Raw genomic sequence first — 113465 nt, forward strand, 5'->3', positions numbered from 1 at the left:
CGAACGGCCTAACGGGCTGACCGGTTGGGAGGCAACCGGATGTGACTTCCGGAGGTCAACCGTCCACTCTTGCTATACGTGCGTATAGGGGGCTACATTGACGTGTAGTCGACTACATGAACGTATAGGACAGTCATGAGCACCGAAGACCTCACCGCGCGGGCCCGGATCCGCGACGCCGCCATCCGCCTGTTCACCGAACGCGGCATGGAAAAGACGTCGATCCTGGACATCGCGAAGGAGGCCGGCGTGTCGGGCGGGCTCATCCGCCACCACTTCGGCTCCAAGGACGGCCTGCGCGAGGCCTGCGACGCGTACGTGTTCGACGAGCTGCTGAAGTTCAAGGAGGAGGCGCTGGCCAAGGGCCAGGCTGACCCGGCCTTCGTCCCGACGTTCGATGCCCGCCAGCTCCTCTTCCGCCGCTACATGGGCCGAGCGATGCTCGACGGCTCCGAAGCCGCCGCCGCGCAGTTCGTCGACATCGTCGACGGCACCGAGCGCTACTTCCGCGAGTCGGGTATGGACATGCCCGACCCGCGCGGGGTCGCCGCCGCGCTCGCCGCGATGACCGGCGGGCTGATGATCCTGCAGGACCACGTCGCCCGCGCCCTCGGCGAGGAGCCGGGCACCAGCGAGGCGATGCTGCGGATGTCGCTGGCCGCCGGCCACCTGTTCCTCAACCCCCTCGGCGACGCCGAGGTCCTCGACAAGGCCCGCGAAGCGCTGGCCGCCTACCAACGGAAGGAATGACGATGGCCGAAGCGATCACCGCCGACGGCCTCACCAAGGCGTTCGGCAGGACGCGGGCCCTCGACGGGCTCGACCTGACCGTCCACACCGGCGAGGTGCACGGGTTCCTCGGACCCAACGGCGCCGGCAAGACCACCACGATCCGCGTCCTGCTGGGGCTGATGCGGGCCGACGGCGGCCGCGCCACCCTGCTCGGCGGCAACCCGTGGACCGACGCCACCGAGCTGCACAAGCGCCTCGCGTACGTCCCGGGCGACGTCACGCTCTGGCCCAACCTCACCGGCGGCGAGGTCATCGACCTGCTCGGCCGGCTGCGCGGCGGCCTCGACCCCGCGCGCCGCGCCGAGCTCGTCGAACGCTTCGACCTCGACCCGCGCAAGAAGGGTCGGACGTACTCGAAGGGCAATCGGCAGAAGGTCGCGCTGGTCGCGGCGCTGGCGTCCGATGTGGAGCTGCTGGTGCTCGACGAGCCGACGTCCGGGCTCGACCCGCTGATGGAAGAGGTGTTCCGGCGGGTCGTCGAGGAGGAGCGGGAGCGCGGCGACCGGACCGTGCTGTTGTCCTCGCACATCCTGTCGGAGGTCGAGGCGCTGTGCGACCGCGTCACGATCATCCGGGCCGGCCGCACCGTCGAGACGGGCACCCTGGACGAGCTGCGCCACCTCGGCCGGATCACCATCGACGCCTCGCTCGCGCGGGTGCCGGCGGACCTGGCGTCGCTGCCGGGAGTGCACGACCTGACGTCGTACGGCTCGCACGTCCACCTGTCCGTCGACCAGTCTTCGCTCGACGACGTGATGCGGCACCTCGCCGGAGCCGGGCTGCGGAACCTGGTGAGCCGGCCGCCGACGCTCGAGGAGCTGTTCCTCCGGCACTACCAGCAGGACGAGCCGGTCGGAGCGGCGCGATGACCGGGACCTGGGCGCTGCTGCGGCTGGTGCTGCGCCGCGACCGGCTGCTCATGCCGCTGTGGATCGTCTGCCTGGCGGTCGCGCCGATGGGGTACCTCTCGTCGATCGAAGCGGCGTACCCGGACGCGGCGGCGCGGCAGCACTTCTACGACCTCAACGCGACGAGCGCGACGTTCGTCGTGCGCAACGGCCCGCTGTACGGCTCTTCGGTCGGCAACCTCTTGGCGTGGCAGTGCGGGTTCGTGCCGGTGGTCGTCGGGCTGATCGCGTTGCTCACCGTCGTCCGGCACACCCGGACCGAGGAGGAGGCGGGCCGCCGAGAGCTGACCGGCGCGACCGTCGTCGGGCGGCACGCCGGACTGGCGGCCGCGGTGATCGCCGCCTGCGGCGCATGCCTGGTGTACGGCCTGCTGGTCGGGTTCGGGCTAGCCGCGCAAGGTGCCCCGTTAGCCGGCGCGCTGGCGCTGGGCCTCGGGTTCACCGTCGCGGGCTGGGCGTTCGCCGGCGTCGGCGCGGTCGCCGCGCAGCTCACCTGGGGTGCGAGCGGCGCGCGCGGCATCGGGATCGGCGTGCTGGTGCTGGCGTTCCTGCTGCGCGCGGCGGGGGACAGCAGCACTTCGGCGGGCTGGCTCGCGTGGCTGTCGCCGATCGGCTGGGCGCACCGGCTCCGGCCGTTCGCCGGTGAGCAGTGGTGGGTGCTGGCACTGGCGCTCGTCTTCACCGGCCTGCTCGCGGTCCTGGCCGTCGTGTTGTCGGCTCGCCGGGATCTCGGTGCGGCGCTCCTCCCGGCCCGGCTGGGGCGGCCGGCGGCGAAGGCGTCGCTGCGCTCGCCGCTGGCGCTGGCGTGGCGGCTGCAGCGGGGGACGCTGGTGGTCTGGACCGTCTGCCTCGCGCTCATCGGGCTGTTGATGGGCGGTGTGGCGAAGAACGTCGAAGAGATGGCGCGGGACAACAAGGCCGTCGCGGACGTGTTCGCCCGGCTCGGCGGTGGCGGCGCGGTGATGGACGCGTACCTGGCCGGGACGATGACGTTGTTCGGGCTCGCGGCGGCGGGGTACGCGGTGCAGGCGACGCTGAAGCTGCGTGCCGAAGAGGCGGCCGGCCGGGCGGAGCCGGTGCTGGCGACGGCGGTCGGCCGGGTCGGCTGGGCGGGCGCGCACCTGGTGTTCGCGCTGCTGGGTTCGGCGTTCTTGCTGGCGGTGACCGGTCTCGCGACCGGCGCGGCGTACGGCGCTTCGCTGGTTCCGGCGGCGCTGGCCCAGTTGCCGGCGGTGTGGGTGCTGGCCGGGCTGTCGGCGTTGCTGATCGGCTTCGTCCCGCGCTTCGCGGCGGCGGCGTGGGGACTGCTCGGCGCGTTCCTGCTGCTGTCGCTGGTGGGGACGGCGTTGCAGTGGAATGAGGCGGTGCTGGGGATCTCGCCGTTCCAGCACCTGGCCCGGCTGCCGGGCGGCACGTTCTCGGTGGCGCCGGTGGTCTGGTTGGTGGTGATCGCCGCTGCCGCCGTCTCCGGTGGCCTGCTGGCGCTCCGGCGGCGGGACATGCCGGTGGGCTGAATCCGTGAAGGGCACAGCGTCCCTCACTGTGCCCTTCACGGATCTTCGGCGGCAACCGAGGGAGTCGAACCCTGCGCGGCTTATGAGGGCGGCGCCCATGGACCGGCCCTGACCCTTCGGCGGGCGACGGCTGCCATCTCGTACAACGGTAGCTAATACCCATCTCATTCCCATCTCACTCCGTGCTTCACCCGGACGGGGCGGGCCTGGCAAGGTTGTCCGCATGGATGATCTACTGCTGCGCCGCGTGCGGCCGGGGCTCGGCGGCGAGCTCGCGGACGTCCGCGTCACCGACGGCCGGGTCACGGCGATCACCGAGCCGGGCTCGGCCGGCTTCGCGGCGCGGGTGGTCGACGGGCACGGCGGGACGTTGCTGCCGGGTCTGGTCGACGCGCACGTCCACGTCGTGCAGTGGGCGACGTCCCGGCGCCGGATCCCGCTGGACGCGGCGCGGTCGGCGACGGAGGCGGTCGAGCTGCTGCTGGCGCACCTGCTGGCGACGCCGGCGCAGCAGACGGAACTGGTCGTGGGCGCGGGTTTCCGCGACGGGCTCTGGCCGGACAAGCCGCACAAGGACCTGCTGCAGCGGGCGTTGCCGGGCCGGGCGGTCGCGTTGTTCAGCGCGGACCTGCACACGCTCTGGCTCAGCCCGGCGGCGCTGAAGCTGATCGGCCGCGAGCACCCGACGGGGGTCCTGCTCGAGAACGACTGCATGAGCGCAACGGCCCAGCTGCCGACGGCCGCGATCGAGGTCCAGGACCAGTGGGTGGCGGAAGCGATCAGCGCGGCGGCCGCGCGCGGCGTGACGGAGATCGTCGACTACGAGTACGCGGACACGGTGGCGGACTGGACTCGCCGCGGCGCGCCGTCGACCCGGATTTCGTGCGTGATCGCCCGGCACCTGCTGGACCAGGCGATCGAGCGAGGCCACCGGACCGGCGACGTCCTCCCGGATTCCGGTGGGCTGCTGACGGTGGGCCCGTTCAAGCTCTTCGTGGACGGCTCCCTGAACACCCGTACGGCTTATTGCCACGATCCGTACCCAGGTGGGGATTCCCCAGGGCTGCTGGAACTCCCTCCGTCTGCGTTGGTTCCCTTGATGGAGCGGGCTTTCTCGCACGGGCTGGTGCCCGCGGTCCACGCGATCGGCGACCAGGCCAACACGATCGCGCTCGACGCGTTCGAGCAGGTCGGCTGTCCCGGACGCATCGAGCACGCGCAGCTGCTGTCCCTTTCCGACGTGCCCCGGTTCGCCACGCTGGGTGTGGTGGCGGCGGTCCAGCCGGCGCACCAGCCGGACGATCGTGACGTCGCTGATCGGCACTGGCACGGGCGTACTTCGCGGGCATTTCCGTATCGGTCGTTGCTGGAATCGGGCGCTCGCTTGGAGTTCGGGTCGGATGCACCGGTGGCGCCGCTGGACCCGTGGGACGGAATCGCGTCGGCGGTGTCCCGGACCGACGACGACCGTCCGGCTTGGCACCCGGAGCAGGCGATCGGCCTTGCGGACGCCCTGGCCGCGGCTTCGGGCGGGCGCCGGGGAGTCGCGGTGGGGGACGTCGCGGACTTGATGGTGACGGCGGCGGACCCGTCCGGCCTGTCGCCGTCAGACCTGAGGACGCTCCCGGTGATGGCAACGGTGCTGGGTGGGCATGTGACTCATCAGGTCTGACATGGCGCTCGTGGGATCCGTTGCGAACGGACCGTTCGTGCCGTCCGGCCGGTTTTTGTCGGTCCGTCGCGTCAGGCTGGTCGAGTGAGACGCGGAAACTGGGGACAAGCGACTGCCGGCCGCCCATCAAGGTGGTGCCGTTCTTCGGGCTGCTGCTACCGGGGGTGGTCCTGGTCCATCCCGCGGCACCCACCGACGAGGAACGGGTGCGAGCCGCGCTCCTTCTGGTCGGTGAGAACGCTGCGGTGACGGGATTGTGGGCATTGCGCAGACCGGGGCTTCGGCAGATCCCGGCCCGGCGGGGGTCCACGTCCTGGTGCCGCACGGCCGGAAGACGACCAGCACCCGGTTCGTGGTCATCGGGCGCACCACGGAGTCGGTGGCGGAGGCCGATGCGTGGGAAATCTGGAAACGCAGCGGGCTCCCGCCGGCCGCCTGGAACGTCAAGGTGTTCGACCGCGACGGCACCTACGTCACCAAGCCGGACGCCTGGTGCGACGAGGTCGCGTTCGCCTGGGAGATCGACTCCGTGACCTACCACGGCGAAGGGGATCACTTCCTGAAGACGCTCACGCGGAACGCGCGCCACGCCGCGGCCGGCATCGGGTTCCTTCAGACGCCTCCCAGCCGTCTGCGAACGGAACCGGAGGCAGTCCTCAAGGAGCTTCGCGCGGCCTATACGGCAGCCGCGGCGAGGCCCAGGCCACCGGGAGTCACCACCTTCGGGGGTTGATTTGTCCGGTGGACACCGGAAAAGATCCACCCGTGCAGTTGACAACGTTGTCAGGAGGAAACGGATGAGAACGCGGACGCGCGTCCTTGCCACCCTGCTCACGGGCGCCACCGTAGTGGCCCTCGCGACCCCCGCCGAAGCCGTGAGCAGCAGATTCACCGACGATCCCACCACCCTCGTGGACACCTCGATCGGCAACAACGGGGACGGCACCACCTTCCCGGGCGCCACCACTCCCTTCGGGATGGTCCAGCTCAGCCCGGACACCCAGCTCAAGAAGTACGCGTCCTACGACTACGCGCAGGACACCACCCTCGGCTTCAGCCACACCCACCTCTCCGGTGTCGGCTGCCAGACCATGGGCAACTTCCGGTTCATGCCCACCACCGGCGCCGTCACCAGCAGTGATCCCGCCCAGTACGGCGCGAAGTTCAGCCACGCCAACGAAACCCGCCAACCCGGGTACTACGGCGTCAAGCTCGACAACGGCATCAACGCCGAGCTGTCCGCCACTCAGCGCACCGGCCAGCACCGCTACACCTTCCCCGACAAGGCGAGTCAAAACGTCCTCATCGAGGTCGGTGAGAGCAACGGCTACACCTACGCCGGCGACGTCCACGTCGTCGGGGACGACACCGTCGAGGGCTGGCTGCAAGGCGGCAACTTCTGCTGGGAGACGCAGAAGGAGCGTTACAAAGTCTTCTTCTCGGCCAAGTTCGACCGCAAGTTCACCAGTTTCGGCACTTGGACCGACAACAAGCTCACGCCGAACCAGCGCGACTCGAGCCTCGGCAGCCAGCGCACCGGCGCCTGGCTCAGCTTCGGCACCGAGAAGAACCAGGTCGGCGCCTCCGTCGGCCTCTCCTACACCTCGATCGACGGCGCTCGGCTGAACCGCAAGACCGAGCAGTCCAAGTCGTTCGACGAGGCCCGGCAACAATCCCACGACACCTGGAAAGACGAGCTGAACCGCCTGCGCGTCGCCGGTGGGACGACCGCCGACCAGCGCACCTACTACAGCGCGCTCTACCGGTCGCTGCTGCACCCGTCCGTCGGGTCCGATGTGGACGGTTCCTACCGAGGCTTCGACGATAAGATACACCGAAGTCGCGACACGTATTACCAGATGTTCTCGCTGTGGGACACCTATCGCTCACAGAACCAGCTGGTCGCGCTCCTGCACCCGGACAAGGCCGCGGACATGACCAAGTCCGTCCTCAAGATCTACCAGGACGGCGGCTGGGTGCCCCGCTGGGCGCTCGCCGGCGGCGAGACGAACGTGATGAGCGGCGACCCCGTCACGCCGTGGGTCGTCGACAACTACCGCCGTGGCCTGCTCGACGACCGGACCGCGCGCCAGCTGTTCGACGCGTTGTGGCGCAACGCCAACGAAGTGCCTGCGGACCAGTCGATCTTCCGTGGCCGCGACGGCAACCCGTCCTACGTCGAGAACGGCTGGATCGGCTACCAGGACCTGCCGGGCTACACCTACGGCGATACCCGCCAGGCCGGTTCGGCGACCCTCGAATACGCCCTCGCCGACTGCGCGCTGTCCACCATGGCGCAAGGACTCGGGTACCAGGACAAGGCCGAGACGCTCCAGGCGAGTTGTGGCAACTTCTCGAAACTGTGGGACACCAGCGTCGAATCCCACGGCTTCACCGGCTTCCCGCGCACGAAGGCCGCGGACGGCACCGGCGTCGGCGACCCCGACCCGGCGAAGTCGACCGGCTTCCACGAGGGCACGCCGTGGCAGTACCAGTGGCTCGCCCAGCAGGACACCGCGAAGCTGTTCGGCCTGATGGGCGGCCCGGCGAAGGCGGAGCAGCGGCTCGACACCTTCTTCGACATGCCGCTGCTGCTCACCGACCCGGCGAAGGCCGCCAAGGATTCCTGGGTCCACGGCGCGTACGACTACCACAACAACTTCGCCTTCAACCCGAACAACGAGCCCGACCTGCACGCGCCCTGGATGTACAGCTGGACGGGCGCGCCCTGGAAGACGTCGGCGGTGCTGCGCGCGGCGCGGACGCTCTTCACCGACACGCCGTACGGCATGCCGGGCAACGACGACCTCGGCACCATCTCGTCGTGGCTCGTCTTCGGCATGACGGGCATCTTCGAGGCCCAGCCCGGCTCCGGGACGTACCTGCTCAGCACGCCGATGTTCGAGAAGGTCGAGATCAATCCGGACCACGGCCGCAAGGTCGAGATCGAGGCGCCCGGCGCGAGCGCGTCGAAACTGCAGTACACAAAGGACGTCCGGATCGGACAGCGCGGTTACGACCGCAGCTGGATCTCCCACGCGGACCTGCTCCGCGCAGGCAAGATCCGGTTCACCTTGAGTGACACTCCCACGGCGTGGGGCACGAATTCCGCCCCGCCCGCGATGTAGTCCAAGTCCGTGAAGGGCACCCTCCTGGCTTTAAACGCCATGAGGGTGCCCTTCACGGCGTTCAGGCGCGGCGCAGGGAGGGGAGCATCGCGGCTACCCCCAGCAGAGCCACGATCAGCGGGACCACCAGGGCGGCCTGGAGGCTGCCGGTGGCGACGACCGCCGACACCACCCCCAGCGTCAGCGCCGGGCCGACCTGGAACGCCGTGTTCACCAGCCCGCCGGCCAGCCCCTGGTCCGCGGCCGGGACGCTGTCGGCGGCCGCCATCGTCAGCGGGCCGTAGGTGAGCGTGAACGCCAGTCCCACCAACAGGAACGCGGGCAGCATGAGCGTCACGTAACCACTGGAGGCGTCCAGGAACAGCAGCAGCGCGTAGGCCGCCACCGACAAGGTGAGGCCCGCCAGCGCGACGCGCCCCGATCCGAACCGGCCGACCAGCGGCGCAGCGATCCGCGGCGCCAGGATCGCGACGACCAGGCCGCTGGGCGCCACCGCGAGTCCCGTTTCCAACGCCGACCAGCCGCGGACGTCCTGCAGGTACAGCGTGATGACGAACAGCGCGCCGACCCAGCCGCCGAGCAGCGACATCGCCCCGACGTTCGCCCGCACCAGCGCGCCGGACCGCAGGACGCCCAGGCGCACCAGCGGGCTCGCCACCCGGCGTTCAACCACGACGAACGCCGTCAGCAGCACCGCGACGGCCGCCAGCGAACCCAGCGTCCGCACCGACGCCCAGCCCGCGTCCGGCGCCTCGACCAGCGTGAACACCAGCAGCAGCATCGCCGCGGTGACCGTCGCGGAACCGGCGACGTCGAAGCCCCGGCCCCGCGCCGCGGGTGACCGCGGGACGACGGCGAGCGCGCCGGCCAGCGTGGCGACCGCGACGAGCACCGGCGCGTGGAACACCCACCGCCAGCTGACCTCGGTGAGCAGCCCGCCCGCGACGAGCCCGAGCGAGAACCCGGTCGCGCCCGTCGCGGTGTAGATCGAGAGCGCCTTGTTGCGGACCGGGCCCTCGGTGAAGCTCGTGGTGATGATCGAGAACCCGGCGGGCGCGCTGAACGCGGCGCTGATCCCGGTGACGAACCGGGCGGCGACGAGCAGCGGGCCGCTGGTGGCGAAGCCGCCGAGCGCGGTCGCGACGGCGAACACGGCCAGCGCGCCGATCAGCATCCGGCGGCGGCCGAGCAGGTCGGCGGCCCGGCCGCCGAGCAGCAGGAACCCGCCGAAGCCGAGGACGTACCCGCTGACCACCCACTGCAGGGAGCCGGTGGACAGGCCCAGGTCGGCGCCGATCGACGGCAGCGCGACGCCCTTCATCGAGACGTCGAGCGCGTCGAGGAACATCGCGCCGCACAGCACGAGGAGCAGGCCGCGGGCGCGCGGGGTGAGGCGGTCGTGGACCGCGAAAGTGGTGGCAGAGACGGTCAAAGGAACCCCCAAAGCAGACGGACCGATCGGTCCGGGACCGAACGGTCCGAATCATGGCGAGAACTCGGACCCGTTGTCAACCACGGATTCCATGATGTGGACCGTTTGGTCCGGTACGATGGCCGGCATGCCGCGCAAGCCGACGCCGGACGCCCGTGAGCGCATCCTCGAGACCGCCACCCGGCTGTTCAACCGCCACGGGGTGCACGCCGTCGGGATGCAGCAGATCATCGACGAGTGCGGGTGCGGCAAGAACCTGCTCTACAGCCAGTTCGCCGGCAAGGACGACCTGGTCGTGGCGTACCTGACGCGCTGCAGCGGCGACTGGGACACCATCGTCGCCGGGGTGAAGGCGGCCGCGGACGGTCCGGAGCGGCAGTTGGTGGAGCTGGTGCGCGAGGTGGGGGTGCGGGTCAACGTGCCCGGTACGCGCGGATGCCCGCTGCGCACCACCTTCGCCGAGTTCCCGGAGCGCGAGCACCCGGCCCATCGAGTGTCGATGGACCACTTCGTGCGGGTGCGGAAGCAGCTACGCGAGCTGGCGGCCGAGACGGCGGCGCCCGACCCCGGCCGGCTGGCCGACCGGATCATGTTCATCATCGACGGCCTGTACACGAACGGGCCGATCTTCGGCGAAGAAGGAGCGGAGACGGCGGTCGCCTTCGCCGAGGACGTGGTGAAGGCGGAGACCTCAGCGAAGCCGGCGAAGGGCCGCTGACCAGGCCTGACGCGAGAGGGTGAGCTGACCGGCGGCGGGGGCCTTGCTGTCCCGCACGCCGACGGTGCGCTCGATCGCCACCTCGACACAGTTGGTGTCGTCGCCACTGTGGGTGGACTTGCGCCATTCAGCGGTGGCCATCGGCTCCTCCTAGCGCGCGGCCTCCGCGATTCGCTCGCGTGAGCCCTCTTCGCTCATCGCCGCCTCGGTGAGCATCTTAGCGAGCTTGCGAAAGGTGGCGACCTTGTCGGCGGCGGAGAGGAACACGCTGCAGCGGTGGTGTTCCAGCAACACGATGGGCGGTTCGGCCTCGTACTCCATCACCATGAACGACCCCACCCGGCCCGCGTGGTAGCCGGTGTCGGCGCCGAGGATCCGCACCGAAACATGGGGGAGGCGGGAGGCATCCAGCAGGCGATCCATCTGGTCGGACATGATGTCCTCGTCGCCGACCGTGCTCTCGAGGATTCGCTCGTCGAGAATTGCGTGCAGCTCCACGGGGCCGGGGCCGGTGAGCATCTTCTGGCGATTCATGCGGGCGACCACCCGCGCATCGGCCTGGTCGGCGGTGAGGTTCGAGCTTTCGAATATCGCCCGGGCGTAATCGGGGGTCTGCAGGAGTCCGGGAATGATTCCCGTCTCCCAGTTGGTCAGCTTGTTCGCTCCTCGTTCGCAGTGATTGAGGCTTTGCAGGCTTGCGGTCACCCAATCAGGCTCGCGCGCCGACCCCGCCAATTCCAGCAGATATTTCTGCTTTTCGCCGCGCACCTGGAAGAAACCGAGGATGAGCGCGACGTCCGCCACGGACGGCAGCCTCAACCCCTTCTCCCACAACGACAGCACTTGCGGCGCGAAGCCGAGTATGCGCGCCAGCTGGCGCAACCCCACTCCGTGTGCTTCGCGTACTTCGCGGAGTCCTGCGGACAGTGCGCGGGCGCGCGGTGTCGAAGAAGTCGCTTTCATGGCGCCGATAGTACGAACGGCGATCCGTCACCCGCTCAGCGTGTTGGTGTCAACCGGACAGGACAGATTGACTGGTGTCATGTTGAGGTGGCAGCAGGCGGAGGGAAAACGCCACGCGCTCGACGGGCCTTTCCCGCCGCGCCCGGAAGAAAGGTTCGTGACTTTGTGCGGGGAAGAGGTGACCGTCGCGGTGTGCGACGTTCCGCAGCTCGGCGGGAACTGGTTCGACCCCACCTGCGCCGCCTGCTCGTCGGCGTGGCTGGCGCGGTGCTGACCGACGCCGACCGGGACCACCGGCTGCTCGAGCGGATCCGTGACCTCCACGGCTCGCTGGCGCTCGACCTCGCGTGGCTCTCGAGAACGCTCGACGACGAGGCGCCGCGGCCCGACATCCTCCGTGACCTGGGGGAGCGGCTCACCGATCTGGGCGCGGACCTCGTCACCCGCGCCGACGAACTGGACGCCAGGGTCCGGGCCACCCTCCCGGACCACGGCTGGCTCCCCGAAGCGGGCGCACGGCGGCGCGCACTGGCCGTCGCCCACCAGGTCGGCCCGCACCCCCTCCGGTGCGGGCCGATCTTCCTGGCCCTCTGCGGCGCCGCGTGCTTCCCGTTCTACGGCACCGACCCGGCCGGCCGGACAGTGCGGCACGAACGGTGCGAAAAGTGCCTCCACGTGCGCTGATCCGCCGTTCGTGCTGAGCTGGGGGCATGGCCGAGACGAAGACGACGGCGACCGAGCGGTTCTTCCGGGTCGCGATCGCGATCAAGGGGCTCGACGGCGCCCTGCAGGTCGTCGGGGCGCTGATCCTGGCGTTCATCCCGGCGTCGACCGTCAGCGGGTTCACCCACGCGGTGATCACCCGGGACCTGCTGGGCGACCCCTCCGGCACCCTCGCGCGCCACCTCGAGTCGGCGACGGAGAACTTCCTGCACGGCGACACCAAGACCTTCGCCGTCGCCTACCTGCTCGCCCACGGGCTGATCAAGCTCGGCCTGGTCTGGGCGCTCGCCCGCAAGATCGTGCGCGCCTACCCGGTCGCCGCGGTCATCCTGGCCGCGTTCGTCGTCTACGAGATCATCCGGGCGATCCACACCCACTCGATCGCGCTGCCGTTCTTCGCCGCGCTCGACGTGATCATCATCGTCCTCGTGCTGCGTGAGTACCGGCAGCTCAAGCGGTCACGAAGTGCATGACGGCGACGTATCGAGCGGCCGTCCCTGCGACCACACGAGGTCGACCGGGCCGGCCGAGCCGTCGGCCTGGATGCGCAGGATCGGCAGCACCTTGTCGATCTGGTTGCCGCTGTCCTGCCGGAACGCGATGAAGCCGGTGGCGCCGGGCACGGCGGAGTTGCAGTCGATTTCCGCGACGAAGTTCGCCACCGACCGCGAGCCCGACGACGGGTCCTTCTCGGCCGCGTCGACCGCCGTCGCGACGGCGTCGTGCTCGATCATCGCCGCGCCGTCGGAGAGGTGGCCGGCCTCGAACTCGTGCGTGCCGGTGAAACTGTTGAGGAAGTCCGTGTAGTTCTGCTGGTAGGTCAGCGCGGCGTCGTTGCCGGTGAACATCTTCCACTGGTCCGGGTAGGCCAGCGCCGTGTACAGCGGCGTCACGGCGATGTCCCCGGTCAGCGGGAGCTTCGTGCCGACGAGCGTCGCCGCGTCGTCGCCGGAGATGACCGTGACCGAGCGGAGCTGCTGGCACGCGCCGTCGTTCGACAGCGCGTAGACGAACGACCGCAGGTCGACGCCGCGGCCGGCGAAGTAGATGACGTCCGGCTGGGCGTTGCAGATGTCGGAATGCATGCCGCGGAACAGCTTCTGAAGGTACTCGTCGCGGCTCGTGCCGGTGAGCTGCCCCTCCAGGGAATCGTACTTCTTCGAGAACTGGATCGGCACCAGCTGCTGGTCGGCGAACGCCTTGGCCAGGGTGCCCGCGTAGGTGTCGGCTTCGTTGACGTCCGCGACGAGCATCGTGCGCCGCTTCGGGAGCTTCGCGATGTAGTTGACGGCGGCGTGCGCCTCGTCGCTGTTCGTCGGGCCGACGCGGAAGAAGTTCTTGACCCGCTTGCCGGCGGCGTCGACGTTCAGGTCGTCGGCGGTCACCGTCGCGCCGATCGTGACGATGCCGTGGCTGGACAGCTCGGCGATCGCGTCCCGGGTGTTCTGCAGGCTGATGCCGATCCCGGTGACGGCGGCGATGCGCTCGCTCTCGGCGGAAGCGACGATCTGGTCGACCGCCGCGCGCCAGTGTTCGGCGTTGGAGCCGAAGTTCGCCAGCAGCAGCTTGACGCCGGTGGTGTCCGGACGCGGCCACGCCGCGGCGATCGCGCCCTGGACCTCGTGCCGGATGAAGTTGATCGGCGTGCTGTCGACGTCCGGGTCCGGGGTCAGGTTCTCGAGCACCACCACGGTCTTGTAGGCGGCGCCCGCCTGCGCGTTCCGTTCGGCGATCACGGCCTCGAGGTCGGCGAGGGGATCGTCGTCGCGCAACAGCCCGGAGTCGAGGGACAGGCCGACGCAGACGTCGCCCTCCGCCGTCAGCCCGGCGCCGCACTGCTCCCACGGCCGGAGCGGCACGATCACCGCGGCCAGCACCAGCACGCCGATGACGGTGACGACGATCCAGTGCCGGTGGAGCAGGCTTCGCGGCCGGACGGGCGGTCCGGCGGGCCGGTTTCCCGGGGCGAGGCGGTCGAGCAGCGCGGTGCGAGGCATCGGCGTTCCGTTCCGGCGCGTCACGGCCAGAGGCCGCGGAAGGCGAGTTTGGCGGTGTCGTCGAGCGCCTTGGTGTCCGAGCGCTGCGACTTCGAGGACAGGGCGGTCAGGGCGGTCCCGATGTCGTGGTTCTGGTCGGGGCCGCGCACCGCGAACGGGTTCGCGCTGAGCCAGCTCGCGGCGAGCAGGCGGGCGAGGTTGTTGCGGATCTCGGTGCGCTCGCCGGGTTTCCGCTCGACGTCGGTGTTGACGAGCTTGCCGTAGAGCCGCTCGTAGTCCTCGTCGAGCGGCTGGGCGTCCGGGGCGTGCACCACGACGGTGAGCCGGTCGACCCACTCCCGGTGCGGGAGCTCCGGGAAGTCCCGTTCGAACAGGTCCACCACGGCGGGGAAGTCCCCGAGGGCGAGCAGGCAGTACGCGCGGCGGACGTCGTCGGCGCCCGGGGCGCCGCGCAGCGCGGCGAACTGGGCGGCGTAGGTCGGGCCCGCGCCGCCGTTGCGCCGCGCCAGCGCGGACACCAGGTTGCCGGCGAGCCAGGGGTGCAGCGTGACATGGTCGGGCGTGCCGCCGCCGCTGCCCGGCGCGTTCACCCACAACGACGCGCGGAGCTCGGTGAGGATCGGTCCGACGTGCGGCTGGCCGACCAGGCCGTGTTCGGGCAGCGGCACCAGCCACGGCGCGGTGGCGAACGGCGCGGCGGTGACCAGCGCCTCGGTGTCCACAGTGGACAAGCGGAGGTCGGCCAGCCAGGTGCGCCACGGGTCCGGGCCCGACGTGCCGAGCACGTCGCGGGCTCCTTCGCGGACCGGGGCGTCGCCCAGCGTCTGGGCCAGCTGCTTCGCCGCTTTCGGCAGGCCGCCGCTGGCCCGGTGGACGAACGCCGCCGTCGCGCGGGGGACGTCCTCACCCAGGAGGTCCGCGACCTCCTGGACCTCCAGGGGTTCGAGCAGCACGGGGTAGTAGCCGGACGGGCGGGCGGTCTCCGGGTGCTCGGCCCAGTCGTCGTAGGAGGCGTCGCGGCAGCTCGGCACGACCCGGGCGGCCGTCCCGTCCGGCTGCCACGGCGGCCGCCAGGCGCGGGCGAGCTCCCGTTCCCACTCGCCGTCCCACTTCCCGCTGGTCGCCACGACCAGCAGCGGGTCACCGGTGCCGCGGTCGCCGTGCTTGCGGCGGTAAGTCTCGCGGGCCGCCGTCAGCGCCTTGAGGAACGCGAGCCCGCCGGGGTGGTCGACGTCGTCGAGCAGCACCACCCAGTTGTGCACGTGGGACTGCTTCTCGGGGTTGACGCAGTCGCACGGGCTGCGCCGCTCCGGCGCGGACATCCGGCGGTGGTTCTCCCGGACGTCGGCGAGGAAGGCCTCGGTCAGCCACGCGGTGACGCCGTCGGGGTCGGGCTCGCGCCCGCGGGCCAGCCAGTTGAGGTCGACCAGCGCGTCGAGGGCGTCCCCGGTCTTGAACCGGTCGAACTCGGTCAGCGAGCGCAGGATGTGGCCCAGCCGCGGCCGGACGGTCTGGATCAGCGCCGGGACCTCGGCGGCGAAGGCGTCCCCGAACGGCGCCGGGACGGTGCTCTTCAGGAGCAGGCGCACCAAGGGGTCGAGGCGCCCGGGCCACCGGCTGCGCTTGAAGTCCACCAGCAGCCGGCGCAGCGTTTCCTTGTCCCGCACGCGGTCGGTGGTGGTGAGCTCCGCGCCGACGGCGATCAGCGCGACGGTGAAGCGGAGGAAGCGCGGCTGCGCGCGGTTGCGCCACTTGCGGGAGAGGTTGTAGGCGAGCCTGATCAGGACGTCGACGGGGCTGGGGTCGTCGGCGGCGAAGTCGAACCGCGCGTGCACGACACCCCAGCCGAGGTGGTCGGTGATCTCCGCGAGCGCGTGCGACTTGCCGGCGCCGACCGGGCCCAGCAGGAGGACCACCGGCTGAGGCCGCGGCGGCTTGCCGGTGACGCCGTTCCAGAGCAGGCGGCGGGTCAGCAGAACGGAACCGGAATGATCCGCTTCGACCATCGGTGTGTACTCCCCCAGGTGGACCACGAACACGTCGGGTTACCAGGATAAACACACCGTGACTGTTCGGCTACGAGGATTCCCCGTTTGGCCCAGTTTTGTCAGGTCCTTCCGGCCTAGGCGGCCACGGGAAATCGCACCGTCGTGCTGTCGACCTCCAGGGGTTCGACGTAGAGGGCGGTCGCGTTGTCCGAGCCGCCCCGGGCGAGCGCGGCGGCGACGAGTTCGGCCGCGCCGGTGCCCGGCTGGGCGAGCACCGCGCGGATCCCGGTGCCGGTGAGCGGCTTGTGCACCCCGTCACTGGTCAGCAGCAGCCCGGCGCTCGTGGTCTCCGCCGTGCCGATCTCTTCCGGCTTGGTCGTGCGGACGCTGGTGGTGACGACGTGCTCCATCCGCGGGGTCACCGGCTGGTGGTGGGCGCGGAAGTACTCGGCGAGCGTGTGGTCGGTGGTCAGGCGGCTCAGCGTGGTGCCGTCCCAGGCGTAGGCGCGGGTGTCGCCGACCCAGGCGATGCGGTACCCGCCGTGCTCGGCCGGCATGGCGACAACGAGCACCGCGTCCCCGAGCGTCTGCCCGCGGACCGCCCGCTGCGCCGCGAGAACGGCCTCGACCGGTCCTTTGTGGACCGGCGTGCGGGCGGCGGCCGCGGCCGCGGTGCGCGCGGCACGGGCGGCGGCGGGCTCGTCCCCGACCCCGTCGGCGAGCGCGAAGACGATGCCCGGCCCACCGGCCGCGGCGTACGCGCCGACGGCGTCGGCGTTGAGTTCACGGGGTCCCTGGGCGCTCGCGGTGTGCCAGCGCGGGTACTCCGGTCGTGTCGTGATCATCGCGGCCTCCTCGTCCCCTCTGTCCTCCATGATCCGCCGGTTACCTGTGGGCCGTCTGAGACTTTCCGGTGCCTGGTTCGCGTACGTTGGGAACGGGGTGGGGCATGGAGTTCCGGATACTCGGGCCGCTGGCGGTGTCACGCGCCGACGGCGGCGTGGCGGTGCTCGGCGGGCGGAAGCCGCGCACGCTGCTGGCGGCGCTGGTGCTCGCGCGCGGGCGGGTCGTGCCCGACGAGCGGCTGGTTTCGCTGCTGTGGGACGGCGAACGGCCGTCGACCGTCGATGCGCAGCTGTGCACGTACGTTTCCCGCTTGCGGAAGGGCCTCGGGCGGCCCGCGCGGTTCGTCCGGTCGGGTGGTGGTTACCTGCTGGAGCCGGGCAGCGGCCCGGTCGACGCCGACGAGTTCGAACGGCTGGCCTCGATCGGCCACGACGAGCTGCGCGCGGGCCGGGCGGCCCGGGCGGCGGCGCTGTTCCGCACCGCGCTGGACCTCTGGCGCGGCCCGGTGCTCGCCGACGTCGCCGAACCGCTCCGGGCGGGCGAGTCGGCGCGGTTCGAGGAGCTCCGGCTGGCGGTTGTCGAAGGCCGGATCGAGGCCGAAGTGGCCACGGGCGACCACCTGCGGGCGGTGTCCGGCGCCACCGGCCTCGTCCACGAACATCCGCTGCGAGAGCGCGCGAGGGCGTTGCTCATGGCTGCGTTGTGTGCGAGCGGCCGCCCGGCGGACGCGATCGCCGTCTACCACCGGGGCCGGCGCCTCCTCGACGAGCGGCTCGGGATCGCGCCGGGCCCGGCGCTGCGGGCGGCGTATCAGCGGGCGCTGTCCGGGTAGGGCGACGACCGGAAGTCCCGGTCGAGCTGCGCGGGCGAGCGCGGCAGCCAGTAGCGCGCGGCGGCGTGGACCTGGTCCCGGGGCAGCGCGGGGTTGACGTGGCGGTGGTCCGGCTTCGCGATCGACTGCAGCGCCCAGGCGAAGCCGAGCAGGGGATTGATCCGCGCCCAGCGGCGGCCGTCGATGTCGAGCAGCATCTGCGCGCGCTGGATGCTGTGCCAGAAGTGGTAGCCGTTCGGCGGGCTGCCGTTCATGGTGTGCACCTCCGACTCGTCCGGCGCCCGCCGCGGGTCGAAGAGGATGCCCTGGCCGAACGCGGCGAAAGCGCTCGTGAGGCCTTCGTCGTCGTGGCGGTAGAAGCGGTCGAAGTTGTCGAGCTGGAGCTTCGAGAGTGTTCTGAGCGGCGCTTCCACGGGCTTGACGAACTCGGCGTAGTTCCGGGGATAGCCCGGTTCCAGGCTCAGCGCGCGCCAGGTCTCGTAGAGGCCTTCCGGCGCGTGTTCCTGGATGAACGGGAAGAGCACGGCGTAGGCGTCCCGGACCTCCTGGGACGGGTGGTACAGCGAGATTTCGTCGAGCTGGTACCAGAGTTCGTTCGCCCGGCGGTCACCCAGCATGCCGGGCACGGGCGGCAGGCTCCCGGTGGTTTCCGGTGTTGCTGCCGTCGCCGTCGCCGTTCCCCCGAGCAGCACCGAACCGGCAACGGTCGCCGCGGTCACTTTGAGCAGGTTCCTGCGATCGAGCATGGTGACACCCCCTGGCCGGCGACCCCCTGTCGCCGTTCGCCGTCACGGTACGGAGGGTTTCTATACTTTTTCTGTACGCCCGGGCTTCCGGAGAAGCCCGGGCGCCCGTTCAGCTCTGCAGGTCGTAAACCGTCTGACCGTCCACCGTGGTGGCGGTGTAGTTCGCCGTCACCCAGGACGTGATCTCCGAAGAACCACCACCCGGGCCGCCACCTTGCCCACCCTCGATGTAGTACTTGATCTCACCAGCTGCGACGTACGCCTTGAACTCGTCCAGCGTCGGCGCCGGGTCCGAGCCGCTCCAGCCGCCGATGCCGATCACCGCCTTGCCGCTGGCCAGTTCCAGGGACGCCGCGCTCTGGGAACCCGTCGTCGCGGCCGCCCACTTGGTCGTCGTCCGGGCCAGCAGTGTGCCGATCGCGCTCGAAGAAGACGCTTCACCGCCCATGCCGCCGCCCATCGTGCTGGACGTCGGACCGGACGTCGGGATCGAACCGCTGTGGGCCACCGACGCCGTCTCGACTCCGTAAGCCGCGGTGGACACGCCCAGCGTCAGCACCACCGCCGCCGCGACGACCGCGACCAGCCGGCGCACCGGCGGCACGCCCATCACCAGCACCGTGCCCACCAGCACCCCGAGCACCGCGACGATCCACCGCAGCGCCGGGAACCAGTCCGGCGTCCGGTCGAGCAGGATGAACGACCACACCGCGGTCACCACGACCATCCCGGCCAGTACGGCCCGCGGCGCCAGGTTCGCCCGGCCCTGCCACAGCGCGCGGCCCGAAATCGCGACCAGCGCGGCGATCGCCGGTGCCAGCGCGACCGAGTAGTACGGGTGGACGATGCCGCTCATGTAGCTGAACACCAGCGCCGTCACGACCAGCCAGCCGCCCCACAGCACCAGCCCCAGGCGGGTCCGGTCGGTGCGCGGCGCACGCCGGGTGAACCACAGCCCGGCGACCAGCCCGATCAGCGCGGCCGGCAGCAGCCACGAGATCTCCGTGCCGAAGCTCGAGCCGAACATCCGGAACAACCCGGAGGCACCACCGAAGCCGGTGTTGCCGCCCATTCCGCCACCACCGCCACCCTCGCCGCCGCCGAAGATCCGCGACAACCCGTTGTAGCCCAACGCGAGCTCGAGCAGACTGTCCCCTTCGGACCCGCCGATGTAGGGCCGCGACGCCGTCGGCCACAGCTCGACCAGCGCGATGAACCACCCGGCCGAAACGACCAGCGCCACCACCGCGCCGCCGAGGTGCAGCAGCCGTTTCCCCAGGGACGTCGGCGCGGCGATCAGGTAAACCAGCCCGAACGCCGGCAGCACCAGGAACGCCTGCATCATCTTCGTCAGGAAGCCGAACCCGATCGCGGCGCCGGCCAGCGCCAGCCAGCCCGGGCTCGCCTTTTCCGTGGCCCGCACGACGAAGTAGGCACCCGCGACCATGAGGAGCACGAGCAGCGCGTCCGGGTTGTTGAACCGGAACATCAGCGCCGCGACCGGCGTCACCGCCAGCACGGCGCCGGCCAGCAGCCCGGCGACCGAGCCCGAAGTCCGTTTCACCGTCAGGTAAAGGATCCCGACGGACGCGACACCCATCAGTGCCTGCGGGGCCAGCACGGTGAAGCTCGAGAACCCGAAGATCCGCGCGAAGAGCGTGCCGACCCACAGGGCGGCGGGCGGCTTGTCGACGGTCAGCACGTTGCCCGAGTCGAGCGAGCCGAACAGCCACGCCTTCCAGCTCTGCGTCCCGGACTGCACGGCGGCCGCGTAGAACGAGTTGCCGTAGCCGGACGCGGTGAGGTTCCAGAAGTACAGCACCGCGGTCGCGGCCAGCAGCCCGAACACGGCCGGGCGGACCCAGCGTGGCGGCGCGTGCGCCACGGACTCCTTGCGGTGACGCGGTTCCTGCGTCACGGGGTCGGACAGGACGGCGGTCATCAGTACTCCTTCTGGGTGGCGGCCTGGCGGCGCGGGTTGAACACCCAGCCGCGCAGGAGCAGGAACCGGAGGACCGTGGCGGCGAGGTTCGCCAGCACGAGCACGGTGATCTCCAGGACCAGGCCGGGGGTGGTGGATCCGTTGAGCAGGGCGAGCGAACCGCTGGTGAGGGCCAGCCCGAGGCCGAACACGATCAGCCCCTCGAACTGGTGGCGCCCGGCGCCGGTGCGGCCGCGGATGCCGAACGTCAGCCGGCGGTTCAGCGCGGTGTTCGCGATCGCCGTCACCAGCAGCGCGGTGAAGTTCGCCGGCTGCGCGCCGACGGCCGTCCGCAGCAGCAGGAACAGCACGAGGTAGGCGAGCGTGCTGCTGACCCCGATCGCGGCGAACCGCACCAGCTGCGTCACCAGCCTCGGCGGCACCCCAGGCGCTTCGACCCCGATCGGCTGACGGCCGAGCTGTTCACGCAGCCTGCTGACCGGGATCTCGCCGGTGAAGGTGGCCTTGGTGACGCGGGCGATGCCCTTGAGGTCCGCGGTGGCGGTCTTGACGATGTTCACCGACGAGTCCGGGTCGTCGACCCAGTCGACCGGAACCTCGTGGATCCGCAGCCCGGCGCGCTGCGCCAGCACGAGCAGCTCGGTGTCGAAGAACCAGCCGGTGTCCTCGACGTGCGGCAGCAGCGCCCGCGCGACGTCCGCGCGGATGGCCTTGAAGCCGCATTGCGCGTCACTGAACTTCGCGGCGAGCGTCGAGCGGAGGATCAGGTTGTAACAGCGGGAGATGAACTCGCGCTTCGGGCCGCGCACCACTCGCGCCCCCCGGGCGAGCCTGCTGCCGATGGCGAGGTCGGAGTGCCCGGACAGCAACGGCGCGACGAGCGGCCCGAGCGCGGCGAGATCAGTGGAGAGGTCTACGTCCATGTAGGCGAGGACGGCGGCGTCGGAGGCCTGCCAGACGGCGTTGAGCGCGCGGCCGCGGCCCTTTTCGTCGAGGTGGTGGACGGCCACCTCGGGGAACTCGCGGGCGAGTCTTTCGGCCACCTGCAGCGTCGTGTCGGTGCTCGCGTTGTCGGCGACGGTGATCCGGTACGGGTAGGAGACGTGTTCGGCCAGGTGCGCGTGCAGCCGGCGGATGCACGGTTCGAGGTCGGTCTCTTCGTTGTAGACCGGGATGACGACGTCGAGGACGGGCTGCGGGCCGGCCAGGTCGACCGGGACGGTCCCGGGCCGTGCTGCGGGGGCGGTGGCTGTCATGCCCCTTACGGTCGCGGGTCCCGCTTTGGTGACCGTGTGATCTCTCTGTGCGCTTGCTGTGCGCTGTGCCCGGTTCGCGGGGCACAGCGCACGGACGGCGTCAGCTGTGGACGCGCAGCGGCACCACGTTGCTCGGCGGCAGCGCCCGGCTCGGCTCGCGCCGGGCCTCGGTCGGGCTGATCGTCAGCGTCACCAGGCTCGCGTAGCGCGGGTGGCGGTCCACGTACACCTCGGGCACGCCGCACGCGGCTGCGAGGACGGACCGGTTGCGGTGCAAGTGCTCGAAGGCCTCACGGCCGAACAGCGACACCACGATGTCACCACCACGCGGACGGCTCCACAGGATCGCCGGGCGCAGGCGCAGCAGCGGGAACGTCGCGCGCAGCCGGTGCTGCAGCCGGACGGCCTGGACGCGGGCCCGCACACTGCGGCGGCGCAGCACGGCCAGGCCGAGCGCGGAGCCCAGCGTCACCGACGCCCACACCGGGCCGGCCCAGAGCGCGAACACCACGACGCCGTAGGGGAGGAGGGTGAGGGAGAGGATCTCCCACCGCCAGTGGTAGAGGCGGACGGGGAACGACGAGGCCTGCTTGCTGGTCATTTCCGAGCTCCTTCCGGTCGATCGGCGGCGGAGAAGGCCGCCGAGGTGGCGCGAGAGACGGCCGGCGGCGATCCCGGCCACGAGGGCCGCGACGATCACCGGCGCCGAAGTCATGTCGGAATCCGGGTCTTGGGGGCGGGCTGCCGGTCCTTGTCCCGGCCGAGCTGCCAGGTCCACCGCCACCCGGCCCAGATCGCGGCGACGGACCCCAGCCCGATCAGCACGATGGCCTGCCCGACGAGCCCGTCGAGCGGCGCGAGGCGCATCAGCACGAGCAGCGCCCAAAGCTGGGAAGCGGTGAAGGGGATGACGATCCCGGCCGCGTAGACGCCCCGGCGCCAGCGGCTGCTGCGCGGTGCGGTGGTGTAGGGGTCCATGAAAGCCCTCCTCTGCCGTGGATCCAGGAAACCTCCGGGTCGCCGCGTCGTGTGTGTCAGCTGACACACACGGCGGGATTCAGCTCGCCAGGCGTCGAAGTTCAGCCAGGCGGTGGATCGTCACTTGTCTTCTGCCGGTGCTGATGACGCCTCGGCGACGCAGGTCGCGGGTCGCGCGCGCCCAGGATTCGCGGGAGATCGCGGCGGTCGTCGCCAGCTCCGCCTGCGTCGCGGGGACGGTGATCTCGATGTCTTCTCCGCGGCGCACGCCGTGCTGCACGGCCAGCTCCATCAGGTGCGCGGCAACCCGTCGCGGCGCGGCGCCGGTCCCGAGGTCGAGCCACTGCCGGCCAACCGATCGCAGACGTGCGGTGAGGACGAGCAGCAACGCCCAGGAGATCCGGGATTCCGTCCGGCACAGGGCGGCGAACCGCCCGCCGGGCACCTCCAGCACTTCCAGGTCGTCGAGCGCCTCGATGGTCGCCGACCGCGGCCGCGCGTCGATGGCCGCGAGCTCGCCGACGACGTCTCCCGCACCCCGGACCCCGACGACCACTTCGCGCCCGTCCGGCGTGGTGTTGACGATCCGGACGTGCCCGGACAGCAGCAACAGCACCACGCTGGAGCGGTCACCTTCCCGGCAGACCGTCTCGCCGCGCCCGTAGGACCGCCGCGTGGCGGACCGGGCGAGCGCCCGCCGATCGGCCGGCGTCAGGTCGGCCCAGAATCCAGTCGGTTCCACGTCCCCACCTCGTCTCCGGTCCTATGCGGTCAGGTCCTCCTCGGGCTCGCGGGCCCGGGGCGTGTACAGCCAGCCCCGGAGCCGCTCTTCGCCGAGCTTGATGTGAACGGCTTGCGTGAAGGCGGTGCGGTCGATGCCCGGGTAGCCGTGCCGCACGACGGCCCGGTGGATCTCCTGCGAGACGGCCAGCGCAAGTGGTTCGGTGGTGTCGCGCAGCCGCCGCTTGAGCTCGGGCGCGTCCACCAGCCGGCAGGCGATGTCGACGTCTTCGCCGTATGACGCGCGGCTGTCGCGGTGCACCTCACCGGCGTGCACGGCAACCCGCAACCGAAAGGCCAGCTCAGGACGGCTCTCGGCATGCTTCAGGAGCAGCTTCGCGAGCGCCGGGACGACGGCCGTGAGCAGGAGCGTCTTGGGCAGCTGGTCGAAGGGCCGGATCAGGCAGAGCGCCCCATCGCCCCGATCGACGAAGGGGTCACGGTGCTTCCGGCCGATCCCGCCGACTGCGAGGGCTTCGTCGAGCAGCTCGAAGAGGACGGTCCGAAGCTGGGTGCGCACCGAGTTCGTCTGCTTGGTCGAGTTCTCGATGTCGACCGCCACGATGGCCCGGTGCCGGGGTATGTCAGCTGAGGTGTCCATGGCCTGGCTCCTGCCTTCAGGTTGGAACTGAAGTTCAGTCAAGTTCACTGTAGGAGCTGGAGTACCCTGGATCAACTGGGATGAATCGCCGTTATCCGTTTGGTGCGAGGGAGTTCGGCGGGGCGTAACGTTTCAGTCCTCGCTTCGGCGGGTCGCCGATCAAACTGCGAGTGGTGAGTAGTAGTATCTGGGCCCACGTCCGCTGTACTGAAATTTCCTGAAGGGTGGCGGAGTGGTGTCCCCAGCTCAGCCGCGGCCTGCGCTCGCCCGGCGCCTGAAGGCGCTGCGCGAAGAGCTGTGGCCGGACGCCGGGCTCACCCAGCTGCAGCTCGCCGAGGCGTTCGGCGGCGTCAGCATCTCCCTGATCTCGTCCTGGGAGAACACCGAGAAGCCGGTCCGCCCGCCGGTCAGGCGGCTCGAGGCCTACGCGACGCTGTTCGCCACGCGGCGCTCCTGGGATGGTGAGGCCGTCCGGGTCCTTACGCTCGAAGATCTGACGGACGAGGAGCGGGCCCAGCGCAAGCAGTTGCTGGAGGAACTGCTCTGGCTGCGGGAAGGCAGAGAGGCTGTCGAGCCGGCCGTGGAGGCTGACCCTTGGGCCTTCCCCGAAGACCAGGACATCACGATCGTCTGCGCCCGGTTGCCGGAAAAGTACCGCGAGCATCTCAGCTACGCGGACCCGGAAAGTCCCGACTTCGTCTCGCTCTACACCTACGCGGATCCCGATGCCCTGATCGAGCTGTTCGGTCACATCCGTTCGAGGAACCCCGACAACACGGTCAACTTCCACACCGCCGACGAGCTGACCGCCGACCACTACACGAGCCACCTCGTCCTGCTCGGGGGCGTGGACTGGAACACGGTGACCAGGGATGTGATCGAACGGGTGGACCTGCCGGTCGAGCAGTTCAACCGGCTCGGCGAGGTGGAGGAAGGCGGGTTCCGGGTGGACCGGGACGGCCGTGAACAGCTGTTCGTGCCGCAGTTGGACGAGCGGGGTCGCCTGCTCGAAGACGTTGCCCATTTCTATCGAGGCGTATCTCCGTTCAACCGAAAGCGCACTGTGACCGTATGCAATGGTATGTACGGTCGCGGCACGCTCGGAGCGGTTCGAGCCTTGACGGACGTCCGGTTCCGGGACCGGAACGCGGCCTATCTGCGCGAGCGGTTCGGCGACGCGGAGTCGTTCAGCATCATCAGTCCGGTGCCCGTGGTCCAAGGACAGGGCCTGACCCCGGACTGGACCATCGAGGAGAACCGGTTGCACGAGTGGCCCGAGGGCGCCGCATGAACGCGCGGCAGCACGAGTCCCACCAGGACTTGCTGGCACACTTCGAAGAGAGCGATGCCCCCGGGGCGGCCATGGACGCGATCATCGTGCCCACCGGCCGGCCGGCCGCATATCTGCGGCAGGCCATGGCTGTGGCCAAGGAACGCGATGTCTTCCTGCTTCTGCTGTGCAGCCTGCGGTCGACGGCCTCCAGCGCGTCTCTGGAAGCGAAGCGCGCGGGAGTCCGGGCGCTTGCCATCGACATCGACCTGGTGAACCCGAGGGTGGTTCCCGAGTTCGCGACCGACGAGATCGTTCGCTTCACGCGGTTCCACCGGAAGACCGACACGAGCTTCAAGCGCAATCTGGGCCTGCTGATCGCGGTGCTGGCCGGCTGGAAGCGGATCCTTTTCCTCGACGACGACATCGAGCTGCCGAACCCCGCGGACCTCACCACCGCGGCCGGGCTCCTTGACGAGTACCCGGTCGTCGGTCTCGCCAACGCCGGTATGCCGGACAACTCCGTGGTGTGCCACGCGATCCGCGACGCCGGGCAGAAGCAGGACACCTTCATCGGCGGGGGCGCTCTTTCGGTCGGGGAAGCGGCATTCAGCTCGTTTTTCCCCAACATCTACAACGAAGACTGGTTCTTCCTGCTGGACGGCATGAAGCTGCGCCGGTCGGCGGTCACCGGGACGGCGATCCAGAAGCCGTACGACCCCTACCGCGACGCTCGTCGCGCTCGCGGGGAGGAACTGGGCGACACCTTGGCCGAAGGGGTGTTCGGGCTCCTGGACAGCCACCTGGGCCTGGCGCAGGCCGACGAGGCGTACTGGCGCGAGTTCATGGCCGACCGCCGGCGGATCATCCGGGAAACCGTCAAGCTCGTGGTCGACTCGCCGATCGAGGCGGCCCAGAAGGCGCGGATGGTCGACGCGCTCAAAGCCGCGATCGGCCGCAGCGAACTGATCACCCCGCAGTTGTGTGTGCGGTACATCCGCGCCTGGCAAGAGGACTGCGTGCGCTGGCGGCAGCGGATCACGGACCTTCGGCGCGACCACCACGACGGCTCAGGGATCGAGCACGCTGTCCGGGCGCTGGGGATCCCGCTGTTGGCTCAGTCGGGTTCCGGCATCCCGCTCACCACGGCTGAGCGGCACCGATCGCCCGCGCCTCTGACCGGGGCGACGGCGTGATCGGGACCAGGTCCTTGGTCAGCACGTGGCAGCGCTCGGGTTCTCTCACGACCCGGCCGTCCGGCAAGGTCGTCTGCGTGTAGCAGGTGACCTCGCCGTGACCCCAGTCCTGGTATTCCAACCGGTCGTACAGCCGCGCGGCGTGCAAATTGTCCGTGCGGACCGCCAGGGCGACTTTCCGGCGACCGTTTTCGACGAGATATTGCTCCGCCGCCTCGACCAGGGCCTGGCCGATTCCGCGGTTGCGCAGGGTGGGGGCGACCTCCAGGTGCGTGATCAGGGGCACGCGCGGCAAGTGCCACCTGATCAGCGCTTCTTCGGCCTTCTCGAGCCACAGGTAGACCTCGCCTGCCGGACGGCAGTCCAGCCAGGCCAAGAACAGCACGCCGTCGTTGTTCAGCTGGCGATCGAACCGGTCGTTGAGGAATGCGGGGTCGCCCAAGGCTGCGGCGAACGAAACCAGATCTGCTGAGCGGGCCGGCCGCACGTAGGGCTCGGTCATCTGCAGAAGCTCCTGTTCGCCGGGTCCTTCCAGTGTGCAGGAGGTAGCAGGGAGTTGACCAGGTCATCAGGCCCTCACCCTGCTTTCGTCGGTTAGCGCCTCAAGCAGCCGTGGTGAGGTCGTACACCGTGACCCCGTCGACCGTGGTTGCTTCGTAGTTCGACGCGACCCAGTCGGCGATCTGCTGGGCCGCGTCCGAGCCGGTGGTGCCCTGCATCGTCATGCCCTCGCCGAGGAAATAATGGATCTGGCCGCTCGCCACGTACTGCTGGAACTGCTCCAGAGTGGGGTAGGGATCAGTCCCGTTGAAGCCACCAACAGCCATCACCGGCGCGCCACTGGCCAGCTGGTAGCCCGCTGCCGCGTTCGAGAGCACTGTGGCTGCCGTCCAGGTGTAGCGAGACGCGTCCTGCTGAAGCAACGCCGTCAACTCGGCGCCCGGGAGGGTGGTCGACAGTAACGACCCCGGGCCGCCGCCTCGGCCGCCGCCGAAGCCGCCAGTTCCGCCCGGGCCACCAGGGCCGCCGAAGCCGCCCGGACCGCCTCCGCCGAAGCCTGACGAAGGACCGGCAGACGGGATTGCGCCGCTGTGCGTCGTCGCCGCGGTTGCCAGCGTGTACGCCCCCGAGCCGGAAAGGAGCACGACCAAGGCCAACGCCGTGACCAAAGAAGCAGCCCAGCGGGTCAGGTGCGCCGCGAAGAACAGTCCTACCGCTGCCAAGAGCCCGCCGATCAGCACGGTGGGGGCCAGCCATGGCTGCCACGTCGATCCCGACAACAACAGGTACGACGTGACCGCCGTCAGTGCCACACCGCCGCTGAGCAGGCCCGAAGCGGACGGGCGGGACCGCAAGTTCCACAGCTGGACCGCTGCCGTGCCGACCAGGGCGGCTACCGCCGGGGCCAGGGCCACCGTGTAGTACGGGTGGATGATGCCGCCCATGTAACTGAAGACCAACGCCGTGACTACCAGCCAGCCGCCCCACAGGAGCAGCGACGCGCGGGACCGGTCGGTGCGCGGTGCGCGGCGGGTGAACCACAGGCCCGCGACGAGGGCGAGCAACGCCGCAGGGAGCAGCCACGCGATCCCGCCGGCCATCTCACTGCCGAAAAGGCGAGTCAGGCCCGTCGAGCCCCAGCCACGTCCGGCGCCGCCGCCGACGCTTCCGACCTCGTTGCCCGTGATGCGGCCGAAACCGTTGTAACCGAAGATCAGCTCCCACAATGAGTTCGTCTGGGAGCCGCCGATGAACGGGCGGTCGGCGGCCGGCCACAGGGCCACCACCGCCAGGTACCAGCCCGCAGCCACAACGGTGGCCACGAGCGCGCCCAGCAAGTGGAGCAGACGGCGGCCGAGTGACGTCGGTGCGGCGACCAGGTAGGCCAGCGCGAAGGCCGGCAAGACCAAGAAAGCCTGCAGCATCTTCGCCAGGAACCCGAAGCCGACCGCGACGCCCGCCAGTGCGAGCCAGCGGGGGCTCGCCTTCTCGATGGCCCGCACCACGCAGTACGCGCCCGCGACCAGGAGCAGCACCAGCAGCGCGTCCGGGTTGTTGAAGCGGAACATCAGCGCCGCGACCGGCGTCAGGGCCAGCACCAGACCCGCGACCAGCCCGGCGGCCGGGCCGGAGGTGCGGCGGACCGTCGCGTGGAGCAGCCAGACCGAGCCGACGCCCATCAACGCCTGCGGCACCAGGATGCTCCACGCGTTGACGCCGAACACCCGCGCCGACAGGCTCATCACCCACAGCGCGGCCGGGGTCTTGTCGACCGTGATCGCGTTCGCCGCGTCGCTCGAGCCGAAGAACAACGCCTTCCAGCTCTCCGAACCCGCCTGGGCGGCCGCGGAGTAGAAGGCGTTCGCCCAGCCCGACGCGCCGAGACCCCACAGGTAGAGCACGGCGGTCGCCAGCAGCAGGACGGCGAGCGCGGGCCGGTGCCAGGTGGGACTGGAGGGCGCCAGGGGCGGCGCGGCGGTTTCGCGGGACGCGAGTGCGGTCATGATCCCAGCTTCCGGGGCCGAGCTGGGGCCGCCTTGTGCCCCGGCTGTGCGCTCCCTGTGCGGAAAGGGCTCAGCTGCCCGTTTCCAGCTGGGGTCGGCGCACGCCGACGCTGTGCACCCGCTGGGCGGGCACGGCCACCGGCAGCCGCACCGCGAACTCCGTGCGGCCGGGACGGCTGTGCACCTCGATGGTGCCGTGGTGGGCGAGCACCACGGCGGACGCGATCGCCATGCCGAGCCCCGTGCTGCCCGCGTTGCGCGAGCGGGACGAGTCACCGCGGGCGAATCGCTCGAAGACGTCCGGCAGCAGGTCCGGGGCGATGCCCGGCCCGTTGTCGGTCACCGTGAGCACCGCGCTGCCGTCGGCCGAACGCGCGAGCGTCGTCACCACCGTGGTGCCGGGCGGGGTGTGCGTGCGGGCGTTGGCCAGCAGGTTCGCCAGCACCTGGTGCAGCCGCTGGACGTCGCCGAGGACGAGGACCGGGTCCGGGGGCAGCTCCAGCAGCCAGCGGTGCCCGCGGCCGGCTACCTGGGCGTCGCCGACCGCGTCCGCCACCAGCCGGGTGAGGTCGACGTCGCGGACGTCGAGGGGGCGACCGCCGTCGAGACGGGCGAGCAGCAGCAGGTCCTCGACGAGCGCCGTCATCCGGACGGCTTCGGACTGGATCCGGCCCATCGAGTGCGCGACGTCCGGGGGCACCAGCGAGCTGCCGCGGGCGGCCAGCTCGGCGTACCCGCGGATCGCCGCCAGCGGCGTCCGCAGCTCGTGGCTGGCGTCCGCGACGAACTGGCGGACCCGCAGCTCGCTGTCGTGGCGCGCTTCCAGCGCCTGCGCGACGTGGCCGAGCATCAGGTTCAGCGCCGAGCCGACCTGGCCGACCTCGGTCCGCGGGTCGGTGTCGGGCTCGGGGACGCGGATGGACAGCGCCACCTGGCCGCGGTCGAGCGGCAGCTCGGTGACGCGCCCGGCGGTGGCCGCGACGCGCTCGAGCGGCCGCAGCGTGCGGCGGACCGCGAACGCGCCGAGGAAGGCCGCGCCGAGCACCCCCGCGGCGGCGACGCCGAACAGGATCAGCCCGACCGTGACCAGCGTGTCGGTGACCGGCTTCATCGGCAGGCCGGTGACGACGACGTCGGAGGTCCCGGTGACCGGCAGCGCCATCAGGCGGTACTCGCCGAGGTCGTCGAAGGACAGCGTGTGCGGCTGGCCGTCGGTGGGCACCGAGAGCAGCACGGCCTGCTGGGCCGCGGTGAGGTGCAGCCGTTCGCCGTGCTCGGAAATGCTGTCGTCGTGGACGAGCCGCTGCCCGGAGAAGGTGCCGCTCACCGTGCCGACGTTCTGGCCGAGCGGGTGCTCGCCCGACCGGTCGTCCGGCTGCGGGCCGCCGATCTGCGGGCCGGCGTTGCTCGCGAAGACCAGCGAGCGGGACGCCGCGGCCGACAGCTGCTGGTCGACCTGGCGGGTGAGGAACACGTCGAGCGCGAACTCGCTGACCACGCCGACGATCAGGCACACCACGGTGAGCAGCACGACCATCGAGCCGGTCAGTTTCGCGCGCAGCGAAAGCCGGCCCCGGTGGGGGTGCGGCGGGACGGTTCGCGCGGCCATGGAACCAGCGTCCGTCCGCGCCGTGTGTGCGGGTTGTGTGCTGCCTGTGAGGCGGCTGTGCGGTGCGCCGTGCCCGATTCCTCCGGTCACAGGAACGGCTGACGCCCGGCACAGTCCGCACACAGCGAGCGGCTCCACCGTGGATCCCACCAGAGGATTTTGTTAAGGAGCAACGTCATGACCGCACCGCAGGCCCCGCAGCAGACACCGTCCACTTCGGACCAGGCGTGGGGCGCCGCGCCGGCGCCGGGCACGCCCCCGCGGCCGGCCCGGTCGACCGGCAAGAAGATCACGGCGGGCGCCGTCGCGGCGGTGATCGTGGCCGGCGGCGGAGCGGCGGTCTGGGCCGCGTCGTCGTCCGCGTCGACGGAGACCGCCACCGCCGCCGGGCCGGGCGGCATGAACGGCGGCCCCGGCGGCATGACGGGCGGCCCGGGCGGCGCCGGCCTGGGCTCGGCACTGCACGGCGAGTACGTCGCATCCGACGGGAACGGCGGCTACGTCACGAAGATCATGCAGACCGGCGAAGTGACGGCGCTGAGCGCGACGTCCTTGACGGCCAAGAGCGACGACGGGTTTTCGAAGACGTACACGATCACGTCGGACCAGGCGACGGGCCTCGCGTCGGGTGACACGGTGACGGTGGTGGCGACGGAGTCCGGCGACACGGCGACGGCGACGTCGGTGACCGATGGTGAGGCGGGCGCGCAGGGCCAGGGGACACCGCCTACGGGCGCGCCCACCCAGACCGGCTGACGCGGCTAGTGGCCCCGGCGGTCAGCGGCGGTCGTAGTCGACCGCGACCTCCGGGGTCGTCGCGCGGGAGCGGCACGTCAAGATGCGGCACGCCGCCACGTCGTGCTCCGTCAGCGCGTACCGGACGTCCATGTCGACCTGGCCGTGCAGCAGTGTTGCGCGGCATGTGCCGCACGCGCCGCCGGTGCACGAGTACGGCACCTCGAACCCCGCCCGCAGGGCCGCGTCCAGCACCGTCTCGCCGGCTTCGGCCGTGACGCACGTCGTGGTGCCGCCCAGCGTCACCGCCACCCGGGCCGGCAGGCCCGCCGGGTCGCGCAGGGGCGCCGCGCCGCGGAACAGTTCGAAGTGGACGCTCCCCTCCGGGACGTCCGCGTCGGCCAGGGTGCGGCGGGCCAGCTCCATCAGGCCGCGGGGCCCGCAGAGGAACCACTCGTCGACCTTCGCCGGGTGGAGGCGGTTCTGCAGCATCGCGCGCAGGCGGGTGCCGTCGAGGCGGCCGCGCTGGTAGCGCTCGTGCGAGATCGCCAGCGCCTCGCCGATCGTGTCGAAGTGCCGGGGCCGGTGCGCGTGCAGGTCCGGGTCGCGCTCGTCGGTGCGGTAGTGGACGACGTGCAGCCGGCCGCCGAACCGCTCGGCGAGCCGGCTCAGCTCCGCCGCGAACAGCGTCGTCGCGCCCGAAGTGTTGACGTACAACAGGGTCGCGCGGCTGTGCGGCTCGGCGGACAGGGCACTGACCAGGATCGACAGCACCGGCGTGATGCCGCTGCCCGCGGCCAGCGCGACATAGTGCGCCGTCCGCGAAGGATCGGGTGTGAGCGTGAACGCTCCCGAAGGCGGGAGCACGTCGAGGAAGTCGCCCGCGGCCAGCGTTGTGGTCGCGAAGCCGGAGAACGCCCCGCCCGGCCGCCGCTTGACCGCGATCCGCAGCTCACCGGCTCCGGCAGGCGCGCAGATCGAGTACGTCCGCCGCACGGACTGCCCGTCGACCACCGCGCGGACCGCCACGTGCTGGCCCGGCGTGAACCGGTACTCCGCCGCCAGGTGCGGCGGGACCTCGAAGGTGACCGTGACGGCGTCCGCGGTCAGCGGCCGGACCTCCCGCACCCGCAGGCGGTGGAACCGGCTCGGCCCGAGCGGCGGCGGGGCCGGCGCGGGCACGTCGACGTCGGGCGCGGAGTCGAGTCCCATGGCCACCCGGTACTCCTCCGCCGTCAGGTCACGGCCCCCGGCCGTGCCGATCGGGACGCCGCGGGCCAGGTAGGCCTCGCGGTTGTCGAGCCAGACCCGCCGGTACCGGTGGAACGGGACGGCCGGGTGCAGGTGGTGCACCAGGTGCAGGTTCTGGGCCAGCAGCGCCGGGGTCAGCAGCCGGTCGAGGCCGACGCGCACACGGGTGGTCCCGAACCGGCCGTGCGGCCCGTCGGCGGGCAGCCCGTGGTGCGGCAGCCAGCCGAACGACCAGGCGAGCAGGCCCAGCCCGAGCCGCTGCGGCAGCAGGTAGACCAGCAGCAGCTCCGGACCGTGGCCGGCGGCGACCAGCGCCACCCCGGCGGCCAGCGCCGCGGCCAGCACCACCAGCGTCTCCGCCAGCTCCTCCGGCGGCCGTTCCCGCAGCCGCGCGAAGTAGCAACGCGCGTAGGAGAAGTCGAGGGTCAGCCACCGCAACGGCAGCTGCCAGGCCGGGCCGCGTGACGTCCACGCGTCCGGGTCGGTCCGGAACGAAGCGTTCGTGTGGCGGTGGTGCTCGCCGTGCACGAACCGCAGCGAAGGGAAGGACGCATAGGCCGCGACGAACGGGACGGCCAGCCGGCCGAGCACCTCGTTGACCCAGGTCAGCTTGCCCGCCGAGTGGTGCGCCGACTCGTGCACCACGGTGTACATCACGAAGGTGGCGGCGGTGTTCAGCACGACGGTCACCACCGCCGGCACGAGCCCGGCCAGCAGCAGCCAGGTCGCCACGCCCCAGACCGCGAGGGCTCCGGTGAACAACAGCACGACAGGCGCCGAGACCGCGGGCAGGGCTACGCGCGGGGCGGGGACCGCGCGGGGGAGGACCCGCGCGGGGGCGGGTTCCAGCAAACCGCGCGCCGGGGTGTCGACGACGGACATCGAGCGGTCTCCTCGGTCGAGAAGCTCCTGACCAGGCGGGAGTCACCGTAGACAACTCATCGTCCTTTGTAAACGTTACGGCAGGCTCCGAAAAAAGGTGTCGGCCAGCGGAACGCAACCGGCGGGTAAGCTCGCCGTGTGAAGGCGGTCACCCACCCGGCCCCGGCGCCCACCCGGGAGAAGCTGCTGGTCGCGGCGGCCGAGGTCATCCACGCGGACGGCTGGGCCGCCGTGACGATGGGCAAGCTGGCCGCGCGGGTCGGCGTGAGCAGGCAGACCGTCTACAACGAACTCGGCTCCAAGACCGAGCTCGCCAAGGCGCTGATGCTGCGCGAGACCGACCGGTTCGTCGAGCGGGTGGACGCGGACGTCGCCGCGCACCCCGGCCGGCCGGTCGACGGCGTCACCGCCGCGTTCCGGCACACCCTCGAGGCCGCCCGCGCCAATCCGCTGCTGGAGATCGCGCTGGGCGGCGCGCAGGGCGGCCGCGACGACTTCCTCCCGCTGCTCACCTCCCAGCCCGAGGCGGTGCTCGGGCGGGCCGTCGACGCCGTCGCGGCGGTCTTCGCGGGCGCCTACCCGGAGGTCCGGCTGACGCCGTCGGAGTGGGCGGTCGCGGTCGAAGCGTTCATGCGGCTGCTGCTTTCCCACCTGGTGCAGCCCAGCGGGTCGGCCGAGCACGCGAGCGGCCAGATGCGCTGGGTGATCGGCCGGATGCTCGGCGCCTGACGCCGCAGGTGGCCCCCGCCCGGGCGGCGCGGGCCACTGGCCTAGACTCGGACGTCCCGGTCTGCAGGGACCAGGGGCCATTTCCGCAGGATTGTCCAACCACAATCGTTACCGCTCGAGGAGAAGACCTTGAAGAGCACCGTCGAGCAGCTGAGCCCGACGCGAGTCAAGATCAATGTCGAGGTGCCGTTCGACGAGTTGAAGCCCAACTTCGACCGCGCCTATCGCAAGATCGCCCAGCAGGTGCGCATCCCGGGCTTCCGGCCCGGCAAGGCGCCCGCTCGCGTCCTGGAAAGCCGGATCGGGCGAGGCCCGGTGCTCGACGAGGTCGTCAACGAGGCCATCCCGGCGAAGTACATCGAAGCGGTCCGCGAGAACGAGGTCCGCACGCTCGGCAACCCCGAGTTCGACGTCACGAAGCTCGAGGACCGCGACGTCCTCGAGTTCACCGCCGAGGTCGACGTGCGACCGGAGATCGAGCTGCCCGACCTCGAAGGCTTCGCGGTCACCGTCGACGACGTCGAGCTGACCGACGCGGAGGTCGACGAGCAGCTCGACGAGCTGCGCGCCCGCTTCGGCACGCTGACCGGCGTCGAGCGCCCGGCCGAGACCGGCGACTTCGTTTCGATCGACCTCGCCGCGACCGTCGACGGCGAGGCCGTCGAGGAGGCCGCCACCAGCGGGCTGTCCTACGAGATCGGCTCCGGCCAGCTCGTGGACGGCATCGACGAGGCGATCCTCGGCGCGAACGCCGGCGAGACCAAGACGTTCACCACCCAGCTCGTCGCCGGCGACCACGCCGGCAAGGACGCCGAGGTGACCGTGACCGTCCAGTCGGTCAAGCAGCGCGAGCTGCCCGAGGCCGACGACGAGTTCGCCCAGATGGCGAGCGAGTTCGACACGATCGACGAGCTGAAGTCCGACCTGCGCGAGCGGCTCGCCCGCGTCAAGAAGATGCAGCAGGGCGTCCAGGCGCGGGACAAGGTGCTCGAGGAGCTCCTGGAGCGCACCGAGGTGCCGATCCCGGAGAAGGTCCTCGACGGCGAGATCGAGAACCGCAAGCACGACGCGATCCACCCGTTCGACCACGACGAGGCGCAGTTCGCCCAGGCGCTCGAGGCCGAAGGCCGCACGCTCGAAGAGTTCGACGCGGAGACCCGCACCGAGTCGGAGAAGGCCGTCCGCACGCAGCTGCTGCTGGACACCATCGCCGACAAGGAAGAGGTCTCGGTCAACGACGGCGAGCTCACCGAGCGGATCATCTACCAGGCCCAGCGCTTCGGGATCAGCCCGGACGAGTACGTCCAGCGCGCCCAGCAGTCCGGCCAGCTGACCGCGATCTACGCCGACGTCCGCCGCGGCAAGGCGCTCGCCTCCGTGGTCCGGAAGGCGACCGTGACCGACGGCTCGGGCGCCGAGGTCGACCTCACGGAGCTGTTCGGCAGCGACGAGCCGGCCGCCGACGTGGCAACCGAAGAGACGCAGGTCACCGACGAGGCGGCGAAGACTCCGGCGGAGTGAAGCTGTGAGCGAACTTGGGCGGTGTCAGGCATTCTGCGCCGCCCAAGTTCGTTAGGGTCGGATACAAGATCTCAAGCATCTGAAACGACAGCGGCGGCCGTCAGCACCGGGCCGCCGCCGGCGAAAAGGCAGGCAGACGTGACGCAGCACACGCCCGAGGCGCGGACCGGAACCGCAGGGCTCACCCTCACCGACTCGGTTTTCGAGCGGTTGCTCCAGGAGCGCATCGTCGTCCTCGGTTCCGAGGTGAACGACGAGATCGCCAACCGGATCACCGCGCAGCTGTTGCTGCTCGACGCCGACGACGCCGAGTCCGACATCCGCTTCTACATCAACTCGCCGGGTGGCTCGGTCACGGCCGGGTTCGCCATCTACGACACCATGCAGCTGATCCGCCCGGACGTCGCGACCTACGCGATGGGCATGGCGGCCTCGATGGGGCAGTTCCTGCTCTCCTCGGGCACGCCCGGCAAGCGCTACTCGCTGCCGCACGCGCGGATCCTGATGCACCAGCCGTCGGCGGGTGTCGGCGGTACCGCGTCGGACATCGCGATCCAGGCGGACCTGTTCAACAAGTGGAAGCGCGAGCTGGCCCAGATCACCGCGGACCAGACCGGGCAGACGGTCGAGCAGATCATCGCGGACGGCGACCGCGACCGCTGGTTCACCGCGCAGGAGGCGAAGGACTACGGGTTCGTCGACCACGTCCTCACCCGCGACATCGCCCGTCCGGGCTCGAACTGAGCCGAAGCACCAAGGAGAGTTCCATGAGCAACTTCAGGCTCCCGGGTGACTTCCGGGCACCGACCACACCCCAGTCGCGGTACATCCTCCCGTCGTACGTCGAGCGCACCAGCTACGGCGTCAAGGAGTCGAACCCGTACAACAAGCTGTACGAGGAGCGCGTCATCTTCCTCGGCGTGCAGGTGGACGACGCGTCGGCCAACGACGTGATGGCCCAGCTGCTGCACCTCGAGCACGAGGACCCGGACCGCGACATCCTGATCTACATCAACTCGCCGGGTGGCTCGTTCACCTCGCTGATGGCGATCTACGACACCATGCAGTTCGTCCGCCCGGACATCCAGACGTACTGCCTCGGCCAGGCCGCCTCGGCCGCCGCGGTGCTGCTGTCGGCCGGCACGCCGGGCAAGCGCTACGCGCTGCCGAACTCGCGCGTGCTGATCCACCAGCCGGCCACCGAGGGCACCTACGGCCAGGTCTCCGACCTGGAGATCCAGGCGAACGAGATCCAGCGGGTGCGGCGCCAGATGGAGGTCATCCTGGCTCACCACACCGGCAAGGACGCGGACCAGATCCGCAAGGACATCGAGCGGGACAAGATCCTGACCGCCGACGAGGCCAAGTCGTACGGCATCATCGACGAGGTGCTTCCGTACCGGAAGGCGTCGGCTCTGTAGATCCGCCAGGCCGGTGTGTGTCGAGAAGACGACACACACCGGCATCCTGGTTTAGGGTCGTCCTCTGACGTGCTCCCGGCGCCTGTGGGTGTTCCCGCCCACGGCATCGGACGGGTACCGTCAGTGGCAATGTGTGAGGCTCCGTCCGGTCGTCCGTGACCGGGGGTCGCACCGTCGCAACACACGTCAGGCGCGGAAACCCGCGCCGGAGGGGACGAGGTCAACGGCCATGGCACGGATCGGTGACGGCGGAGACCTGCTGAAGTGTTCTTTCTGCGGGAAGAGCCAGAAGCAGGTGAAGAAGCTCATTGCCGGCCCCGGGGTCTACATCTGCGATGAGTGCATCGACCTCTGCAACGAGATCATCGAGGAGGAGCTGGCCGAAGCCGGCGACGTCAAGCTCGACGAGCTGCCCAAGCCCGCCGACATCCACGAGTTCCTCGAGCAGTACATCATCGGGCAGAACGACGCCAAGCGGACCCTCGCGGTAGCGGTCTACAACCACTACAAGCGGATCCAGGCGGACGACAAGGCCGGGCCGAAGGACTCCAAGGAGGAGTCGGTCGAGCTGGCGAAGTCGAACATCCTGATGCTCGGCCCCACCGGGTGCGGCAAGACCTACCTCGCCCAGACGCTGGCGAAGCTGCTGAACGTGCCGTTCGCGATCGCGGACGCCACGGCGCTGACCGAGGCCGGGTACGTCGGCGAGGACGTCGAGAACATCCTGCTCAAGCTCATCCAGGCGGCGGACTACGACGTCAAGCGGGCCGAGACCGGGATCATCTACATCGACGAGGTCGACAAGATCGCCCGCAAGAGCGAAAACCCGTCGATCACGCGGGACGTCTCGGGTGAGGGTGTCCAGCAGGCGCTGCTGAAGATCCTCGAGGGCACCACCGCCTCGGTGCCGCCGCAGGGCGGCCGGAAGCACCCGCACCAGGAGTTCATCCAGATCGACACGACGAACGTGCTGTTCATCGTGGCCGGCGCGTTCGCCGGGCTGGAGAAGATCATCAACGAGCGGGTCGGCAAGCGCGGCCTCGGCTTCGGCGCGGAGATCCGCACGAAGTCCGAGATCGAGGAGAGCGACGTCTTCTCCGACACCATGCCCGAGGACCTGATCAAGTTCGGGCTGATCCCGGAGTTCATCGGCCGGCTCCCGGTCGTCGCGACGGTCAGCCACCTGGACAAGGAATCGCTGGTCAGCATCCTCACCCAGCCGCGCAACGCCCTGGTGAAGCAGTACAAGAAGCTCTTCGAGATGGACAACGTCGAGCTCGAGTTCACCAAGACCGCGCTCGAAGCGATCGCCGACCAGGCGGTCCTGCGCGGGACCGGTGCCCGCGGGCTGCGCGCCATCATGGAAGAAGTGCTCCAGCCGGTGATGTACGACATCCCGAGCCGCGACGACGTGGCGAAGGTCGTGATCACCGAGCAGACCGTCCGGGAGAACGTGAACCCGACGATCGTCGCCCGGCAGCCGACACGGCGCGCGCGCAGCGAGCGCGGCGAGAAGTCGGCCTGACCCGGGCGTCTCCGGGCCACCCCGGCCCGGAGACCCGACAGGAAAGCTGAATGACTGCTGACTCTTTCCCGGGTTCCGGGAGCACGGTCACCGGTGGAGGCGTGCAGGCGCCGCCTTCACCGGAGCCGGCCCCGGAACCCGCCGGGGACACCCCGGCCGGGACGGCTCCCGGTTTCCGTGAGCTGAGCGAACGCGTGATCGCGTCGGTCTTCGACCGGTACCCGTGGCTGAACCGCGTGCTGATGGGCGTGCTGGCGGTGTTCACCGGCACGTGCGTCGTCGGGGTGGTGGCGCGGCTTTCGCCGTTGCCGCTGATCCCGGTGCCGCTGTTCCTCGTCGCGGGGTACGGCCTGTGGCAGGCACGTGGGGTGACCGAGCGGCGTCAGCTGTCCAACTGGGTGTTGCTGTTCGCGCTCGCGACCATGGTCGGCTTCTGGCTGATCTCGGTCGTCGGCCGCTGGGTGGAGTGAATTTTCCTCCGATCGACCCGTTTGTGTTCGCCCGTATTTGGGTAAGAATTTGCCGTGGCAGAAGCTCCCGGACCGTTTCGGCATCCGGCGCTGCTCTACCGCGGTGACACTGAGTATCTCGCCGGTGTCGTTCCGTTCCTCTTCGAAGGCCTCGACCGGGGTGAGCCCGTCGCCGTCGCCGTGCCCGAACGGAACTTGAAGATCATCGAGGACGCGCTCGGCGAGCGCGCGGCCGACGTCCGGCTGATCGACATGTGCCAGGCGGGCCGCAACCCCGGGGCCATCCTGCCGTCGGTCCTGCTCGCCTTCGCCGGGGAACACACCCGGCCGGTGCGGATCGTGGGGGAGCCGATGTGGGCCGACCGCACGGCCGTCGAGTACCCCGAGTGCGTGCTGCACGAGGTGGTCGTCAACGACGCTTTTGCGGGCCGGGACGTGGCCGTGCTCTGCCCCTACGACACCGCCGCGCTGCCGCCGGAGGTCCTGGCCGACGTCGAGCGCACCCATCCCGAGCTGTGGGGCGCGGTCGGCCGGTCGGTCAGCGCGCGCTTCGATCCCGAAGGGGCCCGCGCGGACTTCACCCGGCCGCTCGTGCCGCCCGCGGCCGCGGTCGTGCGGCGGTTCGACCTCGGCCAGCTGGCGTCGCTGCGCGGCTTCGCGGAGATCTGGGCCGCCCGGCACGGCCTGCGCCGCCCGCGCCGGGACGACTTCGCGCTGGCGATCGCCGAGCTGACCACGAACAGCGTCCTCTACGGCGGCGGCTCCGGCGTGCTGCGGCTGTGGGCCGAGGAGCGGCAGGTGGTCGGCGAGGTGACCGACGCGGGCACGATCGTCGAACCCCTGGCCGGCCGGGTCCCGCCGCCGGCGGCCACGCTGGGCGGCCGCGGGCTGCTGCTGGTCAACCGGCTGGCCGACCTGGTCCGCACGTACTGGGTGCCGGGCCGGACCACGACCCGGGTGCACTTCCGCTGCTGAAGCGGTACCCGGAGGGTCGGCTCGCGTACCCAGGGAGTCGGCCGGCGTACCTGGAGGGTCGGCTCACGAACCGACCGTCCAGGTACGCGAACCGACCGTCCAGGTACGCGAGCCGACCGTGCGGGTCAGTCCTTGCGGGGGACGTGCTTGCCGAGGAAGCTGATCATGCTGGGCACCACCGTGCGGTTGAACGGGTCGCCGTGCTTGCCGTGTGCCGTGTGCGCCACCGCCGGGTGGGCCGCGTCGATGTAGCGGCGGACGCCGGTGATGAACGGGTCCTCCGTGCCGCACCAGATGCCGTTGGGCACGCTCTTGGTCTCGTCGATGTGGCGCAGCGGGTCGAGGGCCGTCCAGTCCTGGATGCCGGTGAAGATGTGCCGCTTGGCCATCTCCTGCCAGGACAGGATCAGTGCAGGGGCCAGCGTCGCGACGGCGGCGGGCGGCTGGCGCCGCTCCACCCGGCGGCGCGTGTACAGCAGCGCGCCGAACCCGCCCATCGAAACCCCCGTGCAGGCGAACGGCAGGCCCGTGTCCCCGGCGAAGCCGCGGGCGCGCAGCCACTGCGGGACCTCTTCCAGCAGCATCGCCATCGGGTCGTCGTTCGGGTGCACCTGGTGCCAGTAGTTGTCACCGCCGTCGACGGCCACGAAGCCGAACGCCGGGACCGCCTTGCGGGCGACGTCGCTGGAGAGCTGCTTGAGGGTGCCGGTCGGGGCCGCGCTGCGGGCGTTGCCGTGCAGGCCGTGCAGCATGAGCGACATCGGGAGCCCCTTCGGCGGGGTCTTCGACGGCAGCACGAACACCAGGTCGACCATCCGGCCGCGGGCCTGGGAGTAGACGCGCTCGACGCGCGTGCTGCCCAGCTGGGTCGTCGGGTTGGACGACGCCACGCCCAGCGCGCGCTGCAGCGCCGGGCTGAACGGCAGCTTCCCGGTCGCCGTGCCGACCGCCAGGCCGGTCACGGCCAGCCCGGACGCACCCGCGATCAGCACCGAGCGGCGGCTCAGCCACCGCCGGGCGTCCCGGACCGCCGCGCCGGCCGCCGTCTGGGGCTCGTCCCCGGACGGCTCGGCGCTGTCGCGATCCCCGTCTTCCTCGTTCACCTGTCTCCGTCCCCGCCTGCTGCTCCCTAGGACGCCGCGCACCCGCTCCGCGTTCCCCTCGCGTCCCGTCCGCCGGGTTAGTCGTTCTCACCCTGCCCGGCGTTTCCGGTCCGCGCTCGCCAAGCCGCTTTCGCGGCCTCGGTCGAGCGTCCGGCCCGCTCCACAGTGTCCCCGAGGCCCACGGCCAGCGTGATCCCCAGGGGTATCAAGATGTGGTCTATACCCTGTTCGCCGGGCCCGAAGTGGCCCGATGCCTCCAATGTGACAAAACCGTGCAGCGCGCTCCACAATTGCGCCGCAGCCTGGTACTTGTCGGCGGGGCGGAACCGGCCGGCCTCGATCGCCCGTTCGGTCGCCCGGACGATGTGTTCGAACGCCTCCAGGCCCTCCTGGGCGGCTTCGCGGCCCTCCTCGGTCGTGAGGTCCGACAGCGTCGCCCGCTTGCCGCCGGGCGCGGACTGGCCGAACGTCACCGCGAACAGCTGCGGCTGCTCGGCGACCGCCTGCCGGTAGGTCCGGGCCAGGCTGAAGACGTCCGCGACCGGGTCGTCGGTCTCGCCGACCTCGGCCAGGCAGGCCGAGAGCCGCAGGAACCCCGTGCGCGCGACCTCGTCGACCAGCGCGGCCATGCCCCCGAAGTGGGTGTAGACGGCCATCGTCGAGACGCCGACCTCCGCCGCGAGCTTGCGGGCCTGCAGGGTTTCGGGGCCGCCGTCGTCGAGCAGCCGGATGGCCGCCTCGACGAGCCGCTCCTTGACGTCGTTCGCACGGGGTTTGGGGCTCATGCTTGCCAGTATCCCATAACCCTGTTATAAATTGAGTCATAACCAAGTTATGACTGCTTCGGAGAGGTCGGGCATGGGCAACAAGTTCCTCGAAGGAAACTTCGCCCCGGTGAGCCGGGAGCACACGATCACCGAACTGGCCGTCACGGGGCGGATCCCCGACTTCCTCGACGGCCGCTACCTGCGCAACGGCCCCAACCCGCTGTCCGAGGTGGACCCGGCGGCCTACCACTGGTTCATGGGTGACGGCATGGTCCACGGCGTGCGCCTGCGCGACGGCAAGGCCGAGTGGTACCGCAACCGGTGGGTGCGCAACCCGTCCGTCGCGGCGACGCTGAACGGCGAGGACGCCAGCCGCTTCTGCGGGCTGGACGCGCTCGGCGCGAACACCAACGTCATCGGCCACGCCGGCAAGACGCTGGCGCTGGTGGAGGCGGGCGCGCCGATCTACGAGCTGACCGACGAGCTCGACACCGTCGGCCGCTGCGACTTCGACGGCACGCTCCCCGGCGGTTACACCGCCCACCCCAAGCGCGACCCGCAAACCGGCGAGCTGCACGCCGTGTCGTACTTCTTCGGCATGGGCAACAAGGTCCAGTACTCGGTGATCGACGCCGGCGGGCAGGTCCGCCGCACGGTCGACGTCGAGGTCACCGGGTCGCCGATGATGCACGACTTCTCCCTGACCGAGAAGCACGTCGTGTTCTACGACCTGCCGGTGACGTTCAACACCGACATGGCCGTCGCCGCCAACGTGCCGGGCGCGCTGCGCACCCCCGCGAAGCTGGTGCTGTCGGCCATGGTCGGCAAGGTTCGCGTGCCCGACCCGGTGACCGCGATGATGGCCGGCAAGATCGGCGCGAACGGCGGCCTGCCGTACCGCTGGAACCCGAAGTACCCGGCGCGGATCGGCGTCATGCCGCGCGAGGGCGGCAACCGTGACGTCCGCTGGTTCGAGGTCGAGCCGTGCTACGTCTTCCACCCGCTCAACGCCTACGACGACGGCGACAGCATCGTGCTCGACGTCGTCCGTCACCCGAAGATGTTCGACCGCGAGCTGCACGGCCCGGACGAAGGCGGCCCGACGCTGGACCGCTGGACCGTCGACCTCAGCGCGGGCAAGGTCCTGGAGGAGCGGCTCGACGACCGCGGCCAGGAGTTCCCGCGGGTCGACGAGCGGCTCGTCGGCCGCCGGCACCGCTACGGCTATTCGATGGCGGCCGACGGCGGCGCGGACCCGGCCGGCTCGCTGTTCAAGCACGACTTCCGGACCGGCTCGCGCCAGGAGCGCGCGTTCGGCGCGGGCCGGCAGCCCGGCGAGTTCGTGTTCGTCCCCTGCCACGAGGACGCGGCCGAGGACGACGGCGTCCTGATGGGCTTCGTCTTCGACCCGGCGACGCAGCGCAGCGACCTCACCCTGCTCGACGCGGGCACGCTGGAGACCGTCGCGGCGATCCACCTGCCGGACCGCGTGCCCAACGGTTTCCACGGCAACTGGGTGGAGTCCGCCCAGGGCTAGGTCAGGATGCGGTGGTCACCGGTGTAGAGGTTCATCGAGTCGCCGCGCAGGAAGCCGATCAGCGTCATGCCGTTCTCCTCGGCCAGCTCGGCGGCCAGTGACGACGGCGCCGACACCGCGGCCAGCAGCCCGATCCCGGCCATCGCCGCCTTCTGCACCAGCTCGAACGACGCGCGCCCGGACACCAGCAGGCCGAGGCCGGGTGCGGGGATCCGGTTCTCCAGCACCGCCCAGCCGAGCACCTTGTCGACCGCGTTGTGCCGGCCGACGTCCTCGCGGACGACCTCGAGCCCGCCGTCCGGGGTGAACAGGGCGGCCGCGTGCAGGCCGCCGGTGCTGGCGAACACCTTCTGCCGGGCGCGCAGGGCGTCCGGCAGGCCGGCCAGGGTCTCGCTCTTGACCGCGAACGTCGCTTCGGCCGGGGAAAAGCGGGTCTTGAGCTTGACCGCGTCGAGCGCGGCCTTGCCGCAGACCCCGCACGAAGACGTCGTGTAGAAGTTGCGCTCGACGCCGGTGTCCGGCGGCGGCACCCCGGGCGCCAGTGCGACGTCCAGCACGTTGTAGGTGTTGCGGCCCTGGTCGTCGACGCCGTCGCAGTAGCGGGCGACGGCGATGTCCTCCCGGCCGCCGATGACCCCTTCGGACAGCAGGAAGCCGTGGGCCAGCTCGACGTCGTTCCCCGGGGTGCGCATCGTGACCGCCAGCGCCTTGCCGCCGACCCGCAGCTCCAGGGGTTCTTCGGCGGCCAGCGCGTCGGGGCGGCGGCGGTCGCCGGCCGCGGAGATCTTCCGCACCGGCCTGCGCACGATCACCCTGCCCATGACCCACACCCTTCTCGCCCGGAAAGTTTGACACTCGCATGGTGCAACGCCGGGTATTTAGTAATACATTCCCTCCATCATCCCCACTCTACGGAGGGATCCGATGGCTCTCGGCTTCCTGGACCGTTCCCGGATCGTGGCACCCCCAGGCTGGACGCGCTGGTTGGTGCCGCCGGCGGCCCTTTCGGTACACCTGTCGATCGGGCAGGCCTACGCGTGGAGCGTGTTCAAGACCCCGCTCGAAAAGACGATGGACCTGAACGGCACGCAGAGCTCGCTGCCGTTCCAGCTCGGCATCGTCATGCTCGGCCTGTCCGCGGCGTTCGGCGGCACGCTCGTCGAGAAGAACGGCCCGCGCTGGGCGATGTTCGTCTCGATGTGCTGCTTCGCCAGCGGGTTCCTCGTCTCCGCCCTCGGCGTCGCGACCGGACAGTTCTGGCTGGTCGTGCTCGGTTACGGCGGGATCGGCGGGGTCGGGCTCGGCATCGGCTACATCTCGCCGGTCTCGACGCTCATCAAGTGGTTCCCGGACCGGCCCGGCATGGCCACCGGCATCGCGATCATGGGCTTCGGCGGCGGCGCGCTGATCGCCTCGCCGTGGTCGTCGTCGATGCTCGGCACCTCGCCGACCACCGGCACGATCGCGACGGCGTTCCTCGTGCACGGCATCGTCTACGCGGCGTTCATGTCGATGGGCTGGCTGCTCGTGCGGGTCCCGGCCGACGACTGGAAGCCGGCGGGCTGGGAGCCGAAGACCGACCACGGCAAGGCGATGATCAGCACCGCGAACGTCTCGGCCGCGAACGCGATCAAGACGCCGCAGTTCTGGTGCCTGTGGGTCGTTCTGTGCTTCAACGTCACAGCAGGCATCGGCATCCTGGAGAAGGCGTCCCCGATGATCGTGGACTTCTTCAAGAGCACGTCGACCCCGGTCGGCACGGCCGCGGCGGCGGGTTTCGTCGCGCTGCTGTCGCTGTGCAACATGCTCGGCCGGTTCGTCTGGTCGTCCACTTCGGACCTGGTCGGCCGCAAGAACATCTACCGCACCTACCTCGGTGTCGGCGCGGCGCTGTACCTGGTGATCGCGCTGACGGAGAACTCGTCGAAGCTCGTGTTCATCCTGTGCGCGATGGTGATCCTGTCCTTCTACGGCGGCGGGTTCGCGACGATCCCGGCCTACCTGAAGGACCTCTTCGGCACCTACCAGGTCGGCGCGATCCACGGCCGGCTGCTCACCGCGTGGTCGGTCGCCGGTGTGCTCGGCCCGCTGATCGTCAACCGGATCGCCGACAGCGAGAAGGCGGCGGGCAAGTCCGGCCCGGACCTGTACGCGACGTCGTTCTACATCATGATCGGCCTGCTCGTGGTCGGCTTCATCGCCAACGAGCTGGTGCGGCCGGTGAAGGAGAAGTTCCACGAGCCGGTCACGGCCGGCGCGGCCGCGAGGAGTGAGGCGTGATGACGGAGCCTTCGGCGAAGCCCAACCGGGTGCCGTTGATCGTGCTGGCCTGGGCGTGGGTCGTGCTGCCCTTCGGTTACGGCGTCTACCAGCTGTTCCTGAAGCTGGTCCAGTTGTTCGGATGAGCGGCGTCCTCGTCACCGGCGCGTCCCGGGGTATCGGGCGCGCCGTGGCGCGGGCGTTCGCGGCGCGGGGAGACCGGGTGGCCGTCCACTACGGACACCGCGCCGCGGACGCCGAAGAGACCGTCGCCGCGTTGCCCGGCGAAGGGCACGTCCTGGTCGGCGGGGATCTCGCCGACCCCGAGGCGGCGCAGCGGATCGCCGACGAGGCCGAAGCCGGGCTGGGCGGGGTCGACGTGCTTGTCAACAACGCCGCCGTCGCGACGTCGGCCGAGACCGCGCACCCGGTCGCCGCGGTGTCCTATGCGGACTGGCAGCGGATCTGGCGGCGCACCTTCGACGTCAACCTCTTCGGCGCGGCGAACCTGAGCTACTGCGTCGCCCGGCACCTGATCACCCGCGGGGCGCCGGGCCGGATCGTCAACATCGGGTCGCGCGGGGCGTTCCGCGGTGAGCCCGACCACCCGGCGTACGGCGCGAGCAAGGCGGCGTTGCACGCGCTGGGCCAGTCACTCGCGATCTCCCTGGCGCCGCACGGGATCTCCGTGACGTCGGTGGCGCCCGGCTTCACCGCCACCGAGCGCGTGGCGGACCGGATCGACGACACGCTGCTCGCGCAGAGCCCGTTCGGCCGGGTCGGCACGCCGGAGGAGATCGCCGCGGCCGTCGTCTACCTGGCTTCGGCCGAGGCGACCTGGGCCTCCGGCGCGATCCTCGACCTCAACGGCGCCTCCCACCTGCGCATGTGACCTGCCTCACGCGTGCAGCGGGCGACGGCCCGCGCGCGTCGGTAGGGCGTGCATCCACTGGGGAAGATCGTCGTCGCCGGGCTGGCCCTGGTCGTCTTCTGCGGCACGGCGTACGGCTACGCCAACTTCCGCGCGCTCGACGACGTCGCGCGGGACAGCGTGATCGACGCGGACGGCGAGGCGAAGCCGGGGGAGCAGCCGGCCGACGGCTCGCTCGACATCCTGCTCGTCGGCCGGGACGCCCGCACCGACCCGCAGGGCAACCCGCTGCCGCCGGACGTCCTGCGGGAGCTGCGGGTCGGCGCCAACGGTGACGACCTCACCGACACGCTCATCGTGCTGCGGATCCCGAACGGGACGCACGAGGTGAAAGCGTTTTCCATCCCGCGCGACAGCTACGTCTCGATGCCCGGCGGCAAGGGGAAGATCAACGCCGCGTTCGGACGGGGGAAGGCGGGCGAGGCGCGGCGGCTGCGCACGGCGGGGGAGACCGACAAGGCGAAGATCGACCAGTCCGCCCTGACCGCCGCCCGGCGCGCGACGCGGCAGGCGGTCGAAGACCTGACCGGCGTCAAGATCGACCACTTCGCCGAGGTGAACCTGCTCAGCTTCTCCGAGATCAGCAAGGCCGTCGGCGGGGTCGACGTCTGCCTCAACCAGGCCACCAAGGACAAGAACTCGGGTGCGGACTTCCCGGCCGGCCCGCAGCGGATCGCGGGCGCGGACGCGCTGGCCTTCGTCCGGCAGCGGGACAACCTCAAGGGCGGCGACTTCGACCGCGTGCGGCGGCAGCAGGTGTTCCTGGCCGGGCTGGCGCGGCAGGTGCTCTCGGCGGGCACGCTGGCCGACCCCGGCAAGCTGTCCGACCTGATCGACGCCGTCAAGCGGTCGGTGGTGCTCGACGCTTCGTGGAACCTGCTCGACTTCGTCGCACAGCTGCGCGGGGTCAGCGGCGGTGGCATCCGGTTCGAGACGATCCCCGTGGTGAACCCGGACTACCGGTACAACCCGAACGACCTGCGGGCGACGGCGGTGCAGGTCGACCCGGCCGCGGTGAAGTCGTTCGCGGCGGGCCTGATCGGGTCGGCCGCACCCCCGCCCGCAAAGCAGGACGCGCCGGTCACCGTCGACGTGTCCAACGCCGGTCCGCAGGCCGGGCTCGCCGCCCGCGTCGCCGGGTACCTCGGCGAGCACGGCTTCACCAAGGGCGACACCGGGAACACCGGCACCCGGCGGACGTCCCTCGTGCGCTTCGGCGCGGACCTCGCCCAGCGGGGCGCCGAGGTCGCGAAGCTGCTCGGCGGGCTGACGACGCAGGAGTCCGCGGCGGTGCCGCCGGGGCACATCGAGGTGGTTCTCGGGACGGTGTACGCCGGGCCCGGCGCGACCGGCGGCGGGGGCGCCCCGGCCGCGGGCGACGAGCCGATCACCTCGAGCGGGGTCGTCTGCGTCAATTGACCGTCCGCTAATTACTTTCCGCTTTCCGTTCGATTCCGCAAAAACACGGCACGAGAATTCCGCGCCGCGAGGACTTTCCGCGAGTGGACCACAGCGGACCAATGGCGGCACTGGTCTTGACGTTGCCGCACTGGTGAGGCAGTGTGCGGGGACCCGTCCGGCGGCCCGCCGCCCGGCGGCCCGGAAAAGTTCACCGGATCGGTGACCACCCGGAAAGTCAATTTCAGGAAATACGGAAAGTCCGGAATCTATGCGCAACAGTGTCGCCCGCGGGTGGTGGATCCTTCCGGTGCTCGTTTCGGTCCTTTTCTGCACCGGCTGCCAGTCTTCGTCCGCTTCGGCGCACTACCCCGGCGCCGTCGACGCCTGCCAGTTGCCCGGGACGGGCACCCTCGCCCGGCTCGCGCCCGGGACCGTCGAGATCCCGGCCGGCTCGATCAAGACCGCCGACAGCAAGGTCGTGCCCGCGGACCGCTCCAGCGAGGACAGCGACCTCACCAGCTGCAAGCGCCTGTTCGCGCGCGACCTCGGCGGCGGCAAGCCCAACCTGCAGGACTACCGGCTCGTCACCATCGCCGTCGTGCGGTTCACCACCTCGGACGCGAGCGAGGGAGCCGTCAAGGCCACCCAGCTGATGACCGACGCGCTCAGCGACCACTCGGGCCTCCGGCTCGCCACCGGCGTCGGCGACGAAGCCGGGTTCTCCGAGCAATGGGCCGCGGTCCGCACCGGCAACGTCGTGCTCGGCCTGGCCATCGCCGACGGCGGCACCGAGGCGGCACTGATCCCGCCCCCGACGGTCGACAACGTCCAGGCCGTGCTCACGGACCTGACCGGCACCCTGCAGCGCGACTTTCAGGGCTGAGGCTCGAGCCGTTCCGCGGAGCGCGAAACCTGCTGCTGCCGGTGATCAACCGCGGCATCCTGCCCTTTCAGCGCGAACACGCGTCGAGGGGAAGGCCGTTGACCGGCGGCACCGAGCGCAAGCGGGGTGGCCTGTGGCGGCACCGCGACTTCCGCCTGCTGTGGGCGGGGGAGACGACCAGCAGGCTGGGCAGCAACGTGACCACGGTGGCACTGCCGCTGGTGGCGGTGCTGGTGCTGCACGCCGGGACGGTCACGGTGAGCCTGATCGCCGCCGCGGCCTGGGTGCCGTGGCTGGTGCTCGGCCTGCCGGCCGGAGCGTGGATCGACCGGCTGCCCCATCGGCCGGTGATGCTGCTCTGCGACGTGGTCTCCGCGCTCTTGTTCGTCAGCGTTCCGGTGGCGGCCTGGCTCGGCCGGCTGACCACGGCCCACCTGGTGGTCGTGGCGTTGCTGACCGGGGCGTGCAGCGTCCTGTTCACCACCGCGTACCGGGTGTACCTGCCGGTGCTCGTTCCGCCGGCCGAGCTGCCGGAAGGAAACGCGAAGCTGCAGGGCAGCGAGTCCGCCGCGCAGATCGCGGGGCGTGGTCTCGCGGGAGTGATCGCCCAGTGGGCGGGCGTGGTGTTCGGCCTGGTCGTCGACGCGGCGACGTTCCTGGTGTCCGCGGTGTGCCTGTCAGCGATCAGCGCGCGGGAACCGCCCAGGCCGGTTGTCCGGCGGCGGACGACGGTGCGCCGCGAGATCGCCGAAGGGCTGCAGTGGGTCGCGCACGACCGGTACCTGCGCCCGTTGGCGGTGTTCAGCGCGGTCGCCAACGTCGCGCTCACCGGCTACCAGGCGCTCCAGGTCGTCTTTTTTGTGCACGTGGTGGGTGTCGCCCCGGCGGCCGTGGGATTCCTGGTGGCGGCGCCGGGAGCCGGCGGGGTGGCCGGCGCGGCCGTCGCCGGCCGGCTCGCACGGCGCTGGGGCAGTGCGCGGAGCCTGCTCGTCGTCCTGCTGACCATGGCCCCGCTCGGCTTTCTCATCCCGGCGGCCACTTCCGGTCCCGGCCTGGTCCTGCCCGCGGTCGGCGGGGCCGCGGTCGGCGCCGCCGTCGTGGCGGCGAATGTCCTGGCCGCGACCTTCCGGCAGACCTACCCGCCGCGGGCCGTGCGCGGCCGGGTGGTCGCCTTCAGCAGCCTGCTGGCGAACGGCTCGAGCGCGGGCGGCGCGCTGCTCGCCGGCGGACTCGGCTCCTTGGCCGGACCACGCGCGGCGGTGTGGGCGCTGATGGGCCTGCTCACGGCGGCGGCACTCGTCCTCGCCGCCGGCCCGATCCGGGCCGGCCGGGACTTTCCCGCCGCCGCCGGCCGTCCTCAGCCCTGAGGCTCGAGCCGTACCACGATCGCCTTCGACACCGGGGTGTTCGACTTCTCCGCCACCGAGTCCAGCGGCACCAGCGCGTTCGCCTCAGGGAAGTACGCCGCCGCGCAGCCGCGTGCTGTCGGGTAGGAGACCACTCGGAATGCCGGCGCGCGGCGGTCGCCGTCGCGCCACTCCGAGACCAGGTCGACCATCGTGCCGTCGGCCAGCCCCAGGGAAGCCAGGTCGTCCGGGTTGACCAGCACCACGCGGCGGGCGTTCTCGATGCCGCGGTAGCGGTCGGAAAGCCCGTAGATCGTGGTGTTGTACTGGTCGTGGCTGCGCATCGTCTGCAGCAGCAGCCGGCCCTCGGGCACCTGCGGGTACTCCAGCTCCGAGACCGTGAAGTTGCCCTTGCCGTTGGCGGTGCCGGTGAACTCCCGGGAGTCGCGCGGCGCGTTCGGCAGCACGAACCCGTCCGGCTCGCGGACGCGGCGGTTGTAGTCGTCGCAGCCCGTCACGACCCGCGCGATCCGGTCGCGGATCAGGTCGTAGTCGGCCTCGAACGTCCGCCACGGCACGGCGTGCCCGGCGCCGAACAGCTGCTCCGCCAGCCGGCAGATGATGGCGACCTCGGACAGCAGGTGCTCGCTCGCCGGCTTGAGACGGCCGTGGGAAGCGTGCACCTGCGACATCGAGTCCTCGACCGTGACGAACTGTTCGCCGCTCGCCTGGACGTCGCGCTCGGTGCGGCCGAGCGTCGGCAGGACCAGCGCGGTGCGGCCGTGCACGACGTGCGAGCGGTTCAGCTTCGTCGAGACGTGCACGGTGAGCGAGCACGACCGAAGCGCCTTCTCGGTCGTCTCCGTGTCCGGCGTGGCCGAAGCGAAGTTGCCGCCGACGGCGAAGAACACCTTGCCGCGGCCGTCGCGCATCGCGCGGATCGAGTCGACGGTGTCGAGGCCGTGCTCGCGCGGCACCTCGATGCCGAACTCGCCGGCCAGCGCGTCCATGAACGACTGCGGCATCTTTTCCCAGATGCCCATCGTCCGGTCGCCCTGGACGTTCGAGTGCCCGCGCACCGGGCACAGGCCCGCGCCCGGCTTGCCGATCATGCCGCGCACCAGCGCCAGGTTCGCGATCTCCGAGATCGTCGGCACGGCGTGCTTGTGCTGCGTCAGGCCCATCGCCCAGCAGTAGATCGTGCGTTCCGAGGACGCGATCATCCGCGCGACGCGCTCGATCTGCTCGCGCGGCAGGCCGGTGGCGCGCTCGACGTCGGCCCAGTCGATCTCCTGCAGGTGCTTCGCGTAGTCGTCGAAGCCTTCGGTGGACCGCGTGACGAAGTCGCGGTCGATGATCGCGCCGGGCGCCTCCTCGTCCCAGGCCAGCAGCAGGTGCCCGACGGCCTGGAACAGCGCGAGGTCACCACCGAGGCGGATCTGGGCGAACTCGTCGGCCAGCGGGGTGCCCTTGCCGACCACACCGCGGACGTTCTGCGGGTTCTTGAACCGCATCAACCCGGCTTCGGGCAACGGGTTCACGGCGATGATCTTCGCGCCGTTGCCCTTGGCCTCTTCCAGCGCCGAGAGCATGCGCGGGTGGTTGGTGCCCGGGTTCTGGCCGACGACGACGATCAGGTCGGCCTTGTGGATGTCGGCGAGGCTCACCGAGCCCTTGCCGATACCGGTGGTCGCCTGCAACGCCGCGCCCGAGGACTCGTGGCACATGTTGGAGCAGTCCGGCAAGTTGTTGGTGCCGAAGGAGCGCACCAGCAGCTGGTAGAGGAACGCGGCTTCGTTGCTGGTGCGGCCCGAGGTGTAGAAGATCGCCTCGTTCGGGTCGGTCAGCGCCTTCAGTTCGCCGGCGACGAGCTCGAACGCGTCGTCCCAGGAAATCGGCTCGTAGTGCGTTGCGCCTTCGCGCAGCACGAACGGCTCGGTGATCCGGCCCTGCTGGCCCAGCCAGTAGTCGGTCTTCCCGCGCAGCTCCTCGATGGGGTGCGCGGCGAAGAACTCCGGGCCCACCCGCCGTTTTGTCGCTTCCTCGGCAACGGCCTTGGCGCCGTTCTCGCAGAATTCGGCCAGCTTCCGCTTCTCGCCGTCGACCTCACGCGGTTCCGGCCACGCGCAGCCCGGGCAGTCGAAGCCTTCACGCTGGTTCAGCAGCCGCAGCGCCTTGACGGTCCGGCCGGCGCCCATCTGCTCGACGCTGCGCGCGAGCGACACGGCCACGCCGGGTATCCCGGCCGCCCAGCCCTTCGGCTTGCCCACTTCGAGCTGGGCCTCGTCCACGTCCTGCGCCGGCGCTTCACGGGTCATGTGTTCATCGTGCGCCTCGATGGCCGGATCCGCGAACAGGGGGTGGGTCACACCTTCGCGGCGCGCGGCCCGCGGTCGAAGACGGTGACCCCCAGCAGCACCACACTGACCACGACCAGCGCGATGGCGAGCCGGTGCAGGCCGGCCGAGTCCGCGTGCGCGCCGTAGCAGAGGGCGATGAGCGTCGAGGCCACGATCGCGCCGAGGTACTGGGCGGTGCGGAACAGCCCGCTCGCGGTGCCCATCTGCTCGGCGGGCGCTTCGCGGTAGAGCGTCGTCTGGTTCGCGACGCTGGTCAGGCCCTGGGCCAGGCCGAACAACGCGGCCAGCGCGAGCAGCGCGCCGGCCCCCGTGCCGTCGTGGACGAGCAGCAGCAGCGCCGAGCCGCCGACCAGCGCCACGGCGACGGTGACCAGCCGGGCCTTGATCCCGGACGCGCGGCCGGAGAACGCCGCGGCGCAGACCGCGGTGCCGGACATCGGCAGCAGCATCAGCCCGGCCGCCTCCTCGGACAGCTGCCGGGTGGTCTCGAGCCATTGAACGTAGCCGAACATGATCGCGTAGATCGCCATGAAGCTCAGCGCCTGGCGCAGGTAGGTGTGCAGGATCGCGCGGTTGGCCGCGAGCATCCGGAGGTCGAGGAACGGGTCGGCGCGCCGCAGCTCGACCAGCGTGAACGCGGTCCCGAACGCGGCGACGACGGCGAGCAGCCAGAACTCGGCGCCCGGGTCCATCAGGAAGAACAGGAGCGCGAGCAGCGTCGCGGAGAACAGCGCGATGCCCAGCACGTCGATCGGTTTTGCGGTGCGCTCGCCGCGGTCGTCCTTCGGCACCCACAGCAGCGCCAGCACCAGCGAGAGCGCGGCGAGCGGGATGTTCACCGCGAAGATCGCGGGCCAGCCGAAGAGGCCGATCAGCAGCCCGCCCAGCGTCGGGCCGATCACCATCACCGTCTGCGCGGACATCGACAGCACCGACAGCACGCGCGCGGGCACGCCTTGGCCGCTCGCCTCGGCGTGGTGGCGCAGCACGGCCATCGCCGCCGGGAACCCGGCGCAGGTGCCGAGGCCCAGGACGACCCGCACGCCGGTCAGCCAGCCGACCGAGAGCGGGATCATGCCCAAGATCCCCGCGATGATCACCAGCACCGCCCCGCCGAGCAGGATGCGGCGGGCGCCGTAGCGGTCCACCAGCAGCCCGACCACCGGCTGCCCGACCGCGGTGGCCAGGTACAGCGCCGAGATCAGCCACGCGGTCTGGCCGGGGCCGGCGCCGAAGCTCCGCCCGATCGGCACGAGCGCGACGGCGATCAGTGTGGAGTTGATCGGGTTGAGCACCGCGCCGGCCACCAGCGGGGTGACCAGGCGGGCGCCGAACTTGGCGGGTGCGGTGACGGTGCTCGTGAGAACTCCCTTCAGTGCTGGGCGGCGCGCTGCAGCAGCGGCAGCGCGCGGGTGACGGCCTCGAGCTCGGCGGGGGACAGCTCGTCCAGTAGCGCCTGCGCGAGCCACTCGTCGCGGTGCTGGAGGATGCCGCGCACGGTGTCGGTGCCGGCCTCGGACAAGCTGATGACCACCCGCCGCCGGTCGCCCGGGTCGGGGGTGCGCGCGAGGTAGCCCAGCTCGTCGAGGACGCCGAGGGTGGCCGCCATCGACTGCTGCCGGACGTGCTCGGCGGCGGCGAGCTCACCCTGCGTGGCCGGGCCTTCGCGGTACAACCGATTGAGCACGGCGGATTGTGACGGTGTCAGGATCCCCGCGTTGTCGACCTGACGCAGCCGCCGGTGCAGCTGCGCGACGACCCCGCGGAGCCAGCCGGCGGTCTCGGCCACGTGCGCAGGTACTTCGCCCATGCACACAGGTTAACTGTACAGCCCAGACTGTGCATCCGGATGTGACTCACTTCGCCGTGCAGGTGTCTTCCTGCGGCATGGGCCGGTTCGGGTCGTAGGCGCCGGGCAGCTCCTGGTCCCCGCCGGGCACGCCGGTGGCGTCCGGGTTGCTGTAGGCCGGGGCGAGGAAGCCCTGCTCGAGCGCGTCGCAGCCGATCGCCTCGAAGAAGCTGCCGCCGCCGCTGTCGGGCCACAGGCCGCGGCTGCTCGGCGCGAGGTTCTTCCCCTGGCGGACGAGGTACGACTCGTCCACACGAACGAAGCTGACGATTTCCGACGGCCCCCGCAGCCCCTCGGGGTGCGGGTGGTCGAAGGCGTACGCGACGACGTACTTGACGTCGATCGCCAGCTCGCCGGGCTTCTCGCCGGGGCGCGCGCTCATCGAGCCGAGCGTGCGCGGGCCCTGGTCGAGCAGGTGGTAACCGCCGGCGAGCTCGGTGACGAACCCCGAGAAGTCGGGTGTCTTGCCGTCTCCGGCCGGCTTGGTGGCCAGGATCGGGCCGACGTAGTCCTGGGCGTCCTTCGCGAAGAGGGCGAGGAAGCCCTTCGTGTCGTGCCGGTCGAGCACGGCGGGGTCGAGCCGGGCGGCGGTGATGACCTGCTTGACCTGGGCGTAGGCCGCCGCGACCTGGTCCGCCTTGAAGGCGCCGACGGCGGCCGGGGCCGGCGAGGTGATCCCGCCGACGCCCTTCTTCCACACGTCCGCCGGAGTCCGCGCGTACGCGTGTTTCAGGTCCACAGGCGCGTACTGGGCGACCGAAGTCGGGTTGACGCTGGTGGGAGCGGGTGTCGCCGGGGTGGTGGCGCCGTGGGCGTCCGAGGAGCGCTGCCCGAGCGCGACGACCACCGCGGTGGTCACGGCGAGGATCAGGACGAAGGCGGCGAGACCCCACTGACGGCCGCTGCGCCGCTTCGGCGGCCGCCGCTGCTTGCGGTCCTTCTTCGCGCCCAGCCAGGCGTCGGTCTGGGCGTGCTTGCGCCACTCCGGGTCCATCAGGTCCGGGTGCGAGTCGAGCAGGTTGTCGTCGTCCACGTGCTTCCCCCAAGGTCGATGCCTGATCATCGACGGCGGGGGACGGGCGTTACGCGTTCACGCCGAAGAAGACGAACGGGTCTTCGTTGACGCCGATGCCTTGGATCTGGTGCACGATGATCGCGGCCGCGACCAGGCCGACCACGAGCAGCAGGGCGAGCAGGCCCGGCCAGCGGCTCTGCCCCGGCTGCTGGACGGCGGCCGTGCGGCTCTCGCGCTTGCGGCGCTTCTTGAGCTCCTTCTTCGCGCCCAGCCAGGCGTCCCGCTCGGCGTACTTCTGCCAATCCGGGTTGATCAGGTCAGGGTGCGTTTCCAGGCGCCGGTCGTCCGGATCCTGCGGCTGCTGAGGCTCTGCCATCCGAGAGTGCCTTCCCCCTGGGTGACCCGCCGTGACGGGTTCGTAGACTTGTCCATTGTGACCGAGAACGCTCCGCAGCAGACCACCGACCTTCCGGGTGCCTGGGACCCGGCCGCCGAAGAAGCACCGATGTACGACCGCTGGGTAGCGGCCGGGTACTTCACGGCCGACGCCTCGTCGGAGAAGCCGCCGTTCTCGATCGTACTGCCGCCGCCGAACGTGACCGGTTCGCTGCACATGGGTCACGCGCTCAACCACACCCTGATGGACGCGATGAGCCGCCGCCGTCGCATGCAGGGCTACGAGGTGCTGTGGCTGCCGGGCATGGACCACGCCGGCATCGCGACGCAGAACGTCGTCGAGCGCCAGCTCGCCGGGGAGGGCCTTTCGCGCCACGACCTGGGCCGCGAGAAGTTCGTCGAGCGCGTCTGGGAGTGGAAGGCCGAGTACGGCGGCCGGATCCTCGGCCAGATGAAGCGCCTCGGCGACGGCGTCGACTGGTCGCGCGAGCGGTTCACCATGGACGAGAACCTGTCGAAGGCCGTCCAGACGGTGTTCAAGAACTTCTTCGACGAAGGCCTGATCTACCGCGCCGAGCGGATCATCAACTGGTGCCCGCGCTGCCAGACGGCGCTCTCGGACATCGAGGTCGACCACAACGACGACGACGGCGAGCTCGTGTCGATCCGCTACGGCGACGGCGACGACGCGATCGTGGTCGCCACCACCCGCGCCGAGACGATGCTGGGCGACACCGCGGTCGCCGTCCACCCGGACGACGAGCGGTACGCGCACCTGGTCGGCACCGAGGTCGAGCTGCCGCTGACCGGCCGCCGCATCCCGATCGTCGCGGACAAGCACGTCGACCCCGAGTTCGGCACCGGCGCGGTCAAGGTGACCCCGGCGCACGACCCGAACGACTTCGAGATCGGCCGCCGGCACGACCTGCCGATGCTGACGATCATGAACGAGCGCGCCGAGATCACCGCGCCCGGGCCGTTCGAGGGCCTGGACCGGTTCGAGGCGCGCCCGGCGGTGGTCGCCGCGCTGCGGGAGGCCGGCCGGATCGTCGCCGAGAAGCGGCCGTACGTGCACGCCGTCGGGCACTGCTCGCGGTGCGACACGGTCGTCGAGCCGCGGCTGTCGCTGCAGTGGTGGGTCAAGGTCGAGGAGCTGGCCAAGCTGGCCGGCGACGCGGTCCGCGACGGCCGCACGAAGATCCACCCGCCGGAGCTGGGCAAGCGCTACTTCGACTGGGTCGACAACATGCACGACTGGACGATTTCGCGCCAGCTGTGGTGGGGCCACCGGATCCCGGTGTTCTACGGCCCGGACGGCGAAGTGGTGTGCGTCGGCCCGGACGAGCAGCCGCCGACGGGCGAGGGCTGGACGCAGGACCCGGACGTCCTCGACACCTGGTTCTCCTCGGGCCTGTGGCCGATGTCGACGCTGGGCTGGCCTTCGTCGTCCGAGGACTTGGCGAAGTTCTATCCGACCAGTGTCTTGTCGACGGGCTACGACATCCTGTTCTTCTGGGTCGTCCGGATGATGATGTTCGGCGTGCATCAGATGGACGGCAAGCAGCCGTTCGACCACGTCTACCTGCACGGTCTCATCCGCGACGCGCAGGGCAAGAAGATGTCGAAGTCGCGCGGCAACGTGATCGACCCGCTGGAGTGGATGGACGCGTACGGCGCGGACGCCACCCGGTTCACCCTGGCCCGCGGCGCGAACCCGGGCGCGGACATGGCGCTGGCCGACGAGTGGGCGGCCGGTTCCCGCAACTTCTGCACGAAGCTGTGGAACGCCACGAAGTTCGCGATGATGAACGGCGCTTCGGTCGCTGAGCCGTTGCCTGCTGCTTCCGACTTGACGGAGTCGGATCGCTGGATCCTCGGCCGTCTCGGCGCGCTGGTGTCCGAAGTGGACGGCCTGTTCGAGGACTTCCAGTTCGCGAAGGTGGCGGGCGCGCTCTACCAGTTCACGTGGAACGAGCTGTGCGACTGGTACCTGGAGCTGGCGAAGGTCCAGCTGTACCAAGGGGACTCCTCCCGCGTCTCCGCTACTCGTGCGGTGCTGGGGCACGTGCTCGACACGGTGCTGCGGCTGCTGCACCCGTTCATCCCGTTCATCACGGAGAAGCTCTGGACGGCGTTGACCGGCGGCGAGTCGCTGGTGGTCGCCGCTTGGCCGGTTCCGTTCGAGGGCTACGCCGATCCTGTTGCGGACGCGCGCATCGCGGACGTCCAGAAGCTGGTCACGGAGATCCGCCGCTTCCGCGCGGACCAGGGCCTGAAGCCGGGCCAGAAGGTGGCGGCCCGCCTGGCGGGTTACGCGGGCGGTCACGAGTCGGCGGTCCGCTCGCTGGTTCGGTTGACCGACCCCGCTCCCGAGTTCGCGGTGAGCGCGTCCCTGGAGGTCGCCCTGGCCGACGGCGTGGTGACGGTGGAGCTGGACCTGTCCGGCACGGTGGACGTCGCGGCCGAGCGCAAGCGCCTGCAGAAGGACCTCGCGGCGGCGGAGAAGGAGCTGTCGCAGACCGAGGCCAAGCTGGGCAACGAGGCATTCATCGCGAAGGCCCCGGCCCCGGTGATCGACAAGATCAAGGTGCGCAAGGAAACGGCGGTGTCGGACATCGACCGCATCACGGCTCGTTTGGCGGCGCTTCCCAGCGCCTGAGGTTGTTGACGAAGCCCGGTGCTCCCGCATGGGAGTGCCGGGCTTTTCGGTTTCCGCCGTCCTTTCGGAACGTCGCCGACATGGCTTCACTTCGGGCTGAACGAACTCGAAGCCGCGGGAGCGGAGTTGATTTGAGACTGTGTTGATAAGTGGAGCCCGCCCTTTCCCGCCGGACATACTTGCTCCGGGTGAACGGAACACCGTCCGCGCATGCGGTCTGTCGCAGGTCGTCAGATGTGACGAGCGGTTGTGCGCGATCGCCCTGAACCGTCAGATACGCCGAGCAGGAGAGAACCGACAATGTCCAGCAATTCCACGGTGCCGGCGACGGCACCGTGTCCGCCGCTGCCCGCCGTACGCGCCGTGCGGTGGCTGTATCTGACCGTGTTCACCAGTATCACCGTGCTGACCGGCGTCATTCGGAGTGAGGGTGTCGCGTTCCTGGTGGCGTTGCCGGCCGCGAACGGCGTGGCGATCGTCGCCGTGGTGCTCGTCAACAGCCTACTCGGGCGCCGTTCCGGAGCAGGGCTCCTGACCGCGGGCGGGTTCCCGTCTTCGCGGTTTTCCGGTGGCGTCCGCCCGCCGGTCTGAGGGAGAACCGGATGATGGCGAGGCCAGGTCGCCCGGAGTCGAGTATTGATCCCGGGTCCGGTCCCGAGGCGCGGTTCGGCTTTGCCCTGCGTCAATTGCGGGAGAACGCGGGTTGCCCGACTTACCGGGAACTGGCGGCGCGGCCCGGAGTGCACTTCTCCGCGTCGGTCCTGTCGACAGCGGCGAACGGCAAGAAGATCCCGCCATGGGAGCATGTGCGCGCTTATGTGATCGCCTGCGAAGGCGCGGACTGCTCGAGCGCGCTCAAGTATTGGAAACGCCAGTGGCGGAGATATGCCGCGGAGTCGGGAGAAGAATCCGGAGTGCGGCCGGACGCCGACGTTTTGCTGTCGATGGACCGCGAAGAGCGACGGTGGCGTCGGCTTCTCGTGACGGTCGGAGCGGTGATCGGCGTCAGTAGTGCCGCTGCTTTTCTGGTGTCCGGCGGAACCTCGCCGCCGCCGGCTACGCGGCTGGAATTGGGCGCCGGTTGCGAGGCCCTCGGGGATTGGGGCAATACCGCTCCGCCGGTACGAGTCCCGCCCGGATACCTGGACGGCCTGCACTACGAGGTCGGATATCGCGTCGGCCTGCGCCGCGCCAAGGGCTTCCAGCAGGTCACTTGTGTCGTCAACCATGAAGTGCGCTCTGCGTCCCCCGGCCTGGTCACGGGGCTTTTCGACGCCAGGGTCGGAGTGCCTGACGGGCTCGCGAGCGGGACAGCGGTCACGGTGCGGATCGCCGGCGGCGCCGGGTCGAACACCGACTCTCAGACTTTCGGTGGCCAGGGGGACGAGCGCTCCGTGAAGCCAGGCCGGGCGTTTTCGGTCCGGCCAGGTCAGTCCTCGGAGAGCGTGACCTTCGAGTTCGCCACCGCTCCTGGCACGGGGGAAGTCACCGTGCTGATCGCTGATCCGCACGCCAAGCTCCTCAGGTGGTGGGGCAGGGGGTAGCTCCTCATTCGGTGGCTCGCGCCGCTTCGATCAACGCCACCAGCTCCGGTGTCAACCGGCGGTCCGCCGGGGTCGCCAGGTACGTCGGCATCACCGGCGACGGGTCGACCAACGGCCGGAACACCACCCCCGGCACCGGCAGCAGGTTCGCGTGCGCCCGGTAGAACACCGTCCAGTGTGGACGACCGAATCCCAGTGTCCCCAGTGTGTCCTGCGCCGTCGTGAACTCCTTGCCCAGCACCGGCTCGAACCCGGCCTCGCGGCAGGAAGAAACGACCAGATCGTAGAGCGGCTGGTTCCGCGAAGGCGAACTCAACCGCGCCGGAAGGGAAGCCAAAGACACGAAGGAAACCGAGGAAGCGGCAGCCAGCGGATGTGAAGCGGGCAGCGCCACCCACACCTCGTCCGTCCACAAGGGAGTGAAGTCGAGCCCCGTGGACGGCCATGAACCCCGCACGATGGTCGCGTCCAAAGAACCGTCACGCACTCGCTGCAGCCGCTGCAGCGTCGGCGCGTGGACCAGCTCCAAAGAAGCCGAAGGCGCGAGACGGGCGAAGGCACCCAGCAGGGCGTCCAGCCGATCACCCAGACCCTCGCTCGTCCCCAGGCGGACCAACGAGCCGGAAGAGCGGAACTCCGCCACCGAATCCGCCGCCCGGTCCGCTGCCGCGAGCACCGCCCGGGCATGCGGCAGGAACCGCTGCCCGGCCTCCGTCAACGACACACTCCGCGTCGTCCGGCCGAACAGCGCGACACCCAGCTCTCGCTCCAACCGCCGCACCTGCTGGCTCACCGCCGGCTGGACGATGTGCAGCCGCTCCGCCGCCCGGCCGAAGTGCAGCTCCTCGGCGACGGCGAGGAAGTAGCGCAGCTGGCGAAGCTCCACCGCAGACCCCATTCATCAGCGTTCGTGATGAGTGTACGAGCGGACTGCCCCTCGAAAAGCGCGACCACGAGCGATTGGCTCGGGGCATGCCTTACTTGGACGTCGACAACACCCGCCTCCACTACGACGACGCCGGCACCGGCCCGGCCCTGCTCTTCCTGCACGGCTGGGGCACCAGCGGCCGCGTCTGGCAGTCGAGCCTGCCCGACCTGGTTCGCGACCACCGCGTCGTGACGCTCGACTGGCGCGGGTGCGGCCGGTCGGACCACCCGGCCGAGGGCACCACGATCGACGGCCTCACCGCCGACGCCGCCGCGGTGATCGAAGCGCTCGAGCTCACCACCCCGGTGGTCGTCGGCTCGTCGTTCGGCGCGGTCTTCGGGACCGAGCTGGCCCTCGCGCGGCCCGAGCTCGTCGGTGGGGTCGTCGCGGTGGACGGGCCGGCGCACTGGCCGGCGGTCGCGCTGCAGGAAAAGATCCTCGGCCTGCGGGAACAGCTGGCCGACGACCGCCCGGGGACGGTGGCTGGCTGGGTGCCGCACTGGTTCGCCCCGGGCACTTCGGCGGCGATCATCGACTGGACCGTGCGGCAGCTCGTCGACTCCAGCGTTTACCTCGACGACCTGTTCACCGAGGTCACGCGGTACGACCCGCGGCCGCGGCTGCCGCAGCTGACCGTCCCGATCGCCTACCTGCACGGCGAGCTGGACACCGAGATCCCCCTGGACGTCCCGCGCGAGTGCGCGGCCCTGACGCCGGGAGCCGTGGTGCACGTCATCGCCGGCTGCGGGCACATCCCGCACCAGGAGGCCCCGCGGGCCTTCACCGCGGCGCTGCGCAGCGTCCTCCCCGCCGCCACCCGCCGCGCCGCCTGAAGGAGGGCCCTCCGATGCCGCAAGTCCCCGTCACGCTCAAGGGCGGCGACGCCGTGGTCCACTACGACCGGACCGGCGCCGGTCCCGCCCTGCTGCTCCTGCACGGCACCGCCGCGTCCCGCGAGCAGTGGGGCCCGCTGATCGGGCAAGCCCAGGGCTTCACCGTCCTGGCCCCGGACTTCTCCGGCTCCGGCCTGACCACCGACCACGGCGGCCCGGTCGACGTCGAAGACCTCGCGGCCGAAGCCAAGGCCGTGCTCGACCACGCCGGCGTCGGCCAGGCCCACGTCGTCGGCCACTCGCTCGGCGGGGTGGTGGCGGCGCAGCTGGCCGGCACCTGCCCCGGCCGGGTGCGCTCGGCCGTGCTGCACGCGGCCTGGCCGGTCACCGACGTCCGGCAGGACGCCGAGTTCCGCTACTGGCTCGACCTGCTCGGAACCGGGACCTTCGCCCGCATGCTCCCGCTGATGGCCTTCGGCCCGCGGTACTGGGAGCAGGCCACCGCCGAGAGCAACGAGCAGCTGGTCAAGACGCTCGAGACGGTGATCGAGCCCGGCGCGGACCGGCAGATCGAGGCCGACCGGGACGTCGACCTGCGGCCCGTGCTCGGCGCCATCACCGCGCCGGTGCTGGTGCTCGGCAGCGCGCACGACCGGGTGGTCACGGCGGCGCAGCAGCGGGAGCTGGTCGCCGCGATCCCGGACGCGCACGCCGCCGAGATCGACGCGGGGCACGGCGCCCCGGCCGAGCTGCCGGACGAGTTCGCCCGGATCGTGCTGGAGTTCGTCAGCGCACGGACTTGAGCACCACCGCGGCCACGCCCGCCATCCCCGCCTTCAGGGGGTGGTAGGCGGCCGCGACGAACACGTTCTGGTCCTTGCCGTTGATCCACGCCGAGCCGCCGCGCGCGCAGGCGTCGTGCCCGCGCGAGGGGCCGAACGTGTCGACGAACGTCGCGTTGCCGTCCGCGTCGACGGCGTCCTCGAGGGCCTGGTTCAGCTCGCGTTCGACGTTGTTCAGCCACGCGTAGTCGCCGTCCGCGAACGGCAGGACGTCGGGGCAGTAGCCGCTGTCGGGCGCGATCCGCGGGTAACCGACGACCAGCACCCGCGCGGCCGGCGAGCGCTCGTGGATCGCGGCCAGCACGGCCTCGACCCGCTCGCCGGTCTTGGTCAGGGCCGTCTGGATGGTGTCGACGCCGTTGGTCGTGAAGTGCTCTTCGCACGGGCTGCCGGTCGGGTCGCTCGCGCGCAGCCCGGGGCAGGTCGACACGATGCTGCCGAACACGCCGAAGTCGTTGCCGCCGATCCCGAGGGTGACCAGGTCGGTGGTGATCCGCAGGGCGCCCAGCTGCGGCGGGTTGGTGCCGTTGAACGGGACCTGCTGCGGCCGGGTCATGTTCGTGGTGTCGGCGCCGCCGCAGCTGACGTCGGTGAAGTCGCCGACGTTCAGCGCGTCCGACAGCACGGACGGGTAGTTCGCCGTCGACCGCCCGCAGCCGAGCGGGTCGGTCTGCTGGACCGGGATGAACGGCCCGGAGGTGTAGGAGTCGCCGAGCGCGACGTAGTGGTGGATCCGTGGCGCCGCCGACGCGGCGGTCGCCGTGGTGGTGAGGAGCATGGCTGCCGAGACGACGGCGATGAGCAGCCGGGTGTTGCGCATGAAGACCCCGTTCTGGTTCCGGAAACACTCCTTCCAGATCTAGCGAGCGCGGGGCGCTTCGGGGCCGGACTTCACCCGCCTGTCGGGTCACCGTCCTCACGTTCACGGTAAGTGATCAGCGTGCGCCAGAACAGCAACGGCCGGACCGTGCTCCCGGGCAGCAGCCGCGCCGACTCGCGCCGCAGCTCGGCCAGCGTCGGGTAGTCGTCGACGACCGGGGCTCGCGGGCCCTCCTCCGCACCGCCGTTCAGCCGTTCCCCGGCGTAGACGACCAGCCGGGCCAGTGTGTTCACCGGGATCGCCGCGGCCGCTCGCACCCAGTCCACCGGTGTGCTCGGCCGGGCCAGGGCGAGCACGACGAGCACACCGCCCGGCACCAGCGCGCGGCGCAGCTTGGTGAGCGTGCCGAGCGGCACGTGGTGCAGGGACGCCAGGCACGAGATGAAGTCGTAGTGCTGTTCGGGCAGGGGGTCGGTGGTGACGTCGGCCTGCCGGTAGACGATCTTTCCCGGGCCCGGCGACCCCAGGCCCGTCGCCGCTTCGACCATCGCCGCCGAGACGTCGACCGCCTCCACCGCCATGCCGGTCGCGGCCAGCCGCCGCGCGAACCGGCCCGTGCCGCACCCGACGTCCAGCGCGATCCCCGGCCCCGGCGGCAGCTGGTCCAGCAGCAGCGGGTGGTAGTGGTCGTTGTGGTTGAACGGCATGCGTCGAGAGTGCCACCAGTCACGCACGTAGACTCGGAAGGCAAGCCGAAAACCCCAGGCCGGAGGAGAATCAGTGCCGCAGGATGAGACAGGTCGGAGGCCGGACCTGTCGGATCTGGACAGCTTCGCGGGTGTCGACGAGCTGGGTGCCGAAGCGTACGAGGAGTCCGACGACCACGACCCGGAGCTGGACGCCCACGACAGCGCGTTCGACGCCGGCGGCGGCTCGCGCGGCGGCATCGGCGGGGTCGGCCAGCTGGGTGACAACCTCGCCACCGGCCCGGTGCCCGACCTGAGCGGGCCCGAGGACACCGAGCTGCACGAGCTCGACGACCAGGGCACGCCCGAGGAGTACGGCAGCCCGGACGGCCCCGAGGCGCGGCGTGAGCTGATGGCCGTCGAGGCCGAGCTGAACCAGCGCTGGCCGGAGACGAAGATCGAGCCGTCGCTGACCCGCATTTCGGCGCTGACGCAGCTGCTGGGCGAGCCGAACCGCGGTTACCCGGTGCTGCACATCGCCGGCACGAACGGCAAGGGCTCCACGGCCCGGATGATCGACGCGCTGCTGACCCGGATGGGCCTGCGGGTCGGCCGGTACACCAGCCCGCACCTGCAGCTGGTCACCGAGCGGATCGCGCTCGACGGCCGGCCGATCTCCGCCGCGCGGTACGCCGAGCTGTGGAACGACATCGCCCCGTACGTGTCCATGGTGGACGGTGCGGCCGCGGACGGCGTCGCGATGAGCAAGTTCGAGATCCTCACCGGGATGGCGTTCGCCGCGTTCGCCGACGCGCCCGTGGAGGCCGCGGTGGTCGAGGCGGGCCTGGGCGGGGCCTGGGACGCCACGAACGTCGCGGACGCCGAGGTCGCGGTCATCACGCCGATCGGCATCGACCACGTCGAGTACCTCGGCCCGGACATCCTCGGCGCGGCGCGCGAAAAGGCGGGCATCATCAAGGCCGGCTCGGTCGCCGTCATCGCCGAGCAGGACCCCGAGGTCCAGAAGGTCCTGGTGGAACGCGCCATCGAGGTCGACGCCGCGGTCGCGCGCGCCGGCAGCGAGTTCGGCGTGCTCGAACGCGAGATCGCCGTCGGCGGGCAGCTGCTGAAGCTGCAGGGCCTCGGCGGGGTGTACGACCAGATCTTCCTGCCGCTGCACGGCGCGCACCAGGCCGCGAACGCCGCGCTCGCGCTGGCCGCGGTCGAGGCGTTCTTCGGCGCGGGCAAGGACAAGCAGCTGGTCCTCGAGGCCGTGCGCGAGGCGTTCGCGGAGGTCGAGACGCCGGGACGGCTCGAGCGCGTCCGCTCGGCGCCCACGGTCCTGCTCGACGCCGCGCACAACCCGCACGGGGCTCGCGCGCTGGCCACGACCATCGCCGAAGAGTTCGCCTTCCGCCGCCTGGTCGCGGTGGTCGGCGTGATGGCCGAGAAGGACGCTCACGGCATCCTCGACGCGCTGGAGCCGGTGGTGTCCGACATCGTCGTGACGCGGAACTCCTCACCCCGTGCGATGCCGCTGGAGGAGCTGAACCAGCTGGCGATTTCGGTGTTCGGCGAGGACCGGGTCGTCGCCGAGACCGATCTGGAGACGGCGGTCGAGACCGCGATCGCGCTGGTGGAGACCAGCGACGACCCGGAGGAGCCGCTCGCGGGTGGCGGTGTGCTCGTCACCGGCTCGGTGGTCACCGTGGGCGAGGCGCGCACCCTGTTCGGGAAGGAGCCGGCATGACCGAAGCGACTCCCAAGCCGAAGGACCCGATGAAGGGCTTCCGCGGCGTGATGTCGGGAACGCTGATCATGGAGGCGATCACGGTCGCCCTGGCGCTGCCGGTGGTGAACAAGCTCGGCGGCGGGATCAGCACCGGCACCGGCTGGACGGTCATCGGTGTGGCCGTGCTGCTGGTCTTGACCTGCGGTTTCGTCAAGCGGCCGTGGGCGGTGCCGCTCATCCTCGGGCTGCAGGTGGTGCTGATCGCGCTGGTGTTCTGGCTGCCCGCGATCACCGTGCTGGGTGTGATCTTCCTGGTGGTCTGGCTGTGGCTGCTGTGGCTGCGCAAGGACGTCGCCCGCCGGATGGCGGCCGGCACCCTGGCGAGCCAGCAGCCCCAGCCCTGATCCGTCAGAGGTAGTCGCCGGTCGCGACGTCGTCGAGCAGGCCCGGCCGGGTCGGCGCCCAGCCGAGCAGCTCGCGGGTGAACCCGCTGCTGACGGGCGCGTCGAAAGCGTAGGCCAGCGCGAAGAACGGGCTCGCGAAGTGCGTCGAGGCCGCTTCCGGGGTGAGTGAGACCGCGGGCAGGCCCAGGCCGTCGGCGATCGTCTCCGCGATGTTCCTGAAGGGAACGTTCTCGGCCGCGCCGTGCAGCACACTGCCCGCGGGTGCACCCTCCAGCGCCAGCCGGAACAGGATCGCGGCGTCGAGCCGGTGCACGGCGGGCCACCGGTTGGCGCCGTCGCCGACGTAGGCCGACTTCCCGGTCTCGCGCGCGGTGGTGATGAGCATCGGGATGAAGCCGTGGTCCCCGGGACCGTGGACCGTCGGCGCGAGCCGGACGACGTTCGCGCGCACGCCCCGGGCCGCGAACTCCAGGCAGGCGCGCTCGCCGGCGATCCGGAAGGCGGCGAGCCCGGCCGGGTCCGGCTCGTCCTTCTCGGTGCTCTCGCGACCGGCCGGCATGACGAGCGTGCCCGAGGTGCTGACGAACGGCTTGCCCGTGTTCTCCAGCGCCGCGCCGAGCGCCTCGATCGCGGTCCGGTCGCGCCGTTCCATGTCGTCCGGGTCGGCGAAGTCGCCGCCGAAGGCCATGTGCAGGACGCCGTCGGCGGCTTCGGCGCCGCGACGCAGGCTGTCGAGGTCTTCCAGGGAACCGCGGTGCGGGGTGGCGCCCAGCGCGGTCAGCCGGCCGGCGGCCGCGGCCGAGCGGGCCAGGCCGGTGACGGTGTGGCCGGCCTCGATCAGTTCGGTGACGACGGCGGGGCCGGTGAGGCCCGAACCGCCGGTGACGAAGACGTGCATGGAGGTGCTCCCGATGTAGTGACAGTGACTGACGCTACGAACCGTACCTCGTAGTGTCAGTCGCTGTCACTACGAGGTACGCTGACGGTGTGCCACGCAGCGGAGAAGAAGCGCGCCGCCGCCTTCAGCAGGCGGCGCTGGAGCTGTACGCCGAACGCGGGTTCGACCGGACCACCACGGCCGAGATCGCGGCCAGGGCCGGCGTCACCGAGCGCACGTTCTTCCGGCACTTCCCGGACAAGCGCGAAGTGCTGTTCGACGGCGAAGCGACCCTGCGCGCGGACCTGACCCGGTCGGTGGCCGACGCGCTCGACGGACTCCCACCGCTGGAAGTCCTGCTGCGGGCCTTCCGGAAGGCCGCGCGGATCATCGAGGGCAACCGGCTGTTCGCCGAGCCGCGGCTCGCGGTCATCGCGGCGACCCCGGCGCTGCGGGAACGCGATCTGGCCAAGGCCGCGGCGATGACCGATGCCTTGGCGGGGGCGTTGCGCGAGCGTGGCGTCACCGACCGGATCGCCGCGCTGGCCGCCCAGACCGGCTGGGCGACCTTCCACCACGCCGTCGTGGCGTGGCTCGAAGACTCCGAGCGCGGCCTGGCCGAGCACCTGACCGAAGCCTTCGACGACCTGCGGGTCCTGGCGGCGGAGGCGGGCTGAGCGCCCGCCTCCGCCGGGAACTCAGCGCAGGACGACGATCCGCAGCGCGGGGGAGCGCAGGATGTCGGCTTCGCAGAAGCGTTCCTTCACCCACTCACCACGGCTGTAGAGCTTCGTCTGGTCGCTGAAGTATGGCGACTTCGGGTTGGCCGACTGCGAATACGTCAGCAACGTCGAGGAGTCCGGGCACGCCCGCCCGCGGAAGCCGACCACCTGGATGTAGCTGGACCCGTGCTGGATGTCGACAACCCCGCGCGACGGGTCCCACAGCGGCGTCATCACGTTGAGGACGCCGAGCTGCCCCGGCCCGCCGTGGATCGGGATGCGCTCACCGTTGCGGGTGACCGCCTGGCCGTCACGCAGCGGCGCATCCGCCGGCAGGCCCGCCTTGCGCAGGTCGGCCAGGGCGTCCCCGAACGCCTGCCGCACACCGGGATCCGCCGTGTTGAGCGTGTTCGGCGTGGTGACGGGCGCCTTCGGGTCGAACGGCACCGCGAAGCGCGCCGGCACCCCGCCGAGCCGGGCCCCGAACCGGTGGAACAGCAGCGAACCCCGGCTGTCGAGCGAGTAGGTGTGATCCCAGCTCGCCAGCGCGCCGCACGCGGGCCCCACCGGCTCCGGGCCGGACGACGAGGGCGCCTGCCCGCCGGGGAACGACGCGCACAGCTTCGCCAGGTCCGCCGCCATCAGGTCGGCGACCAGGCTGTGGTCGGCGAAGAGCGTCTTCTTCATCGAGTCCGTCGTGAACCCGCCCTGTTCCGCGGTGAGCAGCGCTTCCCGGGTCCGCGGGTTGCGTTCGGTGCCGATGTCGCCGACGATCCGCGGGTAGCCCGTGATCGGGTTCTTCGCGTTCGCCAGCCACGCGCTGTCGTTGGTGTTCAGTTCGTAGTCACGGCTTTGCTGCTGCGGCAGCCGTGACGGCGCGAAGATGCCCGGCTCGATCGCGCCGGGGTCGGAACCCCAGTTGCACGCCGACTTCGCACCGTCCAAAATGGCCAGTCCCACGTCGGGGAACGTCTGCTGCCCCAAGGGGGTTCCGCAGGTCTTCGCCAGCTCGTCGGTGACGTGCGGGACGACCTGGACGTCGGAGTAGAGCGCGTTGCCCGCCCGGTCGGTGGCGATCGTGTTCACCCACGGGACCCCCTGGGTGCGGCTGAGCGCCCGCGAGATGTCGGCCGTGCTGCGCGCCTGGTCGAGCTCGAACCAGGTGTTCAGCCCGCGCAGGTTGGTGGCGTTGGCGTCCCGCACCGCGTACGCCGACTTCGCCGACCACGGCAGCGGAATGCCCTGGAAGTCACCGATCACCGGCCCGTAGCGGGTCGACCAGAACGTCCGGCGCACCGGTTTCACCGAGCCGTCGGCCTGGCGGACCTGAACGGTGACGTCGCGGGACTCCATCTTCTCCGGCTTGCCGTCGACGAGGTAGGTCGTCGGATCGCCCGCCTGCAGGGGCACTTCGAAGAAGCCGAACGTGACCGGGGTGGACACCGTGTGCGTCCACGCCGCGTCCGCGGTGTGCCCGATCTGGACGAACGGCATGCCGAGCAGGCTCGCGCCCGCGACGTCGAACTTCCCGGGGATGGTCAGCTGGCTCTGCCAGAACCGGCGGCCGGCCTGCCACGGGTAGTGCGGGTTGCCGAGCAGCACGCTGCCCTGGCCCGCCTTGGTCGAGTCCGCGCCGATCGCGATGCCGTTGCTGCCGAGACCGCTGCCGCCCAGCGCCTGCCGGACACTCGCCGAGAGCTGCCCGGCCGTGCCCGGAGCCGGTGTTGCGCCGGACGGCGGCGCCGTGAAGAGGCTTTCGGTGACGACGCCCTGCCCGCCGGTGATCGCGATGGCGTAGTAGTGCCGGTAGAAGTCCTGCTCGGTGATCGGCCGGACCCAGGCGGCACCGCGGCAGGCGGGGTCGGAGATCCCGGACCGGCCGGTGCGCGCGAGGTAGGCGTTGAAGCCGTGGACGTAGCCGGAGACGATCTCGCGGACCTCTCGGCGCGGCCCTTGCGGCGCGGGTTGCGCGACCAGCTTGTCGACGACCCGGGAGTCGTTGATCTGCTGGAAGAACAGGTCGCTGTGCAGGTTGCTCTCCGCTTCGGACAGCGACGGGTAACCGCCGCCCTCCGGGCCGAGGTACTTCGACCGCTGCGCGCTCACCGTCAGGTAGATGTTCGCGAGCTCGCAGACGTTGTCGGTCGCCGCCGCGAAGCCGTAGCCGTAACCGAGGCCGGCGAAGTCCTTCGCGACGATGTGCGGGATGCCGTGTTCGGTGTAGCGGAGGACGGCTTTGCCGCCGTCCTGTCCGGCCTCGGCAACACCGACGCCGAGCGTGGCGACGGTGAGTGCCGCTGTCAGCACCGCCAAGGTTTTCCTGAATGGACTCATCTGACCCCCTTGTCGTGACCGCCACGCTACCGACGGCGACGCCCTCGGACATGGGGGAAATCCCCCGGGATCCGCACGGATCCGGCGGCGTGGATCGCCCGGCCACCGGGGACGAGAGCGGCCCTTTGGAGGCTTTCCTTCGCAAGGCTAAGCGTTAGTCTGTAGGGCATGATCAAGCGCACGGTCCTCGACGCCACCCGTGAACTCCTCCGCGAACTCGGCCTCACCACGGTGTTCGGCAACCCCGGCACCACCGAGGTCCCGTTCCTGACCGACTGGCCGGACGACTTCGACTACGTCCTGGGACTGCAGGAGTCCGCCGTCGTGGCGATGGCCGATGCCTACTCCCAGGCGACGCGGCAGGCGGTGCTCGTCAACCTGCACTCCGCGGGCGGGGTGGGGCACGGGCTCGGCAGTCTCGTCACCGCGTACCGCAACCGGACGCCGCTCATCGTCGTCGCCGGCCAGCAGAACCGCGCCCTGCTGCCGCACGATCCCTTCCTCGGCGCCATCGACGCCGCCGAATTCCCCAAGCCGTACGTGAAGTGGGCGATCGAACCCGCCTCCGCCGAGGACGTCCCGGCCGCGCTCGCGCGGGCCTACCACGTCGCGACGCAGGCGCCGTCCGGTCCGGTCTTCGTGTCCGTCCCGGCCGACGACTGGACCGCCACCACCGAACGCCCGATCGTCTCCCGGCCGCGGATCCGTGGCTACGCACCGGATCCCGAAGCCGTCACCGAGCTCGCCGCCGCGCTGGAAGCCGCCGAACGGCCGGCCATCGTCGTCGGCAGCGCCGTCGACCAGGACGGCGCGGTCGCGGAGACCGTCGCCCTCGCCGAGCGCATCCAGGCCGGCGTGCTGGTCGCGCCGATGTCCTCCCGCTGCTCGTTCCCCGAGGACCACCGCCTGTTCCAGGGTTTCCTCGAGCCCGAACGCGGCGCCATCTCGGACAAGCTGGCCGCGTACGACCTCGTCGTCGTGCTGGGGGCGCCGGCCTTCACCTACCACGTCGACCGCGGCCGCGGGGAAGCTCCGCTGCCGCCGCTGTTCGTCGTCAGCGACGACGAGCAGATCCTCGCGCGTGCCTTCGAAGGCACCGGCATCCGCGCCACGCCGAAGCTCGGCATCCGCGCGATCACCGACGCCGTGGGCGAGACGAGCCGGCCGGGGCCCGCGCCGCTGGAGCGTCCCGCGAAGCCGAGCGGTGCTGCGCTGACCGGCGACTTCGTCTACTCGACGCTCGCGGACCTGTTGCCGGACAACGCGATCGTCGTCGAGGAGGCGCCCAGCCACCGCGGCGTCCTGCACGACCACCTGCCGATCACCTCGACCGACACGGGTTTCCTGACCGTCGCCAGCGGCACGCTCGGGTACGGCGTCCCGGGCGCGGTCGGCTCGGCGCTCGCCCGGCCGGACCGCAAGGTGGTCGGCGTGATCGGCGACGGCTCCAGCATGTACGGCATCCAGGCCCTCTGGACGGCCGCGCGCCAGGAGCTCCCGGTGACGATCCTGATCCTGGACAACACGGAGTACGCGGCGGTCCGCATCTTCGGTGAGTCGATCGACGGCGGGAAGCTGCCGGGCACCGCGCTGGGCGGCATCAACTTCGCCGCGCTGGCGTCGAGCATGGGCTGTCAGGGTGTGACGATCACGGAGCCGGCCGGTCTGGTCCCCGGCCTGACGGCGGCGTTGGCCGACCCGCGCCCGACCCTGGTGCACATCCGCGTCACCTCGGCGGAGAAGTCGCTGTACTGACCCGGAAACCGAAAGGGCCGGCCCGGCCGACGACCTCCCGAGCGGGAGGAAGTCGGCCGGGCCGGCCCTTTCCGGTGGAGCTACCTCAGTTGGTCGTCTGCGGAGCGATCATCGACGCGGCGTCGACGGGGCTCGTGATCGCGCCCATCTGGAGCATCAGGTCGGGCACGCGCTGGAGGCGCCGGGCATCCAGCTTGGCGACGAAGGCAGGCAGGTTGAGCAGCTTCGCGGTGCCTTCGTCGATCTTGGCGTACTTGACCAGGATCGGCTCGATCTTGGACCGGTCGTTGGTCGTGTCGCTGCTGGCCTTCGCCATCGCGCGCTGGAAGGCGGCGAGGGTCTTCGGGTTCGCCTGCACCCACTTCCTGGTCGAGGCATAACCCGACAGCGGGAAGTCCTGGGTGGCGCCGGTGTTGACGTCGACGACCGGGATCGCGCCCGCGGTCTTGGCGGCCTGCGAGAGGAACGGCTCGGGCAGCAGGGCCGCGTCGACCTGACCGCTCGCCAGTGCGGCCGCGACGTTCGGGAACGGCATCTGGACCCAGTTCACCTTGTCGATGTTGACCCCGTGGTCCTTCATCTGAGACTTGGCCAGCAGGTCGCTCGCCGTGTTCTTGGCGGTCATCGAGATCCGCTTGCCGTCGAGGTCGTTGATCGTCTTCACCGGCGAGTTCGGCACCGTGACGATCGCGACGGACTTGGAGCTGACCGAGGTCGCGTCCGAGACGAACTGCAGGTCGGCCGCGCCCGTGCTCTTCGCGACGAAGAACGGCATGTAGCTCGAGATCGCGATGTCGGCTTCGCCGGAAATCGCCTTGGTCATCGCCGCCTGGCCGCTCGCGGCCGTGACGGCCTCCACCTCGAGGCCTTCGGCCTTGAAGTAGCCGCCCTCCTGGGCGAGCCACAGCGGAACGGTGTCGACGGTGGGCAGGATCGCGACCTTGATCTTCGTCTTCTCCAGGGCGCCCCCCGTCGACGAGGTGTTCGAGCTGTCCGAGCCGAGGGCGCTGCAGCCGGTGAGGGCGGTGGCGGCTGCGACGGTGAGGGCGAGCCCGAGCGCGGCGCGGCGAGTGCGAACCCGGCCCCTGCTCATGGCGTTTCCAAGCAAGGCCTGCTCCTTGAAGAAAGTGGCGGTGGTGTACCGATATCGAATGGGGAGTGCGTGACTCGATCTCCGGAGTCACGCGGGCCACTGTAGAGAAGGTGACGGGTTGCTCACAACGGGTGTGATCAATACTCAACCGGGTGACACGCGTCACTTTTTGGCCCACTGGCCTAGACCCGCTCCGCTACTTGCCGTAGTGGGATTACCCAGTGTAGGGCCTGGATCTTGAATTCGAGACACTGATGGCCGAACGGCGGGTTACGCGCTCACCCGCGCATGGTGTCGCCGAAGGTGGTTCAACCGGACATTTCGCCGGACGCTTTCGGTTCACCGCGCGCGCTGCCCGGTTGGTGACCACGACCACCGGGCACGCTCAGGCGGTCGGCTAGGCTCCGCGCACCGACAAACCACCGCAACAAGGAGAAAAACCGTCGTGACTGAACGCACGCTGGTCCTGGTCAAGCCCGATGGTGTCGCGCGCGGCCTCGTCGGCGAGGTCGTCTCGCGGATCGAGCGCAAGGGCCTCAAGCTCGTCGCCCTCGAGCTGCGCACCGTGCCCCAGGCCCTCGCCGAGGAGCACTACGCCGAGCACAAGGAGCGTTCGTTCTTCGGCGAGCTGCTGGAGTTCATCACCTCGGGCCCGCTGGTCGCGCTCGCCGTCGAGGGCCCGCGCGCCATCCCGGCGTTCCGCCAGCTCGCCGGCGGCACCGACCCGGTCGAGAAGGCCACCCCGGGCACCATCCGCGGCGACTTCGCGCTGGAGACCCAGTACAACCTGGTCCACGGCTCGGACTCGCCGGAGTCGGCCGAGCGCGAGCTGAAGCTCTGGTTCCCCGACCTGTGAGCACCGCCCGGGGCCACGCCCGCGCGTGGCCCCGGTTCCCTTCGGTGACATCCGGGGCTTCGCCGCCCAAACCCCGTTGAAGCTGTCGGAGGATCCGTGACGACGATGCCGTTCCCGGCCCGCCGCTACCTCCCCGCGCTGCGGGAGCTGACCGGCCGGTTCGCCGAGGTGCTGCGCACGACCGACGGGTCCGCACCGGTGCGGGACTGCGGCACCTGGACGCTCGCCGACCTCGGCACGCACCTCGGGAACGTGCACCGCTGGGCCACTTCCGTCGTCGTCACCGGCGACTCACAACGGCAGAGCTTCACCGACGGCCCCGGCGGCGACCTGGCCTCCTGGTACGCCGAAAGCGCGCACGACCTCCTGACCGCGCTGGAAGCCGCGAACCCCGATGACCGCTGCTGGCACTTCGGCGGCGCGGAGAAGACCAAGGCGTTCTGGTACCGCCGCCAGGTCCACGAAACCGCCGTCCACCTCGCCGACGCACACGGCGCCGCCGGCACGGGCTGCACGCTCGATCCGGCCGTGGCCGCCGACGGCGTCGACGAGGTCCTGGGCACCCTCCTGCCGCGCGTGACGCGCTGGCACCCCGTGCCGCAGCTGCCCGGCCCGGTTTCCTTGCACGCCACCGACACCGGCGACGTTTGGACCGTCCACCCGGGGGAGCCGCCGGCGCTGGGCCCAGCCGCGGAAAGCGCGACGGTCGAGGGGCCCGCTCAGGACCTCCTGCTGCGCCTGTGGAAGCGCACCGGCCCGGCGCCGCGCGCCGAGGGTGCCGCGGCGACCGCGTTGCTCGCAGCCCCGCTCACCCCCTGACCCGGTAGCTGTTCTAGACCATTCAGGCGGCGTTCACCGGGAAGCCTTCCCCCGGCCGTGCCGCTGCGCTGTGCTGGTCCGGCTCACGCGCTCACTCGATACTGGGGTACCTGGTGAAGAAGTCCCGTTTTGTGCTGCCGGGCGCGCTCGCCGCGCTGTTCGCGACGACGCTCGTCGTCCCCGCCCACGCCGATCCCCTCGCGGCGCCGCTCGGCACCCCGCCGGTCGAGGCCGCGCCCGCCGCGTCGTCGGCCCACGAGGGCCCGGCCGCCTTCGCCACCGCGGATCCCGACGACGGGCTCGTCACCGCCAGCGCGACCACCGAGGTCGCGCCCGGGCTCGGCCTGACCCAGTTCGACCGCTTCGACCCGGCCGGCTGGATCCGCGGAGACACCCTCACGATCGACCTGGGCAGCAAGGTGCTCAGGCCGAGCTATCTCAGCCCGGGCACGGTTTCCGCGCGCACACCGCTCTCGCAGCAGGTCGCGCGGGCGGGCGCGGTCGCCGGGGTGAACGGCGACTTCTTCGACATCAACGCCACCGGCGCGCCGATCGGCGTCGGCATCGACCACGGGCAGCTGCAGACCGCGCCCGCCGCCGGGCACAACCTCACCGCGTCGATCACCGACGAGGGCAAGGCCCGGCTCGCCGAGGTCTTCCTCGAAGCCACCGTGACGCTGCCCGGCGGCACTGTGCAGGCGACTAACTTCAACAGCCCGGTCCTCGGCCGCGACGCGATCGGCGTCTACACGCCGTTGTGGGGCGCCTCGGCCCGCGCGACGTCGGTGGCGGGCGCGTCCCGGGTGCTCGAAGTCGAGCTGCGCGACGGCGTGGTCACGGGTGTGCGCCCGCAGCCCGCGGACGGCCCGATCGCGGCGGGGACGACGGTGCTCCTGGCGCGCGAAGCCGGCGCGGACGCGCTCGCCGCGCTGAAGCCGGGTGACGCGGTCGGCGTCACCTACGCGCCGCGCACGGACGCGGGAAAGATCGCGGTCGCGGTGGGCGGCAACGAAGTCCTGCTGCGCGACGGTGTGGTGCAGCCCGTCGACAACGTCGCCATGCACCCGCGGACCGCGGTCGGGTTCTCCGCCGACGGCCGGCGGATGTGGCTGGCCACTGTGGACGGTCGCCAGGCCGACAGCCGCGGGATGACCGAGCTCGAACTGGCGCGCCACATGAAGAGCCTCGGCGCCGACGACGCGATCAACCTCGACGGCGGCGGCTCGTCGACGCTGCTGGCGCGCAACGAGGGTGAATCCGCGCCGAGCGTCCGGAACTCGCCGTCCGACGGTGGGGAACGCCTGGTGCCCAACGGGATCGGCGTCACGACCGTGCCCGGCAGCGGCAAGCTCACCGGCTTCGCCCCGGCCCCCGCGGTCACGACCGCCGACGCGAACCGCGTCCTGACCGGCCTGACCCGGCGCCTGGTCGCCGACGGCCACGACGAGACCGGCGCGGCGGTGGCCGCCGACCCGCGCTGGAGCTCCTCCGATCCCCGGCGCGCCGCGGTCACGCACGGAGTCGTCACCGGCCACGGCAAGGGCAGCGTCGACGTCGTCGCGAAGTCCGGCCGCGCCTCGGGGAAGACGACGCTTTCTGTGCTGGGCAAGCCGGTCCGGCTCGGCACGAGCACCGAGCAGGTCGCGCTGTCGGGCGCCGGCGCCCGGAGCACGTTCAAGGTCTACGGCTACGACGACGACGGTTACGGCACCTGGCTGGAGCCCGACGACGTCAAGCTCGGCTACGACCACTCGGTGGTGCGGGTCGAGCCGTCGGGGGACGGGTACACCGTGACGGCGCTGACCGCGTCCGGCGCCACCGCGATCACCGCGACCGCGGCGGGCTTCACCACGCACCTCGCCGCTTCGGTGGGCACCGTGCCGCAGGTCGTCTCCCCGCTGGACGGTCCGGCGGGCTGGACGGCGACGGTGTTCCCGGCGGTCGTCGGCGCGGCGCTGTCCGCGGCGCCGGGCCGTGACGGCGGCCAGGGCCTCGCGCTGGACTACCGGCTCACCGGCACCAACGCCACCCGCGCCGCCTACGTCACGCCGGCCGCGGCGCTGCCGGTGCCGTCCGGCACCCAGAAGATCGGGCTCTGGGTCAACGGCGACGGTAAGGGCGCGTGGTTGCGCGCGGAGCTGCGGGACGCGGCGAACGTCCCGTCCGTCGTGGACCTTTCGCTGAGCGTCGACTGGACGGGCTGGCGGTACGTCACCGCCGCCGTGCCGGCCGGGCTGCCCGACGGCCAGCGCTTGACGCGCTTCTACGCCGTCGAGAACGTGCCGGACCAGCAGTACGAAGGCCACCTCGTGTTCGACGACCTGACCTTCGAGGTGGCGCCGACCACGGCGGTGCCGGCGGATCCGGCGCCGCACGACCCGGCGCTGGTCACCGACGGCACCCTCGCCGGCGGCCTGCGGGTCGCGGTGGTCAGCGACGCGCAGTTCACCGCGGACGACCCGGCCGGTCCGCTGGTCGCGCAGGCCCGGCGGGCGCTGCGGGAAGCCGTCGCGGCGAAGCCGGACCTGGTGCTGCTCAACGGCGACTTCGTCGACCGCGGCACCGCGCCCGACTTCGCCCTGGCCAAGCAGGTGATCACCGACGAGCTCGACGGCAAGGTGCCCTGGTACTACGTGCCCGGCAACCACGAAGCCGAGGCGGGCAACGGGCTCGCCAACTTCCAGGCCGTCTTCGGGGACACCCACCGGGTCGTCGACGTGCACGGCATCCGCCTGGTGCTGCTGGACTCCTCCCGCGGTTCGCTGCGGGCCGGCGGGTTCGACCAGGTCCGGATGCTGCGCTCGGCGCTCGACTCGGCTGCGCGGGACCGGTCCGTGCGCGGGGTCGTCGTCGCCATGCACCACCCGGTGCAGGATCCCAGCCCCACCGGGAACTCCCAGCTCGGCGACCGCAAGGAGGCCGCGCTGCTGACCCAGTGGCTCACCGGCTTCGAGCAGACCTCGGGCAAGCCCGCCGCCGCGATCGCCTCGCACGCCGGCGTGTTTTCGCTCTCCCGTGTCGACGGGGTGCCGTACCTGGTCAACGGCAACTCGGGCAAGGCGCCCGCGGCCGCGCCCGGCGACGGCGGGTTCGTCGGTTGGACGCTGGTGCGCGTCGACCCGGCCGACCGCGCGCAGCCGGTGCGGTTCGAGACGCGGCCGAACGTCGATTCGCTGACCGTTTCCGGGCCCGCGTCACTGGCCCGCGGCGAACGCGCAGTGGTCCGCGCTTCCGTTCGGCAGAGCACCCGGGACGTGCCGGTGTCCTACCCGGTGAGCGCGGACTGGACGGGCTCGTGGGGCACGCACATCGCCGGCGCGTGGCCGCCGGCGCCGTGGGACGTCGCGTCGTTCGACCCGGCTTCCGGCGTGCTGACGGCGTTGCGGCCGGGTGTCGCGCGGCTGTCGGTCACCGTCAACGGGGTGACACGCACGCTGGTCGTCACCGTGCGCGGCTAAACCGTTCGGTTTTTGTCGGTGCCCGGTCCTATGGTCGGGGTGTGGACGAATCGGAGGACCGGGAACCGGCACTCGTGCAGGCCAAGGCCCTGGTGAAGCGCTTCGGCGAGTTCGAGGCGGTGCGCGGGATCGACGTCGAGGTGCGGCGCGGGGAGGCGTTCGGCTTCCTCGGCCCGAACGGCGCCGGGAAGTCGTCGACGATGCGGATGATCGCGTGCGTGTCGCCGCGCACCGACGGTGACCTGCGGGTGCTGGGGCTGGACCCGGAGCTCGCCGGGCCGCGGATCCGCGCGCGCCTCGGTGTGGTGCCGCAGCTGGACAACCTGGACGTCGAGCTGACCGTCCGGGAGAACCTGCTGATCTACGGCCGCTACTTCGGGCTGTCGCGCGCGGCGGCCCGGCGCAAGGCGGACGAGCTGCTGGAGTTCGCGCAGCTCGGCGACCGGGCGGCCGACAAGGTGGACCCGCTGTCGGGCGGCATGAAGCGCCGGCTGACGATCGCACGTTCGCTGGTCAACGACCCGGAACTGCTGCTGCTCGACGAGCCGACGACGGGGCTCGACCCGCAGGCCCGCCACCTGCTGTGGGACCGCCTGTTCCGGCTCAAGGAGCAGGGCACCACGCTGATCGTCACCACGCACTACATGGACGAGGCGGAGCAGCTGTGCGACCGCCTGGTCGTGATGGACCACGGCCGGATCGCGGCGGAGGGGTCGCCTTCGGAGCTGATCAGCCGGTATTCGACACGGGAGGTCGTGGAACTGCGGTTCCCGGTGGGGCAGCAGGTGGCCGCGGCCCAGCAGGTCGAGGGGCTCGCCGAGCGCGTGGAGGTGCTGCCGGACCGCGTGCTGCTCTACAGCAACGACGGCGAGGACACCCTGGAGCACGCGCACTCGCGCGGGGTGCGGCCGTTGTCGAGCCTGGTGCGGCGCAGTTCCCTGGAGGACGTGTTCCTCCGCCTGACCGGCCGGACCTTGGTGGACTGACTCGGGATGAGGAAGCACCATGCTCGCGGAAAGCGCTCGCCGATGACCCTCGTCAGGGTGTCCGGCGGGAGCGCAGCCCCCGCACCCCGCCCGGGGGCCGGGAGGCGACCATGACCACCGTCGAATCCACCGGCCGCGTCGTCGGCAGCTGGCACGGCGCCTGGCTGCGCGTCGAAGGGTATTGGACCTGGTACCGGCGCCACTGGCTGTCCACTTTGTACTCCACCGGGCTGCAGCCGGTGCTGTTCCTCGCCGCGATGGGCCTCGGCTTCGGCTCGCAGGTGCGACCGGGCGCGGTCACCGGCGGGCTGTCGTACCTGCAGTACATCGCGCCGGCGCTGCTGGCCGCCGGCGCCGCGCAGCAGGCGGTCGGCGAGTCGAGCTACCCGGTGCTGTCCGGGTTCAAGTGGCAGAAGGACTACCTGGCTGTCACGGCCACGCCGGTGTCGCCGGGCCAGGTGCTCGGTGGCCACCTGATCTGGACGACCCTGCGGCTGACGCTCGCCGGCGCGATCTACGCGTTCGTCGCGCTGTTCTTCGGCGCCTGGACCGGTCCCGGCGTGCTGCTGGTGATCCTCGTCGGCACGGTCACCGGGCTCGCCTGCGCCACGCCGATCACCGCACTGGCGGCCCGGACGTTCGACGAGGGCCAGCGCTTCGGGCTGATCTTCCGCTTCGTCGTCATGCCGATGACGCTGTTCTCCGGCACGTTCTTCCCGATCTCGCAGCTGCCGGGCGCCATCCGCTGGCTGGCCTGGCTTTCCCCGCTGTGGCACGGCACGCAGCTGGCCCGCGGCGCGAGCGTCGGGGGAGTCGGCGGCTGGGCGATGCTCGGCCACTTCGCGGTGCTCGCGGCGTTGTTCGCGGCCGGGTGGGCGGTCGCGCACCGGGCCTTCTACCGGAGGCTGATGGAGTGATGGTGAGCGTCCAAGCTCCCCCGGCGCGGGCCGGGCTGCTGCTGCGGATCCTGCCGCCCGGGTTGTACGCGGGCCGCGCCCGCATGCTCGTCGAGCGGTCGGTGCGCGTGAGCCGCAACAACTGGGCGATCTTCGTCTCCGGCGCGGCCGAGCCGTTCCTCTACCTGGTGGCTTTCCAGCTGGGGTTCGGCAAGCTGGTCACCGAGGTCGCGGGTCCGGACGGCCGCCCGATGAGCTACGTCGCGTTCGTGGCGCCGGCGCTGCTGGCGACGTCGGCGATGAACGGCGCGGTGTACGAGTCGACGTACAACCTGTTCTTCAAGCTGCGCTACGCGAAGCTGTACGACGCGATGCTGGCCACGCCGATCGGCCCGCTGGACGTGGCGCTCGGCGAGATCGGCTGGGCGATGATGCGCGGCGGCCTCTACGCGGTGGCGTTCCTCGCGATCGCGGCGGCGATGGGGCTGCTGGCGTCGTGGTGGGCACTGCTGATGGTCCCGGCGGCGCTGCTGGTGGGGCTGGCCTTCTCGGCGATCGGCATGGCCCTGGTGACGTTCCTGCGCTCGACGGCCCAGTTCGACTACATCCAGCTGGTGCTGACCCCGATGTTCCTGTTCGCGACGACGTTCTTCCCGCTGTCGGTGTACTCGGAGCCGGTGCAGTGGGTGGTCCGCTGCCTCCCGCTGTACCACGCGATCGAGCTGATGCGCGGCCTCGCGACCGGCCTGCTCTCGCCGTCGATGCTCGGCAACCTGGCGTACCTGCTGGTGCTGGGAGCAGTGGGCATGTGGGCCTCGACCCGCCGGATCGCAAAGCTCCTCCTGACCTGACCGCCCCGTGTCGTCCGCCCAGTCACGCGAGTTCCGCCTCTGATCACGCGAGTTCCGTCCCGGATCACGCCGGATCCGGCTTCGATCACAAGCCGACGACACTCACCTGGCCGGATCAGGCCGTCCCAGCGGTGCCACCGCGGCCCGCGCGTCCACCATCCCGTGCCCGTAGAACCCGTTGAACCCCTCGTACCCGGCGCAATACGCGTCCTGGAGCCCGTCCCCGGTGAGGTCGTAGTCGGCCGGGCAGGCCATCGCCATCGCCTGCGCGTCCAGCTTCCGGCGAAGCTGGCGTGGCCCGGCCTCCCGCGACGCGGACGCCAGCAGCGCCAGCACCCCGGTCACGTGCGGCGCGGCCATCGACGTCCCGCACAGCGGCGCGTACCCGCCGGGCACCGTCGACAGCACGCACTCGCCCGCCTCCCCGCCCGGCGCGGTGACGTCGATCACGCCGAGCCCGTACGAGCTGTACCCCGCCTTCACCCGGTCCGAGCCGACGGCGGACACCGCGACGACGTCCCGCAGCGCGGCCGGCAGGGCTTCGCAGCCGGTGCCCGCCCCCGGCGAGCCGGATCGCGCGGACGGCGTCAGGTCGACGGCTTCGTTGGTCGCCGCCGCGACGTTCAGCGTGCCGGCCGAAGTGCTGTACTCGACCGCGCGCGCCAGTGCCTCGTGCACCACCCCGCGGTCGTTGCCGCGGATGCACGACAGCGTCCACGGGTTCACGAAGAAACTGCTGTTCGTCAGCCGCATGTGCCGGGAAGCCGCCCACATCAGCCCGCACACCGCGGCTTCGGGGTCGGCGTAACCACGGTCGTCGATCACCTTCACCGACGCGACGCGCACGCCGGGCGCCACGCCCGTCACCCCGTGCCCGTCGTCGGCCGCGGCGATGATGCCCGCGACGTGCGTGCCGTGCACCGACGTCGTCGGCGCCCAGGCCGTCGGCGACCGGTCGGGGGCGCCGGTCAGGCAGCCGGCGGAGTCGTCGGGGTCGAGGGCGCCGCTCAGGTCCGGGTGGGCCGGGTCGATGCCGGAGTCGAGCACGCCGACGACGACGTCACGGCTGCCGTCAGAGAACCCGCGGCCCGCGTTGATCATCCGCATGTCCCACTGCTTCGAGGTCAGGTCGGCGGTGGGCACCTTCGCGGGATCGGTGACGGCCAGCGTTGCCCGCGCGGGCTGCGGTTTGACCTCGGTGACACGCTGCGCGGCCAGCCGGCCGGCCTGGGCGCTGAACGCCCGGTCGAGCCCGATCCGGTCGCCGAACCCGGGGTCGCCCGAGGTGGCGACCGCCACGGCGATCTGCGGGTAGTAGACGGTGGTGGCCCCGCAGGCGCCGGTGAGCTGCGCCCGGGCGGCAGCCTCGGTCGTGCCGCGGTCGAAGGTGACGACGTAGCGCAGGCTCCGGCCGTGGGCGCAACCGAGCTCGTCGGCCACCGCCGGACCGGCGGTGACGCATCCCGAAAGCACCAGGACGGTGCACACGGCCGCCCGTAGCGGCCGCGCCAGCAGGGACACCGGACCTCCCACCGGATGCAGGAACCGCGGGTGCCGGCGCGCGAGATCCCGGTCACCCCGAGCCGCACGGTAGCCACCCCGTGCCCGGCGGACAAGCGATCCGGCCAATATCCCCCGGCCGGTGGGTCCCGCGGCGCGCCCGGCGGCATGGGCGGAGGTACCGAGTACAACGGAGGAGTCACCCGGTGTGGGATACTCGGGGAGGCCACCGGGCCGCGGGGCGCACGTGAGAGGTGCTGCCTGCGGTGTTGTGGCCCGGTGATGTGCGTGAACTCCCGCGACGCGTCGCCGCCTGGAAGCGGGCGGCTGGACGACGTGGCGGGTGGCCCGGGGGTCGAGAGAGCCTGGCCACGCACGCCGCCGAGCAGACCTTTGACCGGGTTGCGCCGCCGGATGCGGTGGTGCGGCGCCCGGTCGTCGGGCCAGGATTCCCGCCGCTGGTGACCACCACGGCGGAACGAACAGAAAGGGGCCCCTGCGCGGCCGCGTCCCTGCCGGTGCAACCGGCAGACGCGCCCGGGGGCGGAGGAGACACATGTCGAACGCGGAAACACCCGCCGAGCACACCGGCGGGAATCCCGCCACACCCCCGACCGGCCCGCTGGCCGACCTGCCCGCCCGGATCCGCGTGCACGCGCTGGCCAAGCTGCTCGAGTCGCACAGCCGGGACGTCCTCGCGAAGCTGGCCGAACTGGGCGAAAGCGTCCGCAGCGCGCAGTCGAGCGTGACCAGGGACGTGGCACTCAAGGTCGCCGAAGCTTTCTCCGGCGGAGACGTCGAGGCAGCCCCGGCCAAGACCGAGCCGGAGCCCCAGCGCTCCGCCGCTCCGGCGGTGCCCGAGGTCCCGGCCGCCGAGGCCGAGAAGCCGCGGCCGCGGCAGAAGACCCGCGCGCACCTGCCGGTGTTCGCCGCGCCGTCGCCGGTCTTCCTGCCGCCCGAGCCCGCCGCGACCAAGCCGGCGCGCAAGCCGGCCGACCCGTTCGCGGAGCCGCCGGCCCCGGTGAAGAAGCAGCAGCCCGAGCCCGAGGTCGCCGAGGAAGAGGAGGCCGAAGACACCACGCCGGCCACCGACTCCGGTGACGACGACGGTGACGACGCCAACAGCCGCCGTCGCCGCCGCCGTGGCCGTCGCGGCCGTGGCCGGGGCAAGGGCGCCGACGGCAGCGACGAGAACGAGGGTGACGACGCCCAGGCCGAAGAGGAGCAGCAGCAGCCCGCGCGGCGCCGCTCCCGCAACGGCAACGCCGACGAAAAGCCCGCGAAGGACGAATCGGACGCCGCTGAAGAGCCGGAAAACGACGACTCCGAAAACGACGGTGACAACGACGGTGAAGGCGGCAGCAAGCGCCGTCGCCGCCGCCGTCGCCGCAAGGGCTCGGACGGCGACGACGCCGGGGACTCCGGCACCGACGACCCGCCCAACACCGTCACCCACGTCCGCCAGGCCAAGGCCGAGCAGGCCGAACGCGCCGAGCGTGAGCGCCCGGCGCGCGACGAGGTGCGCAGCGTCCGCGGCTCGACGCGCCTGGAGGCCAAGCGCCAGCGCCGCCGCGACGGCCGTGAGGCGGGCCGCCGCCGCGCCCCGATCCTGTCCGAGGCCGAGTTCCTGGCCCGCCGGGAGTCGGTCGAGCGCACGATGGTCGTCCTCGAGAAGGGCGACGCGACGCAGATCGCCGTGCTCGAGGACGGCGTGCTGGTCGAGCACTTCGTGACGCAGTCGGGCTCCGGCTCGATCGTCGGCAACGTCTACCTCGGCCGCGTCCAGAACGTGCTGCCGAGCATGGAGGCCGCGTTCATCGACATCGGCCGTGGCCGCAACGCCGTGCTCTACGCCGGTGAGGTCGACTGGGACGCCGCCGGCCTGGAGGGCAAGGCCCGCAAGATCGAGCAGGCGCTGTCCACCGGCGACTCCGTGCTGGTCCAGGTCACGAAGGACCCGGTCGGGCACAAGGGTGCCCGGCTGACCACGCAGATCTCGCTGCCCGGCCGCTTCCTGGTGTACGTGCCCGCGGGCGGCGCCACCGGCATCTCCCGCAAGCTGCCGGAGAACGAGCGCCGCCGGCTCAAGGACATCCTCAAGCGGATCGTCCCGGAGGACGCGGGTGTCATCATCCGCACCGCCTCCGAGGGCATCGGCGAAGAGGAGCTCGGCCGCGACGTCGACCGCCTGAAGGCGCAGTGGGACGTCATCAAGGAGAAGGCCGACGCCGGCTCCGGCCGCAAGGGCGGCGCGCCGACCATGCTCTACGAAGAGCCGGACCTGCTGGTCAAGGTCGTGCGTGACCTGTTCACCGAGGACTTCGCGAAGCTCGAGATCCAGGGCAACCGGTCGTGGGAGACCATCAACGACTACGTCAGCAACGTCGCGCCGGAGCTGGCCGAGCGGCTCAAGCGCTACACCGGCACCGGTGACGCGTTCGCCGACCACCGGATCGACGAGCAGATCACCAAGGCGCTCGACCGCAAGGTCTGGCTGCCGTCGGGCGGTTACCTGGTCATCGACCGCACCGAGGCGATGACGGTGATCGACGTCAACACCGGCAAGTTCACCGGTTCGGGTGGCAACCTCGAGGAGACGGTGACCCGCAACAACCTGGAGTCGGCGGAGGAGATCGTCCGCCAGCTCCGGCTGCGGGACATCGGCGGCATCATCGTGATCGACTTCATCGACATGGTGCTCGAGTCCAACCGCGAGCTGGTGCTGCGCCGCCTCACCGAGTGCCTCGGCCGCGACCGCACACGCCACCAGGTCGCCGAGGTCACCTCGCTCGGCCTGGTGCAGATGACCCGCAAGAAGATCGGCACCGGCCTGCTGGAGGCGTTCTCGACGCCGTGCGAGCACTGCAAGGGCCGGGGCGTGCTCGTCTCGACCGAGGTGCAGCGCACCGGTGGCGGCGCGCACTCCCACGGCGGGAACGGCAACGGCGGTGGTGGCAACGGCGGCGGCAACGGCGGCGGCGGGGAGAAGAGCTCCCGCCGGTCGCGGGGCCGCGGCAAGGGCGAGGAGGCCGCCAAGGAGCAGGCCGAAGCCGCCAAGGCCGAGGTCCACGCCGTCCCGCCGCCCGAGCAGCGCGCGTCGGTCGCGTCCGCGGTGGCGGCGATGGCGAACGCTTCGAAGGCCGCCAAGGAGCAGCCGCACGAGCACGGTGCCCTGAACGGCAACGGGCCCGTCCCCGAGGTGACCGACACGGCGGAGGCCGGCCAGGCCACCGAGGTGCCGCAGTCGGCCGCTCCGGCTCCGGAGCCCGCCAAGGAGGTCGCGGGCACCCCCGTGACCACCGAAGCGGACGAGACGCCGGTGCCGCAGGAAGAGCCGTCCGTCGAGCGTTCCTCGGCGCCGGAGCCGGTGGAAGAGCCGGTCAACGAGTCTTCGGAGGCCGCCGAGCCGGTCGCCGAACCCGAGGTCAGCGTGCCCGAACCGGCCGTGCGCTCCACCCGGCGCCGTCCGCGCCGGGCCGCGTCGCGGCCGGCGGGCCCGCCGGTGCACGCCTCGGATCAGAGCAAGTGAACAACTAGGGGACCCCGGTGGTAACGCACCGGGGCACCCCACGTAACCTGTAGTACGGCCTGCCACCAGAGCAGGTCGCTGCGCGAGTTCAGGACCGCCTTCCCGGAGGTGGGCCGATCGTGCGGGCCCCCACCCATTGTCGAGTAATGCAGGAGACTTCCGTGTCGGCGTACGCGATCGTCAAGACCGGCGGCAAGCAGTACAAGGTTGCCGTCGGCGACGTGGTCGAGGTCGAGAAGCTCGAGGGCGAGCCGGGCACCGAGCACATTCTCCCCGCCGTTTTGTACGTCGACGGTGGCGATGTCACCACGGACGCCGACGCGCTGGCGAAGGTCTCGGTCACCGGCAAGGTCGTCGAGCAGACCAAGGGTCCGAAGATCCGGATCCACAAGTTCAAGAACAAGACGGGCTACCACAAGCGTCAGGGTCACCGGCAGAAGCTGACCCGCGTCGAGGTCACCGCCATCTCGCTGTAAAGAACTTCTCCGGATCTTCGTAAGACTGAAAGAGGATTGAGCTATGGCTCACAAGAAGGGTGCGTCCAGCTCCCGCAACGGTCGTGACTCGAACGCGCAGCGCCTCGGCGTCAAGCGCTTCGGCGGCCAGCAGGTCAACGCCGGCGAGATCCTGATCCGCCAGCGTGGCACCAAGTTCCACCCCGGCGTGAACGTCGGCCGTGGCGGCGACGACACGCTGTTCGCGCTGGCCACCGGTGCGGTCCAGTTCGGCGAGAAGCGTGGCCGCAAGACGGTCAACATCGTGCCGTCCGAAGTCTGAGTTTCGGCTTCGAATTAGCTTTCTCCGAGCGAGGGGTGGGGCCGGAATATCCGGTGCCACCCCTCGCTTCTTTATGTGTCCGATCTTCCGCAGGTGAAAGAGGCAAGTCATGGCGTCCCGGTTCGTGGACCGCGCGGTCATCCACCTGACCGCAGGTGACGGTGGGAACGGCTGCGCCTCGGTGCACCGCGAGAAGTTCAAGCCGCTCGGCGGCCCGGACGGCGGCAACGGCGGCAACGGCGGCGACGTCCTGCTGGTCGTCGACCCCAACGTGCACACCCTGCTGGACTTCCACTTCCGCCCGCACGCCAAGGCGGGCAGCGGCAAGATGGGCCAGGGCGGCAACCGCGCCGGCGCGGCGGGGGAGACCCTGGTGATGAAGGTGCCGTCCGGCACCGTCGTGTTCACCGAAGACGGCGAGATGGTCGCCGACCTGATCGGCCCGGGTACCACGTTCGTCGCCGCCCAGGGCGGCCGCGGCGGGCTCGGCAACCACGCGCTGTCGTCGAAGGCCCGCAAGGCGCCCGGCTTCGCGCTGCTCGGTGAGCCGGGTGAGGCCCGCAACCTCGTGCTGGAGCTGCGGTCGGTCGCCGACGTCGGCCTGCTGGGGTTCCCGTCCGCGGGCAAGTCGTCGCTGATCTCGGTGCTGTCCGCGGCCAAGCCGAAGATCGCCGACTACCCGTTCACCACGCTGGTGCCGAACCTCGGGGTGATCACCGGCGGCGAGACCGTGTTCACCATGGCCGACGTGCCCGGCCTGATCCCCGGCGCGTCCGAGGGCAAGGGCCTGGGGCTGGACTTCCTGCGCCACATCGAGCGGTGCGCGGTGCTGGTGCACGTCGTCGACTGCGCCACGCTGGAGCCGGACCGCGACCCGGTGTCCGATGTGGACGCTCTCGAATCGGAGCTGGCGAAGTACACGCCGGGTCTCGGCGGGAAGCTCGAAGAGCGGCCGCGTGTTGTTGTCCTCAACAAGATCGACGTCCCGGAAGCCGCCGAGCTCGCCGAGTTCGTCCGGCCGGAGTTCGAAGCCCGCGGCCTCCAGGTGTTCGAGGTCTCCACGGCGTCGCGCAAGGGCTTGCGCGAGCTGACTTTCGCCCTCGCCAAGGTGGTTGAGCAGTACCGCGAGATGCAGCCGGTGCTGGAGCCCGAGAAGATCGTGCTGCGGCCGCTCGCCGTCGACGACTCCGGGTTCACGGTCGAGTTCGACCCCGAGGAGGAGGGCGCCTTCATCGTGCGCGGCTCCCGGCCGGAGCGGTGGATCCGCCAGACCAACTTCGCCAACGACGAGGCCGTCGGTTACCTGGCCGACCGGCTCAACCGCCTCGGCGTCGAGGACAAGCTGGCCAAGCTCGGCGCGAAGCCGGGCAGCCCGGTGACGATCGGCGACGTCCAGTTCGAGTGGGAGCCGTCGACGCCGAGCGTCGCGATGCACCTGTCCGGCCGCGGCACCGATGTCCGCCTCGAGAACCACGACCGGGTCGGCGCGGCCGAGCGCAAGGAAGCCCGCCGGATCCGCCGTGACGGCCCGGACGAGGCGGAAGGCGACGAGCTGGACCTGGACGCGTGAGCGGCACCCGGGAAGCCATCGCCGCGGCGCGGCGCCTGGTCGTCAAGGTCGGCTCGTCGGCGCTGACCACCGCGGGCAGCGGCCTCGACGCGGTCCGCCTGGACGCGCTGGTCGACGCGATCGCGGCGCGGGTCGCGGCCGACACGCAGATCGTGCTGGTCTCCTCGGGCGCGATCGGGGCCGGCCTGGCCCCGCTGTCGCTCGGCAAGCGCCCGAAGGACCTCGCGACCCAGCAGGCGGCGGCGAGTGTCGGCCAGCTGGCGCTGGCGCACGCGTACGCCGAGTCGTTCGGGCGGTATTCGCTGACGGTCGGCCAGGTGCTGCTCACCTCCGACGACGTCGTCCGCCGTTCGCACTACCGCAACGCGCAGCGGACGTTCTCGCGCCTCCTGGCACTCGGCGCGGTCCCGGTGGTCAACGAGAACGACACGGTGGCCACCGAGGAAATCCGCTTCGGCGACAACGACCGCCTGGCCGCCCTGGTCGCCCACCTGATCGGCGCGGACGCGCTGGTCCTCCTGTCCGATGTGGACGGTCTCTACGACGGCGACCCCCGCGACGGCGCGACCCGCAAGCTCACCGAGGTCCTGTCGGAGTCCGATGTGGACGGGATTTCGGTCGGCATGTCCAGCTCCGGCCTGGGCACCGGCGGCATGGTCTCGAAGCTCGCGGCCGCCCGCACCGCGGCCGGCGCGGGCATCCCGGTCCTGCTGGCGGCGGCATCGGAAGCCTCGGCCGCGCTGACCGCGGCATCCCCGGGCACGGCGTTCGCCCCGGCCGACACCCGCCTCTCGGCCCGCCGCTTCTGGCTGGGCTACGCGGCGGACACCACGGGCAAGCTCCGCCTCGACGACGGCGCGGTGACGGCGGTGGTCCGCCGCCGCAGGTCCCTGCTGGCGGCGGGAATCACCGGTGTAGAAGGCGAGTTCCAGGCCGGCGACGTGGTCGACCTGGTCGACACCAAGGACCGGCCGGTGGCCCGCGGAGTGGTCGCCTTCGACGCGACGGAGCTCCCGGAGCTGGTCGGCCGATCCAGCCACGAACTCCCGGCCGAGCAGCGCCGCGAGGTAGTCCACGCCGACGACCTCGTCCCCCTGCGCCGCTAACCGCCTGGCACGACCACCCGCGCCCGGCGCATCCCGCGTGCCCGCCGAGGCATCACCCGTGATCACCGGGCCATCACCCGTGATTGAGCAGGCATCTCACGTGATCCAGCGGGCATCAGCCGTGATCGGCGGGGCATCTCTCGTGATCCAGCGGGCATCAGCCGTGATCGGCGGGGCATCTCTCGTGATCCAGCGGGCATCAGCCGTGATCCGGCAGGCATCACCGTGATGCCCCTCCGATCACGCGTCATGCCCCTCTGATCACGCGAGAAGCCTCTCCAATCACGCGTGATGCCTCGGCCGGCACGCCGGCGGCACAGCCGGCGTGCCGGGCGGTTCAGCCCACCGACACCAATCGGGCGCCGCCGTCGGCCTCCAGGACCGTGCCGCTCAGGTTGCGGTTCGTCGCCGCCAGCGCCACCACCTCGGCCACGTCATCCGCCGTCGCCACGCGGCGCGACGGGATCGAAGCCGCGGTCTGGGCGAAGAACCCTTCCCGCATCTCCGCCGGGAAGCCGCTCCACCACGCCGTGTCCACCACGCCCGGCGAAACCGCGTTCACCCGCCGCGGCGCCAGTTCGACCGCCAGTGGCTTGACCAGCGCCTCCACCGCCGCGTTGAGCGCGCCGATGCCCGCCGTCCCCGGCATGGCCGCGTGCGCGCTGATCGCGCCCAGCAGCGTGATCGACCCGTCCGCGGCCAGGTGCGGCAGCACCGCCTGGATCGTGGTCAGGTGCGCCCAGAACTTCGCGTCGAACGCCCGCCGCAGCATCCCGAGATCCAGCGACGCGATCGGTCCCATCCCTTCGGCGCCGGACAGGCTCACCACCAGCACGTCGACCGTCCCGAGCGACTCCGCCAGCGCGGCCATCGTGGTGGCGTCGCCGCCGTCGGCCTGGTGTCCCGTCAGCCGCGGGTCGCTCGCCGCAACGTTGTCGAGGCGCTCCTTGCCGCGCCCGGTGACGTGGACGTCGTAACCCCGCTCGCTCAGCCGCCGCGCGGTCGCCAGGCCGATGCCCGAGGTGCCGCCGGCGACAAGTGCGATGCTCATGCTCGTTCCCCATTTCGAACCGGTACGTCTCGTTTCGAAATTCACGCTACCATCGGATCCCATGACCGACCAGTCCCGTCCCGGCCGCAAGCGCAGCGAACAGAGCCGGCTGGCGATCCTCGCCGCCACGCTCGACCTGGTCGCGGAAGCGGGCTACGGCACGCTGACCGTCGAGGGCATCGCCGCGCGCTCCGGCGTCGGCAAGCAGACGATCTACCGCTGGTGGCCGTCGAAGGCCGACGTCCTTCTCGACGCGCTCGCGACGAAGGCGGACCTCTCCGTGCCGATCCCCGACGAGGGGACGTTCCGCGCCGACCTCGCCGGCTTCCTGGACAGCACGTTCGAGCTGGGCGGGAAAGCCCAGGTGGCGGACACGCTGCGCGCGCTGATGGCGCAGGCGCAGATCGACCCGGCGTTCGGCAAGCGGTTCCGCGAAGACTTCCTCAACCGTCGCCGCGAGGCATTCGGCGTCATCGTCGACCGCGCCCGCGAGCGCGGCGAACTGCCCGACGGAGTCAACTCCGGCACGGTGATCGACGTCGTGTTCGGCACGCTCTGGTACCGGCTCCTCGCGACGCGGGAGCCGGTCGGCCGCGGCCTGGCCGGTGAACTGGTGGCGCTACTGGCCGATCACGGCGCTTCGACCGCCGAGATCCGGTAGCGCGCCACGGACGCGTCGAGGATCTGCACGGCCTGCTCGTCCGACGGCCCGGACCCGCGGAAACGCTCCAGGTCCTCGTCGGTCTCCCAGCGCTCGTACACCGTGATCCGGCCGGGGTCGAGCAGGTCGGCGCCCAGCGAGTATTCGAGGCAGCCGGGAGCTTCCCGCGCCAGCCGCACAGCCTCGCGACAGTCGTCGAGGTAGGCATCGCGGCTTTCGGGAGCGACGGCGAGCCAGCCGGAGACGATGATCATGTCGGGTTGATCCGATCCGGCTTGATCGTCAGCAGCAGCCGCGTCTGGTCGCGCCCGCCCCACCACGGGTACGGCCCGCCGAGGTAACGCTGCGCGAGCTTCTCGATGTGCTCGACGGCGCCGTCTTCGGTCATCTCCAGCACCCGGCCGCGGATCGCGTAGTAGCGCGACGGCTGTTCGCGGTCGGCGACGTTGAGCGCCACCCGGGGGTCACGCTCGATGTTGCGCTGCTTCTGGTGACCCAGCACGGTGTTGACGAGGATGTGCGTGCCGTCGGTGTCCACCCAGGTCTCGGTGAGCTGGGGCGAGCCGTCCGGCATCACCGTCGCCAGGAAGCAGAGGCTGGGCGCGCGCAGCAGCGCGAGCAGGTCGCCGGGCAGTTCCACAGTGGTCTCCCGCTAAAGCTGGTCGGGCGCTTCGATGCCGAGCAACGAGAGCCCGAGCGCGAGCGTTTGTGACGTCAGCGTAGTCAACCTCACCCGGGACGCGCGCAGCTCCGGGGTGGACGCCTTCAGGACCGGACATTCCTCGAAGAACCGGGAAAAGGTGACCGCCGTCTCGTAAAGATACGTACAGAGCTTGTGGGGCGCGTAGCCGCTTGTCGCGCTCTTCAGCGCTTCGCCGAACCTGAGCAGCTTCAACGCCAGCGCGCGCTCCGCAGGCGCTTCCAGCAGCACCTGCGTTCCGTCGGCCGGCTTGCCCGCCTTGCGGAGGATCGACTGCGTCCGCGCGTGCGCGTACTGGAGGTACACCGAGGTGTTGCCCTCCTTGGCGAGCATCCGGTCCCAGGCGAAGACGTAGTCGCGTTCGCGGTCACCGGACAGGTCGGCGTACTTGACCGCGCCGATGCCCACGGCCCGCGCCACTTCCGCCTGGCCCGCCGGGTCGAGCTCACTGCGTTCGGCGACCACGGCCGCGGCCTGCGTCACGGCTTCGGTGAGCAGCTCGGCCAGCTTGATCGTGTCGCCGGCGCGCGTCCGCATGGTCTTGCCGTCCGCGCCCAGCACCGTGCCGAAGCCGATGTGCTCGGCGTGCCCGGTCAGCCAGCCCGCTTCGCGGCAGGTGGCGAACAGCATTGCGAAGTGCTGCGCCTGCGGCGTTCCGACGACGTAGAGCAGGTCGGTGGCGCCGCGTTCGGCCGTCCAGTACCGGAGCGTCGCGAGGTCGGTGGCGGCATACCCGTAACCGCCGTCGCGTTTGCGGACGATCAGTGGCAGCCGGTCGCCTTCGCGGTTGCGGAACCCCTCGGGGAACACGCAGACGGCGCCGTCGCTGATCTCGGTCAGCCCGGCCTTTTCGAGGTCGTCGACCACCGTGGCGAGGTACGGGTTGTAGAAGCTCTCGCCGTAGATGTCGTTGTCCGTCAACGAGATCCCGAGCAGCGCGTAGACCTCGTTGAAGTGCCGTGTCGACTCGTCGACCAGCTCTTGCCAGACGGCGAGTGTCTCTTCGTCCCCGCTCTGCAGCAGCACGACGCGGTTGCGTGCCCGCGTCGCGAACGCTTCGTCGCTGTCGAACTTCCGGCGCGCTTCGCGGTAGAAGGCGTCGAGGTCGGCGATCGCGCGTTGCCCGGCGGGGACGTCGAGGAGGTGCTCGATGAGCATGCCGAACGGGGTGCCCCAGTCGCCGAGGTGGTTGTGCGGCAGCACTTCGTGCCCGGCGAACCGCAGCAGCCGGGCGAGCGCGTCCCCGATCACCGACGAACGCAGGTGCCCGACGTGCATTTCCTTGGCGACGTTCGGGCTGCTGTAGTCGAGTGCGATCCGCCGGGGCGCCGGTGTTTCCGGCACGCCGAGCCGCGGATCGCCGAGGAGCGCGCCGGTGCGTGCTTCGAGCCATTCCTTGCGCAGCACGAAGTTGAGGAACCCCGGACCGGCGACTTCCGGCGGATCGGCGATCCCGTCGAGCTCCAGCGCCCCGGCGATGGCTTCGGCTACCTCGCGCGGCGGCCGGCCGAGCCGCCTGCCCAGGCTCATCGCGAGGTTGCCCTGGTAGTCGACACCTTCGCGCGGCGACGCTTGGATCAGCGCTTGCTCCGGCGTCAGCTCGACGTCCAGCGCCCGGCCGGCGGCGGTCACCACGCGGCGCGCCAGCTCCTCGGTAACGTCGGCGGTCTGCACGGTGTCCCTCCTTCGGCTCGGTCAGTGGAGCCCGCAGCGTAGCGAGCGTGACCGTCCGGTGACGAAGGGTTTACCGCAGCGTGCTGCCCTTGGTCTCCGGCAGGGTGAGGATCACCGCGAACGCGATCGCGGCCCCGACGGCGACGTACCAGAAGTAGAGCGACGGCGAGACGGCGCCGAACACGGTGATGAGCAGCGGGGCGGTGCCGCCGAACACCGCGACGGTCAGGTTGTACCAGGCGCCGATCCCCAGCCCGCGCAGCTCGGTGGGGAACAGCTCGCTCATGATGGCCGGCGCGATCGACGTCATCGCCGTGTACAGCCCGAGCCCGACGCAGAACACCACGAGCAGGCCGCCGACGTTCGGGCCGATCAAAGTGGACAGTGGCACGATGACGAGCGCGGTCGCCCCGGACCAGACGAGCAGCTGCGGCTTCCGCCCGACCCGGTCCGCGAGCGCGCCCATCGGGTACTGCAGCGCGATGAACAACGCCGTGCCGACCGAAAGCGCGAGGAACACGGCGTCGGCGTCGGCATGCCGGTTCTTCACCGCGAAGGACGTGAGCGCGCTGAAGAACGTGTAGTAGCAGAGGGTCGAGAGCATCGTGAAGCCGATGAGCCTGCCGACGGCCTTCGGGTGGTGGGTCAGCGTCGTCAGCAGCGGCCGCTCGATCTTGCGGGCCTTCGTCTTCGTCTGCTCGAACAGCTCGGTTTCGGCGAGGCTGCGGCGCAGCCACAGCCCGACCAGGCCGAAGACGCCGCCGAGCAGGAACGGCAGCCGCCAGCCCCAGGACGCCAGCTCGGCCTTGTCGAGCGTCCGGGCCAGCACGAAGCCGAGCACGGTCGCGACCAGCACGGCCGACCCGGTCGAGATGTAGAAGAACGCCGAGTACCGGCCGCGACGCTCCGGCGGCGCGATCTCGCCCAGGTAGGCCGACGCGTTCGACACCTCACCGCCGAGCGACAGCCCCTGCGCGATGCGGGCGAGCAGCAGCAGGATCGGCGCGAGCCAGCCGACCTGCGCGAACGTCGGCAGCAGCCCGATCGCGACCGAGCCGCCTGCCATCAGCAGGATGGTGAGGATCATGGCGGGCTTGCGTCCCCGGGTGTCGGCGAAGCGCCCGAGCAGGACACCGCCGAGCGGCCGGAAGAAGAACGCGAGCGCGTAGGTGGCGAACGTGTTGATCAGGGCCAGGGTGTCGTTGCCGGAGGGGAAGAACGCGCCGGCGAAGTAGATGCTGAACGTCGCGTAGATCGTCCAGTCGAACCATTCCAGCGCATTGCCCGCGCTCGCCGCGAACAGCTTGCGCACCGGCAGCCGGTGCCGCTGGGTTGCCTGCACGGTGGACTCGGTCATGGCGGCCTCCACGTCACCCGAAGGTGTCACGGGACTTTGCCACATTCGTCCGTGGTCCGAAAGGTTCCCACCGTCCGGAATCCCGGTTCTCCCTCCTACGCGGTGCTCGCCAGCGCGAACGGCAGGACCGCCGGCGCCCCGGCCTTCCGCAGCAGGCGCGTGGCCAGCGTCATCGTCCAGCCGGTGTCGATGACGTCGTCCACCAGCAGGACCGGCCCGCTCGGCAGGACCCCGGCGAGATCGGCCGGCATGCTCATCCGCCGCCACAGGTCGGCCAGCCGTTGCGCGCTGTTCGCCTGCCGCGGGGGTGGCCCCTCGGCGTCGAGCGCACCGAGGAAGTCCAGCTTGCCGATCTCGGCCAGCCGCGTCGCGAGGCTGTACACGAGCTGCGGCCGCGTTTCCGACGGCACCGCCACCACCGCGACCGGCCGCTCCGACCACTGCCACCCGGCGAGTACCTGGACGCAGGCCTTGAACACCGAGTCCGGCACCTCGGTGTCCTTCGCCTGCGGCCCGACGAGTTCCCGCAGCCGGTTGCCCCAGCCGACGTCGGTGAGCCGGCCGAGCACCTGGCCCGGCTCGGCCTGGTCGTCGGCCGAGATCCGGCCGGAGACCGGGACGTCCAAAGAGGACATGCCGGTGGGCCACTGCTTCCGCGGCGCGACCTCGACCCCGGGGCGCTGCAGCCGTTCCCGGGTCGCGTCGACGACGTCGTCCGCCACCGTCGTGTCCCAGTGCTGCCCCGTGCAGTTGTCACACCGCCCGCACGGCGCCGCCTCGGGGTCGTCGAGCTGGCGCCGCAGGTACTCCATCCGGCAGCTGTCGGTCGCCAGGTAGCCGAGCATCGCCTGCTGTTCGCGGTCACGCGCCTCCGCGACGCGCTTGTAGCGCCCGCGGTCGTACTGCCAGTCCTCACCCGTGCTCGTCCAGCCGCCCTTGACACGCCGCACTGCGCCGTCGACGTCCAGGACCTTGAGCACCATTTCCAGGCGTGAGCGGGAAAGCTCCACCGACGGCTCGAGTGCGGCCGTCGAGAGTGGACGGTCGGCGTAGGCGAGCGTGTTCAGCACCTGGGTGACCCGCAGCTCGTCGGGGAAGGCGAGCGAGCCGAAGTACGCCCAGATCGCCTTGTCCTCCTCGCCGGGCAGGAGCACGACCTCGGCGCGCTCCACACCACGCCCGGCGCGGCCGACCTGCTGGTAGTACGCGATCGGCGACGACGGCGCGCCGAGGTGCACCACGAACCCGAGGTCCGGCTTGTCGAACCCCATGCCCAGCGCGGAGGTCGCGACCAGCGCCTTGACCCGGTTGCCGAGCAGGTCGTCCTCGGCCGCCTGGCGGTCGGCCGGGTCGGTCTTGCCGGTGTAGGCCGCCACCGGGTAACCGCGGTCCTTCAGCAGGGACGCGACGTCGTGCGCCGCCGCGACGGTGAGCGTGTAGATGATCCCGGACCCGGGTAGCTCGGCCAGGTGGTCGGCGAGCCAGGCCAGCCGCGCCTGCGAAGTCGGCAGCCGGCACACCGCCAGCCGGAGGCTTTCCCGGTCGAGGGTGCCGCGCAGCACGAGCGTGTCACCGCCGGTGCCGAGGCCCAGCTGCTCGGCGACGTCGGTGACTACGCGGTCGTTCGCGGTCGCCGTGGTCGCCAGCACCGGCACGCCGTCGGGCAGGTCGCCCAGCAGCGTGCGCAGGCGCCGGTAGTCCGGCCGGAAGTCGTGCCCCCAGTCGGAGATGCAGTGCGCCTCGTCGACCACCAGCAGCCCGGTGCTGGCGGTCAGCTTCGGCAGCACGTTGTCGCGGAAGTCCGGGTTGTTCAGCCGTTCGGGGCTGACCAGCAGCACGTCCACCTCGCCGGCCGCGACCGCCGCCTGGACCTGGTCCCACTCCTGGGCGTTGGCGGAGTTCATGGTCGCCGCGTGGATCCCGGCCCGCGCCGCGGCCGAGATCTGGTTGCGCATCAGCGCGAGCAGGGGCGAGACGATCACCGTCGGCCCGCTGCCCTGTTCGCGCAACAGGGCCGTGGCCAGGAAGTACACCGCCGACTTGCCCCAGCCGGTGCGCTGCACGACCAGCGCGCGGCGGCGCTGCGCGACCAGGGCCTCGATGGCCGTCCATTGGTCTTCGCGCAGCTTCGCCGAGTCGCCGGCCAGCGCCCGGAGGAGGGTTTCGGCGCGGTCGCGGAGGGCTGGGGTGGTGCCGGTGGTGTCCACGTCCCCACGTCTACCCCATGGCACCGACGAACCGGGAATCGGCGGCGGCGCGAACGGACCGTTCGTGTCGAATACCGGCCGTAATGTGACCTGAATCACATCTACTGCCCGGTCGGGCGAGGTGTCCCGCGGCACAGGACGGCCGCGCCCGCCGATGTATAGGCTCCTCAGTCATGTCACCACGGCGGATCGGGGTCATGGGCGGCACGTTCGACCCCGTGCACCACGGCCACCTCGTCGCGGCCAGCGAGGTCCAGTCCCGGTTCGGGCTGGACGAAGTGATCTTCGTCCCCACCGGGCAGCCGTGGCAGAAGACCGACCGCCAGGTGACCAAGGCCGAGGACCGCTACCTGATGACGGTCATCGCGACCGCGTCCAACCCGGTCTTCTCGGTCAGCCGCGTCGACATCGACCGCGCCGGGCAGACCTACACCGTCGACACCCTGCGCGACCTCCAGGCCGAGTACCCGGGGGACGAGCTCTACTTCATCACCGGCGCCGACGCGCTCGAGCAGATCCTGACCTGGCACAAGGCCGAGGAGCTGTTCGACTTCGCGCACTTCATCGGCGTCACGCGGCCCGGCTACCGGCTCAATTCGCACCACCTGCCCAGCGGCAAGGTGAGCCTCGTCGAGGTCACCGCGATGGCGATCTCGTCGACCGGCTGCCGCGACCGCGTCGAGCGCGGGGAGCCGGTCTGGTACCTCGTTCCCGACGGCGTCGTCCGCTACATCACCAAGAAGGATCTCTACCGGAAGAGCGACTGAAAGCCCGCTGGTCCCGGCGGGTACCCTTCTCGGGCGAACCCGATCTGTGAAGGAGCACCGTGGCAGCCACGTCCGAGGCACGAGAGCTGGCCGTAGCGGCCGCACACGCGGCGGCGGACAAGAAGGCCAGCGACGTCGTCGTGCTGGACGTGTCCGAGCAGCTCGTCATCACCGACGCCTTCGTCATCGCCTCCGCGTCCAACGAGCGCCTGGTCGGCGCGATCGTCGACAACGTCGAGGAGAAACTGCGGGAGAGCGGGCACAAGCCGGTCCGCCGCGAAGGCGCCCGCGAAGGGCGCTGGGTCCTGCTCGACTACGTCGACGTGGTCGTGCACGTCCAGCACGTCGAAGAGCGCACGTTCTACGGTCTCGAGCGACTGTGGAAGGACTGCCCGCGCATCGAGGTGGCCGGTCTCGACGAGCCGCCCGCCGACGAGGACCCGGACGTCCCGTGAGCCCGCGGCGGCTGGTGCTTTGGCGCCACGGCGAGACGGACTACAACGCCGCCGGGCGGATGCAGGGTCACCTCGACTCGGCGCTGACCCCGCGCGGCTGGAACCAGGCCCGGTTCGCGGCGCCCGCGCTGGCCCGCTTCTCGCCGGACCTCGTCATCGCGTCCGACCTGCGCCGCGCCACCGACACGGCCACCGTGCTCACCGACGCGATCGGCGTCCCGCTGCGGATCGACAAGCGGCTGCGCGAGACGCACCTCGGCGAGTGGCAGGGCATGACCGGCGCCGAGGTCGACGAGGCCTACCCCGGTGAGCGCGACCGCTGGCGCAAGGACGCGACCTGGGCCCCGCCGGGCGGGGAGAACCGCCTCGACGTCGCCGACCGCGCGAGCGAAGTGGTCACCGACCTGCAGCAGGCCAACTCCGATGCGGGCGACACCGTGCTGCTGGCCGCGCACGGCGGCCTGATCACCGCGCTCACCGCGCGGCTGGTGAACCTGCCGGTGGAGATCTGGCCGTCGCTGGGCGGGATCTCGAACTGCCACTGGGTCGAGCTCGGCCTGCGTGACGGCAAGTGGCGGCTGCACGCCTACAACGCGGGGATGCACGGCTAGCCGATGGGGCCGCGCCTGCTGGTGTTCGGCGATTCGCTGAGCTTTCACGGTCCTGAAGGACCCTGCGCCGCGGACGAACCGCGGCTGTGGCCCAACGTGGCCGCTGCGGCGCTGGGCGGCACCGCCGACCTGGTCGCCGGGATCGGCTGGACCGCTCGCGACGCCTGGTGGTCGCTGACCGGGGATCCGCGGGTGTGGGCCGACCTGCACCACGTCGACGCGGTTGTGCTGGCCGTCGGCAGCATGGACACGCTGCCCTCGCCGCTGCCGACCTACCTGCGCACGGGGTTGAAGTACCTGCGGCCCGACCCGGTGCGACGCGTGGTGCGCAAGGCTTATCTCGCCGCGCAGCCGCGGTTGTCGGTCGCGTTCCGCGGCCGTCCCACGGTGCTGCCGGCCAAGCTCACCGTGCAGTACCTGGACACGGCGGTGGGCGCGCTGCGCGTCCTGCGTCCGGAACTGCCGATCTTCAGCATGCTGCCCTCGGTGCACCGCGCGGCGGCGTACGGCCACGTGCACACCGCGCGCCCGGCCGCGGCCGCCGCGATGGCGGCCTGGGGCGAGCGGGCCGGAATTCCGTTGCTGGACCTCGAAGCCGTGGTCGGGGAGCACGTGCTCAGCGGCGCGGGCAACCCGGACGGCATGCACTGGGGCTGGGCCGGGCACGCCGCGGTGGGCAAGGCGATGTCCGTGTTGATGGCGCCGATGCCGGCCCCCGGCCACGTAGGCTGACGGCGTGTCGGTCGCCGTAGTCACGGATTCCACCGCCCACCTGCCGGAGGGCTTCGCCGAACGGCACGCGGTCCGGGTGGTGCCGCTGCACGTCCTGGTCGACGGCGTGGTCTCGCTCGACGGCATCGAGACCGGCCCCGCAGCGGTCGCCGAAGCGATGAAGCAGCGCAAGATCGTCACGACGTCGCGGCCGACGCCCACCGAATTCGTCAAGGAGTACCGGGCGGCGCTGGCCGAAGGTGCGGACGCGATCGTGTCGGTGCACCTGTCCCGCGAGCTCTCCGGCACCTGGGAAGCGGCGGTGCTGGCCGCGCAGGAGGTCGGGCCCGACCGGGTTCGCGTGGTCGACTCGCGCACCACGGCGATGGGGCTCGGGTTCGCCGCGCTGCACGCCGCCGACGCCGCGGCCGCCGGGGCGGACGCGGCCGAGGTCGAGGCCGCCGCGGTGACGGCGGCCGGCTGCTCGTCCACGTTGTTCGTCGTGGAAACCCTGGACCACCTGCGCCGCGGCGGCCGGATCGGCCCGGCGGCGGCGCTGCTCGGCACGGCGCTGGCGGTGAAACCGGTGCTGCACATGGCCGACGGCCGGATCGTCCCGCTGGAGAAGGTCCGGACCATGAACCGGGCGATCGCGCGGCTGGTCGAGCTCGCCGCCCAGGCCGCGCAGGACGAGGACGTCGAACTCGCCGTCCACCACCTCGCCTCGCCGGAGCGGGCGGTCGAGCTGGCGAACCGGCTGGAGGAGGCCGTGCCCCGCTCGGCGGGCTGCGTGGTCTCCGAGCTGGGCGCGGTGATCGGGGCGCACACCGGTCCTGGGGTGCTGGGCGTGGTCGTCCAGCGCACGGTCCCCGCCCGCGCTTAGCCGGGACGGGCGGCGCGCCGAACCCTCCAGCATGCCACCCGGGTACGACGGAAACGGCCGTTCCCGGCCCGGGCGGAGCCGATCCGTCCACAACACCCCGGTTGTCCACAGGACGCGGCGGCACCCCTGTCGGACACCTCCCCGCGGGCCCTAACGTCGATCGTGTGTTCGAGCAGCCCGCCCGGGATCCGGGCCCTCCCCGCAACGACCGGCTCGCCTGGCTGGCCGACCAGCTCACGCCCGACGCGAGCACGGTCGGGCCCGGCGGCCGGCTGGTCCGGCGCTGGTTGCCGGGCGGACCGGCCGGTGCCGGCCGTCGCCGGTGGGCGTTCGCCGGCGTCCTCGTGGCGGTCGTGGTGATCGTCCTCGGCTCGGTCGCGTTCCTCGGCGGACGTCCGGTACCCGAGCCGGCGCCCGCGCTGCCGGCCGCGAAACCGGTGGGCGAGGCGCCGGCCCGGGCGGCGCCCCAGGCCGGTCTCGTCGTCAGCGTGATCGGCCACGTCCGCTCGCCCGGCCTCGTCACCGTGCCGCAGGGTTCGCGGGTCGCGGACGTCCTGCGGGCCGCGGGCGGGGCCGATCCCGGCGCGGACCTGCGCGCGCTGAACCTCGCCCGGAAGGTGACCGACGGCGAGCAGCTCGCCGTCGGGGTCCCGGCGCCCGCCGCCGCGGCTCCCGGTGAACCGGCGGGCGGCAAGGTCGACCTCAACGCGGCCTCCGCGGACCAGTTGGACACGCTGCCCGGCGTCGGCGAGGTGATGGCCAAGCGGATCGTCCAGTGGCGCACCGACCACGGTGGTTTCACCAAGGTCGAGCAACTACGCGATGTGGACGGCATCGGCGAAAGCAAGTTCGCCAAGCTGCGGGAGCAGGTGACGGTCGGATGAGCACCATCCCCACGACCGACACCCGGCAGGACATGCGGCTGGTCCCGGCGGCGCTGGTGTGCTGGCTCGCCGCGTTGACCGGACTGCTGCTCGGCTGGTGGACGGCGGTTGTTGCCGGTCTTGCTTCGGCGGTGGTCGCCGGGCTGGTGCTCTGGCGGGCCCGTGGCCGTCCCCGGGCACTCGGTGCGGCCGGGGCGCTGCTGGTGCTGGGGCTCGTCGCCGCCGGTCCGGTCGCCTGGCAGATCCGCGACGCCCAGCGTGACGACCTTCGCTCGGCAGCGGCGGACGGCCTGCCCGCCGTGCTGCGGGTGGTTGTCGCCGAACGCCCGAAACCCGTGCGGAGCGCGGGATATGCGGACAAGCAGTCCGGTGCCCGGTCGGTGGTGCTCACGGCCGAGGTGCGCACGGCGTCGGTCGACGGCCGGCCGGTGTCCTCGTCCGGGCGGGTCCTCCTGCTCGCGCCGGTCGCGCCGTGGGCAGGCCTGCTGCCGGGCCAGGAGGTGACGGTGGCGGGCCTGCTGATGCCACCACGCGGCTCGGACCTGACGGTCGCGGTCCTGTCCGTGCGCGGCCCGCCGGGGGAGCCCGGCCCGGCGCCGTGGTGGCAGCGGGTGGCGGCCGGGCTGCGCGCGGGTCTCCACGACCTGTGCCAGACCTTGCCGGACGAACCCGGCGGCCTCCTGCCGGGCCTGGTCCTGGGCGACACGAGCGCGTTGTCCCCGCGAGTGGAGCAGGAGTTCGTCACCGCCGGCCTCGCTCACCTGACCGCGGTCAGCGGCGGAAACCTCGCTGTCGCTTGCGGTGCGGTCCTGCTCCTGCTGCGGGTGCTCCGGCTGGGGCCACGGCTGTCGGCGGTGGCGGCCGGGGTGTGCCTGGCCGGGTTCCTCGTCCTGGTCGGCCCGGAGCCGAGCGTGCTGCGGGCCGGCGTCATGGCCGCGGTCGCGTTGCTGGCCCTGGCGCTGGGACGGCGTGGTTCGGCGTTGCCCGCGCTGGCGTTCGCGGTCTGCGTGCTCGTGGTGGCGGATCCGGCGATGGCCACGGACTTCGGGTTCGCGCTGTCGGTGTTCGCGACCGCCGGGCTCGTCCTGCTCGCGCCCCGCTGGGCGGCGGCGCTGGTCCGCCGCGGCGTCCCGCCGGGGTTCGCCGAAGGGCTGGCGATCCCGCTCGCGGCGTTCCTCGTGACGGCGCCGGTGCTCGCGGGCATGGCGGGGTCGGTGAGCCTGGTTTCGGTGCTGACCAACGTCCTCGCCGCACCCGTGGTGGCCCCGGCGACGGTGCTCGGCGTGCTGGCGACGGTCACCGCTCCCTGGTGGCCGGGCGCCGGGAAGGTCCTGGTGCACCTGGCCGATCCGGAGGCCCGCTGGCTGATCACGGTGGCGCGGCACGGCGCACGGGCGCCGGGTGCGGTGGTCGGGTGGCCCGGTGGCTGGGCGGGCGGGTTGCTCGCCGCCGCCGTCCTGACGGTGCTGGTGCTGGCCGTCCGGCACCGGCGGGTGCGGCTGCTCATGGCGGTCCTGGTCGTCGGCGCGCTGCTGGTGTTCGTGCCGGTCCGGGTGCTCGCGCCGGCGTGGCCGCCGCGGAACTGGGCGATGGTCGAGTGCGACGTCGGGCAAGGTGACGCAGTGGTGCTGGCGACCGCCGAGCCCGGGCGGGCCGTCGTCGTCGACGCCGGGCCCGAGCCGGGGCCGGTCGACGAATGCCTGCACCGGCTGGCCGTCGACCGGATCCCGTTGCTGGTGCTGAGCCACCTGCACGCCGACCACATCGGCGGGCTCGCGTCGGTCTTCGACGGCCGGACGGTCGGTGGGATCGCCGTCGGGCCGGGGCGGGCGCCGGAGTGGGCGTGGCGGCAGGTCGCCGCGGAGGCGGCCCGCCAGGCCGTGCCCGTCGTGGAGCTGAACCCGGGGGAGCGGCTCGAGTGGCCGGGGCTTGCGCTTGACGTGCTCGGCCCGCGCTACGTTCCCGCCCGCTCGGCCGGGCAGCAGGACGGCACCACGATCAACAACAGCTCAGTGGTGCTGCGGGCGGAAACCGCGGCGGGCCGGGTGATGCTGACCGGCGACGTCGAGCTGGCCGCGCAGGCGGACCTGCTGGCCGATGTCGGCGATCTGAAGGCGGAGGTGCTGAAGGTCCCGCACCACGGGTCGAGGTACTCGCTGCCGTCGTTCCTCGCCGCGGTGGCACCGCGGGTGGCATTGGTCAGCGTGGGCGCGGGCAACACCTACGGCCACCCCAGCAAGTCCACAATGGACAGCCTGCGGGCGCTGGGTGCGCTGGTGACCCGCACGGACACGGACGGAGACACCGCCGTGGTCGGCGAGCCGGCGGGTCCGGCGGTCTCACGCCGGGGCGAGCCACGCGGTCCGCCCCGCCGGTGAGCGGGGGCGAGGCCAGTAGCCCCGCCCCGGCTCACCGCCGAACCGAGGTCAGTAGCCGAGCGCCTTGTTCACGGCCGCGGCCGACGGCGGCAGGGTCGCCTTCGGGCCGACGTGGTTCTCGATCGCGTCGAGGGTCTTGAGGCCGTCGCCGGTGATCAGGAGCACGGTCTCGGCGTCCGGGTCCAGCTTGCCCGTCTCGACCAGCTTCTTCGCCGTGGCGACGGTGACCCCGCCGGCCGTCTCGGTGAAGATGCCTTCGGTGCGGGCCAGCAGGCGGATGCCTTCGACGACCTCTTCGTCGGTGACGTCCTCGATCGCGCCGCCGGTGCGGTTGACGATGTCGAGCACGTACGGGCCGTCGGCCGGGTTGCCGATCGCCAGCGAGCGGGCGATCGTGTCCGGCTTCACCGGCTGGACCACGTCCTGGCCGGCGCGGAACGCGGCCGACACCGGCGAGCAGCCGGTGGCCTGCGCGCCGAACACCTTGTACGGGCTGGCGTCCACGAGACCGAGCTGGCCCAGCTCGCGGAAACCCTTGTCCACCTTGGTCAGCTGCGAACCGGAGGCGATCGGCACGACGATCTGCGGCGGGATGCGCCAGCCGAGCTGCTCGGCGACCTCGAAGGCCAGCGTCTTCGAGCCTTCCGAGTAGTACGGCCGGACGTTCACGTTCACGAACGCCCACTTCGGGTGCTCACCGGCCAGCTCGGTGGCCAGGCGGTTGACGTCGTCGTAGTTGCCGTCGATGGCGATGAGGTCGCCGTCGTACACCGCGGTGGTGAGGATCTTGGCGCGCTCGAGGGACTTCGGGATCAGCACGACCGACCGCCAGCCGGCGCGGGCCGCCGCGGCGGCCGTCGCGTTGGCCAGGTTGCCGGTCGACGGACAGGCGAGCACCTCGAACCCGAACTCGCGGGCCGCGGCCAGCGCAACGGCGACGACCCGGTCCTTGAAGGAGTGTGTCGGGTTGCCGGTGTCGTCCTTGACCCACAGGCTCTTGAGGCCGAGCTCCTTGGCGAGGCGGTCGGCGCGGATCAGCCGGGTCGCGCCGGGCTCGGTGTTCGGGATCTCTTCGACGTTGGACGGAACCGGGAGGAGCTTCTTGTAGCGCCAGATGTTCTTGGGGCCGGCCTCGATGTCTTCGCGGCGGACGCGGCCGAAGTCGTAGGCGACTTCGAGCGGCGAGAAGTCCTCGGCGGAGACGAACTCGGGGGCGAGCGGCTGCCGGTGGCCCTCTTCCTTCGACACCAGTTCGACGGCCGGTCCGAGATCCGGGGTCTTGGTGGTGGAGGTCGTGCCGAGGGTTGCGGTCATCGCGAGGTTCCTTTCCTCATCTGCCCCGCCGAAGCGGGCCGGAATTGGCACCGTGGTCGTCAGCTACCCCGCGATCGCGGGATGACAGGCTGTACGCCGGTTGCCGGGGCTTCGTCGGGCCGTTCCCTCTGCCCCTCTGGATGAGCGGTATTCAGTTGTCGGTGCGCACCAAAGCGCGCTGCCTCGCCAACACCGTACGACATGGCGATCGGACCGTGCCATGGTGGCGGCTCCACATCACCGGAGCGGGCGCACGATGGAACAAGTGAGAGGATCCTCCCGTGACCGCGCAAGCCACCGCCCCGGCCCCGTTGCTCCTGCTCCTGGGCGAGGAAGAACTGCTGATCGAGCGCGCCGTCCGCGAGACGCTGGCCGCGGCCCGCGCGAGGGACTCGACAGCGGAGCTGACCCGGGTCCGGGTGTCCGATCTCACAGCGCCTGAGCTGGCCGAACTCGTCAGCCCGTCGCTGTTCAGCGAAGGCCGGGTGATCGTTCTCGAGGCCGCGCAGGACATCTCGCAGGAGCTGGCCGACGCCATGGCGTCCTACCTGAAGGACCCGGCGGACGGGGTCGTTCTGGTCGTCGTGCACACCGGTGGTGGCCGCAGCAAGGCGGGCAAGTCCCTCCCGGCAGCGCTGAAGAAGGCCGGCGCCGAGATCACGGAATGCCCGAAGCTCACCAAGCCCGCCGAGCGCGAGCAGTTCGTGCGGCACGAGGTGCGCCGGGTGGGCGGCAAGATCGACCCGGCCGGGGTCGCCGCGCTGATCGACGCCGTGGGCTCCGACCTGCGGGAACTGTCTTCGGCGGCGACGCAGCTGGTCGCGGACACCGGTGGCTCCGTCGACGCGGAGGCGGTCCGCCGCTACCACCGCGGCCGTGCCGACGTGACCGGGTTCGCGGTCGCCGAGAAGGCCGTCAGCGGTGATCGCGCGGCCGCGCTGGAGTCGCTGCGTTGGGCGATGCAGCTGGGCGTCCCGTACGTCCTGGTCGCCGACGCGCTGGCCGACGCCGTCCGGACGATCGCCCGGGTCTCGGGTGCGGGCCGCGGCAACCCGAACCAGCTGGCCGGCGAGCTGGGCATGCCGCCGTGGAAGATCCGCAAGGCGCAGGGCCAGTCCCGCGGCTGGAACCAGGACGGCCTGGCCACGGCGATGCGGGTGGTCGCGCGGCTGAACGCCGAGGTCAAGGGGGTCGCGGCGGACCCCAGTTACGCGCTGGAGCGTGCGGTCCTCGAGGTGGCCGCCGCCAAGGGCGACCGCTGAGGAGGACATGAAGAAAGCCCCGGCCGAGGCCGGGGCTTCTCCAGAAACAGCCTGCTCAGAGCGCGTTGACGCGCTTCGCGAGCGCCGACTTCTTGTTGGCGGCCTGGTTGGCGTGGATGACGCCCTTCGAGACGGCCTTGTCCAGCTTCTGGGCGGCGTCGCGCTGCAGCTCCGCGGCCTTGGCCTTGTCGCCGGCCTCGGCGGCTTCGCGGACCTTGCGGATCGCGGTCTTCACCGAGGACCGGATCGCCTGGTTGCGCTGACGCGCCTTCTCGTTCGTCGTGATGCGCTTGATCTGCGACTTGATGTTGGCCATAGGGCAACTCCTGTTTCACTCGGTGAGATTCGCCGCCGCGCTGGTACAGGCCCCGCAAAGCGGGTTTCCTCCATGACGGAATGCCGCACGGCAACGAGCGCCAACTTTAACAGCCCAGCTCGCGGCGCCTGCCGCCGGGACCTGGGCACTGCCGATCACCAGGAGTACGGTGGGCGGCGGTAGTGCCTAGGGTTCCGTTGCCGGTCCGCACACCAGCCCCACAACCAGGACCGGCGGGTCTGGTCCGAGCGGCACCATCGGCGGGTCCGGAAGACCTGCCGTTCATCTGACGGGGCAAAAGCCTGGAGGACCCGGTTTTCGCGCGCGCGAAAACCCGTAAGGGGTCCCGTGAACACCACCGCTCTCTCCTTCGTCCTCGTCGCGGCCGTCGTGCACGCCGCGTGGAACCTCGCCGCCAAGCGGATCTCCTCCGGCGGCACCCAGTTCGTCTGGCTCTACTACACGGCTTCCGCGGTGGTGCTGCTGCCGGTGACGGTCGTGCTGCTGGTCGTCGAAGCGGACCGTCCACAGTGGAGCTGGCTGCTGGCCGCGGTGGTCACTTCGGTGCTGCACATCGCCTACGGCATCGTCCTGCAGCGCGGGTACCGCGTCGGCGACCTCTCCGTCGTCTACCCCGTCGCCCGCGGCACCGGGCCGCTGCTGTCGGTGCTGGCCGCCGTCCTCGTGCTCGGGGAGCGCCCTGGCTGGCTCGGCCTGCTCGGCGCGTTCCTGGTGATCACCGGCGTGCTGGTGATCAGCACCGGCCGCAAGAACGGCGCCGCGCACGACCCGGCCGCGGCGCAGGCCCGCCGCGCCGGCATCTGCTACGGCCTGCTGACCGGCGCCGTCATCGCCGGTTACACGCTCTGGGACGCGCACGCGGTGACCGGCCTCCACGTGCCGCCGGTCGTCTACTTCGGCCTCGGGTCGGTCCTGCAGAGCGTGATGCTCGTGCCCGGCGCGCTGGCCGACCGCGCCGAGGTGACCCGGATCTGGCGCGAACAGCGCCGTGAGGTGCTGTTCGTCGGGCTGCTGTCGCCGATCGCCTACATCCTCGTGCTGTTCGCGCTCACGATGGCGCCGGTCAGCCTGGTCGCGCCGGCCCGGGAGCTGAGCATCGTGCTCGGCGGCCTCGCCGCGTGGCTGGTGCTGGGCGAGCGTGACGCCGTGCGGCGGCTGGCCGGGTCGGTCATCGTGCTGTCCGGCATCGCCGCGATTGCGGTCGCCTGAGCGCGTCCGGTAGGGATGGTCGGATGGAAGTCCTGAAGAGCAGGCTGCTGCTCCGCCCGCGTGACGCCGCCGCGACCACCGGGTTCTACCGCGACACCCTCGGCCTGGCCGTGGAGCGCGAGTTCCCCGGCGGCACCGTGTTCTTCCTCGGCCACGGCTCCTTGGAGGTCTCCGGCGAGGGGGAGACGGGTTCGTCCCCCGACCTGGTGCTCTGGCTGCAGGTCCGAGACCTGGCCGGTGCGCTGGCCGAGCTCAAGGGGAAGGGCCTGGTGCCGGTCCGGGACGCCCAGCGCGAGCCCTGGGGCCTCGACGAGGCCTGGATCGCCGACCCGGACGGCACGCGGATCGTGCTGGTCGAGGTGCCCGAGGGGCACCCGATCCGGACGGACACCCGCTAGGCGGGCTTGACGGCGCGCAGCTGCGCGGCCAGCGCGGCGAAGCCGGGCGGTTCCCAGGTCCAGGTCTGCAGGTCGGCGAAGCCCGCCTCGGCGGCTTCGTCGGCCAGGACGTGTCTGCTCACGGGCAGCCACTTCTCGTGCGCGGACAGCAGCAGCCGCCCGCCGGGGCGCAGCACCCGGAACAGCTCGGCGAACCCCGCCGCGCGGTCGTCCCAGAGCATCACGTTGTTCACGGTCAGCACGACGTCGACGGACTCGTCCGGCTCGTCCGTCCGCGCGGCCGACCCTTCGCGCAGCTCGGCCCGCTCGCCACAGCGCTCGTGACACAGCGCGAGCATCTCGGGGGAGGGGTCGACGCCGATCACGCGCCCGGCCAGCCGTGCGGCGGCGTCCAGGCCGATGCCGGGGCCGGGCCCGACGACGAGGACGGTCTCGTCCGGTTCGATCTTCGCCAGGTCGACGATGCGGTGTTCGGTGGCGGCGTTGCCGCGCGCCATCACCCAGCCGCCGAGGCGGCCGAGGGCTCCGGAAGGGTGACCGAAAGCACGGTCGAGGACGCGGGCGAACCCGCCTGGATCCGGCTGGGGAGGTGGTGCCGGCTGGTGCGATGTGCTCATACTTCGAGGGCACCACGGATCAGCTGGCCTCGCATCGGGGATGACCCCCACCCGCACCCGGAGCGCCATGGGAGCATAGAGGTGGCCATCCCCGACTTTCCGAGGACTCATTCGAGTGACGACGTTCGCCGACACCACCTTCACGCCTCCGGAGCTCATCCGGAACTTCTGCATCATCGCGCACATCGACCACGGCAAGTCCACCCTGGCCGACCGCATGCTGCAGCTCACCGGGGTGGTCGAGGAGCGGGCCATGCGCGCTCAGTACCTCGACCGGATGGACATCGAGCGCGAGCGCGGGATCACCATCAAGGCGCAGAACGTCCGGCTGCCCTGGAAGGTCGACGGGCAGGACCACGTCCTGCACATGATCGACACCCCCGGCCACGTCGACTTCACCTACGAGGTCTCCCGGGCGCTGGAGGCGTGCGAAGGCGCTGTCCTGCTGGTCGACGCCGCGCAGGGGATCGAGGCCCAGACGCTGGCCAACCTGTACCTGGCCCTGGAGAACAACCTCCAGATCATCCCGGTGCTCAACAAGATCGACCTGCCTTCGGCCGACCCCGACAAGTACGCGGGTGAGCTCGCCCACATCATCGGCTGCGAGCCCGACGACGTCCTGCGGGTTTCGGCCAAGACCGGCATGGGTGTCGGCGCGCTGCTCGACGAGGTCGTGAAGTCGGTCCCGGCGCCGCAGGGCGACGCGGACGCGCCGGCCCGCGCGATGATCTTCGACTCGGTCTACGACACCTACCGCGGCGTCGTCACCTACATCCGGGTCGTCGACGGCAAGATCACGCCGCGCGAAAAGATCAAGATGATGTCGACCGGGGCCACCCACGAGCTCCTGGAAGTCGGCATCATCTCGCCGGAACCCAAGCCCAGCAAGGGACTCGGCGTCGGTGAGGTCGGCTACCTGATCACCGGCGTGAAGGACGTCCGGCAGTCGAAGGTCGGCGACACCGTGACGTCCGAGCGCCAGGGCGCCAAGGAAGCGCTGGCCGGCTACCGCGAGCCGAAGCCGATGGTCTACTCCGGACTGTATCCGGTGGACGGCTCCGACTACCCCGAGCTGCGCGAGGCGCTGGACAAGCTCCAGCTCAACGACGCCGCGCTCGACTACGAGCCGGAGACGTCGGTGGCGCTGGGCTTCGGCTTCCGCTGCGGCTTCCTCGGCCTGCTGCACCTGGAGATCACGCGTGACCGGCTCGAGCGCGAGTTCGGCCTCGACCTGATTTCCACCGCGCCGAACGTGGTCTACGACGTGGTGCTGGACGACGGCAAGGAAATCCACGTCACCAACCCGTCGGACTGGCCGACCGGCAGCAAGATCGACAAGGTGCTGGAGCCGGTCAGCAAGGTCAGCATCCTGGCGCCGTCGGAGTTCATCGGCACGATCATGGAGCTGTGCCAGAACAAGCGCGGCCAGCTGCTCGGCATGGACTACCTGTCCGAGGACCGGGTCGAGCTGCGGTACAACATGCCACTGGGCGAAATCATCTTCGACTTCTTCGACACGCTGAAGTCGCGTACGCGCGGCTATGCGTCGCTGGACTACGAAGAGGCCGGCACGCAGGCGGCGGACCTGGTCAAGGTGGACATCCTGCTGCAGGGCGAGGGTGTCGACGCGTTCTCCGCGATCGTGCACAAGGACGACGCCTACAACTACGGCAACCGCATGGTGAACCGGCTTCGCGAACTGATCCCGCGGCAGAACTTCGAGGTGCCGATCCAGGCGGCCATCGGCGCCCGGATCATCGCCCGCGAAACGATTCGAGCGATCCGCAAGGACGTTCTGGCGAAGTGCTACGGCGGTGACATCTCGCGTAAGCGCAAGCTGCTGGAGAAGCAGAAGGAAGGCAAGAAGCGGATGAAGACCGTTGGCCGGGTCGAGGTTCCGCAAGAGGCTTTTGTCGCCGCGCTGTCCACTGAGGACTCCGGTAAGAACAAGAAGTAACGCTTTCGAGTGAACGGCGGTCGCGGAACTCCCCGCGGCCGCCGTTTTTGTCGGTGCCTTCTGTTGTGCTCTGGTCAGGGCAGAAAGGAGGGTGCGATGAACGGTCTCCCGGCGCCGCCGGGATGTCCGGTCAGCGGTGCCGGATGCGCGGGGTGCCGCGGAGCTGGGCGTGCAGGTGCCGGTGCCGCAGCTCCTTCCGGAGCCGGTCGATCACGGCGTTGAACAGGGCCGGGTCGAGGATCGCCGTCTGCTCGAACTGACGCCTTCGCGCAGGCGCCGGTTCGAGTTTGCCGCGCGGCGCGTAACACTGCACCGAGCTCTCGACACCTTCGCCGGTGACCAGGTCGAGCCAGAGGGCGTCGCGCAGGTAGCCGTCGCCGAAGCGGGCCGAGCGGCGCGTGGTGACGTCGGCGATCTCGGACCACGGCACGAGCCGGGTGCTGAGGGTGCCCGCGGGCAGGCGGATGCCCTCGTCGCCGAGGGTCAGGTCGCGGAGGCCGGCGAAGCCGCGTTTGAGCGTCCGGGCGCGGGACATGCGGTAGACGAGGACCGCGACGAGCACGGTCGCCGCGTAGGCGCCGCCGATCAGCCACGGGGACAGGCCGCGCACGACCCCGGAGAGGAGCGCCGCACCGAAGCCGGCGTCGGCGACGACGAGCACACCGATCAGCACCTTGACCGGCGTGGTGACGCGGGACGGGAACTCGGGCAACGGGACGACTCCTGGGGGCCGGGCGGGTCAGCGGTTGCCGATTATCCGGTCCGCCCGCACGAACACCGCAACCCGCCGCTCCTCGGCCATCGTGCGGTCGTACTCGTCCCAGTCGTCGTGGGTGCCGGTGGCGGCGATGAAGACGTCGCGCAGGAGCTGCGGCAGGCCCGCGGGGTCGAAGGCGGGATCGGGGTCGTCCGGTCCGATGAGGTGGGTGGCGCCGGTGACGGAGAGCCAGTTCCAGCCCCGGCGGAAGGTCAGCGTGGCGTGCCCGGCCCGGCGCAGCAGCAGGAGTTTGTGCGCCTTCCCGACCGCGACGTAGGCGACGCCGGGGGCACCGGTCACCGGGTCGTTGATGACCCCGGCGTTGACGACGGAGGAGTGCACCGTGCCGTCCGCGCGCGTCGTGGCGACGGTGGCGAGGCCGTGCTCCTGGAGCGACAGCGTGCGAACCTGCTCGAGATCAGCGCTCATGCCCCAACCTAACCCGACCGGCGCGCCCGGTGTTCCGGTTTCACCGGGTGAAGTGCGGTGCTAACCGTCCGCACAGCCCGGCAACGTCTTCGCGCGGCGCTCCCGGCCAGTCGACGTCCGACCAGCCGCGCTCGGCGGGAGTACCCCGGTGCCGCACGAAGACGTGCTGGTGAAAGTGGACCCCGGCGGCACCCCGCCCGGCAACGAAGGTGTGCACGGACTCGGGTTCGAGTTCGGCCCGCAGCGCCCGCGCCGCCACCCAGACCGCCCGCGCGATCGCGAGAGCTTCGGACTCGGTGAGGGCGTCAAGACCCGCGACGTGCCGCCGCGGCTCGACGAAGAGATAGCCCGGGAAGGAGCCGGGCTGGTGAGTCACCACGACGTCCTCGTCGGACCAGACCACCGGGCTCACGAGCGGCCCGGCACCCCGGTGCTTGGCACAAATCGGGCAGGGCTCCGGCATGCCCGCAGATTAGCGCCATCCCCAGCCCTGCCGCGGCAGGTTTTCCGCGCAGTCGCGCGGGTCGCGGCTCGAGGCGTGATGCACCCAATGAGGCGTTGGGTGCATCTGACGCACCGAACGCCACAACCGGCTACCGCCAAGGACCGGGCATCCCGAGGTTCCGGAGCAGGCCCATCGCGGACCGGCCACCGACCCAGCCGGAACCCCGCCGGTGAACGGCGAGGGCTGCTGAGCGACTCGAGGCCGGGCCCACTTCGTCAAAGCAGGCCCGGCCACTCACTCAGCAAGCGCCGTTGTCCCGCCACACTCCCCATTGCCCCGTAGTTCCCGGCTCCTCGCCCTGGGTCCACCACTGGGCCGTCCACTTGTGACCGTTGTGCGACACGACGTTCCCACCCGTGTACACCTGCGAAGCGCTCCAAGCCGCATCCGTGCATGTGCCCGGGTTCGTCGTCCCGCCGGTGTCCCACGAAATCTGCGACGAGCGGTAGAAGTTGATCCCCTGTGCCACCCAGCGGGGCGCTTGTGCGCCGAGGCGGGTGCGGAACGTCGTCCAGTCGTGGGTCGACCACGGGGACCAGCCCAGCTCGGCGTGCGCTGCCAACCGCGGGAATGCCAGGTAGTCGATGTTCGCCGGTGTCACCACGGTCTCCGCCCACAGTGGTGATTCCACCCCGCGGACGGCGGACTCGCCGATGCCCGACAGGTACGCGCCCGGGTTCCAGCCGTAGGCGTCCTGGACCTCGATGTAGCCCGCCCACGACAAGCCGATCGGGGTTGAGCTGTTGTACTTCATGTCCAGGTACGCCTTGTTCGCGGGCGACATGATCACCTTGCTGCCGCGCGAAACCGCCGCCGAGACACCCGAATCCGACGTTGTGGTCCCCCAGAACTGCGGGGAAGCCGAAGCCGGCAGGGAAGCCTTTGCGATGTCGTGCCAGCCGATCACCGACTTGCCCGTGGCCGCCACCAGGGGGAGGGCCTTGTTCACGAACGTCAGGTAGTCCGCCGCCGAGGTCGAGGAGGCTTCGTCGCCGCCGATGTGCAGGTACGGG

General features: G+C 71.2%; 105 protein-coding genes and 1 riboswitch (1 of these 106 cut by a window edge). Of the genes, 60 read left to right on the plus strand and 45 right to left on the minus strand.

Features of this window, described 5'->3' with window-relative positions:
• Nucleotides 1-135 precede the first annotated feature (135 nt).
• The 6 genes from ACIA5G_RS24190 (at nt 136) to ACIA5G_RS24215 (ending at nt 8014) form a co-directional block, all read left to right on the plus strand.
• The gene (locus ACIA5G_RS24190; RefSeq protein WP_395926841.1) at nt 136-750 is read left to right on the plus strand and encodes a TetR/AcrR family transcriptional regulator; all 615 of its coding nucleotides are present in this window, start codon (nt 136-138) and stop codon (nt 748-750) included.
• Nucleotides 751-752: 2 nt separating this feature from the next.
• Nucleotides 753-1661 (plus strand): ATP-binding cassette domain-containing protein, encoded by a 909-nt coding sequence (locus ACIA5G_RS24195; protein WP_395926844.1) that lies wholly within the window; start codon nt 753-755, stop codon nt 1659-1661.
• Complete coding sequence (locus tag ACIA5G_RS24200; RefSeq protein ID WP_395926846.1) at nt 1658-3214, plus strand: ABC transporter permease; 1557 nt, start codon at nt 1658-1660, stop codon at nt 3212-3214. Before ACIA5G_RS24195 ends, ACIA5G_RS24200 begins: the two co-directional genes overlap by 4 nt.
• A 223-nt stretch (nt 3215-3437) precedes the next feature.
• Nucleotides 3438-4886, plus strand: a complete 1449-nt coding sequence (locus ACIA5G_RS24205; protein ID WP_395926848.1) for an amidohydrolase — start codon at nt 3438-3440, stop codon at nt 4884-4886.
• A gap of 256 nt (nt 4887-5142) precedes the next feature.
• Nucleotides 5143-5619, plus strand: coding sequence for a hypothetical protein (locus ACIA5G_RS24210; RefSeq protein WP_395926850.1), 477 nt, complete (start codon nt 5143-5145; stop codon nt 5617-5619).
• Between the two features lie 64 nt (nt 5620-5683).
• Nucleotides 5684-8014: a GH92 family glycosyl hydrolase gene (locus tag ACIA5G_RS24215; RefSeq protein ID WP_395926852.1), complete on the plus strand. Its 2331-nt coding sequence runs from the start codon at nt 5684-5686 to the stop codon at nt 8012-8014.
• 61 nt (nt 8015-8075) lie between these two features.
• Here ACIA5G_RS24215 and ACIA5G_RS24220 read toward each other — a convergent pair whose 3' ends face one another.
• Nucleotides 8076-9446: an MFS transporter gene (locus ACIA5G_RS24220; protein WP_395926854.1), complete on the minus strand. Its 1371-nt coding sequence runs from the start codon at nt 9444-9446 to the stop codon at nt 8076-8078.
• Nucleotides 9447-9573: 127 nt separating this feature from the next.
• Here ACIA5G_RS24220 and ACIA5G_RS24225 point away from each other — a divergent pair, with 127 nt between their 5' ends.
• Nucleotides 9574-10164 (plus strand): TetR/AcrR family transcriptional regulator, encoded by a 591-nt coding sequence (locus ACIA5G_RS24225; RefSeq protein WP_395926857.1) that lies wholly within the window; start codon nt 9574-9576, stop codon nt 10162-10164.
• On the opposite strand, the gene ACIA5G_RS24230 is transcribed toward ACIA5G_RS24225, so the two are convergent.
• Complete coding sequence (locus tag ACIA5G_RS24230) at nt 10138-10305, minus strand: DUF397 domain-containing protein (RefSeq protein ID WP_395926860.1); 168 nt, start codon at nt 10303-10305, stop codon at nt 10138-10140. The genes ACIA5G_RS24225 and ACIA5G_RS24230 overlap by 27 nt on opposite strands.
• Nucleotides 10306-10314: 9 nt before the next feature.
• Nucleotides 10315-11127, minus strand: coding sequence for a helix-turn-helix domain-containing protein (locus ACIA5G_RS24235; protein ID WP_395926862.1), 813 nt, complete (start codon nt 11125-11127; stop codon nt 10315-10317).
• A 79-nt stretch (nt 11128-11206) separates the two neighbouring features.
• Between ACIA5G_RS24235 and ACIA5G_RS24240 the strand changes: the two genes are divergently transcribed.
• Genes ACIA5G_RS24240 through ACIA5G_RS24250 form a run of 3 tightly spaced genes read left to right on the plus strand, consistent with a single transcriptional unit; the run spans nt 11207 to nt 12323 of the window.
• On the plus strand, nt 11207-11401 hold the full coding sequence (locus ACIA5G_RS24240) for a zinc finger protein (RefSeq protein WP_395926864.1): 195 nt from the start codon (nt 11207-11209) through the stop codon (nt 11399-11401).
• A complete protein-coding gene (locus ACIA5G_RS24245) occupies nt 11320-11811 on the plus strand; it encodes a hypothetical protein (protein WP_395926866.1) in 492 nt (163 codons plus the stop codon). The genes ACIA5G_RS24240 and ACIA5G_RS24245 overlap by 82 nt, the downstream gene beginning before the upstream one ends.
• Before the next feature lie 26 nt (nt 11812-11837).
• Complete coding sequence (locus tag ACIA5G_RS24250; protein WP_395926868.1) at nt 11838-12323, plus strand: DUF2127 domain-containing protein; 486 nt, start codon at nt 11838-11840, stop codon at nt 12321-12323.
• Here ACIA5G_RS24250 and ACIA5G_RS24255 read toward each other — a convergent pair.
• The 3 genes from ACIA5G_RS24255 to ACIA5G_RS24265 all read right to left on the minus strand — a co-directional run bounded on the left by ACIA5G_RS24255 (nt 12309) and on the right by ACIA5G_RS24265 (nt 16680).
• Nucleotides 12309-13847: an amino acid ABC transporter substrate-binding protein gene (locus tag ACIA5G_RS24255; RefSeq protein WP_395926871.1), complete on the minus strand. Its 1539-nt coding sequence runs from the start codon at nt 13845-13847 to the stop codon at nt 12309-12311. The genes ACIA5G_RS24250 and ACIA5G_RS24255 overlap by 15 nt on opposite strands.
• 20 nt (nt 13848-13867) lie before the next feature.
• On the minus strand, nt 13868-15886 hold the full coding sequence (locus ACIA5G_RS24260) for a hypothetical protein (RefSeq protein ID WP_395926873.1): 2019 nt from the start codon (nt 15884-15886) through the stop codon (nt 13868-13870).
• Between the two features lie 83 nt (nt 15887-15969).
• Nucleotides 15970-16680 (minus strand): PP2C family protein-serine/threonine phosphatase, encoded by a 711-nt coding sequence (locus ACIA5G_RS24265; protein ID WP_395926876.1) that lies wholly within the window; start codon nt 16678-16680, stop codon nt 15970-15972.
• Nucleotides 16681-16784: 104 nt separating this feature from the next.
• Here ACIA5G_RS24265 and ACIA5G_RS24270 point away from each other — a divergent pair, with 104 nt between their 5' ends.
• Nucleotides 16785-17513: a BTAD domain-containing putative transcriptional regulator gene (locus ACIA5G_RS24270; protein WP_395926878.1), complete on the plus strand. Its 729-nt coding sequence runs from the start codon at nt 16785-16787 to the stop codon at nt 17511-17513.
• On the opposite strand, the gene ACIA5G_RS24275 is transcribed toward ACIA5G_RS24270, so the two are convergent.
• From ACIA5G_RS24275 to ACIA5G_RS24305, 7 genes are all read right to left on the minus strand, one after another.
• Complete coding sequence (locus tag ACIA5G_RS24275; protein ID WP_395926881.1) at nt 17492-18259, minus strand: hypothetical protein; 768 nt, start codon at nt 18257-18259, stop codon at nt 17492-17494. The two genes, ACIA5G_RS24270 and ACIA5G_RS24275, sit on opposite strands and share 22 nt — an antisense overlap.
• Nucleotides 18260-18368: 109 nt before the next feature.
• Nucleotides 18369-20201: an ArnT family glycosyltransferase gene (locus ACIA5G_RS24280; protein ID WP_395926883.1), complete on the minus strand. Its 1833-nt coding sequence runs from the start codon at nt 20199-20201 to the stop codon at nt 18369-18371.
• Nucleotides 20201-21457, minus strand: coding sequence for a glycosyltransferase (locus ACIA5G_RS24285; protein WP_395926885.1), 1257 nt, complete (start codon nt 21455-21457; stop codon nt 20201-20203). Before ACIA5G_RS24285 ends, ACIA5G_RS24280 begins: the two co-directional genes overlap by 1 nt.
• 100 nt (nt 21458-21557) lie before the next feature.
• A complete protein-coding gene (locus tag ACIA5G_RS24290) occupies nt 21558-22058 on the minus strand; it encodes a hypothetical protein (RefSeq protein ID WP_395926887.1) in 501 nt (166 codons plus the stop codon).
• A gap of 110 nt (nt 22059-22168) precedes the next feature.
• The gene (locus tag ACIA5G_RS24295; RefSeq protein WP_395926889.1) at nt 22169-22435 is read right to left on the minus strand and encodes a hypothetical protein; all 267 of its coding nucleotides are present in this window, start codon (nt 22433-22435) and stop codon (nt 22169-22171) included.
• Nucleotides 22436-22514: 79 nt separating this feature from the next.
• Nucleotides 22515-23177 (minus strand): Crp/Fnr family transcriptional regulator, encoded by a 663-nt coding sequence (locus ACIA5G_RS24300; RefSeq protein WP_395926891.1) that lies wholly within the window; start codon nt 23175-23177, stop codon nt 22515-22517.
• A gap of 21 nt (nt 23178-23198) precedes the next feature.
• The gene (locus ACIA5G_RS24305; protein ID WP_395926893.1) at nt 23199-23816 is read right to left on the minus strand and encodes a hypothetical protein; all 618 of its coding nucleotides are present in this window, start codon (nt 23814-23816) and stop codon (nt 23199-23201) included.
• A 232-nt stretch (nt 23817-24048) separates the two neighbouring features.
• On the opposite strand from ACIA5G_RS24305, the gene ACIA5G_RS24310 reads away from it, so the two are divergent.
• Nucleotides 24049-25107 carry a helix-turn-helix domain-containing protein gene (locus ACIA5G_RS24310; RefSeq protein ID WP_395926895.1) on the plus strand — a complete coding sequence of 353 codons (1059 nt, stop codon included), beginning with the start codon at nt 24049-24051 and terminating at the stop codon, nt 25105-25107.
• The gene (locus ACIA5G_RS24315) at nt 25104-26282 is read left to right on the plus strand and encodes a hypothetical protein (protein WP_395926897.1); all 1179 of its coding nucleotides are present in this window, start codon (nt 25104-25106) and stop codon (nt 26280-26282) included. The genes ACIA5G_RS24310 and ACIA5G_RS24315 overlap by 4 nt, the downstream gene beginning before the upstream one ends.
• On the opposite strand, the gene ACIA5G_RS24320 is transcribed toward ACIA5G_RS24315, so the two are convergent.
• From ACIA5G_RS24320 to ACIA5G_RS24330, 3 genes are all read right to left on the minus strand, one after another.
• Nucleotides 26227-26784, minus strand: coding sequence for a GNAT family N-acetyltransferase (locus tag ACIA5G_RS24320; protein ID WP_395926899.1), 558 nt, complete (start codon nt 26782-26784; stop codon nt 26227-26229). The two genes, ACIA5G_RS24315 and ACIA5G_RS24320, sit on opposite strands and share 56 nt — an antisense overlap.
• Nucleotides 26785-26884: 100 nt before the next feature.
• On the minus strand, nt 26885-28786 hold the full coding sequence (locus tag ACIA5G_RS24325; RefSeq protein ID WP_395926901.1) for an ArnT family glycosyltransferase: 1902 nt from the start codon (nt 28784-28786) through the stop codon (nt 26885-26887).
• A 70-nt stretch (nt 28787-28856) separates the two neighbouring features.
• Nucleotides 28857-30395, minus strand: coding sequence for a sensor histidine kinase (locus tag ACIA5G_RS24330; RefSeq protein ID WP_395926903.1), 1539 nt, complete (start codon nt 30393-30395; stop codon nt 28857-28859).
• A 177-nt stretch (nt 30396-30572) separates the two neighbouring features.
• On the opposite strand from ACIA5G_RS24330, the gene ACIA5G_RS24335 reads away from it, so the two are divergent.
• Nucleotides 30573-31151: a hypothetical protein gene (locus ACIA5G_RS24335; protein ID WP_395926905.1), complete on the plus strand. Its 579-nt coding sequence runs from the start codon at nt 30573-30575 to the stop codon at nt 31149-31151.
• Between the two features lie 21 nt (nt 31152-31172).
• Here ACIA5G_RS24335 and ACIA5G_RS24340 read toward each other — a convergent pair whose 3' ends face one another.
• Nucleotides 31173-33263 carry a fatty acid desaturase gene (locus ACIA5G_RS24340; RefSeq protein WP_395926907.1) on the minus strand — a complete coding sequence of 697 codons (2091 nt, stop codon included), beginning with the start codon at nt 33261-33263 and terminating at the stop codon, nt 31173-31175.
• Nucleotides 33264-33401: 138 nt separating this feature from the next.
• Between ACIA5G_RS24340 and ACIA5G_RS24345 the strand changes: the two genes are divergently transcribed.
• The 7 genes from ACIA5G_RS24345 to ACIA5G_RS24375 all read left to right on the plus strand — a co-directional run bounded on the left by ACIA5G_RS24345 (nt 33402) and on the right by ACIA5G_RS24375 (nt 39904).
• Nucleotides 33402-33992, plus strand: a complete 591-nt coding sequence (locus ACIA5G_RS24345) for a TetR family transcriptional regulator (RefSeq protein WP_395926910.1) — start codon at nt 33402-33404, stop codon at nt 33990-33992.
• A 129-nt stretch (nt 33993-34121) separates the two neighbouring features.
• Nucleotides 34122-35513 (plus strand): trigger factor, encoded by a 1392-nt coding sequence (gene tig / locus ACIA5G_RS24350; RefSeq protein WP_395926912.1) that lies wholly within the window; start codon nt 34122-34124, stop codon nt 35511-35513.
• 138 nt (nt 35514-35651) lie between these two features.
• Nucleotides 35652-36257, plus strand: coding sequence for a ClpP family protease (locus ACIA5G_RS24355; RefSeq protein ID WP_395926914.1), 606 nt, complete (start codon nt 35652-35654; stop codon nt 36255-36257).
• A gap of 23 nt (nt 36258-36280) precedes the next feature.
• Complete coding sequence (locus tag ACIA5G_RS24360; protein ID WP_395926916.1) at nt 36281-36934, plus strand: ATP-dependent Clp protease proteolytic subunit; 654 nt, start codon at nt 36281-36283, stop codon at nt 36932-36934.
• A gap of 229 nt (nt 36935-37163) precedes the next feature.
• Nucleotides 37164-38459 carry an ATP-dependent Clp protease ATP-binding subunit ClpX gene (clpX, locus tag ACIA5G_RS24365; RefSeq protein ID WP_323336074.1) on the plus strand — a complete coding sequence of 432 codons (1296 nt, stop codon included), beginning with the start codon at nt 37164-37166 and terminating at the stop codon, nt 38457-38459.
• A gap of 50 nt (nt 38460-38509) precedes the next feature.
• Complete coding sequence (locus ACIA5G_RS24370) at nt 38510-38929, plus strand: hypothetical protein (protein ID WP_395926920.1); 420 nt, start codon at nt 38510-38512, stop codon at nt 38927-38929.
• Nucleotides 38930-38983: 54 nt separating this feature from the next.
• On the plus strand, nt 38984-39904 hold the full coding sequence (locus tag ACIA5G_RS24375; RefSeq protein ID WP_395926922.1) for an anti-sigma factor RsbA family regulatory protein: 921 nt from the start codon (nt 38984-38986) through the stop codon (nt 39902-39904).
• Between the two features lie 125 nt (nt 39905-40029).
• On the opposite strand, the gene ACIA5G_RS24380 is transcribed toward ACIA5G_RS24375, so the two are convergent.
• Nucleotides 40030-40911 carry an alpha/beta hydrolase gene (locus tag ACIA5G_RS24380; RefSeq protein WP_395927988.1) on the minus strand — a complete coding sequence of 294 codons (882 nt, stop codon included), beginning with the start codon at nt 40909-40911 and terminating at the stop codon, nt 40030-40032.
• Nucleotides 40912-41084: 173 nt separating this feature from the next.
• Nucleotides 41085-41792 (minus strand): TetR/AcrR family transcriptional regulator, encoded by a 708-nt coding sequence (locus ACIA5G_RS24385; RefSeq protein ID WP_395926924.1) that lies wholly within the window; start codon nt 41790-41792, stop codon nt 41085-41087.
• A 73-nt stretch (nt 41793-41865) separates the two neighbouring features.
• Between ACIA5G_RS24385 and ACIA5G_RS24390 the strand changes: the two genes are divergently transcribed.
• A complete protein-coding gene (locus ACIA5G_RS24390; RefSeq protein WP_395926926.1) occupies nt 41866-43311 on the plus strand; it encodes a carotenoid oxygenase family protein in 1446 nt (481 codons plus the stop codon).
• Here ACIA5G_RS24390 and fdhD read toward each other — a convergent pair.
• Nucleotides 43308-44132: a formate dehydrogenase accessory sulfurtransferase FdhD gene (fdhD, locus tag ACIA5G_RS24395; RefSeq protein WP_395926929.1), complete on the minus strand. Its 825-nt coding sequence runs from the start codon at nt 44130-44132 to the stop codon at nt 43308-43310. The genes ACIA5G_RS24390 and fdhD overlap by 4 nt on opposite strands.
• A 103-nt stretch (nt 44133-44235) precedes the next feature.
• Here fdhD and ACIA5G_RS24400 point away from each other — a divergent pair, with 103 nt between their 5' ends.
• The 6 genes from ACIA5G_RS24400 to ACIA5G_RS24425 all read left to right on the plus strand — a co-directional run bounded on the left by ACIA5G_RS24400 (nt 44236) and on the right by ACIA5G_RS24425 (nt 50152).
• Nucleotides 44236-45591, plus strand: coding sequence for an OFA family MFS transporter (locus tag ACIA5G_RS24400; RefSeq protein ID WP_395926931.1), 1356 nt, complete (start codon nt 44236-44238; stop codon nt 45589-45591).
• Nucleotides 45591-45716: a hypothetical protein gene (locus ACIA5G_RS24405; RefSeq protein WP_395926934.1), complete on the plus strand. Its 126-nt coding sequence runs from the start codon at nt 45591-45593 to the stop codon at nt 45714-45716. The genes ACIA5G_RS24400 and ACIA5G_RS24405 overlap by 1 nt, the downstream gene beginning before the upstream one ends.
• Entirely contained in the window at nt 45713-46462 is a 750-nt protein-coding gene (locus tag ACIA5G_RS24410; RefSeq protein WP_395926936.1) for an SDR family NAD(P)-dependent oxidoreductase, read from the plus strand. The genes ACIA5G_RS24405 and ACIA5G_RS24410 overlap by 4 nt, the downstream gene beginning before the upstream one ends.
• 48 nt (nt 46463-46510) lie before the next feature.
• Complete coding sequence (locus tag ACIA5G_RS24415) at nt 46511-47920, plus strand: LCP family protein (protein ID WP_395926939.1); 1410 nt, start codon at nt 46511-46513, stop codon at nt 47918-47920.
• A gap of 289 nt (nt 47921-48209) precedes the next feature.
• Nucleotides 48210-48785 carry a hypothetical protein gene (locus ACIA5G_RS24420; RefSeq protein WP_395926941.1) on the plus strand — a complete coding sequence of 192 codons (576 nt, stop codon included), beginning with the start codon at nt 48210-48212 and terminating at the stop codon, nt 48783-48785.
• A gap of 98 nt (nt 48786-48883) precedes the next feature.
• Nucleotides 48884-50152, plus strand: coding sequence for an MFS transporter (locus ACIA5G_RS24425; protein WP_395926943.1), 1269 nt, complete (start codon nt 48884-48886; stop codon nt 50150-50152).
• Here the strand turns inward: ACIA5G_RS24425 and ACIA5G_RS24430 are convergent.
• The 5 genes from ACIA5G_RS24430 to ACIA5G_RS24450 form a co-directional block, all read right to left on the minus strand.
• Nucleotides 50143-52449 carry an FdhF/YdeP family oxidoreductase gene (locus ACIA5G_RS24430; RefSeq protein WP_395926945.1) on the minus strand — a complete coding sequence of 769 codons (2307 nt, stop codon included), beginning with the start codon at nt 52447-52449 and terminating at the stop codon, nt 50143-50145. The two genes, ACIA5G_RS24425 and ACIA5G_RS24430, sit on opposite strands and share 10 nt — an antisense overlap.
• Nucleotides 52450-52496: 47 nt before the next feature.
• Complete coding sequence (locus tag ACIA5G_RS24435; RefSeq protein WP_395926947.1) at nt 52497-53798, minus strand: MFS transporter; 1302 nt, start codon at nt 53796-53798, stop codon at nt 52497-52499.
• A 65-nt stretch (nt 53799-53863) separates the two neighbouring features.
• Nucleotides 53864-54301, minus strand: coding sequence for a MarR family winged helix-turn-helix transcriptional regulator (locus ACIA5G_RS24440; RefSeq protein ID WP_395926949.1), 438 nt, complete (start codon nt 54299-54301; stop codon nt 53864-53866).
• A 46-nt stretch (nt 54302-54347) separates the two neighbouring features.
• Nucleotides 54348-55373 carry a hypothetical protein gene (locus ACIA5G_RS24445; RefSeq protein WP_395926951.1) on the minus strand — a complete coding sequence of 342 codons (1026 nt, stop codon included), beginning with the start codon at nt 55371-55373 and terminating at the stop codon, nt 54348-54350.
• A gap of 49 nt (nt 55374-55422) precedes the next feature.
• Nucleotides 55423-55731, minus strand: coding sequence for a hypothetical protein (locus ACIA5G_RS24450; RefSeq protein ID WP_395926953.1), 309 nt, complete (start codon nt 55729-55731; stop codon nt 55423-55425).
• A 57-nt stretch (nt 55732-55788) separates the two neighbouring features.
• Between ACIA5G_RS24450 and ACIA5G_RS24455 the strand changes: the two genes are divergently transcribed.
• The 3 genes from ACIA5G_RS24455 to ACIA5G_RS24465 all read left to right on the plus strand — a co-directional run bounded on the left by ACIA5G_RS24455 (nt 55789) and on the right by ACIA5G_RS24465 (nt 59954).
• Nucleotides 55789-58410, plus strand: coding sequence for a valine--tRNA ligase (locus ACIA5G_RS24455; protein ID WP_395926956.1), 2622 nt, complete (start codon nt 55789-55791; stop codon nt 58408-58410).
• Nucleotides 58411-58710: 300 nt separating this feature from the next.
• Nucleotides 58711-59001, plus strand: coding sequence for a hypothetical protein (locus tag ACIA5G_RS24460; RefSeq protein ID WP_395926958.1), 291 nt, complete (start codon nt 58711-58713; stop codon nt 58999-59001).
• Between the two features lie 11 nt (nt 59002-59012).
• A complete protein-coding gene (locus ACIA5G_RS24465; protein ID WP_395926961.1) occupies nt 59013-59954 on the plus strand; it encodes a hypothetical protein in 942 nt (313 codons plus the stop codon).
• A gap of 4 nt (nt 59955-59958) precedes the next feature.
• Here ACIA5G_RS24465 and ACIA5G_RS24470 read toward each other — a convergent pair whose 3' ends face one another.
• Nucleotides 59959-60840 (minus strand): LysR family transcriptional regulator, encoded by an 882-nt coding sequence (locus ACIA5G_RS24470; protein ID WP_395926964.1) that lies wholly within the window; start codon nt 60838-60840, stop codon nt 59959-59961.
• An 86-nt stretch (nt 60841-60926) separates the two neighbouring features.
• Here ACIA5G_RS24470 and ACIA5G_RS24475 point away from each other — a divergent pair, with 86 nt between their 5' ends.
• Nucleotides 60927-61715, plus strand: a complete 789-nt coding sequence (locus tag ACIA5G_RS24475; protein ID WP_395926966.1) for an alpha/beta fold hydrolase — start codon at nt 60927-60929, stop codon at nt 61713-61715.
• A 14-nt stretch (nt 61716-61729) separates the two neighbouring features.
• Nucleotides 61730-62518, plus strand: coding sequence for an alpha/beta fold hydrolase (locus ACIA5G_RS24480; RefSeq protein ID WP_395926968.1), 789 nt, complete (start codon nt 61730-61732; stop codon nt 62516-62518).
• Here the strand turns inward: ACIA5G_RS24480 and ACIA5G_RS24485 are convergent.
• Nucleotides 62502-63377 carry an SGNH/GDSL hydrolase family protein gene (locus tag ACIA5G_RS24485; protein ID WP_395926970.1) on the minus strand — a complete coding sequence of 292 codons (876 nt, stop codon included), beginning with the start codon at nt 63375-63377 and terminating at the stop codon, nt 62502-62504. The genes ACIA5G_RS24480 and ACIA5G_RS24485 overlap by 17 nt on opposite strands.
• Nucleotides 63378-63448: 71 nt before the next feature.
• Complete coding sequence (locus ACIA5G_RS24490; protein WP_395926972.1) at nt 63449-64084, minus strand: class I SAM-dependent methyltransferase; 636 nt, start codon at nt 64082-64084, stop codon at nt 63449-63451.
• 73 nt (nt 64085-64157) lie between these two features.
• Here ACIA5G_RS24490 and ACIA5G_RS24495 point away from each other — a divergent pair, with 73 nt between their 5' ends.
• Complete coding sequence (locus ACIA5G_RS24495) at nt 64158-65813, plus strand: bifunctional folylpolyglutamate synthase/dihydrofolate synthase (RefSeq protein WP_395926974.1); 1656 nt, start codon at nt 64158-64160, stop codon at nt 65811-65813.
• Complete coding sequence (locus ACIA5G_RS24500) at nt 65810-66199, plus strand: DUF4233 domain-containing protein (RefSeq protein WP_395926976.1); 390 nt, start codon at nt 65810-65812, stop codon at nt 66197-66199. Before ACIA5G_RS24495 ends, ACIA5G_RS24500 begins: the two co-directional genes overlap by 4 nt.
• Before the next feature lie 4 nt (nt 66200-66203).
• Here the strand turns inward: ACIA5G_RS24500 and ACIA5G_RS24505 are convergent, their stop codons facing one another.
• The gene (locus ACIA5G_RS24505) at nt 66204-67097 is read right to left on the minus strand and encodes an SDR family oxidoreductase (protein WP_395926978.1); all 894 of its coding nucleotides are present in this window, start codon (nt 67095-67097) and stop codon (nt 66204-66206) included.
• 89 nt (nt 67098-67186) lie between these two features.
• On the opposite strand from ACIA5G_RS24505, the gene ACIA5G_RS24510 reads away from it, so the two are divergent.
• Complete coding sequence (locus tag ACIA5G_RS24510) at nt 67187-67753, plus strand: TetR family transcriptional regulator (protein WP_395926980.1); 567 nt, start codon at nt 67187-67189, stop codon at nt 67751-67753.
• A gap of 21 nt (nt 67754-67774) precedes the next feature.
• Here the strand turns inward: ACIA5G_RS24510 and ACIA5G_RS24515 are convergent, their stop codons facing one another.
• Nucleotides 67775-70132, minus strand: coding sequence for a penicillin acylase family protein (locus ACIA5G_RS24515; RefSeq protein ID WP_395926982.1), 2358 nt, complete (start codon nt 70130-70132; stop codon nt 67775-67777).
• Nucleotides 70133-70300: 168 nt separating this feature from the next.
• Here ACIA5G_RS24515 and mdlC point away from each other — a divergent pair, with 168 nt between their 5' ends.
• On the plus strand, nt 70301-71887 hold the full coding sequence (gene mdlC, locus ACIA5G_RS24520; RefSeq protein ID WP_395926984.1) for a benzoylformate decarboxylase: 1587 nt from the start codon (nt 70301-70303) through the stop codon (nt 71885-71887).
• An 85-nt stretch (nt 71888-71972) separates the two neighbouring features.
• Here the strand turns inward: mdlC and ACIA5G_RS24525 are convergent, their stop codons facing one another.
• Nucleotides 71973-72980 carry an ABC transporter substrate-binding protein gene (locus ACIA5G_RS24525; RefSeq protein WP_395926986.1) on the minus strand — a complete coding sequence of 336 codons (1008 nt, stop codon included), beginning with the start codon at nt 72978-72980 and terminating at the stop codon, nt 71973-71975.
• A gap of 445 nt (nt 72981-73425) precedes the next feature.
• Here ACIA5G_RS24525 and ndk point away from each other — a divergent pair, with 445 nt between their 5' ends.
• The 6 genes from ndk to ACIA5G_RS24555 all read left to right on the plus strand — a co-directional run bounded on the left by ndk (nt 73426) and on the right by ACIA5G_RS24555 (nt 80846).
• A complete protein-coding gene (gene ndk, locus ACIA5G_RS24530; RefSeq protein WP_323336022.1) occupies nt 73426-73836 on the plus strand; it encodes a nucleoside-diphosphate kinase in 411 nt (136 codons plus the stop codon).
• Between the two features lie 96 nt (nt 73837-73932).
• Nucleotides 73933-74655, plus strand: coding sequence for a maleylpyruvate isomerase family mycothiol-dependent enzyme (locus tag ACIA5G_RS24535; protein WP_395926989.1), 723 nt, complete (start codon nt 73933-73935; stop codon nt 74653-74655).
• A 113-nt stretch (nt 74656-74768) separates the two neighbouring features.
• A complete protein-coding gene (locus ACIA5G_RS24540) occupies nt 74769-78113 on the plus strand; it encodes a phosphodiester glycosidase family protein (protein WP_395926991.1) in 3345 nt (1114 codons plus the stop codon).
• Between the two features lie 41 nt (nt 78114-78154).
• Entirely contained in the window at nt 78155-79099 is a 945-nt protein-coding gene (locus tag ACIA5G_RS24545; protein ID WP_395926993.1) for an ABC transporter ATP-binding protein, read from the plus strand.
• 110 nt (nt 79100-79209) lie between these two features.
• The gene (locus ACIA5G_RS24550; protein WP_395926995.1) at nt 79210-80016 is read left to right on the plus strand and encodes an ABC transporter permease; all 807 of its coding nucleotides are present in this window, start codon (nt 79210-79212) and stop codon (nt 80014-80016) included.
• Complete coding sequence (locus tag ACIA5G_RS24555) at nt 80016-80846, plus strand: ABC transporter permease (protein ID WP_395926997.1); 831 nt, start codon at nt 80016-80018, stop codon at nt 80844-80846. Before ACIA5G_RS24550 ends, ACIA5G_RS24555 begins: the two co-directional genes overlap by 1 nt.
• 102 nt (nt 80847-80948) lie before the next feature.
• Here the strand turns inward: ACIA5G_RS24555 and ACIA5G_RS24560 are convergent, their stop codons facing one another.
• Nucleotides 80949-82367, minus strand: a complete 1419-nt coding sequence (locus ACIA5G_RS24560; RefSeq protein ID WP_395926999.1) for a S8 family peptidase — start codon at nt 82365-82367, stop codon at nt 80949-80951.
• A 535-nt stretch (nt 82368-82902) separates the two neighbouring features.
• Here ACIA5G_RS24560 and ACIA5G_RS24565 point away from each other — a divergent pair.
• The 5 genes from ACIA5G_RS24565 (at nt 82903) to proB (ending at nt 89328) form a co-directional block, all read left to right on the plus strand.
• Complete coding sequence (locus ACIA5G_RS24565; protein WP_395927001.1) at nt 82903-85875, plus strand: translation initiation factor IF-2 N-terminal domain-containing protein; 2973 nt, start codon at nt 82903-82905, stop codon at nt 85873-85875.
• A 161-nt stretch (nt 85876-86036) separates the two neighbouring features.
• Nucleotides 86037-86351: a 50S ribosomal protein L21 gene (gene rplU, locus ACIA5G_RS24570; RefSeq protein ID WP_003067132.1), complete on the plus strand. Its 315-nt coding sequence runs from the start codon at nt 86037-86039 to the stop codon at nt 86349-86351.
• Nucleotides 86352-86394: 43 nt separating this feature from the next.
• The gene (rpmA, locus tag ACIA5G_RS24575; RefSeq protein ID WP_364008655.1) at nt 86395-86652 is read left to right on the plus strand and encodes a 50S ribosomal protein L27; all 258 of its coding nucleotides are present in this window, start codon (nt 86395-86397) and stop codon (nt 86650-86652) included.
• 109 nt (nt 86653-86761) lie between these two features.
• Nucleotides 86762-88222 carry a GTPase ObgE gene (obgE, locus tag ACIA5G_RS24580; RefSeq protein ID WP_395927004.1) on the plus strand — a complete coding sequence of 487 codons (1461 nt, stop codon included), beginning with the start codon at nt 86762-86764 and terminating at the stop codon, nt 88220-88222.
• Nucleotides 88219-89328 (plus strand): glutamate 5-kinase, encoded by a 1110-nt coding sequence (gene proB, locus ACIA5G_RS24585; protein WP_395927006.1) that lies wholly within the window; start codon nt 88219-88221, stop codon nt 89326-89328. The genes obgE and proB overlap by 4 nt, the downstream gene beginning before the upstream one ends.
• A gap of 337 nt (nt 89329-89665) precedes the next feature.
• Here proB and ACIA5G_RS24590 read toward each other — a convergent pair whose 3' ends face one another.
• A complete protein-coding gene (locus ACIA5G_RS24590; RefSeq protein WP_395927008.1) occupies nt 89666-90379 on the minus strand; it encodes an SDR family oxidoreductase in 714 nt (237 codons plus the stop codon).
• Nucleotides 90380-90440: 61 nt separating this feature from the next.
• On the opposite strand from ACIA5G_RS24590, the gene ACIA5G_RS24595 reads away from it, so the two are divergent.
• Complete coding sequence (locus tag ACIA5G_RS24595; protein ID WP_395927010.1) at nt 90441-91040, plus strand: TetR/AcrR family transcriptional regulator; 600 nt, start codon at nt 90441-90443, stop codon at nt 91038-91040.
• Here the strand turns inward: ACIA5G_RS24595 and ACIA5G_RS24600 are convergent.
• From ACIA5G_RS24600 to ACIA5G_RS24620, 5 genes are all read right to left on the minus strand, one after another.
• Nucleotides 91010-91294: a putative quinol monooxygenase gene (locus tag ACIA5G_RS24600; protein ID WP_395927012.1), complete on the minus strand. Its 285-nt coding sequence runs from the start codon at nt 91292-91294 to the stop codon at nt 91010-91012. The genes ACIA5G_RS24595 and ACIA5G_RS24600 overlap by 31 nt on opposite strands.
• Nucleotides 91291-91680: a PPOX class F420-dependent oxidoreductase gene (locus tag ACIA5G_RS24605; protein WP_395927014.1), complete on the minus strand. Its 390-nt coding sequence runs from the start codon at nt 91678-91680 to the stop codon at nt 91291-91293. Before ACIA5G_RS24605 ends, ACIA5G_RS24600 begins: the two co-directional genes overlap by 4 nt.
• Nucleotides 91681-91692: 12 nt before the next feature.
• Nucleotides 91693-93414 (minus strand): arginine--tRNA ligase, encoded by a 1722-nt coding sequence (argS, locus tag ACIA5G_RS24610; protein ID WP_395927016.1) that lies wholly within the window; start codon nt 93412-93414, stop codon nt 91693-91695.
• A gap of 70 nt (nt 93415-93484) precedes the next feature.
• Nucleotides 93485-94771 carry an MFS transporter gene (locus ACIA5G_RS24615; RefSeq protein WP_395927018.1) on the minus strand — a complete coding sequence of 429 codons (1287 nt, stop codon included), beginning with the start codon at nt 94769-94771 and terminating at the stop codon, nt 93485-93487.
• 95 nt (nt 94772-94866) lie between these two features.
• Nucleotides 94867-96978: a RecQ family ATP-dependent DNA helicase gene (locus ACIA5G_RS24620; protein WP_395927020.1), complete on the minus strand. Its 2112-nt coding sequence runs from the start codon at nt 96976-96978 to the stop codon at nt 94867-94869.
• A 197-nt stretch (nt 96979-97175) separates the two neighbouring features.
• On the opposite strand from ACIA5G_RS24620, the gene nadD reads away from it, so the two are divergent.
• The 7 genes from nadD (at nt 97176) to ACIA5G_RS24655 (ending at nt 103667) form a co-directional block, all read left to right on the plus strand.
• Nucleotides 97176-97745, plus strand: coding sequence for a nicotinate-nucleotide adenylyltransferase (nadD, locus tag ACIA5G_RS24625; RefSeq protein ID WP_395927990.1), 570 nt, complete (start codon nt 97176-97178; stop codon nt 97743-97745).
• Nucleotides 97746-97804: 59 nt separating this feature from the next.
• The gene (rsfS, locus tag ACIA5G_RS24630) at nt 97805-98200 is read left to right on the plus strand and encodes a ribosome silencing factor (protein WP_395927022.1); all 396 of its coding nucleotides are present in this window, start codon (nt 97805-97807) and stop codon (nt 98198-98200) included.
• Nucleotides 98197-98811, plus strand: coding sequence for a histidine phosphatase family protein (locus tag ACIA5G_RS24635; protein WP_395927024.1), 615 nt, complete (start codon nt 98197-98199; stop codon nt 98809-98811). The genes rsfS and ACIA5G_RS24635 overlap by 4 nt, the downstream gene beginning before the upstream one ends.
• Before the next feature lie 3 nt (nt 98812-98814).
• The gene (octT, locus tag ACIA5G_RS24640; protein WP_395927026.1) at nt 98815-99543 is read left to right on the plus strand and encodes a diglucosylglycerate octanoyltransferase; all 729 of its coding nucleotides are present in this window, start codon (nt 98815-98817) and stop codon (nt 99541-99543) included.
• A gap of 4 nt (nt 99544-99547) precedes the next feature.
• Nucleotides 99548-100405: a DegV family protein gene (locus tag ACIA5G_RS24645; protein ID WP_395927028.1), complete on the plus strand. Its 858-nt coding sequence runs from the start codon at nt 99548-99550 to the stop codon at nt 100403-100405.
• Nucleotides 100406-100569: 164 nt separating this feature from the next.
• Nucleotides 100570-101289 (plus strand): helix-hairpin-helix domain-containing protein, encoded by a 720-nt coding sequence (locus tag ACIA5G_RS24650; RefSeq protein ID WP_395927030.1) that lies wholly within the window; start codon nt 100570-100572, stop codon nt 101287-101289.
• The gene (locus tag ACIA5G_RS24655; RefSeq protein WP_395927032.1) at nt 101286-103667 is read left to right on the plus strand and encodes a ComEC/Rec2 family competence protein; all 2382 of its coding nucleotides are present in this window, start codon (nt 101286-101288) and stop codon (nt 103665-103667) included. Before ACIA5G_RS24650 ends, ACIA5G_RS24655 begins: the two co-directional genes overlap by 4 nt.
• Before the next feature lie 48 nt (nt 103668-103715).
• On the opposite strand, the gene thrC is transcribed toward ACIA5G_RS24655, so the two are convergent.
• Nucleotides 103716-104981: a threonine synthase gene (gene thrC, locus ACIA5G_RS24660; protein WP_395927034.1), complete on the minus strand. Its 1266-nt coding sequence runs from the start codon at nt 104979-104981 to the stop codon at nt 103716-103718.
• A 13-nt stretch (nt 104982-104994) separates the two neighbouring features.
• A riboswitch (SAM riboswitch) is annotated at nt 104995-105128 on the minus strand.
• 134 nt (nt 105129-105262) lie between these two features.
• Here thrC and holA point away from each other — a divergent pair.
• Nucleotides 105263-106243, plus strand: coding sequence for a DNA polymerase III subunit delta (gene holA / locus ACIA5G_RS24665; protein ID WP_395927036.1), 981 nt, complete (start codon nt 105263-105265; stop codon nt 106241-106243).
• A 55-nt stretch (nt 106244-106298) separates the two neighbouring features.
• Here holA and rpsT read toward each other — a convergent pair whose 3' ends face one another.
• A complete protein-coding gene (gene rpsT, locus ACIA5G_RS24670; RefSeq protein WP_091316168.1) occupies nt 106299-106559 on the minus strand; it encodes a 30S ribosomal protein S20 in 261 nt (86 codons plus the stop codon).
• A 348-nt stretch (nt 106560-106907) separates the two neighbouring features.
• Between rpsT and ACIA5G_RS24675 the strand changes: the two genes are divergently transcribed.
• Both ACIA5G_RS24675 and ACIA5G_RS24680 read left to right on the plus strand, forming a co-directional pair.
• Nucleotides 106908-107789, plus strand: coding sequence for a DMT family transporter (locus ACIA5G_RS24675; protein ID WP_395927039.1), 882 nt, complete (start codon nt 106908-106910; stop codon nt 107787-107789).
• A 23-nt stretch (nt 107790-107812) separates the two neighbouring features.
• Nucleotides 107813-108187 carry a VOC family protein gene (locus tag ACIA5G_RS24680; RefSeq protein WP_395927041.1) on the plus strand — a complete coding sequence of 125 codons (375 nt, stop codon included), beginning with the start codon at nt 107813-107815 and terminating at the stop codon, nt 108185-108187.
• Here ACIA5G_RS24680 and ACIA5G_RS24685 read toward each other — a convergent pair.
• On the minus strand, nt 108184-108804 hold the full coding sequence (locus ACIA5G_RS24685) for a class I SAM-dependent methyltransferase (RefSeq protein WP_395927043.1): 621 nt from the start codon (nt 108802-108804) through the stop codon (nt 108184-108186). The genes ACIA5G_RS24680 and ACIA5G_RS24685 overlap by 4 nt on opposite strands.
• A gap of 115 nt (nt 108805-108919) precedes the next feature.
• Between ACIA5G_RS24685 and lepA the strand changes: the two genes are divergently transcribed.
• Complete coding sequence (gene lepA, locus ACIA5G_RS24690) at nt 108920-110761, plus strand: translation elongation factor 4 (protein WP_395927045.1); 1842 nt, start codon at nt 108920-108922, stop codon at nt 110759-110761.
• Nucleotides 110762-110891: 130 nt separating this feature from the next.
• Here lepA and ACIA5G_RS24695 read toward each other — a convergent pair whose 3' ends face one another.
• From ACIA5G_RS24695 to ACIA5G_RS24710, 4 genes are all read right to left on the minus strand, one after another.
• Entirely contained in the window at nt 110892-111473 is a 582-nt protein-coding gene (locus ACIA5G_RS24695; RefSeq protein ID WP_395927047.1) for a hypothetical protein, read from the minus strand.
• A 27-nt stretch (nt 111474-111500) separates the two neighbouring features.
• Complete coding sequence (locus ACIA5G_RS24700; RefSeq protein WP_395927049.1) at nt 111501-111947, minus strand: pyridoxamine 5'-phosphate oxidase family protein; 447 nt, start codon at nt 111945-111947, stop codon at nt 111501-111503.
• A 40-nt stretch (nt 111948-111987) separates the two neighbouring features.
• Nucleotides 111988-112410: an HIT family protein gene (locus ACIA5G_RS24705; protein ID WP_395927051.1), complete on the minus strand. Its 423-nt coding sequence runs from the start codon at nt 112408-112410 to the stop codon at nt 111988-111990.
• A 280-nt stretch (nt 112411-112690) separates the two neighbouring features.
• A protein-coding gene (locus ACIA5G_RS24710) for a family 20 glycosylhydrolase (RefSeq protein ID WP_395927053.1) crosses the window boundary here: on the minus strand, nt 112691-113465 show its final stretch. The gene runs 998 nt beyond the window's last position; 775 of the gene's 1773 nt are visible here — the last part of the coding sequence; the start codon falls outside the window, past its right edge — the gene reads right to left on this strand; it ends in the stop codon at nt 112691-112693.

It is taken from the genome of Amycolatopsis sp. NPDC051758 (assembly GCF_044453095.1).
Taxonomy (GTDB): domain Bacteria; phylum Actinomycetota; class Actinomycetes; order Mycobacteriales; family Pseudonocardiaceae; genus Amycolatopsis.

What these genes read in the sequence shown, in the direction of transcription:
- ACIA5G_RS24190 (WP_395926841.1), top strand. Translation starts at nt 136, where the DNA reads ATGAGCACCGAAGACCTCACCGCGCGGGCCCGGATCCGCGACGCCGCC.
- ACIA5G_RS24195 (WP_395926844.1), top strand. Translation starts at nt 753, where the DNA reads ATGGCCGAAGCGATCACCGCCGACGGCCTCACCAAGGCGTTCGGCAGG.
- ACIA5G_RS24200 (WP_395926846.1), top strand. Translation starts at nt 1,658, where the DNA reads ATGACCGGGACCTGGGCGCTGCTGCGGCTGGTGCTGCGCCGCGACCGG.
- ACIA5G_RS24205 (WP_395926848.1), top strand. Translation starts at nt 3,438, where the DNA reads ATGGATGATCTACTGCTGCGCCGCGTGCGGCCGGGGCTCGGCGGCGAG.
- ACIA5G_RS24215 (WP_395926852.1), top strand. Translation starts at nt 5,684, where the DNA reads ATGAGAACGCGGACGCGCGTCCTTGCCACCCTGCTCACGGGCGCCACC.
- ACIA5G_RS24225 (WP_395926857.1), top strand. Translation starts at nt 9,574, where the DNA reads ATGCCGCGCAAGCCGACGCCGGACGCCCGTGAGCGCATCCTCGAGACC.
- ACIA5G_RS24230 (WP_395926860.1), bottom strand. Translation starts at nt 10,305, where the DNA reads ATGGCCACCGCTGAATGGCGCAAGTCCACCCACAGTGGCGACGACACC.
- ACIA5G_RS24235 (WP_395926862.1), bottom strand. Translation starts at nt 11,127, where the DNA reads ATGAAAGCGACTTCTTCGACACCGCGCGCCCGCGCACTGTCCGCAGGA.
- ACIA5G_RS24240 (WP_395926864.1), top strand. Translation starts at nt 11,207, where the DNA reads ATGTTGAGGTGGCAGCAGGCGGAGGGAAAACGCCACGCGCTCGACGGG.
- ACIA5G_RS24250 (WP_395926868.1), top strand. Translation starts at nt 11,838, where the DNA reads ATGGCCGAGACGAAGACGACGGCGACCGAGCGGTTCTTCCGGGTCGCG.
- ACIA5G_RS24255 (WP_395926871.1), bottom strand. Translation starts at nt 13,847, where the DNA reads ATGCCTCGCACCGCGCTGCTCGACCGCCTCGCCCCGGGAAACCGGCCC.
- ACIA5G_RS24265 (WP_395926876.1), bottom strand. Translation starts at nt 16,680, where the DNA reads ATGATCACGACACGACCGGAGTACCCGCGCTGGCACACCGCGAGCGCC.
- ACIA5G_RS24270 (WP_395926878.1), top strand. Translation starts at nt 16,785, where the DNA reads ATGGAGTTCCGGATACTCGGGCCGCTGGCGGTGTCACGCGCCGACGGC.
- ACIA5G_RS24275 (WP_395926881.1), bottom strand. Translation starts at nt 18,259, where the DNA reads ATGCTCGATCGCAGGAACCTGCTCAAAGTGACCGCGGCGACCGTTGCC.
- ACIA5G_RS24280 (WP_395926883.1), bottom strand. Translation starts at nt 20,201, where the DNA reads ATGACCGCCGTCCTGTCCGACCCCGTGACGCAGGAACCGCGTCACCGC.
- ACIA5G_RS24285 (WP_395926885.1), bottom strand. Translation starts at nt 21,457, where the DNA reads ATGACAGCCACCGCCCCCGCAGCACGGCCCGGGACCGTCCCGGTCGAC.
- ACIA5G_RS24290 (WP_395926887.1), bottom strand. Translation starts at nt 22,058, where the DNA reads ATGACCAGCAAGCAGGCCTCGTCGTTCCCCGTCCGCCTCTACCACTGG.
- ACIA5G_RS24295 (WP_395926889.1), bottom strand. Translation starts at nt 22,435, where the DNA reads ATGGACCCCTACACCACCGCACCGCGCAGCAGCCGCTGGCGCCGGGGC.
- ACIA5G_RS24305 (WP_395926893.1), bottom strand. Translation starts at nt 23,816, where the DNA reads ATGGACACCTCAGCTGACATACCCCGGCACCGGGCCATCGTGGCGGTC.
- ACIA5G_RS24315 (WP_395926897.1), top strand. Translation starts at nt 25,104, where the DNA reads ATGAACGCGCGGCAGCACGAGTCCCACCAGGACTTGCTGGCACACTTC.
- ACIA5G_RS24320 (WP_395926899.1), bottom strand. Translation starts at nt 26,784, where the DNA reads ATGACCGAGCCCTACGTGCGGCCGGCCCGCTCAGCAGATCTGGTTTCG.
- ACIA5G_RS24325 (WP_395926901.1), bottom strand. Translation starts at nt 28,786, where the DNA reads ATGACCGCACTCGCGTCCCGCGAAACCGCCGCGCCGCCCCTGGCGCCC.
- ACIA5G_RS24330 (WP_395926903.1), bottom strand. Translation starts at nt 30,395, where the DNA reads ATGGCCGCGCGAACCGTCCCGCCGCACCCCCACCGGGGCCGGCTTTCG.
- ACIA5G_RS24335 (WP_395926905.1), top strand. Translation starts at nt 30,573, where the DNA reads ATGACCGCACCGCAGGCCCCGCAGCAGACACCGTCCACTTCGGACCAG.
- ACIA5G_RS24340 (WP_395926907.1), bottom strand. Translation starts at nt 33,263, where the DNA reads ATGTCCGTCGTCGACACCCCGGCGCGCGGTTTGCTGGAACCCGCCCCC.
- ACIA5G_RS24360 (WP_395926916.1), top strand. Translation starts at nt 36,281, where the DNA reads ATGAGCAACTTCAGGCTCCCGGGTGACTTCCGGGCACCGACCACACCC.
- clpX (WP_323336074.1), top strand. Translation starts at nt 37,164, where the DNA reads ATGGCACGGATCGGTGACGGCGGAGACCTGCTGAAGTGTTCTTTCTGC.
- ACIA5G_RS24370 (WP_395926920.1), top strand. Translation starts at nt 38,510, where the DNA reads ATGACTGCTGACTCTTTCCCGGGTTCCGGGAGCACGGTCACCGGTGGA.
- ACIA5G_RS24385 (WP_395926924.1), bottom strand. Translation starts at nt 41,792, where the DNA reads ATGAGCCCCAAACCCCGTGCGAACGACGTCAAGGAGCGGCTCGTCGAG.
- ACIA5G_RS24390 (WP_395926926.1), top strand. Translation starts at nt 41,866, where the DNA reads ATGGGCAACAAGTTCCTCGAAGGAAACTTCGCCCCGGTGAGCCGGGAG.
- fdhD (WP_395926929.1), bottom strand. Translation starts at nt 44,132, where the DNA reads ATGGGCAGGGTGATCGTGCGCAGGCCGGTGCGGAAGATCTCCGCGGCC.
- ACIA5G_RS24400 (WP_395926931.1), top strand. Translation starts at nt 44,236, where the DNA reads ATGGCTCTCGGCTTCCTGGACCGTTCCCGGATCGTGGCACCCCCAGGC.
- ACIA5G_RS24405 (WP_395926934.1), top strand. Translation starts at nt 45,591, where the DNA reads ATGACGGAGCCTTCGGCGAAGCCCAACCGGGTGCCGTTGATCGTGCTG.
- ACIA5G_RS24410 (WP_395926936.1), top strand. Translation starts at nt 45,713, where the DNA reads ATGAGCGGCGTCCTCGTCACCGGCGCGTCCCGGGGTATCGGGCGCGCC.
- ACIA5G_RS24430 (WP_395926945.1), bottom strand. Translation starts at nt 52,449, where the DNA reads ATGACCCGTGAAGCGCCGGCGCAGGACGTGGACGAGGCCCAGCTCGAA.
- ACIA5G_RS24440 (WP_395926949.1), bottom strand. Translation starts at nt 54,301, where the DNA reads ATGGGCGAAGTACCTGCGCACGTGGCCGAGACCGCCGGCTGGCTCCGC.
- ACIA5G_RS24450 (WP_395926953.1), bottom strand. Translation starts at nt 55,731, where the DNA reads ATGGCAGAGCCTCAGCAGCCGCAGGATCCGGACGACCGGCGCCTGGAA.
- ACIA5G_RS24460 (WP_395926958.1), top strand. Translation starts at nt 58,711, where the DNA reads ATGTCCAGCAATTCCACGGTGCCGGCGACGGCACCGTGTCCGCCGCTG.
- ACIA5G_RS24465 (WP_395926961.1), top strand. Translation starts at nt 59,013, where the DNA reads ATGATGGCGAGGCCAGGTCGCCCGGAGTCGAGTATTGATCCCGGGTCC.
- ACIA5G_RS24475 (WP_395926966.1), top strand. Translation starts at nt 60,927, where the DNA reads ATGCCTTACTTGGACGTCGACAACACCCGCCTCCACTACGACGACGCC.
- ACIA5G_RS24480 (WP_395926968.1), top strand. Translation starts at nt 61,730, where the DNA reads ATGCCGCAAGTCCCCGTCACGCTCAAGGGCGGCGACGCCGTGGTCCAC.
- ACIA5G_RS24485 (WP_395926970.1), bottom strand. Translation starts at nt 63,377, where the DNA reads ATGCGCAACACCCGGCTGCTCATCGCCGTCGTCTCGGCAGCCATGCTC.
- ACIA5G_RS24490 (WP_395926972.1), bottom strand. Translation starts at nt 64,084, where the DNA reads ATGCCGTTCAACCACAACGACCACTACCACCCGCTGCTGCTGGACCAG.
- ACIA5G_RS24500 (WP_395926976.1), top strand. Translation starts at nt 65,810, where the DNA reads ATGACCGAAGCGACTCCCAAGCCGAAGGACCCGATGAAGGGCTTCCGC.
- ACIA5G_RS24505 (WP_395926978.1), bottom strand. Translation starts at nt 67,097, where the DNA reads ATGCACGTCTTCGTCACCGGCGGTTCGGGCCTCACCGGCCCCGCCGTC.
- ACIA5G_RS24515 (WP_395926982.1), bottom strand. Translation starts at nt 70,132, where the DNA reads ATGAGTCCATTCAGGAAAACCTTGGCGGTGCTGACAGCGGCACTCACC.
- mdlC (WP_395926984.1), top strand. Translation starts at nt 70,301, where the DNA reads ATGATCAAGCGCACGGTCCTCGACGCCACCCGTGAACTCCTCCGCGAA.
- ACIA5G_RS24525 (WP_395926986.1), bottom strand. Translation starts at nt 72,980, where the DNA reads ATGAGCAGGGGCCGGGTTCGCACTCGCCGCGCCGCGCTCGGGCTCGCC.
- ACIA5G_RS24550 (WP_395926995.1), top strand. Translation starts at nt 79,210, where the DNA reads ATGACCACCGTCGAATCCACCGGCCGCGTCGTCGGCAGCTGGCACGGC.
- ACIA5G_RS24555 (WP_395926997.1), top strand. Translation starts at nt 80,016, where the DNA reads ATGGTGAGCGTCCAAGCTCCCCCGGCGCGGGCCGGGCTGCTGCTGCGG.
- ACIA5G_RS24565 (WP_395927001.1), top strand. Translation starts at nt 82,903, where the DNA reads ATGTCGAACGCGGAAACACCCGCCGAGCACACCGGCGGGAATCCCGCC.
- rpmA (WP_364008655.1), top strand. Translation starts at nt 86,395, where the DNA reads ATGGCTCACAAGAAGGGTGCGTCCAGCTCCCGCAACGGTCGTGACTCG.
- obgE (WP_395927004.1), top strand. Translation starts at nt 86,762, where the DNA reads ATGGCGTCCCGGTTCGTGGACCGCGCGGTCATCCACCTGACCGCAGGT.
- ACIA5G_RS24590 (WP_395927008.1), bottom strand. Translation starts at nt 90,379, where the DNA reads ATGAGCATCGCACTTGTCGCCGGCGGCACCTCGGGCATCGGCCTGGCG.
- ACIA5G_RS24595 (WP_395927010.1), top strand. Translation starts at nt 90,441, where the DNA reads ATGACCGACCAGTCCCGTCCCGGCCGCAAGCGCAGCGAACAGAGCCGG.
- ACIA5G_RS24600 (WP_395927012.1), bottom strand. Translation starts at nt 91,294, where the DNA reads ATGATCATCGTCTCCGGCTGGCTCGCCGTCGCTCCCGAAAGCCGCGAT.
- ACIA5G_RS24615 (WP_395927018.1), bottom strand. Translation starts at nt 94,771, where the DNA reads ATGACCGAGTCCACCGTGCAGGCAACCCAGCGGCACCGGCTGCCGGTG.
- nadD (WP_395927990.1), top strand. Translation starts at nt 97,176, where the DNA reads ATGGGCGGCACGTTCGACCCCGTGCACCACGGCCACCTCGTCGCGGCC.
- octT (WP_395927026.1), top strand. Translation starts at nt 98,815, where the DNA reads ATGGGGCCGCGCCTGCTGGTGTTCGGCGATTCGCTGAGCTTTCACGGT.
- ACIA5G_RS24655 (WP_395927032.1), top strand. Translation starts at nt 101,286, where the DNA reads ATGAGCACCATCCCCACGACCGACACCCGGCAGGACATGCGGCTGGTC.
- thrC (WP_395927034.1), bottom strand. Translation starts at nt 104,981, where the DNA reads ATGACCGCAACCCTCGGCACGACCTCCACCACCAAGACCCCGGATCTC.
- rpsT (WP_091316168.1), bottom strand. Translation starts at nt 106,559, where the DNA reads ATGGCCAACATCAAGTCGCAGATCAAGCGCATCACGACGAACGAGAAG.
- ACIA5G_RS24680 (WP_395927041.1), top strand. Translation starts at nt 107,813, where the DNA reads ATGGAAGTCCTGAAGAGCAGGCTGCTGCTCCGCCCGCGTGACGCCGCC.
- ACIA5G_RS24685 (WP_395927043.1), bottom strand. Translation starts at nt 108,804, where the DNA reads ATGAGCACATCGCACCAGCCGGCACCACCTCCCCAGCCGGATCCAGGC.
- ACIA5G_RS24700 (WP_395927049.1), bottom strand. Translation starts at nt 111,947, where the DNA reads ATGAGCGCTGATCTCGAGCAGGTTCGCACGCTGTCGCTCCAGGAGCAC.
- ACIA5G_RS24705 (WP_395927051.1), bottom strand. Translation starts at nt 112,410, where the DNA reads ATGCCGGAGCCCTGCCCGATTTGTGCCAAGCACCGGGGTGCCGGGCCG.